The organism is candidate division TA06 bacterium, from assembly GCA_016235665.1.
Classification (GTDB): Bacteria; Edwardsbacteria; AC1; order AC1; family EtOH8; genus UBA5202.
On sequence record JACRJI010000016.1, the window covers coordinates 230,687 to 346,029 of the forward strand.

Here is a 115,343-nt window from a genome sequence, read left to right on the forward strand (position 1 = left end):
ATCCAAACCGGTATCATCTTCCAGGTATGGCGGTCAATGGACCGGGCGGTGCCCTCCAGCAAAGCGGTCTCGGGGATGATGTTGTGCTTGGTGCCGGAGACGAACCTGCCCACGGTGATCACCGCCGGCTGGGCCGGATCAACCCTTCGGCTGGCGATGGTCTGCAAAGCCGCTACCATCTGGGCCCCGGTGGTTATGGGATCCAGGCAGTTGTGGGGCCGGGCGGCGTGCCCGCCTTTACCCCTGATGGTGATCTTGAAATTGTCGGAGGCGGCCATCATCGGGCCCTGGCGCAAACCGATCCTGCCCGAAGGCAGGGATGAGTCCAGATGCAGACCGAAGACCGCATGGACCTTGGGATCCTCCAAAGCGCCGGAGGCGATCATCCCCAGCGCCCCGCCCGGCGGCGTCTCCTCGCCCGGCTGGAACAATAGCTTGATGCTGCCTTTAAGTTGATCCTTGTTGCCGGCCAGGATCGAAGCCGCCCCCAGCAGCATAGCGCAATGTCCGTCGTGGCCGCAGGCATGCATTTTTCCGGGATTCCGGGAGTGGTAGGAAACATCGTTTTCCTCCTGCACCGGCAGGGCGTCCATGTCGGCCCTAAGGGCCACGGTCCTTCCCGGGCCTTTGCCGTTTAGGAGGCCGGTCACACCGGTCCCGCCTACTCCGGTCTTCACCTGCCAGCCCAGGCGCCTCAATTCCCCGGCAATGGCCTTGGAGGTCAGGACCTCGTTGAAGGAAAGCTCCGGAGCTGAGTGTATCCTGCGTCTCCAGGTGATGACGTAATTTTTAAGCTGACTGTCTGAGGTTTTCATGGTAGCTTATATCTTGTTGCTGGCCTTTGTTTCTGCGTCTCAGGAAAGCATGACATAAGTTCAGCCCGCCGCCTGGTTCTTGCCCCCTGCCTTGGCCCGGTACAGTGCCTTGTCGGCGCTGTCCAACAGACCGTTATGGTTGTCGGAGTCGTCGCCCAGGCTGGCCACCCCGATGCTGGCGGTTATTTTGCCCTTGGGCATCACCGACTGGTTGGGAAACCTGTATTCAGCGATCTTCTGGCAGATCCGGCTGGCGATTATCAGCGCCCCCTTCTTTTTGGTGGATGGCAGTATGATGGCGAATTCCTCGCCCCCATAGCGGGCCGCCGTGTCCACCTTGCGCACCGCCCTTTTAAGAACCTTGGATATCTCTACCAAAAGCAGGTCCCCGGCTATGTGCCCGTTGGTGTCGTTGTATATCTTGAAGTCGTCCAGGTCCAGCATCAGCAGGGATAGCGAAAGCTGGTAGCGCCGGGCCCTCTCCACTTCTTCCTCGAACCGGTCCTGAAAATAGCGGTGATTGTAAAGCCCGGTCAAACCATCGGTCACCGCCGAGAGCAGTGTCTTTTCGTAGAGGTCCATCTCTATCACCTTGGGGTTTTCCAGCTTCTGCTGCAGGTTGGTGAAATAATCCAGCAGCGAAACCCGGATCCCCACGTTGCGGCCTAGCTTGGAAGCCAGCTCCAGCTTGTGCTTTAAAATGTTCTCCCAGTGGCTGCGGGCCTGCCCCTCGCTGAAACGCAGATGGGTCAGGGTGTAGATCAGGTCCCCGTAGAGGCTTGAGGTTTTGTCTATGAATCCGGCTTCCATAAGTTTGACCACCTCTTCTGTCTCTCCGTGGTCCTTGCCCAATACTTCAATGATCTCCTTGGTGAACCCATCTTTTTTAGACTTCATTGTGCACCTCGTTATTTAAGGTAAACTTTGAGGAACAGTTTATCCAGTCATTCGAGATAGTTCACTGTTGGCCGGTAATTTAATTGATTTTCTGGTGGCCGTGAATTATTCCTGCCTTCCACTCCTGCGTCCCGCCAGATACTGAGCCGCCAGACTGAGACCTGCCGAATTCATATTCGAAGGGTGGCGGGACTTCGGCGTGCAAGCTGGTTTCCTTATATTTATTCAGCGCCTTAGCTGGATTTACCGTCAATCCGGCAGCTTTCCTTGGGAGCGATGGGCGACATCTGACGCAACCGGGTAATGATGGCCGGCAATTCGGCTATCACGTAGTCCACCTCCTGCTCGGTGTTCTCCCGCCCCAAGCTGAAGCGCACCGATCCCTGGGCCGTTTCGGTGGGCACCCCCATGGCGGCCAGCACGTGCGACGGCTCCAGTGACCCTGAGGTGCAGGCCGAGCCCGAAGAGGCGGCTATGCCCTTGATGTCCAGCGACAGCAGAATGGACTCGCCTTCTATGAATTCAAAGCTGATGTTAAGGGTGCCCGGCAGTCCCTGGGTCATGGAGCCGTTGCGCTTGATGTGGGTGATGTTTTTCTGCAAACCCTGCCACAGCCGTTCCCTCAAGTCCGTCAGTTTTATGGTTTGGGATTCTCTTTCTCCGGCCGCCAGTTCGGCCGCTTTGGCTAAAGCAACTATACCCGCCACGTTCTCGGTGCCGGCCCGGCGGTTCTTCTCATGTCCGCCGCCGTGGATCAGCGAATGAAGCCTGGTGCCCTTTTTAATGTAAAGCGCCCCCACCCCTTTGGGAGCGTATATCTTATGCCCGGAGATGGAAAGCAGATCCACTCCCAGTTTTTTAACGTCGGTCTCTATCTTGCCAAAGGTTTGGATGGCATCGGCATGGAAAAAGGCATTCTGGGAATGACAGATGGCGGCGATCTCAGCCAGGGGCTGGATGGTTCCCACCTCGTTGTTGGCATGCATCACGGAGACCAGGGAAGTTTCAGGCGTGACCGCCTTTTTCAAGGCATCCAGGTCCAGCAATCCTTCGGAGTCAACCCCGATGTAAACAGGTTTTGCTCCGTGATATTTTTCCAGATATTCAAATGAATGCAGCACCGCATGATGTTCTATCTTGGAAGTGACCAGGCCAGGCCGGCCGGGCCTATTAGCAAAAAACACGCCTTTGATGGCGTGGTTGTCCGCTTCGGTGCCGGAGCCGGTGAAGACTATCTCCGAGGGTTCGCAATTCAACACCGCGGCTATCTTCCGGCGGGATTCTTCCAGGGCCTGGCGGGACGCCAGGCCTTGAGTGTGAAGGCTGGAGGCGTTGCCGAATCCGTTCTGATAGAAGGGCAGCATGGCCTCCAGCACTTCGGGACGCACCGGGGTGGTGGCATTGTGGTCAAAATATATAGCTGGCATAAAAAGCCTCCCTGATGAATTTTTTGCCGTTTCTAATCCAATGTCTGAAACGGCCAGTCAAAGATATTAAGAGGCATACTGGCAGATCCCGGGGCATTTTCCCGGTTCTTGAAGAAACGGCTACTGCTGCCCGAGCAGTCCTTTGCGCACCGCTTCCTTCTTGCTTTCCAGAGTCAGCACCTTGTCAACCCGGTCATCTATCCGGATGTTGGTGGACACCCGTAATGCCCCGGAAAGCAGGCATTTCTGGTGCATGGCCTGTGCCACCGCCAGAATATCATCCAAACTGCCTTCCAGGTTTGTGCCCATGGCCGTGATCTCGTACTTAAGGCCGGAACTGCGGGCCAGCCTGATGGCATCCACCACAAACTCGGAGATGCTGGGATTTAACGTCCCTATCGGGGTTACGCTGATCTCTGCTACCGGCATCGGGATGTCTCCTTAAGAAGTTATTTCTTGTCCCGGCGGGGCTAATGGAACTACTTCTTGGCTGCAGCTGTCTTTTTTACCGATTTGGCAGTGAGGTGCAGCACCTTCTTGCGTTCCTGTTTCTTGACCCGGGCTATTTTGAATTTAAGTCTCTGTCTTTTCTGTTTGTTCTTGCTTCTGGCCATTTTGATGCTCCTGTGAATTTAGTTGTTTATCGTTCAGTGTATTTTTCTGATTGGAGAATTAACCTGGATTATTTTGGTGAACGCAGACGCCGTAGTGAGCGTTAGTCGAACTATTAACTCAGATTAAAATGATTTATCTTGAGTACCAGACAACTTGAATGCAACAATTCCTGTCCTTCCTGGTTTCCTTACAATAACCGTCCCTAATCTTCCATGCTCCTGTCCCGCTTGAAGAACTTCAGCCAGTCGGCCACGTCGGCCTTCTGGGGTTTTTCATCGGACTGGGACAAACCGGCCAATATTTTTTCCGCTTTTTGGGCGAAAGCGGACGAGCCCATTGTCTCCACATTCCGCCTTTTGGCGAAGCTGGACACCTGGTTGTCGGAGCTGATCACCAGCAGCCGGCCTTTGTCACTGCAGGTCTGGACCCTTTTCCGGATGTCATCGTCGGCCGTTTTGGGGAAGGCCGAATAGGCCGTCTTTATTCCCTGGACCGTCTGCTGTCTGGGCTGGGATGATTCTTTTGGCCCGTCAAAGACCACCAGTACTTCCTGGCCGGTGGCTTTCTTGTAGCGCCTCAGCAAGTCCAGCAGGCGCTCCCGGCCTTTCTGCTGGTTCTGTATCAGGATCGGCCGCACTTCTTTCCAGGCGAAAGCCAGGTTGTATCCGTCGATTATCAATGATCGCGGCATGATGAAAAGATCAGATCAGGATCACTTGTTCTGCCCGGTCTGCAGCAGTTTGTTCAGGTCCTTGTGCTGTTCCAGCAGTTCCACCGCCTTCTGCACCTGGGCGTCTCCCTCCAGCAGGAACGCGGTCATAGCCTTGTCGCCGTAAAGCTTGGAAAGCAGCTCCCGCTTGATGCCCTTTTTGATGTAGGCTTCGCTTTCCTTGAAATCCTGTTCTGTGTACTCGAACTTTTCATCGGCCAAAAGTTTTTTGAACTCGGCCAGCATGGGAGCGTCCACTTCCAGGGTCTGAGGAAGATCCTTGCGGGTGACCGTATATTTGACCGCAAACTTGAAGAACAGCGTTTTGCGCTCCAGGTTGCTCTCCAGTTTCTTTAAAAGGGGCAGGTCCACCTTGACGTCGGGGATGATGCCGCCGCCGCCGTAGACCGTGCGCTTAAGCCCGCCCAGGGTGGTGAACTTCTCCTTGGGAGCGGTGGAATCCTCCTCCAGGCTGTCCAGCTCGCCCGACTGCCAGGCGCTGTTGTCCCGGTGGATGCAGCGCCCCGAAGGGGTGTAGTATTTGGCGGTGGTCAGTTTATATGCAATGGAATCGTTCAATTCGACAATGTTCTGAACAGATCCCTTACCAAAGCTTGTTTGGCCTAATATCAAAGCACGGTCCCAGTCTTGCAATGCGCCGGCCACGATCTCGGAGGCTGAGGCCGAGCCTTGGTTGATCAGCACCACCATCGATCCTTTTTTAGGTCCGTATAATGGTTGTCCCAAATTGTCATAATTTTGTTTATATGCATTATAGGTCATGTTTGACCTTGGCATTCGCCCTTTGGTAAATACTACAAGAGAACTATCTTTTAGAAAATCACTTGAAACATCAACTGCCTCGTTTAATTGCCCCCCAGGATTACCTCGAAGGTCTAATATCAACTGTTTCATTCCTTGATTCTCTAAGTCCTTGATAGCAGTAGCCAAATCATCACCGGTTTTCTTAGACATAAAATTAGCCAGCCAAATATAACCGGTTTTATTCTTAATCAAACCATAATACGGAATACTCTTAATTTCTATAAGCTCTCTGGTTATTTCAAAATCCATTGGCTGATCCACACCTTCGCGCTGGATTGCGATAGTAACTTTAGTCCCTGGTCTTCCCCGTAACTTGCTAATAGCCCCGTCAGTGGTAATCCCACGCGTGGATATATTATCAATTTTAACTATTCTGTCTCCAGCCTGAATACCTAATCGAGATGCAGGTGTTCCAGCCATGGGGGCAATAACTGTTAGCCAACTATCCCGAATGTCTATTTGGATACCCAGCCCACCAAAAGATCCTTCTGTACTTACTTTCAAATCATTAAAAGCTTTAGGATTTAAAAAGTTTGAATGGGGATCTAGACTCTCTAACATCCCCTTTATAGCACCGTATATCAATTTCTGAGGGTCTGGAGTTACCACGTAGTTTGAATAAATTTTATAGTATGCTTCCCGGAACATTGCTAAGCTACGCACGACATCGTCGGTCAACTGACTTTGGGCATACAGGGCGAACATTCCCCCGGCCACCATGCTGAACACGGCAATGCCGGCGATCAGCGTAAAAAGCTTGCGCTTGGTGATCATGATCTTATTCCCTTCCTCCATATTTTTGGAGTCCTTTTTGAACTTGACTTTTGGATTGAATAACCATTTTCACAGAGAGCCTCAAAGCGTGCCCTGAGCTGCCAGGATGAGCCGATGGGCTGAGTTTATCGAAGCCCAGCCGAAGGGGGCACAAAGGGATAATTGCTAATATTATTCACTCTGTTGGCTTTGTGTCTTAGTGTGATAGAAATCCAGGGCCCTGCCTAAAAGTTAAAAAGACAAACTGTACTGTTTTAACTGGATTACTTTAAACGATTGTGCACCAGCTGCCGGACCGCTGCCTGGATCACGTCCGGGGGGAAGCTCCCGTCCAGAACCTTTACCCTGTCCGGGTCGGCCTTGGCTATGGCCAAAAATCCCCGCCGGACCTTTTGGTGGAATGCCTTCTGCTGCCGCTCCATCCTGTCCAGTGCCCGTTTTCTTTTGGAGGCCCGGGCAAATCCCTGTTCCACCGGCAGGTCAAAGACCAGGGTCAGCCTGGGCCAGCACCCGCCCACCGCTATCTGGTTCAGCCGGCTGATCATCTCCAGGTCCATTCCCCGTCCGTAGCCCTGGTAGGCGGTGGAGGAATCGGCAAAGCGGTCGCAGATCACGATCCGTCCCGCCTTCAGCGCCGGGATTATCACCTGGGCCAGGTGCTGGGCCCGCGAGGCTTCCAGCAGCAGCAGTTCGGCCAGCGGGGACATGTGGTGGTTCCTGGAATCCAGCAGGACCTTGCGGATTTTCTCGGCGATAGGCGTCCCGCCCGGCTCCCGGGTGACTATGACCTGATGCCCCCGGCTCTTCAGCCACTTGGCCAGAAGCATGGCCTGGGTGGTCTTGCCGCAACCCTCGATTCCCTCAAAGCTGACAAACAAACCCTTGGAATTCTGAATTCTGAATTCGGAATTCTGAATTCGGCGAGACATGATTATTTCCGTCCCAGTCTCTTGATGTATTCTTCCACGTTCCGCTGGGCCTGATCGTCAGGCACCTGCACCATGGGCGACTTCATGAAGTAGCTGGAAGGCTCCAGCATCGTCCCGGAGAGTTTGTGGTCCATGGCCAGCTTGGCGCAGCGCACCGCGTCTATCACCACCCCGGCCGAGTTGGGCGAATCCCAGACCTCCAATTTCATCTCCAGGCTCAGCGGCACGTCCCCGAAGGTCTGGCCCTCCATCTTGATGTGGCAGTACTTACGGTCTAAAAGCCAGGGCACGTAATCGGAAGGGCCGACGTGGATGTCATCGGCCGGCATCTTGTAATCCAGCATGGAGGTGACGGCGTTGGTCTTGGAGATCTTTTTGGACTCCAGCCGCTCCCGCTCCAGCATATTCAAAAAGTCGGTGTTGCCGCCGAAGTTCAGCTGGTAGGTCTTCAACAGCTTGACCCCGCGGTCCATGAACAGGCGGGTCAGAACCCGGTGGGTGATGGTGGCCCCCACCTGGGATTTGATGTCGTCGCCGATGCAGGGCACTCCGGCCTTCTTGAAACGGTTGGACCAGTACTGTTCGCGGGCGATGAAGACCGGGATGCAGTTGACAAAGGCGCACTTGGCCTCCAGTATCTGTTCCACGTACCACTTGGTGGCCTCTTCCGAACCCACCGGCAGGTAGCTTACCACCACGTCGGTCTTGGTGTCCTGCAGCAGCTTGACGATGTCCACCGTGGAGCCCGGGGCCTTCTGGATGATCTGGGAAAGATATTTGCCCAGGCCGTCGTGCAGCATGCCGCGCTGGACGGTGATCCCGCTTTTTGGCACCTGGCAGAATTTGAGGGTATTGTTGGGCTTGGTATAGATGGCCGTCGCCAGGTCCTTGCCCACTTTGTTTTTGTCGATGTCGATGGCGGCCGAGAATTCAATGTCCGAAATGTGGTAGCCGCCCAGGTTGACGTGCATCAGTCCGGGAACCTTGTCGCCTGGCTTGGCGTTCCGGTAATAATGAACTCCCTGCACGAAAGAGGAGGCGCAGTTGCCCACACCGATGATAGCTACCCGAACCTTGCGCGAGCCGGCTTTTTTAATGGCTGGCTTGATTGTTTTCCTGGCAATGCTCTTTCCCATGTGGTCCTTTCTGAAAAACTGATATTTAATATTATTTGCTTAATTATTTACGAAGGAATCGTCTGCCCCTTGGTCCTGTTCCGGACATGCAGTATCCGCTGGATGGCCGTAACATTGGTGAAGACCGCCAGGATCCAAAGGGCCCCGGTGAATATCCAGTGTTTGTCAAATACCCCGGTAAAAAACGTGCCGGTCAGGATCACCGCTATCCTCTCCGGTCGCTCCATGATGCCCACCTTGCAGTCCTCGCCCAGCCCCTCGGCCCGGGCCCGGGTGTAGCTGACCATCAGCGAGCCCACCAGGGCCAGGTCTGTCAACAGGGCCTGAAGCCACATGGCTTTGGTGGAATAGAAGTAGGAAAGCCCTATGAAAATGACTAACTCGGAATAGCGGTCCAGCACCGAGTCGTAGAACATCCCGAACTTGGTGGCGTTGCCCGAGCGCCGGGCCAGCGAGCCGTCGATGGCGTCACAGATAGCCGACAGCAGGCCCACCAGGCCGCCCCAGAAAAAATGGTCGGAGGCGAACAGCGCCCCGGCCCCCAGACCGAATACGAAACCGGCCGTGGTCAGCCAGTTGGCTTTGACCTTGGCCTTGACAAAGAAATTGATGAACGGTTTGAACAGATTGACAAAACCCTTATTGAGCCATTCGGGAAACATTATTCATCCTACCTTTCCGGCAATTACAATTACATATTCTCCCCGGGGCTTTTTGATCTGATACTTTTGGGCCAGCTCGGCTATGTCGCCCCGTTCAAATTCCTCAAACATTTTGGTGAGTTCCCGGCCCAATACCGCCTGGCGCGGAGCAAAGGCGGCGGCCAGATCGGTTAAAGTTTTGGAGATCCGGTGCGGCGACTCGTACATTACCACTGTGCCGGACTCTTCCTTCAACTGTTCCAGCAGCTTGGCCCGCTTGCCGGATTTTATGGGCAGGAATCCTATGAACAGGAACCGGCTGGGGTCCAGCCCCGAACAGACCAAAGCAGATATCAGCGCGGTGGCGCCGGGAATGGGCACTATCCTGATCCCGGCGTTTACCGCCTGAGCCACCAGGCTCACCGCCGGATCGCTGATCCCCGGGGTTCCGGCGTCGGTTACCAGGGCCACCTGATGGCCGGCTAAAAGCTTTTCCACCAGCTCCGGCGATCTTTGTTCCTGGTTGTGGGAATAAAAAGAGCACAACGGTTTTTTGATGTCGTAATGTTTCAGCAATTGACCGGTATGCCTGGTATCCTCGGCCGCTATCAGGTCGACTTCCTTGAGCACCCTCAGCGCTCTGAGAGTGATGTCGTCCAGATTGCCGATGGGAGTAGCCACTAGATACAAAATGCCCGGCATTTTACAACCGTTCAAACGTTTCAAACATTTCAAACGTTTGAAACATCGGTTAAAGCAGATCCTTTAGTTTGGAGTGACGCCCGAAACTGGAGGCTTTTAAGGCGAACCGGTAATCCTTGATGGCCAGCTGCACCACTCCGTCCAGCCGCTTGCCCAGCACCACTCTAAAGGAGTCAACGAAATTGTCTATCCACTCGGCAAAGGCTTTGCCCAGTTCCTCTGGGCTGGCCACTATCTTGCCGTTTTCCTTGGCTTCGCCGTCGGCAGTATCAAAGTCGTTTAGGAACGGATAATGCACCGTGGCCGACTCCTTGGACGAGGTCAGGGTCTTGCCGACCACGGTGGGCCCGGCGATCATCTTGAGCTCGCTCACTATCTTGTTCAGGGCGTTCAGGAACAGGGTCACCTGGGCCTGGCTGGCCTGCTCGGCCATGATGGGGATCTTGTCGAAGGCGTCAACCACTATGGCCCCCGGGCCGGTGGCCGCCTGTTTCAGGGCGGCTTTGATCACCTCCATTCCCAGGCTCTCCACCTTCCAGGTGAAATAACCGGAACAGGGAGCGCCCTCCTTAAAGCGGAGATAGGACATGTCAAAGCCCCGCCGTATCTCCAGAAAGCCGTCAAACTTGACCCCCACCAGTTTCTCAAAAACCTTCTCGGTGTCCACTGTGGCCAGATCCAGGTTCTTGAAGGCCGGCTTGACGCTGAAGGTGGCCATGATCATGTCCACCAGTTCTTCCGGTGTCTCGTAGATGGAGACGGTCCCGGTGGTGGAGGACTTGGCCTTGTCTATCACCTCGGCCACCGACATCTGCTTCCGCTCGGAGCGGTTGAAATGCCCGGCGTTGACCGGCTCTCCCTTCTTCAGGTACAGGAACTCCACCGCATCGGGGTAGACGATCTCCAGGTATCCCGAGATCTTGCTGGCCCGTTCTTTTTTGTTGTCGGCCAAAACGTTGTCCAGATGCACAAATTCCAGTTTGGCATTCTGCAGCACCGCGCGGCCCTTGGGAAATCTCATAGTCGGTTAAGAACTTTATTTTCTATTTTTTTGATGGCAGAAGGATTACACATTTTTAGCGAAGAAACATATATTCTTCGGTTTGTCAGGCATGATGCCCAACTCAGAATGACATATTGAAAAGTCTCTGTGTCTCTGAGCCACTTCGATAAACTCCGTGCAACGCTCGGTGGCAGAGGATTACATCTCTTTTAACTTTTCTATGAGCGTAGCGAACTTCCAGAACTCCTCCAGGTCGCCCATAGAAGCTATCTTGATCCCGTCGGCCGAAAACTCCATCAGGCCTTGTTTCTGCATCTTGTCCAGGATCTCGGCTGCCTTGGCTTTGCCCACTCCCACCTGACTGGCAAAGCCGTCGGGAGTGTAACTGCCCTTGATGATGACACCGGAACCGTCGGGAGCGCCCTTCTCCCGGCCCAGGTTCAGCAGCGAGGCCGCGATGCGGCAGACATCGTCCTTCTGCAGCAGTATCTTAACCTGTTCGTTGGTTTCCCGCAGGCGCTTCACCAGGCTGTTGATCAGGTATTCCACCATCGGGTTTTCCTGGATCTGCCCCTTGAAGGCCGAGCGGTCCAGTATCAAAAGGGAAACATCGGCCAAAGCTGTGGCGGTGGCCGAGCGCGGGGCGTCGTCAACTATGGCCATCTCGCCCAGGAACGAACCCTCGGACAGGGTGGCCAGCACTTTTTTGGCCCCTCCGGCCGAGTTGGATATCTCAACTTTACCCGAGCGGATCAGGTACATTTCCTCGCCCCGTTCACCCTCGCGGAAAAGAATCTCCCCCGCTTTCAATACTTTTTCAAAAGCGCCTTCGGCTTCCGGCATTTTCTGCCCCCTTTATATATGGTTTAACATAGTATGATATCATAAGTTATGCGCTTATGTCAACAGCAATTTATGAAGTTGTAGTTCAAGATCATGAGCATTGCCGTAATGCGAAAAAGGTATTTATTTTTAAGATTTTTAACAGATTTTCTCAGCGATTGCATCAAAAAAGGAGGAGAGCAAGCTCTCCCCCTTTTGAAACCGGGCCTGGATTATTTGATCACCAGCATTCTCTTGGTGGCCTTGTAACTGCCGGCCTCCAGCCGGTACAAATAGACACCGCTGGGCAGGCTTTGGACATTCCAGTTTATGGTGTGGGTGCCTGGGATCTGAACTCCCTGGCCAAAGCTTTTGACCAGCTGTCCGGCAATGTTGTAAACGCTTAATTTTGCCGGCAATGGTTGAGATAACTGATAGCGGAATTCCGCCCTGTTTTTAACAGGGTTGGGGTAAACATTGGACAAGGAGAACGGCTTGGCTTTGGACTGGTCATCCGGCTTACCCATTACCCCGGTCCAGCCGGCGCTGGAGGTCAGTGCGCCCCAGGTTACGGGTGAGATGGAATCGCAGCCATAGGGCCAGGCGCCATATACATCGCCAGCCGCCATCACCGCAAACCCGATGGTATCCTGTTGGCCGATATTGATGTTTAAATTGGCTATCGGCACGGCAAACTGGGTAATCAAATCGGTCTTATCCGAAAGGCCTAAAACCCAGCTCGATAAGGCAGCCGGCTCCCAAACCGTAGTGTTGCCGTAAAATTCATAAGGGCTGGCGGTAAGAAAATCTCCCATTAGCCTGAAATCATAATCCATCAAAACCGCATCCTTGTTATATTTCAGGTCCAGCAATAGGGAATGGTCTTTTATGCCAATGGTCTCGAAGTCCGGGGTTATCACCATAACATACAGGGTGTCGCCGTTATACTTGACCCAGAAACTGTCGGCCGCCGGTGCCTTGGCGGACTTGCCGGGGAAGTTGAACGCCGCCTGATAGGCGTCCATCCATTGAGTTGAATCCAAAGAGCCGTCAAAAACCGGGGCTGTTCCGCAGGGAACATCTATGATGGTCATGGGCGTCTCCCATTTGTTGGACGAGGTCAACACTCCCCAGGTTACCGGCCTTACGGAATCCATCAGGGTCGGCCAGCGGCCCATCCGGGTATCGCTGTCGGCCAGCAAAGCGAAGCCTATTGAGTCATTTTCGCCCTTGGTGATACCCAATTTATTTAAGGAAACTGAAAACTGGGTGACAAAACAAACGTTTTTGGAATACTGGCAATCCCATTCCGCGACCTTATCCTTTTCCCAAAAACCGCTGCCCCCATTGTATTCTGTAAACTCCACAGTTGTATCGGCCATCAACCGGTAATCATCTCCCAACAGACCGCTGCTGCGGTCCAGCTTGGTGTCAAAGATCAAGGAATGCCGGGCGATCTCCTGGGGTTCGTAGTCCGGGGTCACCCATATAAAGTAGAGGCTGTCGTTGTTATATTTCACGAAAAAAGTATCGATGGCGCTGTATTTGGTCTTGGTTTCCAGCCGGAAGGTGTCCATATAGGCATCCGCCCACTGGGTGGTGTCAAAAGTCCCGGTAAATGCCGGAACTGTTCCATAAGGCACGTCTATCACTGGTATTGCGGGCGTTACCCAATTGCCGGATGATGTCAATATTCCCCAGGTGGCAGGTTGAATGGAATCCGAGCCATCCGGCCATCTACCCATCCGGGTGTCGCTGTCAGCCAATAAGGCAAAGCCGATGGTATCATTGGCGCCAGGAACAATTCCTATCTTGCTGAAAGGCACGGCAAATTGAGTCACGAAGCATACATTTTTGGAATACTGACAATCCCATCCGTCAACTTTCTCCTCTTCCCACAGGCTGGTATTCCCGCTGAACTCTTTGAATTCAACCACGGTATCTGCCATCAAACGGCGGTCATCTCCCCAAAGAACTGCACCCCCGTCAAAGCTTGTGTCAAAAAGCAAGGAATGCCGGGCAATCTCCTGCGGTTCGTAATCCGGGGTCACCCAGATCAAATAAAGTGTATCGCTATTATATTTGACAAAGAAAGTATCTATGGCACTGTATTTTGTCTTGGTTTCCAGCATAAAAGTATCCATGTAAGCATCCTTCCATTGGGTAGTATCGAATGACCCAGAGAAAACTGGACTGGTACCGTACGGAACATCAATGGTTGGAGCCGCCGCAAAAGATGTTGACAGCACGAACAGCAGGTTTCCCACGATTAAGATTGCCAACTTTAGCTTCATGTTGATTTTCCTCCCTTTTTAATTATTATTTTTCTCATCTTGGTGATATTCATTGATGAGAGATTACAGTGCCATAAATTACTGTCTCCAATCAGTTCTGGCGAATGAACCTTCACCACTTTGTTGCCCCGGTCTAAAATGAACACCTGAAAAGGGATTTCCGCCGGAGAATTGAAGATCAAGCCGCCCGGCTCCAGCATTACACTTTTCACAAATTGAGGCAGATAGGCCTTTATTTCACCGGCCCCTTTGGCGGAAACCTGTGTTTTTTTTATTTTCCTCCCTTTTCCGGATATATCCAAACAGCCTCCCCAAAGCCCCTTGATGCGGACCACCTCATGATCGTTTTCCGGCAGGGAAGAAATGCGTATGATTTTAATCTGTTTCATATGTTGGCAATAAATATAAGAAAAAAGCGCCCTTTGTTATGCTGATTTTAACAAAGGGCGCTTACAAACCGCTTACAAAAAATGCCGTTACTGCCTATCCTTGGCATTCCCGATATAAGGCAACTGTCTCGGGGCTTATTTCCAGGCCCAGATCTCTGCGCAACGCCGTCCGGCATTGTTGATATTGCTTGGATACCAGGTCTTTCCGCCCTTTCATGGAATAGGACGAAATCAATATGCGATGGGCCTCCTCCAGACAGCGCTCCCGGATAACTGCCATTTCCGAATACTTTATCGCAGCATCCAACTGGCCTTGTTTGAGATGCAACCTGGCAAGCGAAAGCAATACCTGAAAATATAATTGGCGAAGCTGTTCTCTCGGACCTTCCATCTCCACAAGTTTGATGTCCGGCAGAAAATCGCCCCGGTATAAATCAACCGCCTGACGGTAATATTCCAGGGCCGCCGGATGCTGGCCGGTGATCTCAGCTTGCTTCCCCTTGCGGACATCCGAAATGAAATGCCTGAAATCCAGGTCTATATTTTCTATATTTATCCTGTATCTTCCATCCCTGAATTCGATATACTTTGAATGTTTTCCATCCTTGATGCCGGGCTCGAAGAGCCTGCGAAGTTCAGCCACGGCCACCTGCAAATTTATAGATGCCGTAGCCAGGCTTTTTTTAGGCCAGAGCATCAGGCTCAATACTTCGGACGGCACGAACTGCTCCAAATCCTCCTGGGAGTTTTCCTCGGCCGATATGTGCTTCGACAATAAAATTCCCAGTACCTGCCTTGAAGCAGCCCTTTTCCATCGTTCAATCAAATGTCCGTCTATTGATGCATTGAGAGATCCTAAAGTCGAGACCTCGGGCCGGCGGCAGGATGGTGGCCCTTCTGAAATGGTCTTGATCGGATCGAATTTTTGTGAGAGTTTATCTATGTATTTTGAGGTGCCTTTTGCTTTTAAATAGGCCGGGATCAGATGCCAAAAGCTGTCGGGATATTGGCCTTGAAAAAAGAAATCGTATTCGTATTTTTGGCATATTTTCAGACCTTGTGATAACGTCCGTACAAATGGTTCTGTCTTTTTTTGCAATAGGTAAATATCCGCCAGATTGAGCAAAGCCAGGGAATGTTTATACTCCATCCTCATTTCAGCATATACTGCCAATGATTTGACGGCATAATATCTGGATCTGGCATATTCCTTTGAAGCAATACAAACCTTGGAAATATTGTACTGGGCTAAGGCCGTGTCAAGCGGTCTCTCTTTTGACGTGGCATCAAGTGCTTCCATGGCATATTTCCTGGAAAGTGCTGGGTTGTTTTGCATCCGGTGCAAAGAACTCAAAGCTATCAGACAGGTAAAGTGGTAGGATGCTTCATCGGAACTGTCGGTATTCTCCAGGGCGAATTTAAGCGTCTTTTCTGCCTCGGCAAACCTTCCCTGGTACATTTGAACTTCTCCCAAGTGAACCCTGGCCGGTCCCAGGGCCATACCGAGGCCGAGTTTTTGAATTTCTGGAATCACCATAGTCAAAAGGACCTCGGCCTTTTCCAGTTCAAACATCTCCAGGTAAAGCGAAGAAAGATTCACCGCGGCCAGGCAATAACTGCGGCGGTTGTCGGAATCCCGGTAAAAGCGCAGGACCTCTTCCTTATCCTTCCGGGCTTTCTCTAAATACCCCAATGTTTTGGTGATAGCTGAAACATTGGCCAATGTGCGAATCTGTCCTTCCTTGTCGCCGGCCCGTATATAGATTTCCATCACTCGGCCATAGACTTTGGAGGCCTTTTTATAATCCAGCAGTCTCCAATAGCTCCCGGCCATGGCCGCCAGCAATCCGGCCCGGCCCCGGTAATCGTTTTTGTCGAGGTATTTAAGACCCAAGCCACATGCCTGAATAGCCTTTTGATTCTGCCCCATGTCCTGATAAATATAGGAAAGATACCGGTAGGCGGCGGAAAGAGAGGAACTGTCCCGGCTCTTTTTCAAAACGGGAATGGCCGTGGCAAGACATCGCAATGCCGCCTTGAGCTCTCCGCTTTGGTAATCTGCGTTGGCCGCAAGCAGAATAAGTTTAGGGTGGCTATAGAACTGATCCTTTGGGATCTTATCCAGTATAGTCCTTAGCTCCGGAAGCCTCCCCGGCTGCAGCAAGTCCCGGCTGTATTCGATCAGCAGGCTGCTGCCAAGAATATAATCCTTGCGGGATAGAGCCTGCTCTATGAGAACGACCGGATCGGGTTGTTTTTTAGACATGGTTTGTTTTAACAAGCATTTGATCAAACCGTTGGAAAATGTATCCCGCGCCAAGCCTGATCAATAAAACCGGAGGGATAACTGTTTACAATAGCTTTTTCCCTATCACCTTGGCCAGGTCTTCGATCTTCACCCGCTCCTGCTTCATGGTATCCCGGTCTCTGAGCGTTACAGTGTCGTCCTCCAGCGACTGGAAGTCCACGGTCAGGCAGAATGGAGTGCCCACTTCATCCTGGCGGCGGTAGAGCTTGCCGATTCCGGCGGTGTCGTCGTAGACCGCCCGGAAATAAGGGGTCAGGTCGTTCTTGATCTTTTTGCCCAGCTCCACGATCCGCGGCTCGTTCTTTTTCAGGGGCAGGACGGCCACCTTGATTGGCGCCAGTCTGGGGTGCAGCCGAAGCACCGCCCTGGTGTGCTCGTCACCCAGCTTGCCGGCGATCAACCTGACCTTCTTCACCAGGTCCAGTTTGTCGGCTCCAGGCAGGGAGCAGGCGGCATCTATCTGAAGCAGTTTGCCAGGAATATCTTCCTTGGCCGACAGCAAGGCTTTTTCCATGGCCGCCAGCTGCTGTCCGTTGGGGATCTCGTCTCCCGGGCGCTTGGCCGCCTCAGCTATCCGCTTTTGGATGTTCTTCAACGCTGCATCCATGGCCTCTGATAATGGCTTGACTGCGGCCTCATCGGGACGGGAGAGCTGCTCCTCCTCGTAGGCTTCGCACAAGAAGGCCAAAGTGGCCCGGTCTGCTCCGGCCGATGGTTCTATGACATAGGGGATGTACTTGGCGCCTTTCTTGCCGGTGGCGGGATCGATCCAGGCCTCGTCAAAGTATTCCAGTTTCTCGGTGGAATGCTCGTTCCGGTTGAGTTTCAAGCGGGCCAGGTCTGTTTCCGGAACGTTGTTGCTGTGGGCCGTCAGGTCGTAATCCTGGCGGTTGGCCACGCCTTCCAGCTCGCTCCAGCCCAAAGATCCGGGGAAAAGGTATTCCAGGTCCACACAGGCCCTGGCATAGTGGGCCAGCTCCTCTTTGGCCTGGGGGCGCTTCTTTAATCGTTCCGGGCTCAGGCCCAGGCTTAGATACCAGTTATAGCGGGCCTCCACCCACTCCTGATGCAGCTGGTCGTCGGTTTTCTCGCCGGGCTGCAGGTATTGGGGCGGCTTGCAGAAATACTCGATCTCCATCTGCTCGAACTCCCGGGTGCGGAAGGTAAAATTCCCGGGCGTGATCTCGTTGCGGAACGATTTTCCGATCTGGGCGATGCCGAAGGGCAGTTTGCGCCGCATGGATTGTAGGACGTTCAGGAAATTGGTGAAAATGCCCTGGGCGGTCTCGGGGCGGAGATAGGCCAGGCCGGACTCGTCCTGGACCGGGCCCACGTAGGTCTGGAACATCCCGTTGAAGTTGCGGGGCTCGGTCAGCTCTCCGCCGCACTCGGGACAATTGTCTCCTTTGAGGTGGTCGGCCCGGAAGCGCTTACGGCATTTCTTGCAGTCCACCAGCGGGTCCACAAAGGTCTTCTCATGGCCGGAATACTGCCAGACCAGGCGGTTCATGATGATGGCCGCGTCCAGCCCCTCCATATCCTCCCGGTCATAGACCACGCTCTGCCACCAGGCCTTCTTGACGTTGTTCTTCAGCTCCACCCCCAGCGGGCCGTAATCCCAGGTGGAACCCAGGCCGCCGTATATCTCGGAGGACTGGAATATGAATCCCCGCCGTTTGCACAGGGATACTATTTTTTCAAAGGCGTTTTCAGGTCTGGCCACGTTAACTCCTCGCAATAGGTTTTTTAATATTTTCTGATTTTTAATTATACCCCTTTAGGCCGGATAAAATCAAGCACAATAAGAAGGGGCGGCCGCCATGGCCGCCCCTTTTGCCGCTAAAGTTACCGGGATTACCTGATCACGGTGAACCTTCTGGTGGAAGTGTTCTCCCCGGCGGTCAGCCGGTAAACATAGATTCCCGACGATACCTTCCTCCCATTCTGGTCACAGCCGTTCCACTTAACCGTATGGTTTCCGGCTCCCAGCATTCCATTGACCAGGGTCTTTACCCTCTGTCCCAGCACGTTGTAGATTTCCAGGCTGGCCGAAGCGCCCTGGGCCAGTCCGAACCGGAACTCGGCCGAGTTCTTGACCGGGTTGGGGCTGGTTGGCATCAGGTAGAAGCTGTAGCTTACGGCTCCGGGCTGGCCCTCCACTCCGGTGGGCGTGGCCGAAGCTTCGTTGGACCAGGCGCTGAAGGTGTCGGCATGCGATGCCCAGGGATAAGTTGAACGAACAACATAGTAGTAAGTACTGTCGTTGACCACGGAATTGTCATCGTATGACAAGTTTGTTGTTCCGTTCAGGAAGGCATATGGCCCACCGGCCGTGGTTGATCTGAATATCTGGTATTCGCCGATGTTCTTGGCCGAAGCCAGCGCTCCAACGGCAGGTGCTGCCGACAGGGATTTGGACTTGGGCAGCTTCTGGTCCGTATCCTTCAAAACAGTCAGCTGGTCAAGCTTGCCCAGGTCGGATCCGGCCAGTGCTTTCTTGCTGTAGGTCGAGTAGGACACCACCGCCCGTGACATCCAGTGTCTCTGGCGCAGATACCAGGTGCCGCCTTGCTTTACCAGGCTCCGGTAGGGCGCCTGATTTTGATCGTCGGTGATCCCATAGGGAAGACCTGCGGTCTTGAACTCATATCCCACATGGAAGTCTCCGGCGGGATAGATATTGAGAGAGGAAACATCCACCACGGTCCAGCTGGGATAGGCTACCGGGTATATTTTGAACGGGGCCACCAGTTCCGTGGCTTCGTCCGGGACTCCTCCGTCATCGGCGTAAATATGGACCGTCAGGGAATCCAACGATGGCTGTTCGTACCACATTGAATACAATTGTTCGATCTTGCATCCCTGATGCTCGGGCGTCATTCTGGTGGTAGTAATTGATCCCGCGGCCCAGCTGGAAATATACCAGGGGTTGCTGTTGTCGTAATATAAAGTAGCTACCGGCGCCGTCCAGGACAAAGGAACCGAACCATCCTGGCCGTCGGTAGCGCCCAACCCGGAAGGAGCATAGGGATACAGCACCGTGAAAGTCATATCACCCAGTCCCGGGAAAGAAGGATAATTGGTTTCACTTCCGGCATCGTCGACCGCCCAGATATTGTAGCTTACGATAGTAGCCGGAGCAATTGGCCCGGTGATTGTGAACTCAAAAGTATCGGTGGCGCCTATCTGAGTTCCTCCAACCGATAACCAAGTGATGTTGTTGTAGGTGTAATAAAGGCTTTCAGCAGCAACTCCCACTTTAGCCAGATCGTATATTCTGGCCTTGACAATAAACAGGCCGGTGCTGTCGAAAGTGTTGACTGGTTGGGACACCATCTCTATCACAGGAGCCTGATTGTCCAGCGTGGTGAAGGTGATGAAGGTGTCCGGCAGAACGGCTATGCTGTTGTCTGAGGTGTCGGTGCCGGCGGTGACGATCACCGAGTAGGTGGTGCTGTAGTTGTAAGGAGTACCCGGCGTCAGGGTCATGGTATCGCCGGTTGCGCTCCAGCTTAAGCTGTAGCTGTCGGTGGGAATGGCATACCCCATAATGCTGGTGGTATCCATCGGTTCGGAGAAAACAACCGTCACCGGCTGGTTCAGCGCCACTCCGGTGGCCCCGTCGGCCGGGAAGGTGGATACGATGTAAGGCGCAGTCACATCGGTGACGATGGCCTTAAAGTCCAAGGTTCCGCTAGCCGCAGTATTCAGGCTGGAATCCCGGGCCACCACCCAATAGTTAACATCAACCGTATCCGATGGGGTCGGAACCTGGGACGGGATCTCAGCCAGAAAAGTGTCGGCCGAAACGAAGGTCATGTCCATACTGTCCGTGGCTCCGCCGTCAACCTGGTAGAGCAGCTTGACGCTCATCAGCGCCTGGTTGTCGGTTACTACCGCCTTCACCGGGTAGGGTCCGTAGGTCTTGGTGGTGTCGTCGGCTAAAGTATCAACATAGCTGATCACTGGATCTTCTCCCTCGATGTGCTTCAGATCCCAGTCGGTCAGCTTGGCGTAAATGTCGTATCCCTTCATCCGCCGGTTGTCATCCCAGTTGAACAGTATCCGCTGGTCGGTGCAGGCCACCCGCTTGGCGCCCCAGAAATACCTGTTGGACATGGTTGTTCCGTTGACCACCACATTGCCGCCCTCGGGAATTCCGTCCACATATTTTTGGGCCATTACCTGGGCTAAGTCTCCGTTGCTGGGATCGTTCCGGTAATCCTCCCAGGCGATCACCATGTTGTGCCCGTCCGGCGACAGGGAAACGCTGGGATAGTAGTGATACGTCACCCCTTGGGCATCGTCGTTGACCAAAAAGTTGCCGCCCACTGTGTCCCCGTTGGCATGGTACATTTGGGCATAGATATCGGAATACGATCCATCATAGCGGTAGTCGTACCAGGTTATCACGAAGCCGCTGTCGGCCATGGATACGCTGGGTTCGTATTGGTAATTGCCGCCGTCATCCACCAGGAAATTGCCGCCGACGGTGTCTCCGTTGGTTTTGAACAGCTGGGCGTAGATGTCTGCGTTGCCGTTACGGTAGTCGTACCAGGTGATCACAAACCCGCTGTCGTTGGACGCTATGGTAGGCTGATACTGCTCACTGCTTCCGTCGTCAACCCGGAAGTTCCCGCCGATGGTGTCACCGTTGGTCTTATACAGCTGGGCATAGATGTCGGCGTTCCCGTTGCGGTAATCGTACCAGGTGATCATAAAGCCGCTGTCCGAGGCGGCCACATTGGGGTTATATCCGCTGCTTCCGCCATCTTCCACCAGAAAGTTGCCGCCCACAGCGGTGCCGGCCGAGTCGAAAAGCTGGGCGTAGATGTCTCCGTTCCAGCTAAAGTCGTAGCCATACCAGGTCACCACGAACCCGCCGCCGGGCAGAAAGGCCGCCCTGGGGTCGTAGCCGTAGCGGCGGACCGCCGACAAGGTGTCGTTGATGATGAAGTTGGCGCCCACCGGGTTGCCGGATGCATCGTAGAGCTGGCCGTACTGGTCCACCAGGTTCCATGTCCCATTGTCGTTACGCAGGTCGTACCACACCGCCACCGAACGGCCGGAGGTGTCCATGGCCACCGAGGCATCCCACTGGTCGGTCGTTCCGGTGTCGTTGTTGGCCATAAAATTGGCGCCCAGGGCTGAGCCTGCCGCATCATAGCGCTGGCAGAAGATGTCGTAGTTGCCGCTGGGGTTGTAGCGGTTATCGTACCAGACCACGGCGAACCCGCTGTCGTTGGCCGCCACGCTGGGGTCGTAGCAGTATATGGAAGTAGTGTCATTCACTATAAAGTTGCCGCCTAAGGCCAAGCCTGCCGGGTCATAGCGCTGGGCATAAGTGTTCCAGTAACTGCCGCTGCGATAGTCGTACCAGGTGATCACGAACCCGCTGTCGTTGGCCGCCACATTGGAAGCGCCCCAGGTGTATTGATCATAGCTGGTCCCGTCATCGTTCACCAGAAAGTTGCCGCCTACTGAGTCGCCGTTGGGATTGTAAAGCTGGGCGTAGATGTCGGCATTCCCGCTGCGATAGTCGTACCAGGCGATCATATATCCGCTTTCGTTAGCCGCCACGCTGGGGCACCAAGGATTGTCGCTCCCGCCGTCATTCACTAAAAAGTTGCCGCCCAGGGTGTCGCCATTGGTATTATAACGCTGGGCGTAGATGTTCCAACTGCCACCGGTGCGGTAATCATCCCAGGTGATTATAAATCCGCTGTCGCTGAGGGCCACGCTGGAATAATACTGGTCGGAGCCCGATACATCGTCATTCACCAGAAAGTTGGAACCCAGAGCCGCTCCCGAAGCGTCGTAGCGCTGGGCATAGATGTCGGCATTACCGTTGCGGTAATCATACCAAGCGATCACGAACCCGCTGTCATTGGCGGCCACGCTGGGATAATACTGGTCGAAGCCCGAGGCGTCGTCGCTCACCAGGAAATCTCCGCCGATGGGCGTACCCGCGGCATCAAAACGTCGGGCATAGATGTCATAGTCGTTCCCGTTGCGATAGTCATACCATGTTACCACGAAACTGTTGCCGCAGGCGGCCACGGAAGGTTCTTCAGCCTCGGTGCCGGTAAAATCGTTGATCAGGAAATCCTCGCCCACCGGGCTGCCGGAGGCGTCAAAAATACGGCCGAAGATCTGGTAGTCATCGCTATTGCGCTCGTCGTACCACACCACTATCATCTCTCCGGTGGAAAGCAGGGCCGCCTTGGGGTCGTACTGGTAGCCGGCGTAGTAACCGATGCCCTGGGTATCGTCGTTGACCAGATATTCATCCTTGATCAGGCCCTTGATTTCCGGCCGGGGCTGGGCTTTGCCGGCCTTGCTGGGTTTGGTCTTAACCAGTTTGGAGATGTCCGGCCGTCCGGGCATCTGAGGCCTGCTCGGCGACCTGTCCGCTGCAGCAGTTGCGTAGGCGGAAGCCTTGGCGGGGCCGGGCCGGCCAGGTTGCTGCTTCAGCTGGGCCGGCTGCTGTTTCTGGGTCTGCGGCTGTTTGTGCCGCAAGTGCGGCGGCAATGGCCTGCCGTCTGCGCCCAGTTCGGGCTTGGCCCAGGCCAGACCGGCCGTCAGGACCAGTACCAGGGCAAACATTACTCTCTTGACCATAGGGACTCCTTTTTATGGGTTGGTTTATGGGGTGTTTTTTCAAATGAATAAGTCATAGTTTATCAAAAAAACCGGGCTTTTTCAATGGAAATTTCCAAGTCCACCCCGCTTGACGGGATGGACTTGAAACACCTGGTATTTAACTGTTCCTTTACTGCGGCCAGCCCGGCGGCCCGGGAATGGTCTTGGCCGGGGTGGCCGGCGTCTCTTCATCCCCGCTGTTGGCGATTATTATGGCCGCCACAGATCCGGCCACCACCGCAGTGGCCCCGGTGACTATAGCCGCGGTAGATGCGTACCAGGCGGTGGCGGTGGCGGCGCCCATCGACCCCAGCTTAATGGCCGCTCCAGCCCACATCAGCATAAATGATATCTTGGCGGCTGTCATGGCCACCGGGTGGCGGGCCGAGTCGCCCTTGCTTACGGTGGTGGTCATCTTCTCGCCCACCATAACTTCTTCCCCGGCCTCTCCCTTGATCCCCACCTCGCCCTTAAGCACGTCCAGCTCGGTGGAATCGCCCTCCACATAGATTCCGAACACCGTTCCCCGGATCCCGGCCACAGCGGTGGGCGTTTCCACCAGGAACTTGGAATCCAGGGAGCTCATCTTGCGGACGCACCCCAGCACCTTTCCGGTCCGGACCTTGAACGAATTGACCACGCTGACCGAAGGCTTCTTCTGCTTCTCCATCCGCTGGATAAGAAGCAGACTCTTGTCCTTCATCTTCAGCACGCTGCCGTCATCCAGCACGATCTCGGCCTCGGCCCCGTCCTCGGTGGAGATCTTGTCTCCGGCTTCCAGTTTCATTTTTATCTCCGCCTTGGCCCAAGTAATACCCTGGGATTTTTGGACCTCCACCTGCCCCTTCATATAATTGATCTTGGCCGAGGAGGGTTTGTATTCGGCCAGAGCCGGAGCAGCCAGCCAAAGCATTTGCAGTATTATGACAGCTAAGCTGACGGTTTTTTTGCAGGTATTGTTGATCATCATTTTATTTTCCTTTCGCCTATTGCAGCTTGACTATCTTTTGGGCGGCGCTCCGGCCTGAGGAACTTAGCCTGACTATGTATACTCCGGCCGACAAGGTTCTTCCCCCGTCGCTACGGCCGTCCCAAACCTGGGAATAGTATCCCGGCGGCAGGTTCTGGCTGGTCAGGGTTCTTACCCGCTGGCCGGTTATGTTATAGACCGCCAGGCTGACCAACCCGGCTTGAGGTAATTGATAATTAATCGTCATTCGTTGAATGAAGGGGTTGGGGCCAATCCGTCCCAGGCCAAATATCAAAGGAGTCAGATTCCGCCCGTCAAACGGGCTGGAGGAATAAACCACCGCCAGTTCCTGGGAACCTGAAAAACCGATGCTCTTCTGGGTCTTCAAGTCAAAGGTATTTCCCTTTTTCCGGTCCAGCAGATAGAGGTAACCTCCGTTCCCCGGCTCTCCGGTGATCTGGGTATTCAGCACCACCAGCTGGTCGGCCTTGGCCGCCTCGATCACCAGCGGCCATTCGATGTAGTCTGCCGCCGGACGGAAGTCGTTCTGATAATCCTGGCATGGACCCTGGTTCCAGTCCTGGTGCAAGAAAAAGGCTTTGACGTTACTGGAGATCAGCGGGGGCTTTTCGGCATCCAGCCGGTCGTAGGCTTCCCTGGCCTGGGGAGAGACCCCCAGCTTAAGTCCCCGGTCAACCGCATTGCCGGAAACAACATCCATGGTCAGCTGCCAGTCGATCTGATATTGGGGGGCCTTGACCGCTTCCACCGGCCCCTTGCCCATGAACCGCTCCATCATCAACGTGCAGGGCCTTACTGCATAAAGGGCATAGCCCGTCCAGGGATGCATCTGGTCCCCGGCGTTGTAGGGGGTCAGGCTGTCCCAGACCCCGTTATTCTCGAAATCCGGGCTGGCATCCCGCCAATTGTACATCCTCTGGCGCACCACGCTGTTGACGGTGGAATCCGTGAAATTGACAAAGTGACCGATGGTGTCGTTCCACAGGACAATGACATTGGCCAGTGTAACCGTGGTGTCAAAGGGATTCCCGATCAGGTTCCAGCCGCTGTCTATGGGCTGGTTGAAGAAATTCATAAATCTCGTGCCTTTGACCTCCACCTGGGCGTTTCCGGCTGTGGCCAGCCAATAACCGTAACCGCTGGAGATGTTGGGCCTCTCCACATAACCCGAAGCTGGCTTGTACCCGAAAATGCGCCAGGTGGAGTCGGAGTAGGCCCCCAGCTCGTCGCCCAGGATCTGGGCCGGGGTGGAATCGACCGGGGACAGCGGCACCGAGAACATCCGGTAGGCCCCGCCGGCCAGGTTGAAGACCATCGAATCAGGCAGCACGGCGGTAAAGCTCCACTGGAAGGGCGGGTTCAGCATGGGATTGCCGGATTTATCGGCCGCCGAGTCCACCCGGAAACTGTACAGTGTGCCGGGCGCAAAATCGCCGTGCGACATTGTCACCTGGCTGTCGCCGCTGCTCCAGGAAAGGCTCCAGTATAAGGGATCGGGGGTGCACCGGAACCGGAAGCTGGTGGTGTCCATCGGCTCGGAGAAGTTGACCACCACCTGTTGCTGCAGGAGGACGCCGGCGGCTCCGGACGAAGGACTGACCAGGGTCACCGCCGGGGGAGTTGTATCCGCTGCGGCCATGGTGGCAAACCCGATGCTGTCACGCCCGGCCAAAACGTTCCCCGCGGTATCCTGCACCCCCAGCACCCTGACGGTATAGGATGTCAGGTTGGCAAAAGCGCTGTGATTGAATATGATGGTGGTGGAGTCCGCGCTCCAGACGGTGTCCACCAGTCCGGGATTCGGGACAAAGGTGTAGCTGACCCCGGATTTTCTTACCGGTTCAGAGAAGGTGATCTGCACGCTGTCGGTCAGGCCCACTCCGGCCGCCCCGTCCAGAGGCAGACTGGAAGTAATGTAGGGTAGCATGGTATCGGTTGCGGGGTTGAAAATAGACATGGAATCGCGACCCAGGGTGAACTCAGGATTTTCGGCAAAATTGCCGGTATGGCTGAGCACTATCGAACCGCCGTCGCTGTTGCCAAAGATGTTCCGGTTGACGATGACGGGGAACTGCCAGCCCGGAGTAGCTCCGTTGTCGTAACGTCCGGCCACCATGGTGGATTCATCGGCCGCCTCGGAGAACCCGGTGTTAAAATCTGACGGCAGATAGCTGAGCAGAACCTGATTGGAATCCGCTGCCAGGCCGGCCCCGGAGAATGTCCAGAATTTCCTGAGACAGGCGGTGGAGTCGTTGACCAGCGGAAATGTTCCCATCTTGACACCGGCGGTAACAAACGCCGGAGTAGTGTTGTTGAACACCTGGACATCCACTGCTGAAACACCGGTGGAAATTGTGCCCAGTTCATAGGCCACCGTGGTATTGACCGTGACCGGGATCAGCTTGGCCAGGTTACCTTCCACAAAGCCGGCTCCCTGGATAACCCCGCCGAAGGTGTCAACCGTTACGGTATTGGTCCCGGTAAGAAGCGGGCCGTTAAGTGTCAGAATGCCTGGTACTGTCCGATCGGTATGCAACTGAAGCCATCCGGCCGCAGCAGTCAGGTTGTAAGGCCCGCCGATATCGGGAAATTCGAAATTGGAGGTAGTGTCAGCCCCCAAATTGTCGTAGATCAGTGTGGCGGAAGGGCCGTAGATCAGCTGCCCATAACTTATTCTACCTGTTGTCTGCCGGTAGCCGGAGCGGACATGGACAGTGTCGGCTAATTCCAGCCCCGAGAAGCTGGAGAGCACCAGGCTGTCCAGTTCCTTGATGGTTAAGGGAAGTCTGACCATATAAGGGCTGTTGAGTATCTTGATGGATGAAGTGCTGTCGGCCAAAAGCTTTCCGGCCAGAATATCGATGGTATCCAGCAGGGTCAGCCCGTTTGCGCCGACATTAAAAGCGCCCTGATAGAGACTCAGCCGCCCGTTAACCTGGGCATCGGATGAAAGCAAGATGGTATCTCCCGGCTGGGTATTCAAGCCAACCGTTAAATGGTACAGGTCTGAAGCATTTCCTGGGATCTCGCTGCCGGTGGCCAGGGTTCCACCGCCGTGGCTTCCGTAGACCAGGTTGACCGGCCCTTCATTAGAGGCCGGCATCATTAAGACACCGGAGTTGCGAACGACGGTGGCTCCCGATCTCAGGGTGAGGTTGGTGGAGTTATCAATCACACCCTGCACCAGCATCAATGTGTCATGCAGTACCAGCGGAGTGGTGATATACAACGGGACTGTTCGGCCCCAGCTAAGCTTGCTCAACTGATTGAGGGTCGAGGGCATGGTCTGGCTGACCGGTTGTCCGTAGAAAACAAGTGATGAAGTGCTGTCGGTGGTCAGCAATCCGCTGCCGGTCAGGCTGTCGCCCAACATCAAGGTATTCGACCCTACGGTAAGTCCGCCGATGGTCAGGGTCAGCGGACCGAAAGCATCAATATTGCGCCGCATGACGCTGCCGTACATGTTATCTATGGTCAGGGTGCCGCCGGTGATGCCCGGCAAAAAAGTGGTATCGATCGACCCGAAGATGTTGGCCCGGCAGCTGTCGGTGAAGACCAGTTCCCCGGACGGCCCCACCGTGTCTATCAGGCCGTAGGAGGAAAAGCTCTTCCCGTTGAAGCGGATGCCCCCTGCCACCGACAGGCTGTTCCAGACGTTCAGGGTATCGCGGTTTACGATCAGGGTGTCGCCGGAGCCCTTTAACGCCAGGTACATTATGGCGGAAGCGCTGGCCGGCATCTCGGGCCCGGCGGTGGTGGTGCCTGTCCCGTATTCCAGGCCCGCCTGGTTGGCGAAGACTATCGGGCCTGTCCCGGCCAGGCTGGAGACGCTGTTCCGGTAGATCGCCACCCCGTTCTGAAGCAAAAGCGATCTGCCGCCGTTATTGAACGTCCCTCTTACCAGCTCCAGCCGGTCATGGATGCGCATGGTGTCGGACATGATCATCACGGCCGGACGGTTGATGGTGAGAGTGCCCAGGTCGCGCAGCATGGATGGCAGGGTCAGGAAGGAAGTGCTCCCGCCCATCAGGGCCAGCTGCGAAGTGCTGTCGCCCATCAGGTTGCCGGCCGTCCGGTATACGGGGCCGAACAGCGACAGGCGCTTGCCGTCAAACCGCAGGGTGTTGCCCAGCAGCTTCAGGGAATCCATCACCGCCACGTCCTTGGAAAGATAAGCCTGATCCATGCTGCTTTCCACGATCAGCTGGTTCACCGTGTCGGGTATCCCGGGTCCGGTCACATACGGCCCGGTCGAAATGCCGTACAGCCGGTAATTGGCCCCCTGACTGAAATTACGGGCCCCCAGGTTGCGGATCACCCCGGTGTCCTGCCCGGCCGGATATATGCCCTGGTAGTCTGAATACGAAAGGGTGGCCCCGGCCATCAGGGTGAAATCGCCCAGGCTGCCCTGGCCCGCGGTGTTCCATTCCGCTATCAGCAGATGGGACCCGGGGTTGACCTGGTAATTGATGTAACCGGAAAGGATCTCGCTGGTGCCCATGTAATTCTGGGTCCCCTTCCCGCAGAACACTATGGTCGTGCTGTCCGGCCCGCCGCCCCTGATCCCGGCCATGGTGTGGAAATAATCCCCGTACAGGAACAAAGTATCTATCCCGGAACTCAGGGTGTCTGTCAGATACAGCCAGGCTGGATCATAGACCACCAACCCGCCCCTGACATGGAGTTTCCGGTTCCCTCCCGACCCCAGCACCACCTGGGAATTGGCTATCTGCAGGGCGTTGATGGTCACCTCCGGCTTGACGGCGCTGGTCAGGAAAAGTACGTTCGGTCCGGTGGAGGTCACATTGACGTCGTGGGCCGAGAAGGAAGGCCCGCCGGGAAGGACCATGTCTGCGGCCTGTTGCATGCCGTCCCAGGCAATGTTGCCGAAGGCCTGGTCCATGCCGGACGGCATGGCGGTCATCACTCCGGTGATGCTCAGGGTGGAAAGACTGTCCCAGGAAGCGGTTGGGATAGCGTCCCCGTCCATCTGATGGACATACTGGCTCAAGGGACCAAACACCAGGGAAGCTCCGGGATTGACGTTGGTTGTCCCTCCCTGCCTGTTCACGATACCGTTGACGACCATGTCATCGCCCGGTCCGTCGTTTATGGTCAGGGCTCCGCCGGTATGATATACCGTTCCGCTGTCAACCACCTCGTCCAGGGTCAGGTCCATGTTGATTGTCACATCGGCTCCCGGCATGATTATGATGGCGCTGTCCAGATAGGTCGGGAAGCTGTCCGGGAACGAGGGGGTGTTCCAAGTAGCCCCGCCGTCTGACGAGGTTTCCCAGAATCCCGAGTTCCAGTAATTGGCGGTGCCGGTAATCCGCCACATCTTGCTGGGCTGCAATGCCCGCAGGTCCTTGGCCAGGGTGAACAGAGTGGTAAATCGAAGGTCGGCCGCTTTTTTCTTGGCCATGGGCACGGCTGTCAGGCCGGTTATCTCGATCGTTCCGCCGTCTGAAACGCCTCCGGCGGCCCTGGCGCCGATATCCTGAAGCTCCCAGCCTCCAAAAGAACTATTGTAGCCCCCGGCCACCATCGCGGGTTCATTGGCTGCCTCCAGCAGGCCGGTGTTGAAATCGGAAGGCAGGTAGCTGAACGTGGCCGTGCCGCCGCTGAATCCCAGCATACTTCCCTGGTTAAGCACCCAGTGGCGCTTTAAGCAATTGGCCGGCAGGTCCACTCCGGCCGCAGTGCTGTCCAACGACGACATTGTCAGGTATTCCGGGTCCGTGACCGAACCGAAAGACATGTCAACCGGCGTATAGCCGCTGTCCCCTCCAAGTTCATAGGTCAGGTTGGCGGTGCCGATATCAATATATTTGCTGAGATCGCCCTTCACCCACCCATTGGTCCTTTGAACGGTGGCCCCGTTGTTGACTGTCAGTATGCTTCCCCAGCCGACATTGCTGATGGAGCCGTTATTGAGGTAAAGGGTGTCTGAGATATTGACATTCTGCGGCAGCTCCACCTTCCGGCCCGGCCGGTCCACTGTCAGAGTGGGCAGGGTGATGCCCGGGGCCGTCGGCAGCACGATGTCCGGCCCGCTGCCGCTGACGGTGATCGGGACCGAGCCGCTGATATAGCCGCTGCCCCAGACCACCGGCCCGTTGATGGTGATGGGATAATTGGCGTCGACATAGCCGGCCAGCAGGGCCAGGGTGTCCATCACCGTGATGCTGCTGTATTCCTGGTACCAGCCCGGCATGCTGACATCCTGGTTGTCTATGGTCAGCATGTTGACTGTGTCCGGAAGACCGTCCCCGCTGTAGACATAGCCGCTGGGGCCGTTGCCGAAATAGTAATTGGCCTGCTTGCTGTAATTGCGGGGTCCGTTCACCCGGATTGCGCCGTTGTCGGTGCCGGTGGCGTAGAACCCGGCATCATCCCGCACCTTTAGGGTGGCCCCCGGCATCAGGGTGAAGCTGCCGGCGCTGCCGCTGCCCACCGTGTAACCAGGTTCGACATCAAGGGTGGAGCCGGGACGGACCACGATGTCCACGCAGCCCGACATCTCGCCGGTCTCACCGTGGTAGTTATGGACCCGGTTTCCGTCGAAAATCATGGTGGCAGTTCCCGGCAGGCCGCCGTGGACGCTGGTCCAAACGTGCTGGTAGTTGCCTTCCAGTATCAGGGTGTCTACTGCTGGCAGCATGCTGTCGCTCAGGTAGAACTGCCCGGAGTTCAGCACCGAGAAGGTCCCTCCCACCCGGACCACGTTGGTGCCTGATGTTCCCATCAGCACGGTGGCCCCGCTGTTCAGGGTTAAATCTCCGGGAATGTTCACTATGGGATTGATGGTGCTGCATATGATCATTCGGGCCAGCCCGGTACCCTGGACATTGAGGTTGCGGCAGGAGAAACCGGCCTCGCCGGCCAGGATCATGTCCACTTCTTGACTGGCGCCGTCCCAGATCACTGTGCCGAAGCTCTGGTTGAGGCCGGCCGGCTGGTTAAACATCATCCCCAGTATGTCTATGGACGAAGTGGAATCCCAGTCGGCCACGGGGATGGTGTCGCCGTCCACCCCGTGGACGTACTGGGAGCCCGGCCCGAACCGGATCTGCCCGTTCTGGGTGAAATCGGCGGCGGTGATCATCAGCATGCCGTTCACATCCAGGTCGTAGCCGGTGGTGTCGCCCAGGGCGGCCGAGGTCTGGATCATCAGGCCTCCGCCAGCTTTGATCACCACCTGGTCCAGATATTCGGCCTGGCCGGAGATCTGGATCAGGTGGGTGGAGTCTATGGTGACCAGGCTGTCGGTGGCGCAGTCCGGGGTGAGCATCATGGCATTGGGATCCCAGGTGACGCCGCCGTTATCGGAAAAGTTCCATGATATGTACGAGCTCCACATCCCCGAGGATATGGAGCGCCACATCCTTCGCGGGATCTGCCCAATCACGTAGATGTCATCTGAATTGTACAGGGCGCAGTATACGTCTCCGCCCTGGTCCACCTTCATGTCCATGAAATGGGGACTGTAAACGGTGTAGACGCTGTCCACCACCGTGGGAGTCGGCAGCCTGGGGTCCACCAGCTTGACGTAACCGCTGCGCCAGCAGCCGATGTAGAGCAGTGAATCGGCCGGGTTGTAGACCACGGTGCTGACCGAATCCCCCACCGGCACCGAGTCTACCGCATCGCTGCCGTCTATATAGTAGAGGGAATTCGGACTGCTGCCGTTGCATGCCGCAAACATCCGGTTGTTGACCGGGCACAGTGCAAAGTTGCTTGGATTGTCGCCCACCGTCAGGGTAGCGACCAGGGTGTTGGTGGAAGTGTTGACCACCGCCACCTGGTCGGCTATGGGCAGGGTGACGTACAGCCGGTTGAGGGCCGGGTTGGATGCCATTTTAGCCGAGCCGCCATTAGTGCTCAGTTCCAGGATGGGCACCTGGGCCGTACGGGCATTGGTACTGCCGCTGTAAACATTAAGGGTGTCGAGAAAATAACCGGGAATGTAGACGCTGTTGTTGGGGCTGTAATAGTGCGCCACTCCCTGGACATTGTTGATGATCCCGGTGCTGGTATAAGTGCTGGGGTCATATATGTACATATCGGGTGACATGCCTTCATATACATATATTTTATTGTTGTCGGCGTTGAATTCGCAGCCGTTTAAACCGTTGCTGATCATGAAACTGGTGTCTAGAACATTGACGGCGCAATCGATGGCGTAAAAATAGTCGCTGCTCTTCATGTATATCCGGTTGTTCACTGAATCGTAGACCATCGGTGCGGAGTAGATCGTCCCCGGTACAATGCCCAGCAACGAATCGTTGGAGCAGGACATGGCCGTGACATTGCTGTAGCCAACATTGCCGGAATACATCCGGTCGCTTATGGGGCTATAGCCCAGATAAGTTGGTATTTGTCCGGTCCCTATGGGCTGTATCCTTGACTTTACCCCATAGCGCACCGCCCTGGCCGGCATGGCCACGGCCAGTATCAGGGCTGTCAGACAAAATAGTTTCTTCATATATTCCTCCCTAAAAAAGAGATGTGTTTTTTGCTATTACAATAGATAGAAACTTTAACATATCCACGGCAATAAATCAATATTCCCTATGATTATTTTATCCCGCGTCAATCCGTCTCCACTTCATAGTCCGGTTCCCTGTCGTCGATCGTTCCGGTATGGCCGCTTTGGCCCTGCGGCTCACCGGAAAATGAGGCGGCAGTAGCCTGAAACACCCGGGCCGGCTGTTTGCTCCCGCTTCCCTCCCCGGAATGGCGCAACAACCCGCCCTGCCCATCACTAGCTTTGCTTTTTTGGCGCAGCAGGGCCTGGGGGCTTAGGGAGACGCCGCTTTGGGAAACCCGCTGGTCCAAACCGGTGGCAAAGGTGTCTTTTCCTTCGTCCAGGATGCCCTTCAGCTGCCGCCGTTCATCGGAGGATAGCTTGTATCCTTCGCGGTCCAAGGCCTCATCCAGGTCAGCCTCCAGCCGGGAACGGAACAACTGGTCTCTGAAAGCCCTCTCCAGCACTTTCTGCAGAATATTTTCATCCATCACTGGTGCGCTTTCCCTATCATCAAATCACTTATCCCTGTCCCCTAGTCCAGCCCGTCCAGTTCCACCGGCTCGTCCTTGGGATGGCAGGTCCCGCACCAGATGGCGTCCGAGACCGCCAGGCCCTTCAGCTTCCCGGCCTTGTCCCGGAAGGAGTCCAGCAAATAGGGAAGATTCTTGGCGTGCTCCTTGCACACCGAGCGCCCGCAGAAACTGCAGACCGCGTTGGCCGGGCGTTCGCAATGCCAGCATTCCATGTTTATCCTCCATAATATTCAGATATTGGTCGTTATGCCGATGTGTCCCTATTTATTGTTATGGGTAATCAAGTCCGAAATGAAACTCAACGAGTCGAGAGCGCCGGAACACATATCGACTCGAGTAGCTTGGCGTGTTATAGAAACCAAAGAAAGAGGGAGCTTGTTTCTGTTCCAATGAATACTCTACGACTATGCTATCCTTGTCACGTGTTGTTGTACTGTGTTTCCGGCCCAAAATCAGGAACAATGAATCTAACGGTAATCCCAGGTGAATCCCCTTCCCGCTAATGAAAGCATGAACCTTCCGTAACCGGGCAAACAAATATTTACTGGTATCTTTTAGCAGAGGCATGACGGTAAACTCGGAAAAGCAATTACTATAATTACCGGGATGAAAATAAACCTGTAGTAGTTCAGACCGTGTTCTGTTTATATAGTAGTAACCCTCGAAATCATTCTGATACATCGCTGGATCAGGATGAAAGATTCGTATTGCGCTGATCGAGTCTTCGATATATACATTGTTCATCGAGACATCAACGCAACGAGGGACATATTTGGACGGGATTGGCTGCGCGACGAAGGTTGCGAAGGCAATGAAAAATATTTGCCAAGACATGCATTACTCCGTATTAATTTTGCACATAGAATCCTTCAACCGGCGGCTGGAGGCCGGTTCCTCCAGTAATATTCCGGTATTAATGTTATTCTACTCTAAACGGCATCCCTTTTAAACCCTATCGGGCGGCGCTTCGGTGCATCAGGTTCTATCAGCTGTTTAATGGCTGCGAATATTGCCTTGAAATTGCCATCGTAGTGCTTTTCCATTTGAGCCACTTTTTGGGCCAGTTTGTCATGGGATGTCAACATCCTCCGCATTTTTACGAAAGTTCTCATGATCTCGATATTCACCGCTATGGCCCTGTCGCTGTTTAATACACCGGATAGCATGGCTACCCCCTGTTCGGTAAAAGCATATGGCCGGTATTTACGATGCCCGCCCCGCCCAGGTTTTAAGGTCACAATTTGTGACCTTAAAACAATCTGTTCCTCGACAGTCAATTGAAACATGAAATCTTCGGGAAACCTTACAATATTTCGCTTGACCGCCTGGTTCAATACCTTTACTGGAACGCCGTATAAATTGGCCAAATCGTGGTCCAATATTATTTTATGCCCCCTTATGGCATGAATTGCTTGTTCTATGAAATCCACCGGCACCAAATCCACCCCACTCTTCATAATTTGCCTCACAATAACAGATGTGTTCAACTTTTTATTAATCATTCCTTTAAACAATCAGAAATAAACCCGCACCGATAGTTCTTGCAGTTTGTCCGTCAGCTCACCTTGTGCCGGGTGTCCTTCAATCTCCGGCTGGAGGCCTGCTCCAGGCTTTTGTAGAAATACAGGTGCTCTCCCAAAAGGCTCTTGAAATCATCCTTGTGCAGCTGCAGCACCAGGCCCTGGCCCTGGGAGACCACGCTGGCGGTGCGGGGCATGTCCAACAGCAGGGCGATCTCCCCGAAATATTCGCCCGGGCCCAATGCGGCCACCTTGTTCTTCTGGCCCTCCCGCTCCACCCAGACCTCGAACTGCCCTTCCTTGATGATGTAAAAGCTGTCGCCCAGCTCGCCCTGGGCGATCACCGCCTCCCCCGGCTGGCAGCGCCTGGGGATCAGCCGGGAGGCGGCCATGGCCACCTGGGCCGGGGCGAATTCCGAGAACAATGGCAGCTTCACCAGGAAGCCCCGGTTCTCCAGCAGGCGGTCAATCCGTGGCCCCAGGTCCACCTTTTGGGACATCAGCAACTCGAAGTCGGCCCGCTCCAAAGTTAGCAGCGAACAGTCGGACACGGCACGGGCGGTGGCGGTGCGGGGGACCTTCTTGATCAGGGCGATCTCGCCGAAGTAGTCGCCCCGGGCCAGCAGGGCCGCGATCTGGGCCGGACCGCCGTCTTTCTGAATGGAGATCTCCACCTGCCCGGACTTGATGATGTAGAACTTGTCGCCCTCCTCGCCCTGCCGGATGATGGTCTCGCCGGCCTTGCGCCGGTCCTCCTTAAGCCGGGAGAAGAACACCTTGGCCTCCTCCTGTGAAAGCTCCCAGAACCGGGCCACACCAGTGATCACGTCCTGGGCATCCTTCTTCTCACGGGAGAGCTTTTTTAGGGTCAGGCCTTCGGACCAGTGGCAGCCGGACATCAGGTACTGCTGGGCGATCTCCCGCTCCTCCCAGTACAGGCTCTCGTAGGCGGTCTTGAAGGTGTTTTTGGCGAAATAGGACCCGGTGATCCGGGAGATGTAAAAATACATCTCGTCCAGCAGGCCCTTGAAGGCCGGACTCCGTTCCAGTATCCCCCGGTCGCGCTCGAATCGCTCCTCGCTCTTGTCGCCGTATAATCTGATGGGCCAGCCTTTTTCAATCAGCACCAGGTTCAGGCGGTCGTCCATGGCCTTGGCCGAAGACTCGCCGAAGAAAGCGGCAAAATGGGTGCGGGATAGTTTGTATATCTTGACGGCGGCCTGGCGCATCCGGCGCCGCTCGGAGTCGGCCGCTTCAAAAGTGGAGGTCTCGGGCTGCCAGGAGGTGCCCTTGATAATCAGGTACAGCCACAGCAGGGCCAAGGTCTGCATCAGGGCCGGGAAAAGATCCAGCCGGGCCGGCAGCCGCCAGACGGTCATCACATTCTGGCCCAGCAGTCCGGTCAGAACGATCATCCAGAAATATTCCAGCGAAGATCCCTGGTTATTCCAGTAAAGCGACAGCACCATTAAAAAGGTTGACCAAAGCAGCATGATCCCCAGCGTCTGGGGCGGGGAAAATCCCGGGTTGACGGAGATCACCAGCATCATTAAGGCCCACAAAGCCCCCCACAGCCAGCGCTGCCATTGGCGCCACCGCCTGAGGCTGGAGTAGGAGAACTGGCTGAACCCGGCCAGGGCCAAGGCTCCGGACGATACCAGCCAGAGGTAGGGGTGAATGTTGGAAGTAAACGAGGCCAAGCCCATTTGCCAGAGCGAAGCCAGCAGCAGGCACCAGAAGACCAGGGAAAGATGGGACCCCCGGTAATAGGAATGGACCCGTAAGAACACCAGCAGGGCCATGGCCCCGAAGGGCAACATCAGCAGTATCCTGACCCAGGCCGGAAACAGGGAGATAAGCAGGGCTGCCGCACCAAAGAAGGCCAGCAGGCTCAGGGAAGCCAACAGCGGTTTCTGGCGCACCAGTTTTAAAAGGCCTTGCCAGGCCCCGGCGGCTATTTTAACGATATGTTTGCGCAGGGCCGCCAGCGCCCCCAGCAGGGCCAGTGCCAGGACCGCCGTCAGCCACCAGCGGGCCTGGCTGGTGGTGCCGCTTAGAAACTTATGCCAGATTCGGGCGGCCTGCAGCCGCCAGAAATACAGGGCGATGCCCAAGGCGAAAGCCGACCAGACATAGCTCCACAGCTTGAAACCGGCGTAGATCCTTTCCTCCCGGGTAAACGGTTCCCTGGATTTGAGCTTGGCCTTCAAGCCTTGCTTGATGAACTGGGCGGCCTTGGTCTTTAGCCCCGGCAGTTCCAGCCAGTCCACCAGCATGTAGTAACCGTCCAGTTCCAAACTGGGATTGAAGTTGGCGAAGACCGAGACGAAGGAAAGAAAGGCGAATTTGTAAAGCAGGGGGTTCAAAAAGAAGCCCGGCATCAGGACGGCTAAAAGGGAAGCCGCTCCGGCCAGGAAGGCCTGAGTATAGGGCCCCACCAGGGAGATGAACAACCGCTGGTCCTTGGGCAGCAGCCAGGCGTCGGTGGTGTCCACATAGAAGGCCGGAAAGCCCAGGTACAGGATGGTCCCCCCGCTGTTGACCTTCCGCTTGTAATGCTTGCAAGCCAGGGCGTGGGACATCTCGTGGGTGATCACCGCCAGATAGTTCAGCATAACCAGGATGATCAGCCCGGTCAGATAGGAGCCCGAGGATTTGAGCACACTGTACTGCCCGCCTTTGACCAGGACCCCAAAGGAGGCCAGGCCGGCCAGGATCATCATCCCGGAGATAATTTTTGCAGGCAGGGAGAAGAAATACTTGAAACCGCCCCGGTACAGGATACCGGTCAGATTATCAAAATTGGGGATAGGCCACTGCCGCTGGGGAAGGTTCTTTATCAGGTCCAGTATCTTGACCAGCGGTTTTTGGTGACGGATCCTCTGGGCCAGGTTCTTGTAAAAGTTGGAAGGTTTTTGAACCAGGAACCCTCCGGCAAAAAGCTCCTGGTACAGGGTGCCGATCCGGGAGAAGGCCAGCGACCCGAATTTCCGAAAATAGTCCACCAGGATTTCTTGAATGGTCTTCCGGCCGGTGAAGGATGAGTAAAGGAAGTAGTCTTTAAGCCCCAGCTTTATGTAACCGCTGCCCTCCGGGGCCTTGACCACAAAATATTCCTGGCCCTGGCGGTCGGCAAAGCAGGCCTCCTCGGCTCCCGGCTTTAGTTGAGGCTTCTGTTTGGAGAAATCCAAAGTGGCAACGAGCCGTTGCCAGATGGAAACGGTCTCTGTCCCGGTTGATGTGGATTGGTCGGGCATGGTCACTGATACAGTTTTTTGTTTTTGATGTAGCGGGCCGCAGATTCCGGCACCAGATAGCGGATGGCTTGGGAGCGGCGGACCCTGTCCCGGATGGCGGTGGCGCTGATGTCGATCAGGCTGACCGGCAAAAACCGGAGCATCTTCCTCCAGCGGGGCTCCACTTCGTTCCGGGAAAAACCGGGGCGGCTCAGCACGCAGACCGTGGCCAGTTCAAAGAGTTTTTGCGGTTCCTTCCAGGTTGAAAGCAGGACCGCCTGGTCCAGCCCCAAAAGCAAAAAAAGCCCGGCGGTCTTGTATTTTGACTTCAAGGCTTTTAAAGTGTTGACGGTATAGGACGCGCGCTTTGACCGTATTTCGATATCCGAGACGCTGAACAGCCGGTTGCCCCTGACCGCCAGGCGCACCATCTGATAACGATCCCTTGCCGGGGACAGTTTTTCTCCGCCCTTGTGGGGGGGCTGTCCGGCCGGGATGAAGATGACCCGGTCCAACCCCAGTATTTCCGCCGTCTGCTGGGCCACGATCAGGTGGCCCAGATGAATGGGATCAAAGGTCCCACCGAATATTCCTATACGCTTTGGTGTTGGCATTTGGTTTTAAATGACTGTATTAAGTTACAACGGGAATTCCTATCCACAGATTAACGCAGATTATAATTAATCCTCCAATATTTAATTTTCCATAGATAAATCTGCGGAGATCTGCCGAATCTGCGGATAGAACGTCAGAGGCTTAAATCGCTTTCTGCTATTTGCCCTGGCTGCTGTCGGCGGTGACCGGGGTGCTGTCCGGCAGGGCCGGCTGGACCTTTACCGCAGCCGGGATCTGGTCCAAAAGTTTCTTGGCCTCGCCTGCCCAGCGGGTCTGGGGATACTGGGTCATCAGGTTTTCCAGGTATAATTTGGCAGGGGCGTAACGCTTCATTTTAAAATATATCCGCCCGGCATCGAATTCCTTGTGGGCCAGCTTGTCCTCGATGTTGCCCTTAAGCTGGCGGGCTTCCGGGGCCCAGGTGGTGTCGGACAAATAGGTGAAATAGAGGTTCAGTGACTGTCCGGCTTTGACCGTGGTCTCGCTCTGGTCCAGGGCGTAGCCCGGCGAGTCCTTGTAATAGCACAGGGCGATCTTGAACCGGGACTCGTCGTCGTAGCGGCAGGGCGAGTAGGTGTTCAGTATCTGCTGGAACTCGGCGATGGCTCCGGGATAATCGCGGGTCCTTAGATAGCACTCGGCCAGGAAGTAATTGGCGTCCAGGGCCAGCTTGCTGCCGGAATAGTTGAAGACCACGGCCTTGAAATCGTCCATGGCGTCCACGTATTTTTTGTTCTGGAAGAACTGCTGGCCCCGGGCGTAGTAGTCGTCGGCCTCCATTTTTTTCACCATAGCTTTTTTGCCCCCGCAGGAAACCAGGCCCAGGGACAGGATGATCAACATAATCGGTAATAAGTATTTCTTCATTTTGTCCTTTATATTTATTAGCTTTGTTTGGTTTTTCTAACTTTTCCAACGTTTCTAACCATTTCGAACATTTCAAACTTTGGATCACTGTCCCCAGACGTTGCGGTCCAGGCTCCGGTACTGGATGGCCTCGGAAATGTGGGTGGCGCTGATGTCCCCCGCCCCGTCCAGGTCGGCGATGGTCCGTGAGACCTTAAGTATCCGGTCGTAGGCCCGGGCCGAAAAACCGAATTTGCTGATGGCCGCCCTTAAAAGTTCTTCGGAGCCGGCGTCTATCCCGCAGTATTTGCGGATGTCCTTGGTCTGCATGTGGGCGTTGCAGTAGATGTGGCGCCGGCCCTGGTACCGGTCCAGCTGCAGCTGCCGGGCAATATCCACCCGCTTCTGGATCACAGTTGAGGGCTCGCCCGGATCCTTCTGGGAAAGCTCCTGGTACTTAAGCGCCGGGACCTCGATGTGGATGTCTATCCGGTCCAGCAGCGGGCCCGAGACCCGGGACAGGTACTTTTGGATGAACTGGGGGTTGCAGCTGCACTGGTGGCTGCTGTCGGTGTAGTAGCCGCAGGGGCAGGGGTTCATGGCCGCGGCCAGCATGAAGGAGGCGGGAAAGGTCAGCGACATGGCGGCCCGGGAAATGGTGACCTTGCCGTCCTCCAGGGGCTGGCGCATCACCTCCAGCACATTCTTGTTGAACTCCGGCAGCTCGTCCAGGAACAGCACCCCGTGATGGGCCAGCGAGACCTCGCCCGGACGGGGATGGGCTCCGCCGCCGATCAAGCCGGCGTCGCTGATGGTGTGATGTGGCGAGCGGAAGGGCCGGGTGGCCACCAGGGCAGTGTGGGGCGGCATCAGGCCGGCCACGCTGTGGATCTTGGTGGTCTCCAGGGCCTCGTCCAAAGACATCTTGGGCAGGATGGTGGGAAAGCGGCGGGCCAGCATGGTCTTGCCCGAACCCGGCGGCCCGATCATCAGGATGTTGTGGCCCCCGGCCGCCGCCACCTCCAGCGCCCGTTTGACGTGGGCCTGGCCCTTGACGTCGGAAAAATCAACGTTGTATCTGGCCGACTCGGCGAACACCTGGCCCATGTCCACCGTGAAAGGTTCTATCTGCAGCTGGCGGTTGAAGAAATCCACCGCCTGCCGCAGCGAGGACACCGGGTAGACCTCCACCCCGTCCACTATCCCGGCCTCCCGGGCGTTCTCCAGCGGCAGCATCAGGCCCTTCAGCCCGGCGGCCCGCACCGCCACCGCTATCGGCAAAGCCCCCTTGATGGGACGCAATGAACCGTCCAGCGAAAGCTCGCCCATCACCGCCACCTCGGCGAAGCGGCCGGGGTCCAGCTGCTGGTGGGCGGCCAGGATCCCCAGGGCTATGGGCAGATCAAAGGCCGAGCCTTCTTTCCTGATGTCGGCCGGGGCCAGGTTGACGGTGATCTTTTTTAAGGGGAACAAAAGCCCGGAGTTCTTGATGGCGCTCTCCACCCGCTCCCGCGATTCCTTGACCGCGCTGTCGGGAAGGCCCACCATGGCAAAGCCGGGCAGGTTGGAGCTGAGATCGGTCTCGATCTCCACCAAATAAGCGTCGATCCCCAGCACCGCCGAGGACAAAAGTTTTGAAAGCATAATAAATATTGGTTGTATTCATTGTCCCTGCGCCAGATACGCAGGGGGTTATTATTTAGCGATAAGTTTCCAAGAATTTAATGGTTGATTTTCTGTCTTTGAAAGTTGCCTCTATTCTGTCACCGGTATTGTACTTGATTATGATTTCATATTTAGCAATAGGCATTTTGTTATTGTCTTCTTGATACTTTTCGAGAAAAACAATTGCCTCTGTGACCGAGCTTGTTATTGCTTCTTGACCATGCAAGGGAAGAATAATAATACTCGCTACAAAACGCGAAACAGATTCTGTCAATACGTCGAAAAACCCTTTTACTTCCTTTTTGTTTAGACGAAGCAGTTCTTTGGCAACATCTTCTTTATTTTGCAGTTTATTCCAACTATCTATTTTCCTCTTAAACTCTTGTTCCGTGGTCTTTTCGTCAAAATTAGCATTGATGCCATACTTGCGAAAGGCTTTTACAACGGTATCGTAAGGGAAGTATAAAACACCAAATCCAAGTGATTTAAGTTGGGTCAATGCTCCCTGTGTAAAAACGCCTGCCAGGATTACGCCCATAAACGGAGATGAATTTCTATACTTCTCGGAAAGTGGAATTATAGCACTTTGGATTTCTTGTGCTTTATTCCGTGAATGCTTGGTATATCTTCGCCAAGCTGATTCAATAAATGCAACTGGAATACCCACTCTGCTTTCCGTACCGCCACGTTCCAGCACAAAATCAAGATCGTGTTTGTTGCCTTTGCTGTCAATCCAAGTAACCTTTTTGCCCGGTCTTGCTTTTCTATCACCGCTCTTATCAAGATAAAGCTTGTTCAGCCTTGCGAATTTTGAAAGATGCGGTTGAATGGCTAATTCTAAAAGGTCGCCAATAATTTGGCCAAATTTATGAGAAAGTGATTCTGCCATATTTTTATCCTTTAATCCAAAGCCTTCCCTCTTGCAAGGGAACGGTGTGTTTTCTATTTTTCCATTTTACGTTTCTGTCGCGTAGTTTTTCAAAGGAGTAACTGTCGAATCCAGCAGAGACAGCCAATTCTCCAAGCCATTTATCTACAGGCACGTATATCCCGTAAGGAGCGGAATCTCCAATCACAAAACACATTAAACAATTTTCATTTGTTACGCTACGCAACGAATGAAACACCTCTGCCAGATCTTTGAAATAAGCCGCAATCATTAAATGATAATTTTTCTTTCCCCCGTGTTTCAGCCTTTCCAATTTGAGAGCTTCGTATACTTCGCTTAATTCTTCCTGAATTGGTTTCAATTTGCAATCCGAAAGAATACTCTCTATTTCATTTCCCAATTTTGAAACATGCTGCGTGCAAGCTCTCACCAAATGCTTTCTTACGTTTTCCTGCAAATCGCACCAACCATTTATATCTCCCCAAAAAGTCATTTCCAGCCTTGTAGCGTCAGCATAGTCGTAATTGTTGGCGTAAGGAGGTGAGGTAATAACCAAATCACCCCATCCCTTTGGTATGGATTTTATATCCCTGGCATCTTCATTGAATAATTTTGCGTGTTTTACGTTTTTGTTTTTATTTTGCAACCCCTTCATGTCAAAATACATTTCATTCACTTTGCTCTCATAAGCAACAAAGGGGTCTATTACTTTTGCTTTTGTTTTGTTGGGCTGAATGTATTGCCATTGAGCAGTTCCCACCGGTGAAGTCGTTCGTAATATTGATGTAATAACAAACCAATTGAAATCTTTTATTTCTTTTTCTTGTTCTGTTTCCAGCCAAGTTTGTTTGAGGGCTTCTAATTTTTGAATAATATCAAGCGGATAGCAGCTCAATATGAGCTTCGGGAAATCCGTTTTATTTATTTTCTTTTTTTTCGCCTGATGCAAAAGCAGCAAAGCGGATTCTTTAAATTTTTCGGCGGGATAATTCCAAGCTAACTTAGTTTTTGCGATACGATATATGTAAGGGTGTGATTCCAAGCCCATAGATTCAACATTTTCAAACTCACTTTCCAGCAAAACAGTCCCTGACCCCGCAAATGGGTCAATTACTCTTGTCCGGCCCTTTGATTTATGAAGTTCAATAAGTTGCTTTGCCCAGATTGCAGAAAAACCAGCTGTGTATCTATACCATTTGTGAATGGGCAAAACCATATTACCCGCAAAAGTAGCCGAATAGTTTTGCTCAATCTTAATTTCTTGCGGGAATATTTCTAAAATATCGATTCCGTGATTAGTAGCATAATTGTGCCCAGAATGCTGCTGGCTTATCTCTGTTCTATTTTTCATGTGCTTACTCATTCATCGTTATTATTGTTATCGTATTTTATCCATCAATGTCTCACAGCCTGAAGGCGTCCCGGAGGTGCTGGAGCTGGGGCGGGCCCCAGCCCAGCCTGACCCCGACCACGTCGAACCGGCAGTCCACCCGGCCGTACAGACCCTTTTGGTAGAGGTAGCACCTGGCCAGACGGCCCATCTGTTTCTGCTTATTCCTGGTGACGGCCTGAAGGGGGTGGCCGAAGTTGTCGTTGGTCCTGGTCTTGACCTCGATGAACACCAGGACACTTTGGTCGAAGGCGATGATGTCGATCTCGCCCTCCCGGCCCGGCCGCCAGTTGCGCTCGGCCAGCTTAAAACCCTGGGAAAGGAGATGCGACACCGCCAGTTCCTCCCCCTTTTTCCCCGCTTCATCTTTCGCGCTCATACTCACACATCTCTTAGATATTTACACAAACCTGTCATCCCGAGAGTCCATCCATGCCTGACAATTTGAGGGATGATATCGTCGCTCTTCGATCTGGCAGGCACGATGCCATTCTCAGAGTGACATCGACTGCAGTTACTCCAGCAACGCTCTCACCGGCGCATAGCTATTGCGGTGAATGGGACAGGGACCCAGTTTTGCAAGGGCCTTTTGGTGTTCCTTCGTTCCGTAGCCCTTGTGCCGGACGAACCCGTAGCCGGGATATTCCAGCTCGTATCCCTCCATCAAAGAGTCCCTAAAGCACTTGGCCACTATGGAGGCCGCGGCTATGGACAGGCTTAAGCCGTCGCCCTTTATGATGGATCTTTGGGTAATGCTGGAGAATCTGGCCGGAAGCCGGGGGATCTTCTTGTTGCCGTCAACTATGATCAGCCCCGGTTCCTCCCGCAGGGAACAAAGGGCAAAGCCCATGGCTTTGAAGGTGGCCTGCAGGATGTTGATCCTGTCTATCCCGGCGGGGTCCACCATTCCCAGCCCCACCGCCACTGCCTGGGACAGGATAAGCCCCAAGGCCTGCCGCCGTTTTTGGGGCGTAAGTTTTTTTGAGTCGTTGATCCCCACCAGCCGGCAGTCCAAAGGCAGGATCACCGCTGCCGCCACCACCGGACCGGCCCAGGGGCCTCGCCCGGCCTCGTCCACGCCGGCAATAAGACAGGAGTGCTCCGCCGCCAGGGCGGCGTCGAATCCGGCCAGGCTCCGGCAGGCATTATTTTCCGCTTTGCTTCCCAAATTGCCTGACGCCTAAAAAGGGTTCGCCGGTCTCCCGTTAAGGAACAAGGCTCCCCCTAATTTAGGCGCTTGAAAATGGTTTAGGCTTTGGCCGGGGCTTCGGCCGGGGCCGCTGCCCGCTGCTGCTTCTGGGCTATCTTGGCCGCCTTGCCGGTGAGCTTCCTCAGGTAGAACAGCTTGGCCCGGCGCACCGAACCCTGGCTGACCACTGTGATAGCGGCAATGTTGGGGGAATACAGCGGAAAGATCCTCTCCACTCCGATCCCGCCCGAGACCTTGCGCACAGTAAAGGTGGCGCCGACCCCGCCGCCCCGCTTCTGGATCACCACGCCCTGAAAGGCCTGGAGACGTTCCTTGTCGCCCTCGATGACCTTGACCTGGACCTTGACGGTGTCGCCGGGCCGGAACTTTACCTGGGCGGTCTTGGTGAACTCGGCCGCGATGCTGTTTAGTACTGCCTGTTTGTTCATGGTTTTTCTTTTGCCTCCGGTTTGTCTTAAAGGAGGGTCTCTCCTTGTTGGTTATATTTTTGTTTATTAGATTCTATTAATGATGTTGACTTTGAACCGCACATCACGATTTCCTATTTCCCATTTCCCATTTGACCTTGCGGTTCCCGGTCTTCCAGCAATTCCCTGTCTTCTTTTGACAATGGTATCTTGTCCAGCAGGTCCGGCCTGAATTCTTTGGTGATCCTCAGCGATTCCCCCCGCCGCCATTTCTGGATCTGGCCGTGATGTCCGGAACGCAACACCTCGGGAACCTTCATCCCCCGGAAGTCCTCGGGCCGGGTATAGTGGGGATGGTCCAGCAGTCCGTTCTCAAAGGAATCGCGCTCGGCCGACACCGGATCGGAGATGGCCCCCGGCAGCAGCCGGACTATGGAGTCTATCACCGCCAGGGCTGCGATCTCGCCGCCGGACAGGATGTAATCGCCGATCGAGATGTCCAGGTCCACTATGGTCCGCACCCGCTCGTCGATGTCCTTGTAGTGCCCGCACAAAAAGGCCAGATGCTCTTCGGTCTTTAAGCTTTGGGCCGTTTCCTGAGTGTAGGTCTTGCCCCGGGGCGAAAGCAGGATAACTTTGGGTTTAGGTTCCTTGGACCGGAGAGCTTCGACCGCCGCGAAGATCGGCTCGGGCTTCATGATCATCCCCGGCCCTCCGCCGTAGGGCTCGTCGTCGCAGACCCGGTGCTTGTCGTGGGCAAAATCGCGGATGTTGACCAGGTTGAATTCCACCAGGCCCTTTTGGCTGGCCAATCCGATGATGCTTTCGCTTAGGGCCGCCGGGAACATTCCCGGAAAGAGTGTCAGTACCGTGATCTTCATCTCAGGCCCTCCAGGTCGCGGATCACCATCCGGCCCTGCTCCAGTTCGATCTTCACTATCACCGGGCCCTTGGACGGAACGTAGAACTTTTCCCGGTCCGACTGCACCAGGTAGATGTCTCCGGCCGGGTATTCTTCTACTTGGACTATCTGGCCCAGCTCCTGGCCCTGCTCCGAGACCACTTTAAGTCCTATGATCTGAAAGGTGTAGTATTGCCCGGGCGGCAAGGGCTTCAGGTCCTCGTCCAGGACCGCCAGCTCGGCGCCCTTCAGCTCTCCGGCCTGTTCCACGCTGATGACCTCTTTCAGCTTCAGCAGCCCGAACCGGTCCTGAGGGGAAAAACTTTCCACCACCACCGGAATGATTCTTTCGCCCTGCACCAGCAGCAGCCGGCTTTGGGGGGCAAAGCGCAAAGGGTTGTCCGAGTCCACCTTCACCTTCAGCGTCCCTACAAGACCGTGGGGCCTTACCACCGTGGCCACGTAGATCAGGCGCTCCCGGTCTATCCGGCCGGGATCAAAGTTCTGCATCAATGTCTGCCGCCTGCCGGCTACTCGATTATTTCCAGGCCGGTGCGCTTGCCGATCTTGGACCCGGCCGCCGAAAGCAGGGTGCGGATAGACTGGGCGGTGCGGCCCCTTTTGCCGATCACCTTGCCGATGTCATCCTTGGCCACCCGCAGCTCGTAGACCAGAGTGCCGGCATCCTTCTGATTCTCGGTGATGCTGACCTTCTCCGGCTGGTCCACCAGCGACTTGACCAGGTATTCCACTAAATCTTTTAACATATTGGTTTAGTCCTTTTTCTTTTGGGCCGCCAGTCTTACCTTGTGGGATTTTTTGGTGGAAGCCTGGGTGAAGTTCAGCTTTACCTCCTTGGGGTCGCCGCCGGCCTTGACCGCGGCTTCGGCCAGCTTGATCAGCCGCTGGGCGGTGGGCGAGGCGATGGCGCCGTTCTTCAGCCACACCCGGGTCTTTTCCAGGTTGATTTTGGCTTCCTTGGGGTTGGCTCCGGGCCGGTAGGTTCCCAAGGTGTCCAGCTGGGCTCCGTCCTTCTTGGAGCGGGTGGGCGCGACCACTATCCGGTAATAGGCGATCTTGTTGGCCCCCATCCGGGTCATCCTGATTGATACTGACATTAACCTGTCTCCTCCTTGATATTGTTTGTTTGTTCTTTGTTTGTATTTTATTTTTTATATTTAATTTTTGATATGCGGTTTAGGCACTCTCATATTACCACCACCGTCCGACAAAAATCATATTAAGCGCCCATGTTTAAAATTGAATCCGTGAAATCATGTTAATCCTGTCTGCCCCGGAATAAATCAGAACCCCTGCGGCATCTTGAACCCCCGGCCTTTGGAGTTCATCATCTGCTTCATCATCCGCTGGCTCATCTCGAACTGGTTCAGCAGCTGGTTAACCTGCTGGACGCTGGTGCCGCTGCCCATGGCTATCCTCCGCTTGCGGCTGCCGTTGATGATCTGGGGCTTCTGCCGCTCCTGGGGGGTCATGGAGCTGATGATGGCCTCTATGGCTCCCAGCGCCCGGTCGTCTATGGCGGCGTCCTTGGGCAGGCTCATCCCGCCCGGCAGCATCTTCATGATGTCGGACAGCGAGCCCATCTTCTTCATCTGCTTCATCTGGCCGGCAAAGTCCTCCAGGGTAAAGCTCTGCTTGCGCAGTTTCTCCTCAAGCTTTACGGCCTGTTTTTCATCGAAGACATTCTGGGCCTTCTCGACCAGTCCCACCACGTCGCCCATGCCCAGGATGCGCGAGGCCACCCGGCTGGGGTGGAACTCTTCCAGGGCCGAAAGCTTTTCCCCCACCCCGATGAACTTGATGGGCTGGCCCGAGATCACCTTTAGGGAAAGGGCCGCGCCGCCCCGGGCGTCGCCGTCCAGCTTGGTCATGATCACCCCGGACATGGGCAGGGCCTTGGAGAACTCGGTGGCAATGTTGACCGCGTCCTGGCCGGTCATCCCGTCAACGACCAGGAGGATCTCCTGCGGCTTGACTGTCTTTTGCACCCGCTCCAGCTCGGCCATCATCTCGGTGTCTATGTGCAGCCGCCCGGCGGTGTCTAAGATCAGCACGTCTATGAGTTTCTTGACCGCTTCCTGCTTGGCCTCCTGGCAGATCTGGGCCACGTCGGTGGATTCCAGTTTGAAGAAATCGCAGCCCGCCTGCTTGGCCAGGATCTCCAGCTGCTGCACCGCCGCCGGCCGGTAGATGTCGGCCGCCGCCAGCATGATCCGCCGGCCGGGTTTTGACAAATGCTTGGCCAGCTTGGCGCAGGTGGTGGTCTTGCCCGAGCCCTGCAATCCGCAGACCATGATCACGGTGGGCGGCTGGGGGGAAAGCGTCAGCGGCTGGCTGACCGAGCCCAAAGTCTCCACTATCTGGTCGTAGACGATCTTGACGAACTTCTGGCCCGGGGTGATGCTGGTCAGCACATCCTCGCCCAGCGCCTTGGCCTCTACCGCGGCCGCAAAGTCCTTGACGACTTTGTAGTTGACGTCGGCCTCCAGCAAAGCCCGCCGCACCTTGGCGCTGGCCTCTTTGATGTTGGCCTCGGAGAGTTTGCCCTGCCCGGTCAGGTCCTTGAAAAGCCCGGTGAATTTTTCAGTTAAGGAGTCGAACATATTTTATGCCCACTAAAGGCACTAAATTAACAATAATATTTTCGGATCTTTTCGTGTTTTTCGCGGGCAACCCCGGTAAATAGAAATCGCCGTCAGTTTGTACTGAATGATCCCTCAAAATACCGCCAGGGATCAAGGACCGTTTAAAACCTGCTACCCAATCCAAAGCTTGGTGAAAGGAGAGGTGGGATGTCATCCATTGTATTGGGCCGCGCTCCCACAACCGAGCTTAAGCCAATACGGTAATATAGGTTTAAATCTTCTATCTTATGGCAGTAATATACGGAGCCTGACCACCAAAGATATTCTACTTTATTTCCACCTATGACTAGAACAAGTCCTGTACCTGCTTCGCCCCAGGTTCTTTTTTTAACACTGGTTATCTTATTTACTGTTACTGTGTTAAATATCCCACAGGTACCAGCCCGAATAGAATATCTTTGAGCAATATTCCTGCTGTAATTGATAGAACCAATTATACCCGGCCCGAACAACTCCAAAAACAAATCATTATTTGTTTTCAGAACATATTTTTTCTCAACATCGGGTTTGGATGAATCGGGGAGCAAGCAACTTATAAAAGAAATGTTAATATCTTCCGTTAGCAATGCGGTAACTGGCACTTCACCTTTGTTCGGTAATGTATCTGATCGACCCGTTACATATGTCCAGCTTAATTCCCTGGCCGTTTTAATATAATTTGCTGGTTTTATTTCATGCGCCTTTTGGTAACTATCATCGTACGATTTCACTAAAGCGTTGTTTAAATATCCATCGGCATCTTGGGGCAAAATAAATTTTATTCTGACCGTGTCCGGCAGTGAATACTTAAGCCTTGCACCATTGGTACTAAATTTAATTTCCCAAATATCACCAGTTCCCCCGATGTCTGTGATGTCGGCATATCCAATGTATTCGCAGAGTATTTCCTTTTGTTCATTGGGCAGATACCTGATCTTCCAGACATAACTGAACGCATCGAGATTGTTTTTCACCCTATCGGTGACGACCCTCTTATTGTTCTCAAGTGCCGTGAAATTGACGTTTATCCCCTCTGATTCACCGGAGCTGGCCCTTGCAAAAGGGAATTCAAATTTTACCTCGATCGTGTCATCAGATATATTTTTGAGACTATACCGGCATTGCACCGGCACGCCGATTCTTGATAACTGTTGGTGTGAAACAATAATGCGGGAGGCATCCAGCACGATATCTCCGGCCAACAGCCTTATCTTGTTATCTTGGACATGGACCAATCCCCCGTGTATGCCCGGCCTGTCATTTCCCTCGACCGCATGCAGGTTGAAACAAGCTATTATAATAGCTGATATGGAAATGACTGCTTTTCTCATATAATTCTGGTAAAAACACCAAATAGAAATCGCCGCCAGTTTGTACTGAATGATCCCTCAAAATACCGCCAGGGATCAGGCGGGTCTGACAGCGATGTTATGGCCTAACCCCCGTCCCCTTCCCGATGCGGGAAGGGGTGTAGGGGTTGGGTTATTCCCGTTTGCCCAGCTGGCGGTCCAGCATGAACAGCGATCCCTTGGAATCTCCCAGCATCTTGATCTGGTTCACTATCTCCAGGGTCTGGGCCTCTTCCTCCACCTGCTCGTCCACGAACCACTTGCACATGCTGGCCGTGGCGTGGTCGCCTTCCTTGGTGGCCAGGTTGACGATGTCGTAGATCATGGCCGTCACCTTCTGCTCGTGCTTGTAGGCGTCCTCGAAGACGGTTAGCAGGCTGGCCCACTTGGCCGGCGGGGCGTCTATGGCCTTGAGCGCTATCTGGGAATTGGTGTCCTCCAGGAACTTGTAGAATTTCATGGCGTGGCCCATCTCCTCCTTGGCCTGGACCTTGAACCACTGGGCGGCCCCGTTGAGGTTCTGGTCGGTGCACCATCCCGCCATACCCAGATACAGGTATGCCGAATACATCTCGGCGTTGATCTGCTTGTTGATGATGTCCTGAACGCTCTGCTTGATCATGATATTCTCCTTAAGTTTGAGAAGTTTATTGTTTGTTGTTTGGCGTTTATAACCGCGCATCCCATTCATTGTTTAGATGCTTTTCCCCTCCAAACGATTCAAACAATTTAGACTATTTCAAACGATCAAAGCAAGCCCAAAACTTTGTGCTTTTCCAGTATGGTCTCCGCCAGTTTGTCCAACGCCTCAAAGTCCTCTTTGCGCGGCGCGCCCTTGATGTAGACCGGCTCCAGCACCTCGGCCTTGAGGTTGGTTAAAAGCGACTTGATGGTCTCCACCGCCTTGCTGCCCCAGCCGTAGGATCCGATGATTCCCAGGAACTTTGTCTTGGGCCTTAAGGCCCCCACCAGCGCCGCGGCGTACAGCCCCTGGGGATGCGGGCCCACCAGAGCTGTGGAGGTGGCCAGGATCACCGTGGCGGCATCGACCAGGGAGGAGGCCAGTTCCCCGGTGTCGGTCTTGGTAAGGTTGAAGGGTTTTACTGCGATTCCCCTTTTGACCAGGGCCTCGGTCAGGTGTTTCACCATGGCCTCGGTGCTGCCGTGCATGGAGACCCATGGTATCACCACTTCGTTCTTTACATTCTCCGAACTCCAGTCCTTGTAGGCCTCCATGATGTGGAACGGCTTTTTGTACACCGGTCCGTGGCTGGGGCCTATCAGGTCTATGTCCATGGCCTCCAGCCTCTGCAGATGCTTGACGATGGAGCTGCGGAAGGGCATCATGATCTCGGCGTAATAGCGTTTGGCGCCCTCCAGCACCGTGTCGTCGCAGGCGAAGATGTCGGTGGTGGCCAGGTGCGAGCCCAGGAAATCGCAGGTGAAGAGGACCTTGTCCTCTCTCAGAAAACTGAACATGGTCTCCGGCCAGTGCACCCAGGGGGCCAGGATGAACTCAAAGGTCTTGTCACCCAGGGAAAGGGTGTCCCCGTCCTTGACCACCTGAAACCTGTTCTCCGGGATGTGCAAGAGGTCCATCAAAAAGCCCTTGCACTTCTCGTTGGTCACCACCGCCGCCTGCGGGAATTTCTCCGCCAGGAAACCGATAGAGCCGGAGTGATCCTGCTCGGCGTGGTCGCAGACGATGTAGTCGAGCGCCTTTACATCGTGCTCGGACAGGTTGGCCAGCAGCTCCTCGTACCTGGCCGGGTCCACGGAATCCACCAGCGCTGTCTTTTGACTGCCCTTGACCAGATAGCAGTTATAGCTGGTGCCGTGGGGCAGCGGGATCAGCTCGTCAAAGAGCCTCCGGTCCCAGTCCTGCACCCCCACTGCGTATATGTTCTTCTTTAATTCACGGATCATCTTTTCTCTAATTGTAAATATCTGCTCATACTACATGTCAAATTCCTGAAACTCAATTCCTTCTGAACCGCTAAGACGCTAAGTCCTCCAAGGTTGAATTACGACCCCTTTGTGTCTTTGTGGTTTAAAGCTCCGTTTTAGTCCTCCGGCTCAAAGGCCTCCTTGTCGGCCCCGCACACCGGGCAGACCCAGTCGTCGGGAATGTCATTGAAAGCCGTGCCGGGCTTTACCCCGTTGTCGGGATCGCCGGCCACCGGATCATACTCGTATCCGCAGACGGTGCAGGTGTACTTCTTCATGGCATCTCTCCCACTTTATATTTCCCCCACTAAATACACGAAAAGACCTAAATCATTTCGTGCGGTTTCGAGACTTTAGCGGGAATAAAATCCTAACCCTTGATGTACGAGGGAGCGTTCTGCTGGGTCTTGCCGCCTTTTATTTTATGGTAGTATTCGTAGGTCATGGGCTGCCCCTCGGCCAGGATCTGGGATTCCACCGCTTTCCCGATGAAAAGCGTGTGGCTGCCAAGCTCCACTGTCTGAGTGACCTCTATGTCAAAATGGGCCAGGCTGTATTCCAGCAGTTTGGGGTTGCCGCTGGGGCAGGTCTCGTATTTCATCCCACTGAACTTGTCCACCTGGCGGCCGCACTTGAAGCCGAAGGTGCCGATCAGAGTCAGGGGGGCCTCCTGGGACAGTACCGCGATGGAGAATTTCCGGGAACCCTTTATCAGCTCGGTGGTGTAGTTAAGGCAGTTCAGGCTAACCGCCATCAGCGGCGGCTCGGCCGTTACCTGGAAGACGGTGTTGGCTATCTGCCCGTTCAGTTTGCCGGGCCCGTAGCTGGAGACCAGGTACATCCCGTAGCTGATCAGCCTGAAGGCGTTCTTGTCCATCATCCGCCCCTGATGGCTTTGATGCGGGCGGCCCGATCCGGGGCCCCGAAGACGGCCGCTCCGGCCACCAGCACCTCGACCCCGGCCTCCCTGGCCTGGCGCGAAGTTTCGGGATTGATCCCGCCGTCTATGGATATCAGGGTTTTGGTCTTCCCCTGGTCCTTTAGTTTCTTGATGGTCCGCACTTTGTCCAATACCTCCGGCATGAACTTCTGCCCGCCGAAACCGGGATGGACGCTCATCACTAAGAAAAGATCTATCTCGCCGATCACCGCCAAAACCTTGTCCAACGGGGTTTCGGGGTTAACCGAGAGCCCGGCCTTGACCTTTAGCTTTTTGATCTGTGCGATGGCCGATGCCAGGTCTTCTATGACCTCGGCGTGGATGGTAATGTAGTCGGCGCCGGCCTTGGCGAATTCCGGGGCGTACTTCAGGGGATCGGTGATCATCAGATGGGCATCCAGCGGCAGATGGGAGGATCCCTTGATGGACTTAACGATGAAGGGCCCGAATGTTATATTGGGCACGAAGTGCCCGTCCATCACATCCAGGTGCAGCCAGTCTGCCCCGCCCTGTTCCACCGAGCGGATCTCGTTCTTAAGTTCGGCAAAATCGGCCGACAACAGGGAAGCTGCGATCAAAGTCATCTTATAAAATAAAAAAGGAAATATAAAAGATCAAAAATCGTTCCCGGTATTTTATCTTTGATTTTTTATTTTCTTGACCTGAGTTAATCGAAGGTTAGTTTCCTGTCTCTCAGTTGGCGCTGACCGCCATGTTCACCGTGTCGCCGCCCCTGATTACGAAGCCCGGCTGGGGAGCCTGCATTATGATGGTTCCCGGCTCGGCCGACTGGCCCGGCAGGTACTTGATCTGGCCTATCACCAGGCCCTGGGCCACCAGCGATCCCTGGACCTCGGCCAGCTTTTTGCCCATCAGGTCCGGCATCAGCATCTTGCCCTCGGTGGGTCCGCTGCTCAAGGTGAGCCGGACCCCGCTCTCCCGGGTCAGCTGGGCGCCGGAAGGAGGATTGGAACAGACCACGCAGCCCAAAGCCACCGAGTCGCTGGCCAAGCTGTCGATCCCCGCCACTTTAAGCCCGCTCCGGTCCAACAGGTTTATGGCCCGGACCGAGGAGAGCCCCACCAGATAAGGCACCGTGATCTTTTCGGTGCCCCGGCTCAGGATCACTTTCACCTTGCGCCCGATCTTGACCATCATCTTGGGCTCCGGTTCCTGCAGGGACACCGAGCTGTCGGGGATGCCGGGATCATACTGCCATCCGGCCAGCATTATGTCCAGGCCCTTTTGGGAAAGGACCTCTTTAGCCTGGTCGAAGGTCAGGCCCTTGATGTCCGGCATCTCCACCACCGCTCCCCGCCGCACCACCCAGGGCATCATCACAAAGTTGCTCAGCAAAAAACCAAACAGAAACACTGCGGAAAGGATCAGCACGGTCCGCCAAAATTTAGGATATGTCTTGAAAATGCCTGCCATCTTTATTCTTCGGGTTCGATGTCGGTGGTCACCCAGATGCTGACGTTGGAGCCCTTGGCCACCTTGGAGCCGGCCTGGGGATCCTGCCGGACCACCAGGCCCGGGTCGTTCTCTTCGTCGTAAATGTAGCGGACGCTGCCCACATTAAGCCCGGCCTGCTTGATCATCTCCTGGGACCTGCTTTTCCCGTAGCCCTTCACCGCCGGCACCGCCACTTCTCCGGCCCCGGCGCTGACCACCAGGTCCACCGGGCTGTCCTTCTGGGTCTTGTTGTTGAATGCCGGGTTGCTGGATATCACCGCATCCTTGGGCACGGAATCGGAGGGTTGCATGGAAACCTGCCCCAGCTTCAGCCCGGCCTGCTGCAACATAACCGTGGCCTGGGGCAGCAGCAGCCCCTGCAGCATCGGAACGCTGGAACCACCGCCGTTGGGCCATACCTTGATGGTGGAACCCTTGCGCACCTTGCCCCCCGGTACCGGGTCCTGCTTGCTGACCGCGCCCTCGGGCACGGTGGCATCGTTGATGGCGTCCTCCGTGTAGACCCGGAAACCCCGGCCCTCCAGGATGGACTTGGCTATCTCCACCTTCTTGCCGGTCACATCCGGGACCTCGGACATGTCCATGATGGGCTGGATCACGCCCCAGAAAAGCAGGCTCATCAAAAGCCCGCTTAGGGATCCCGAGATGATGGCCGCGATCACCGGCTTTTTGCTGCTGCTCTGCTCGTAAATTGGCATGAAGCGCTCCGTAATTTAGGTAATATATTGAATGGGTGGTTATTTCTGTCTGACCAGCCGGGCGGCAAAGGCTCCGTCCATGCCGTGGAGATGGGGCCAGCTGCTGAAGAACCCGTCTTGAACCAGCTCCCGGGGCACGAAATTCCCGGCGTCTTCGATGGTGAACTCCTGGTTTTGGGCCAGGAACTTTTTTATCACCCCCCGGTTCTCCTCCGGCGTCACCGTGCATGTGCTGTAGACCAGGGCCCCGCCGGGTTTGACCAGCCCGGCCGCGTTGGTGAGTATCTGAAGCTGCAGTTGGGATAGCCGGGCGATGTCCGGCTCCTTTATCCTCCACCGGATGTCCAGCCGGCGGCGAAGCGCCCCCAGGCCGCTGCAGGGCGCGTCTATCAGCACCAGGTCGAACTTTTTCCGGAAGGAAAATACTGCGGCATCGGCGCAGACAAGGGAATACGATTTCAATCCCAGCCGGGTGAAATTCTCCTTGATCAAAGAAAGTTTTTGTTCCGAAAGGTCAACCGCCAGCAGGTTTCCAATGTCCCCCATCTGCTCCAGCACCGCGCCGGCCTTGCCGCCGGGAGCGGCGCACAGGTCCAGGACACAGTCGCCTGGTTTGGCCCGGGCCAGCAGGGAAACCGCCTGGCTGGAGGGATCCTGATAATAGAAATATCCCCGGCTGAACAATGAGTCATCAGCCAGCCCCGCCGGGTTATCCACTTCCAGTGCAGCCGGAATGTATCTATTGGCCGAGGTATTGATGCCCGACAGGCTTAAGTTTTCCTGAAGCTCCAAAGCCCCTGTTTTCAGGGTGTTTGGGCGGATGATGACCTGGGCCTGCCGGTTGTTGGCCTGCAGCAGATCTTTCGTCCCCGCTTCTCCCAGTTCCTTCAGCCAGCGCTTCACCAGCCAGAGGGGATGCGAATATTCTATGGACAGGTCCCGGGCTTTATCCCCCGAACTTATTGGCTTCAAATGCCTTCGGTGCCTAATTATATCCCGTAGCACCGCATTTGTCAAGCCAATTATGTTCTTGCGGCCATAGCGTTTGGCCAGGTTCACGCTCTCGTTGACCGCGGCAAAAGGCGGGATCCGGTCCAGCTTGGCGATCTGATACAAACCCAGGCGCAGGATGTTCTGTTCCCAGGGGGTCAGCGACTTCAGGCCGCTCTTCAGGGACTGATCCAGCACCCAGTCCAGCCACATCCGGTGGCGCAGGACCCCGGCTGTCAGTTCGTGGGCCAGGGCCTTGTCCGGCAGGGAAAGGCCGCTCTCCTTCAAATTCTTTTTAAGGACCTGGTCGTAATAGACTCCGTCGGTGCCGGCCTTGGAAAGGGTCTTTAACGCTAATTCCCGTGCTTCCACTTTACCTCCCGTCCCAGCAGCACCGAAAGCCCCAGGGCCACCTGATCCATGTCCACCAGGGTGTTGCGGCAGGGGCCGTGCGGCCGCTGGTTCAAAATGCCGTAGACCGGGATGGGATAGGCATCGTGGATGCCCGAGACCAGGTCCCGCTCGCAGGCCACCGCCAGGATGGAGGTGGGCTTCAGCTCCACGATCACACGGCGGGCCAGGGTTCCGCCGGTGGCCACCGAGATCTGGACCCCGGTCTCATCGGCGATGGCGGCCAGGCCGGTCAGGGGGCATTTCCCGCAGCGCTTGCAGTTTCTAATGTCGGAGGTCACCCGGTGGGGGCAGTCGGCCAGCTGCAGGCAGTGTGGCAGAAGTATCAGGATCCGGGCCGGGTCCAGCCGTTTGCCGGCGGCCCGCACCAGGGCATTGTTGAAGGCTACGAACGATTCCCCTATCCTCTCCCGGCCGATCCCCAGCAGATAACCCAGCATCAGGTTCAGGGGATACAGCACCTTGACCGTCACCTGTTTCTTGCCGTGGGGGAACAGAAAATCCTTCTCAGTCAAGGCGGAGAGGAACAGCAGGAACAGCCCCCCGCTTACCACCAGCAGGAACAGCGCGGCGGCGATGGCGGCGGCATAGAACAGCCAATCTCCCAAATGCTGCAGCCTGGGCACTATCAGCCAGAAAAGCACGGCCACTCCGCCGATCAGGATCACCAAGCTTAAGATGGAGAGGCTTAAGAATATTTTTTTGCTGACTTTCATGTTAACTGTTCGCCTGCATCCAGCCTGTATCCCCGCAGGAATTCCTGGCCGCTCATTTCCTTTTTCCCCTGGGGCTTCACTTTCAGCAGGACTAAGGACCCGTCACCGGTTTTTATCACCGGACCCTTGCTCTTATCTATTGAAACTACCAGCCCCGGAACTTCTTCGGTATTCAGTATTCTGTATTCAGTATTCTGTAGAATTTCCAGGATCTCCAGCCTTTTCTCTTTGAACATGGTAAAAGCCCCGGGCCTGGGCGTCAGCCCCCGCACCTGGTTTTGGATTTCCAGGGATTTTCGTTTCCAGTCTATGTGCCCGTCCTTTGGCGAAAGCTTCGGGGCAAAGGTGACCAAAGATTCATCCTGTTTTTTGAATTCGGATCTTCCCTCCTTCATAACTTCTAAACTTCTAGTTATGAGATCCGCTCCCAGCCCGGACAACCGTTCCTCCAACTGGCCTGCATTTTCATCGTTACTGATCGCCACGGTTTCCTGCAGTATGATGTCCCCGGCGTCCATACGGCTGTTCATCAGGATGCTGGTGATTCCGGTCACCTTGTCGCCGTGAAGCAAAGCGTGGTTGATGGGCGCCGCCCCCCGGTATTTTGGCAGCAGCGAGGGGTGCAGGTTCACCGCCCCGTGTTTGGGTATACTCAGGATGTTCCGGGGTAAAAGCAGACCGTAGGCTACGACCACCAGAACATCGGGCTGAAGGTTTGAAAGGTGATCAATGGTGCTGTTGTCTTTTAATGCCGCCGGCTGGCAAACCGGCAAGTTCAGTTCCAACGCTTTTTGCTTGACCGGGGAAAATGCAATGCTGCGGCCCCGGCCCGCCGGCCGGTCCGGCTGGGCAAAGACCGCCAGTATCTCGTGTCCCTTGTGATGGAGGGCCTCCAGGGTGGGTACGGCAAAGGCCGGAGTGCCCATGAATACTATCTGCATTATTAAGCTACCACTTGATGTTCATTCCCAGCTGGAATGGCAGTTCCTGCACCATTCTGTCAAAGGTGGAAAGATATCCGTAATCAACGGTTATACCCAGCCTGGCGGTGATCGGGACCCTTATTCCGGCGCTTATCTGGCCGAATGAGCGATAGAACGTCTCGCCTGTACCTTCCACCACTCTGGTATACTGCATAGGGTAATAGTCGCCTTCAATGGAATTAACAGTCAACTGACCAATATGCGAGGTCATCACCCCCAAACCCAGCTTGAGGTTGGTTCCCAGAAGTGACCTCGCCTTTATTAACCTGGCATAGACCTCGAAAGGGGCCTGCCATGTTGGCTCCCCATTCCAAACGCAACTAAACGCAAATTCCTCGTACGCCCCTGTAGGTTTGGCGCTGAAACTTTGGTAGGAACCCGATCCGCCCACGGCCAGCCAGCTTTTCATCCGCAATTCAGTGCCACCGCCAATTTGCCAGCCATTACCCCAGTTAAAGAAAGGCTTGGTGCGGTTATCGTACACTTTCCAAACGGAACAGGCATTATTCAGCCAGCCATAATTGAAGTTCATGCTCCATTGGGCAAATACTGCCGCCGGCATTAGGATCAGAATAAAAACTATGGCTAGTGTTTTTTTCATTTTCCCCCCGGCTATTCGCAGGTTTCCTTCAGTTTCTTCTTGCTGCCGTAGATCAGCCACAGCAGGCCGCCCAACAGCGAAATCCCCACCGCCACCAGATGATAGACGAATCCCAGCGACAGGGCCTGGGAGTGGCTCAGGCCGGCCCGGCCGAAGAACACTATGAAGGCCCCCTCCTGCAGGCCCCAGCCGTTGACCGACAGCGGGATCATGCTCACCGCCCCGATCACCGGCATGTACAAAAAGAAGGGGATGATGGAAATGGTGATGTCCAGCGATATGGCGATGAAATAGGCGGTGAACACCACAAACAGCTGGACCAGCAGGGACTGGACGAAGGCCCAGAAGACCTCTTTCTTGTGGGTGCGGTAGGCGTAAAGGGAATGGTAAAAATCTATCAGGTGGTGTTCGGCCTTTTCTATCAGGGGCAGCTTCAGCATCCAGCGGAATTTTTTCACCAGGGTCTTGTTCAGGAACAGCACCACGAACAACAGCGCCGCCGCAATGCCGATTACCATGCCCTTCAACAGGCTTATCTCCTGGCCGGTCTTGGCCACCAGAATCAGCCCGATGATGCCGGTGATGATCACACCGAACAGACCGATGAAGCGGTCCACCAGCACCGAGGCCAGGGCCTCGGATTTCTTGTTGCAGTCGTCCACCACCAGATAGGCCCGGGCCAGGTCGCCGCCCACCGTGGTAGGCAGGAAGTTCCCGAAGAACAGGCCGTTAAGAAAGTAGCGGAAAAGCCTCCAGTACCCGGCCTTTATTCCCCGGGCCGCCAGCAGTATCTGCCACCGCCAGTTGCAGAAGGCGTTGACTATCAGGTAAGCCAGGAAAGCCGCGGCCAGGTACCACAGGTCTATGCTCCTCAGGGACTCGGCCAGCTCCCGCCGGTCCACCTTCAGCAGTATCCAGCCTATCAACCCCAGGCTGATCAATATCCGGAAGACCAATAACAATGTTTTCTTCAGGGCCTGTTTCATCGTTCACCTTCCAATTGTTGGGCAGTTCTTTTTTGCTTGATGAAGTATTCCAGGGCTATGCTTCCCGGGAACATCTGTTCTCTGATCCGGCGGTCGGAGACCTTTCTGAGCGCCTGGACCCGGCGGTGTTTTTTCCAGACCGTAAAGGGGTTCTCCAACAGCCACCAGCCCGCCTGCACTATGGCCCGGGCCCATTCCCAGTTGCCTGAGGCAACGGCCTTGGCGAAGGCGGCCGCTTCCAGCAGCATCCGGCCGGGCCAGACCCATAGCAGCGAGCCCAGGGAATAGTTCTTCCACATCATCAGCTGGCTGTTGCGGTGGTTAAGGTACATCTTGCGAAAATTGCCGGTGGGCAGCGAGCCCCCGGAAAGATGATAGATCACCGAGCCGGGAACGGAGACCACCCGCAGGCCCAGCAGGTGAAGCCGCCAGGCCAGGTCAATCTCCTCCATGTGCATGAAAAAATCCTCGTCCAGCAGGCCGGAGGCTTCTATGGCCTGGCGCCGGTAAATTGAGGCCGAGCCCGAAGCCCAAAAGATGTCGGCGGGATACCGGTCATACTGGCCGCGATCATTTTCTGTATCTTCAAACAGCCGGCCCCGGCAATAGGGATAGCCGTAGGCGTCCATCAGGCCGCCGGCCCCGCCGGAATAGTCGAAACGGGTCCGGTCCTTCAGCCATAGGATCTTGGGCTGGGCCGCGGCAACGGTGGCATCCTTGTCAAGCTCCAGGACCAGCTGTTCCAGCCAGTCCGGCTTGACCTCGGTGTCGTTGTTGAGCAGCACCACATATTCCTCGGTGGTGGACCGGATCCCCAAGTTGCATCCGCCGGCATAGCCCAGGTTCTTGTCGGACTTGATCACCTGGATCCGGGGATAATTCTGTTTGGCCCATTCCTGACTGCCGTCGGTGGAGGCGTTGTCCACCAGATAGACCGTGTAATCCGAATACCCCGTCTTGAACAGGGAAGGCAGACAATCCTCCAGCAGCTTCTGTCCGTTGTAATGGGGAATTATTATGGCGACTTTGGTCGGCATGGCGATTGTACGTTAGCGTTTCAAATAAATCACAATGATTATCCAATCAGCGCAGGAGGCATGGAGAACAATCGATATCAACCCCGGTTGTCGCGTTAAAACGATCAGTGAGCATCGCAGTTGATGGCGGAAAAGCTTGTCTGGCATGTTTGAGGGCTTACCAAAGCCCGAGTTCAGACAAGCCCGCCAGCAACGAGAAGCGCAACGCACGGAGAGTTTTAAGCGACGAGCTTTTTTCTTTTTGGTTCTTTTTCTTAGTTGGCGGCACAAAAAAGAAAAAGAACATAATTAAGTCAATACCTGCGTTTTCACCAAACCCGCCATATTCTTTCTGTTTTTCCTTAGCAAGTTAGACAGGCATTTAAATCATGTTAATCCTGTCTTCCCTAAAGCCATAGAGTTAGTATTACGCTTCAGACCCCCTGGGCCAGCCGCTCGGCCAGCCTGGCCGGCAATCCGGCCTTTAGTATCTTTTGCTGGGCCTGGGTGATGTCGTATTCCACCCGCCTGACGATCAGCTCCCGGCGCTGGCTGTCATAGACCGCATAGCAGGCCCGGGGGTCGCCGTCCCTCGGCTGGCCCACGCTCCCGGCGTTGATGATGTAACGGTTCCCCGGCTCCAACCGCAGGTATTCCCGCCCCGCCATCGAGCATTCCCCGTCAGGATCAAGCCGCCAGAAGATAGGCAGGTGGGAGTGTCCTATAAAACAGAGCGGCAGGGAAAAATGCTCGAACTGGTATTCGGCCTCGTCCATGGAAAGTATGTAGCGCCATTCCTGGGGTTTTTCCGGGGCCGAGTGCGCCGCCACAAAGATCCCTTCAGGCCAGGATACCTCCTTTAAAAGGGGAAGATCATACAGCAGCTTTTTCTCGGCGGGGTCCAAGACTTTGGAGGTCCACTCCACCGCCTTGCGGGCGTTGGCGCTGAAGAAGGAGATTTCCAGCCTTCCGGCCACCCCGTGATCGTGGTTCCCGGCCACCACGGTCCGGCAAAGCTCCAGCGTCTCCCGCAGGCAAAGGCCGGGCTCGGCCCCGTAGCCCACGATGTCGCCCAGACAGATCACTTCATCCGGCTGCTCGTTTTTCAGGCTGGCCTTGACCGCGCTTAAGGCCTGATGATTGCCGTGGATGTCCGAGATGATTGCATACCGCATAACTTCACCGTAAATGGGTTTTGGGGTTCAAATCTGTTTTGCCATTTCCTTGTAGACATTGTCCAGGATGCCGTTGATGAATTTCCCGGACTGCCCGTCCCCGAATTTTTTCCCCAGTTCAATGGACTCATCAATGGCCACCTTGGGCGGCACCTCGGCCGGCAGGTACATCAGCTGGGCCACTCCCAGCCTCAGGATGTTCCGGTCCACCACCGCCATCCGGGAAAGCTTCCAGTTCTTGGCCGAACGCTCGATGATCTGGTCGATCTCCCGGATATTCCCGGCCACCGCCTGCACCAGGCTGATGGTAAAGTCGATGGCCTGGCCGGAATTCCTCTGCCGGATGTCGTACAGAGCCTCCTCCGGCGGGATACCGGTAAGCTCCATCTGGTACAAAGCCTGCAGGGCCAGCTCCCGGTATTTGTGCCTGGTGCTCATTTGCTTTTGCCGAGCTTCTGGTACAGGTCCGCCATCTCGATGGCGAACAGGGCAGCCTCCCAGCCTTTGTTGCCGGACTTGCTGCCGGCCCGCTCCAGGGCCTGCTCCAGATTGTCGGTGGTCACCACTCCGAAGATGGCCGGCACGCCGGTGCTCATGGAGACCTGGGCCACGCCCTTGGCCACCTCGGCCGCGATGTAGTCAAAATGCGGGGTGTCGCCCCTGATCACCGCACCTAGACAGACCACGGCGTCGTAGCGCTTGGAGGCGGCTAGTTTGGAAGCGGCTCCCGGGATCTCAAACGAGCCCGGCACCCAGACTATGTCTATCTGGTCGGCCTCGGCCCCGTGCCGCAGCAGGCAGTCCTGGGCGCCATCCAGCAGGCGGGCCCCCACCAGGTCGTTGAACCGGGAGACCAGCAGGCAGAACCTTTTGCCCTTGGCATTCAGCTGGCCTTCATAAACCTTGTGCTTCATTTTCTCTCCTTTATAAAACAATATTTACTTCGCATCATTAATGATTTCTCTAATGAACCAGAGTTCAGAATAGATCGTTGTATCCTATGGATCTGCGTTGATCGGCGTCCTAATAGGGTGGTCCGTTCTTTCCATCCGAGCCGTCTTCAGTTGTTGACGCAGTTGCCGAAATCCAGCATGTGCCCCATCTTCTCCTGTTTGGTCTTGAGGTAGCGGAGATTGGAAGGATTGGGGCAGATCTGCACCGACACCCGTTTGGAAATCTTCAGACCATAGCCTTCCAGGGCCGTGATCTTCTGAGGATTGTTGGTGATCAGGTTGATGCTGGTCAGCCCCAGGTCGGCCAGGATCTGGGCCCCTATCCCGTAGTCCCGCTCGTCGGCCTTGAAACCCAGGGCCAGGTTGGCCTCCACCGTATCCATGCCCTTGTCCTGAAGCTGGTAGGCCCGCAGCTTATTGACCAGCCCTATTCCCCGGCCCTCCTGGCGCATGTACAGGAAGACCCCGCAGCCCTTTTTGCCGATCATTCTCATGGCCGAGGCCAGCTGGTCGCCGCAATCGCAGCGCAGCGAGCCAAGAATGTCCCCGGTCAGGCACTGGGAATGGACCCGCACCAGCACGTTCTTTTTGCCCCTGACCTCGCCCTTGACCAGCGCCAGGTGATGGTATTTCTCGATCAGGTCCTCGTAGACCACCAGGTTGAATTCCCCGTATTTAGTGGGAAGTTTAAGACTCAGGATGTTCTTGACCAGTTTTTGCTTGGACCGGCGGTAGAGTATCAGGTCCTTGACGGTGACGATCTTCAGCTTGTGCTTCCTGGCAAAGGCAAACAGGGCCGGACCCTTGGCCATGCTGCCATCATCGGACATGATCTCACAGAGGATGCCCGAAGGATACAGCCCGGCCAGCCCGGCCAGGTCGGCCGCGGCCTCGGTGTGCCCGGCCCTCCGCAGCACCCCGCCCTCCACCGCCTGCAGGGGGAAGATGTGGCCCGGACGGGCCAGATCGGCCGGCTTAGCCTTGGGATCGATCAGGACCTTGATGGTCCGGGCCCGGTCATGGGCCGAGATCCCGGTGGTGGTGCCCTTGACCGCGTCCACCGAAACCGCAAAGTTGGTGCCGAGTTTTGAGGTGTTGCGCTCCACCATGGGCGAAAGCTTCAGCTGCTCCAGCCTGGCCGCCGTCAGCGAAACGCAGACCAGCCCCCGGCCCTCCCTGGCCATGTAATTGATGGCCTGGGGCGTTACTTTGGCCGAGGCCATCACCAGGTCGCCTTCGTTCTCCCGGTCCTCGTCGTCCACCACTACTATCATTTTGCCCAGCTTGATATCCTTCAGCGCTTCGGGTATGGTATTGAATTTCAGTTTGCTGCTCATTGATTCCCTTATTAAAATAACATCCCTTATTTTGCCACAGAAAGCATGCCCTGAGCGAAGTCGAATGGGCACATAAAACACAAATTATTTTTTTACTTTTTGTGCCCCTTGTGCCTTTTGTGGTTAATGGTTATTCCCTTTTAGAATTGACTCCACGTATTTAGCCATTTGATCCAGTTCCAGGTTGACCCTGTCCCCGGTTTTGATGCTCTGGAGATTGGTGTTCTTCCAGGTATGGGGAATTACTGCGGCCCTGAACCCCCGGACGGTCTTCTGGGCCACGGTCAGGCTGATCCCGTCCACCGCCGCCGAGCCTTTGGTGATGATGTATTTCAGGTACTTGCTGCCGGCCGAGACATCGATGGTTGCGCCTTGGCTGTTTTTTATGACCTGCTCCACCCGGCCCAGGCAGTCCACGTGCCCGGCCACCAGATGCCCGCCCAGCCGGTCGCCCAGCTTAAGCGCCCGCTCCAGGTTGACCACTATGCCGGCCCGGAGGCTCTTGAAAGTTGTGGTATCCAAGGTCTCCCGGCTGAGGTCGGCGGCAAAGCCGTCTTTCAGTATCCTGACCACAGTAAGACAGGCCCCGTTGACCGCAATGCTCTCGCCCAGCGCCAGGTCCTTAAAACCCGACGTGATCTCAATCTGCGCGCCGCTGGACTTTATTTGCAGAGCTTTGATCGTTCCTGTTATTTCAATTATCCCGGTGAACACTGGTTACCACTATTTGATTTTTAGTTTTTGATTTATTATTTTGAAATGTATCCTTCCACCAGCACATCCTTTCCCAGCATCCGGCATTCCATGTCCCCCAGCTTAAATGCGTCCTTGAGCTCGGAGATCCCCAGCTCCCCCACCGCCGCTACGCCCTGGGCGCCGATGATGTTGGGAGTATAGATCATAACCACCTTGTTCACCAGACCCAGCTTCAGGAACGAAGCCGCCAGCTTGCCGCCGCCCTCCACCAGAAGGCTGCAGTACTCGTCCAGCCCCATCTGATGAAGCAGAGCCTTCAGGTCAACATAGCCTTTGGCATCCTTGCCAATGGTCCAGACATCAATGCCTTTGGCTTCGATCTTCTTTTTCTTGTCCTGGTCGGCGGCCGAGGTGGTGACCATGATGGTCTTGGCCTTGCCATCGTTCAGCACCTTGGAATCCAGGGAAAGCGACAACTTGCCGTCGGTTATGAACCTGGTGGGCTGCTTGCTTTCCGGGTTGTCCACCAGGCGCACCGTCAGCTGCGGATCGTCGGCGACCACGGTATTGGATCCCACCATCACCGCTTCGTGCCCCAGCCGCAACTGGTGGACATAGCGCCGGGCCTCGTCTCCGGACAGGCCGGTGGTAGTGCCCTGCCCCATTGATATCCTGCCGTCCAGGCTTGCCGCCAGTTTCAGGGTCACAAAGGGCAGGCCGCTTTTCATGTAGCTAAAGTAGACCTCGTTCATTTTTACCGCTTCTTGTTCCATCACTCCACCGATCGTTTCAATTCCGTTTTTGGTTAATGTTTTGTGCCCTTCCCCGCTGACCCTGGGGTTGGGGTCGGCCGTGGCATAGACCACTTTTTTTATCCCGGCCCTGATTATCGCTTCCGTGCAGGGCGGCGTCCGGCCCTGGTGGTTGCAGGGCTCCAGGGTCACGTACAGCGTGGCCCCCCTGGCCTGTTCCCCGGCCTGGGCCAGGGCTTCGATCTCGGCATGGGGCATCCCGGCCTTCTGGTGATAGCCCTGGCCTACGATCTCCCCGTTATTGACCAGCACCGCCCCCACCATGGGATTGGGACAGGTTCGCCCCCGGGCCTTGGCCGCCAGCGCCAGGGATCGCGCCATGTATTGCAGGTCTGAGTTCAAGGTATCGGACATGAAAAAATCCCCTAAATATGCTTCAGGGGATTGAATGGATTAAAGCCTGATGAATGAAACCGGGATTATTGAAAGATCACTTGTTCAGTCTTGATCAGCAATCCGATCTCACCGATCCATCAGTCCTTCTCCCATCCGGACTCTTACCGTCGGCTCCGGAATTCCACCGGATCAATCTTGCTGCCCACTAATACTTGTCCTGAGCAAAGTCGAAGGAAACACTAAACCCCAGTATTGTTTTAGAGTGTTTCGTGTATTTCGTGGGCAGGGAGATTCGCGGGCTTTTAAAACCGCCGGTCGGGGAATTGCGCCCCGCCCTGAAGGTGCTATAAATATAACTGATTGACGATAAAAAGTCAAGTATTATCGCATTCCTGACCTATCCCAGGACGCCCTCCACAAACTCTTCTGCATCAAAGACCTTCAGGTCGCCCGCCCCTTCGCCCACCCCGGCCAGCACCACCGGAAGTTTCAGCTCCTGGGCGATGGCCAGCACTATCCCGCCCTTGGCGGTGCCGTCCAGCTTGGTCAGCACGATACCGCTGACCGGTATGGCCTCGGAGAAAAGCCGGGCCTGGGAAAGCGCGTTCTGGCCGGTGGTGGCATCCAGCACAAGCAACGTCTGGTGGGGCGCGCCAGGCATCTTCTTGGCGATGGTGCTGTGGACCTTTACCAGTTCATCCCGGAGGTGCTTTTGGGTGTGCAGACGGCCGGCGGTGTCTATGAGAAGAACATCCGTTTTCTGTGACAGAGCGGCGCTGACAGCATCAAAGGCCACGCTGGCCGGGTCGGCCCCGGGAGCCGAGCCCACGAAGCCTGACCCTATCTTTTTAGACCATAGTTCCAACTGCTCGATGGCCGCCGCCCGGTAGGTGTCGGCCGCAGCCAGCATCACTTTGCTGCCGTTGGTAATGAGCATGTTCCCCAGCTTGCCGATTGTGGTGGTCTTGCCCGAGCCGTTGACCCCGGCGATCAGCCATACCTGGGGCTTACACAAGAATTCTGAATTCTGAATTCTGAATCCATTCGTAAGTTTGGCAAAGCCGCCATGCTCAGGACAAGTTTCTGAATTCTGTGAAATGATGGCCAGCATCTCCCGCTTCAGCCGTTCAATGGCCGTCAGTTCCTGGTCTCCGTTCTTGACCGATTCCAGCAGCTTTCCCGCGGCCTGCGGCCCGACATCCGCCAAAAGCAAAAGCTCCTCCAGCTCCCCGTATTCGGAAGCGCTCAGAGCTTTTTTTCCGGTGAACAGTTCGGAGATCCTGCCCAACACCCCCTGGCGGGTCTTGCTCAACCCCTCTTTTAGTGACTTGAAAATTGACATCTATGTTTTTTAACGGGCACTTTATTTTAATTTATTATCTGCGTTAATCCGCGTCCAAAAAATGTTTCTGGTCTTTCTTTACCCAAGGGATCGTCCTTTTACCATTTTTTAAAACGCCAGAATATCATGAATCCGGCCACCGAGACCAGGGCCAGGCCAATTATCATCCAGAAGGCCAAAGGATGGTCCTGGATGGGGATCTTGACGTTCATGGAGAAGGCACTGACCACGAAGGTGGGCACCATGATCCCGATGGTGATGATGTTCAGGGTCTTCATCAGCACGTTGAGGTTGTTGGAGACGATGGAGACCCGGGCGTCCATCAGGCCGGCCAGGATGTTGGAATAGATGTCGGCCTGCTTGTAGCACTGATTGTTCTCGATGGTGACGTCGTCCAGAAACTCGTGTTCCTCCTGGGTAAAGCCGATCTTGGCGGAGTTGGATTTGAGCTTTTCGATCACCGTGGAATTGGAGTTGATGGCGTTGAGGTAATAGACCAGGCTTTTTTCCAGGGTGAACAGGTTCAACAGATAGCGGTTCTCCATCGAGGAGCTGATCTTGGACTCCAGCGAATCGGAGACCATGTTGATGATCTTCAAATGCTCAACAAAATGGTAGATGGACCGGTATATCAGCTTCAGGGCGGCGTCGTTGATCGAGCTGACCTTGTTGAAGATTTTGCCTTCGAACAGCGGAATGTCCTCAGAAACCACCACCACCAGCCGGTCCTTGAACAGGAACAGCCCGAACGAGGAGACCTTGAACAGGAACTCCTCGCGGGCCGAATAATTCTGGGGCCGCTTTAAGATCAGGGCCAGATGATCAGGCTCAAATTCCAGCCGGGATTGTTCGTCCGGGTCCAGGGCGGAATTAAGGGTGTGTTCGTCCAGTTTAAGTTCGGAGACCAGATATTTTTTCTCGGCCTCGTCCGGGTTGATGAACATCTGGATGGGGCAGGCCGCCCCCTGGCCGGGGCATATTTTAAGATCGCTTAACTGATACCCTCTTTGCATCTCTTGCTCCCTGTCTTGCCCCTTGTTCTTCCTGCTGGGACAAATGTGGTTAAAGGTCTCAGTCGAATTTGACCGAAACTATCTTGGAGATCCCCGGCTGTTCCATGGTCACGCCGTACAGCCGGTCGGCCGCCTCCATGGTCCGCTTGTTGTGGGTGATCACCATGAACTGGGTGCTGGCGGAAAAATCCTTGAGCATTTTGCAGAACCTCTGGACATTGGCGTCATCCAAGGGGGCGTCGATCTCGTCCAGCACGCAGAAGGGGGCCGGCTTCACCAGGTAGATGCCGAACAGCAGGGCGGTGGCGGTCAGGGTCTTCTCGCCGCCCGAGAGCAGGGTGATGGACTTCATGCTCTTGCCTTCGGGAGTGGCCAGGATCTCGATCTCGGCCTCCAGCGGGTCCTCGCTGCCTGAAAGCCTTATCTCGGCCTCGCCCCCGATGAACAGCCGCTGGAATATCTGGACGAAGCCCTTCTTGATCCCCTCCAGCGTCTCCAGGAACATGGCCCGGGCGGTCTCGTCGATCTTGGTGATGGAGGTCATCAGGTCCTGCTTGGCCGTCAAAAGGTCTTCCCGCTGCTTGGACAGGAAGCCGTAGCGCTCCTCCTCGGCATTCAGCTCCTCAAAGGCCGCAAAATTGATCGGCCCCAGTTTCTTGAGTTTTAACTTCAGGTCTTCGGTCCGGGTGCGGGCGGCGTTCTCGTCAAATTCTTCCGGCTGGGGCAGTCCGGCCAGTTCGGTCTGGTATTCGGCCTGCATCCTCTGGGCCAGGTTGTCGTATTCGTTGTTCAATGAACCCAGGTCTATCTGGGACTGAGACAACTGCTGCTGCAGATCCTCGTGTTCACGGCGGACCTTATGCATGCCCTCTTCGGCATTTTTAAGATCGGCCAGCGATCTTTGGCTTTGCTTTTGGAACTCCTCCCTTTGAGACATGGCGGACTTGCGCAGGGACGATTGTTTTTCCAGTTCCACATTGAGCGATTCCGCCTCCTGTTGCAGCTGAGCCATGCTGCCGAAGCTGTTTTCGTCTTCGGCCCTCAGGTCTTGGATCCGCTCCAGCGATTCGTTCTTACGGCTCTCGGTTTCCTCCAGCTCCCGCCGGATCCCCTCCAACCTGGCATTCAACCCGGATAGTTCCAGTTTGTGGGCGTTCACTTCGGCGGCTTTCTGGGTCCGGTCCTGCTCCAGAGTTTGGACCTCCTGTTCCCTCAGGGTCAGAAGCTGGCTTTCGTCCCTGTTGTTTTCACTGGATTCAAGGAAGCCGTTTTGCAGGGTATTCAGCTCCCGGCCCAGCTGGTCGCTTCCGGCCAAAACAGTTTCCAGCAGAACGGAGACCTCCCCTATCCGTTGGCGGCTCCGCTCTTCATCGGCGGCAAGCCCGGCCTGCAGCCGTTCCGAATCCAACAGCATCTTCTGATGTTTATCTGTTTCTCTATCCACTTCTTCTGACCGCTTGGCCAGGTCGGCCGATTTGGCCCGCAGGGACTGGATATGAGAGGTCTTGGTCTGCATATCCTGACGGGAGGCGGAGATCTCAATTTCCAGTTGCTCTATCCGCTGGTTTCTTTCCAGCAGCCCAAACTGGCCTTGGGGCATGCTGCCTGCATACAACGCCCCGGTCCGGTCCAGTTTTTCACCCTCCAGGTTCACCAGGGTCAATCCGGGATTTTCCTGGCCTAACGTGAAAATATCCCCTCCGTTATCCACCACGGCTGTTTTATCCAACAACTTGGCGATCAAAGGAAGATATTGGGGCGCACATTTTATGTATTCAGCGGCCCAGCCACTTGTACCCGATATCTTTACCGGCCTGGGCTCTGTTACCGCCCCAAAGGAAGAAGCCGCGATCAGGGTGGCCTTGCCGGCCTTGTCGTCCTTTAACATTTGCCCGGCCCGTTTCATGGCCTGGAGATCGGGAACCACCAGCCACTGCAGTTTTTCGCCCAGGGCGGCCTCAATGGCCTGCTGATAGCCCGGCTCAACCTGTATCAATTCCGCCAGGGGATATATCTCTGAACCCAGTTCGTTCTTTTGCGACAGCAGGTGCTGGACCCCCTGACCGTATCCCTCGTAGCGTTTATTCAGCCCGGACAAAAGCTCTTGTTCTTTTTCCAGACCAGAAAGATAGGAGCCGTTCTGGGCCAGCTGATTGTTTAAAAGCAGCAGTTCGTCCTGGGCCTCTTTGGACTTAAGCCTCAGGCGGCTCCGTTCTTCAGCCAGCACTTCCAGGGCCTTGCGCTCCACCGCCACCTGTTCTATCAGCCCCGAAAGTTTTTGAGCCCGCTGCTCGATCTCCTGATGCAGGGCTTTCTGTTCATCAGAAAGCTTGGCCGACTCCCTGGTGGCGCTTTCCTGGCGGCTAAGCAATATTGCGATCTGCTCCTTGCCCTCGGATTCCTTTTTAAGGGCCTCCATCAGCTCGTGGCGGGCCTCGCCCAGGGCCAGCTTGGCCGAGGTCAGGCTGGACTCCAGCCGCAGCAGTTCGGCTTCTCGATTCTTGGCTTGTTCGGTCATGGAAGCCAGAGAGACTGAGGTCTGCTCCTGGGCGCTTTGATGTTCCTTGGAACGGGCTTCCAGCCCATTGATGGCCGTCAGCAGGGACTTGATCTCACCCTCCCGGCGCTGCATGGCCTGTTCCAGCCCGGACCGCCTTTCCCGGATCACCGCCAGCCGGTTCTCGATTTTCTGTATCTCTTCCGAGACCAGCCCGATCCGGTTCTGGACTTCGGTGATCTGTTCTTCATTCTGCTCCAGGCATTCCCGGGCCCGGCCGATGGAATTCTCCTGTTCATCAAGCTGCTGCTGCATCTCGCCCCGCCGTTCCTGCAATACCTTGATCTGGGCGGTCATTTTTTCCTGTTCCCGGCTCAGCCGCAAGTGGTCCCAGGCCGCCAGCTTCAGGTCCAGTTCCTTCAGGTCCTGCAGGAAGCGGTCGTAGACCTTGGCCTTGCTGGACTGGCTCTTTAGCGACCGCAGTTTTTTCTCCACTTCCTCCACGATATCCTGAAGGCGCAGCAGGTCCTCGTTGGTGGATTCCAGCCGGCGCTCGGCCGTCTTTTTCTGCTGGCGGTACTTGGCCACCCCGGCCGCCTCTTCGAACAGGCTGCGGCGGGTGGTGCGGTCCTCCGACAGGATGGTCTCGATCATCCTGGGCTCTATCATCGAGTAGCTGTCGGCCCCCAGCCCGGTGTTCAAAAACAGGTCGGTGATATCCTTCAGCCGGCAGGTGCGGTTGTTCATCAGATATTCGCTTTCGCCGGAGCGGAACAGCCGCCTGGTTATCGAGACCTCGTTGTACTCCACCGCAAGCCGCCCGTCCTCGTTGGAAAAGATCAGGCTGACCTCGGCCATGGAGAGCGGCTTCTCGCCCTTGGTGCCGTTAAAGATGACGTCCTCCATCTTCTCCGAGCGCAGGGTCTTGGTGCTTTGCTCGCCCAGGCACCAGCGGATGGCGTCCACCACATTGGTCTTGCCGCAGCCGTTGGGCCCCACGATGGCGGTGACCCCTGATCCCGCTTCTATCGTGATCTTTTGGGGAAAGGATTTGAATCCGAATATTTCCAGCCGTGAAAGGTACATTTTATTGCTCAGTAGTTTATTGAACTGGGCCGTTGGATATAATTTATTTTCATAACATATGATTTTACCAAATATTAGGCAATAGCGTCAACATAAAAAACCTCTACATATGAGGCATCAAATAACATTTGGTATAGCAATAAACCATTAAGGTCTTGACCAGTACTGGTCAAGACCTTAATTTTCAACAACGATGATATCCCTTTTTAAAAATTATTAAGTCCTTCCACATCCCCAGCAAAAGGATCGTTTGCCGTCTGATATGCATAGCGCAATACGACCTTCTTAGTGGCAATACCGTTTGGAACAGTAACAACGTCATATAAACTATCTACTGCGATTTTTGCATAATAATTTGTAAATGATGACGTTGTTGGATTCCAACGGCTGGTTAGTATTTGATAAGCATTGCCAACGGTTAAAACGACTGAACGGGAATCGCCTGATATACTGGGAGTTGAGGTTCTCCAACCGCCGGGGAGATCTTGGATTACTGTGGTGCGACCATTAAAAGCCCAGATCCACTTATCGTACAATAAAATCCCTTCGAATTTTGGACTAATCATTTGGACTTGGGTCCCTCCCGCAGCTAATTGAGCTATAATATCCACCGAACTGGCTGTGGTCTGGTCACTTAACAATCCCACACCCGTATGGCGGTTAACTATTGTAGTATCCTTAGCGGGAGCCACGGACCAACCTATCCTAATAAAACTGGGAGGGTTATAGGCTAATCCAAAGTTACCATAAGAGTTAACAGTCAAGCTTACAGGAGTTGCTGTGCTGTCCTCGACTGAATCAATGTATGCACGGTTTAAAGTTTTATACTTGCTAGCTAAACCCGTGTTAACATCAAACCCCATCATGCAATAAGTTGAATCTCCCGTCACATACGCATACAGAGTCATAATCCCTTCTGGCCTTGGGGAGCTCATAACTGTCTGGCTGTTACCCGAAAGCGCTCCATCAACCATTGAACGAATTGCTATATAATATATGGTACCTTTCTGTAATATTTCCCCTGATTTTAATCTATCAAAGGTGCAAGAGTCCGTGGCTGTCAATCCACCTGCAATCTGGTAAGCAATCAAACTATCGGTAGGTAAACTGGCAAAACCGTTTGCCCGGGTGGTACAGTAAACATAATAACCTCCGAAACCGGATTGAGATTCTGCGTCAGAGTTTGGTGTCCATTTGACAGTAATTGAATTTACACCTGGATAAGCTACAACGGCTGCCGGAGAATAGTCAGTTTCCATTGTGCTCGTTGCCATATCCCTTTTAGAGCATCCATGCATTACTATTGACAACGCACAGATACATATTAGCATGAGTAGACGCTGATGACCCCGCATGATAACCTCCTCATTAGTTAGGGTTTTATTTTTATTTTATTACTGTCGTTTATCACTTAACAAGAACAAAACGGCCGAACATTGGCGCTTCAGAAGTTATGATCTTATATATATATATACCTCCGGCAACACTTGAAAAGCAATTGCCTTCTGTAATCCATTTAAAACTATAATTGTATATAGCCTCCGTTGAGAGATACTGCCTGTTAACCATATTGGGCATGGCAACTACTTGCCCCAATAGATTAAATACTATTATCTTGGGCTGGCTGTCAGATTTATCCCTCACTACCCAATTTACTTCACCTGAACATGGATTTGGCCATAACTGATGTTTAATAATTTTTCCAGTGATCAAAATGGCCGGAACGCTCCAATGACCTTTATTCCCTATGCCATCTATGGCTCGAATTTGATACTCTGAAACAGGCGTGATTTGCTGGGTTACAGTAAAAAAGGTATCCTCTGTTTGTCCAATAATTGTACTATCTTTTGTGTAAACAGGACTTTTTATGTCATCTATAAAAACCCACCCTGAAGACTCTGTACTCCAGGTCCACCTGATCCAATTCAGACCTATAGGCAACTCCTGATAGTAATAATTCCAAGTTGTATCCAAATAACCGGGATATCTCGCCAATGTATCCCAACCAATCAAGGTATCATTAGAGGCCAGAAGATAACAGTACCCCCGTTGAGCCTTCATCATCCATCCAATCCCGCCGTTGCTGTCAATTTCTACAGGTGCTGATGTTGTAATGACGCCATTGGTTGAATAATATGCGTATTCTGAGAGATACCCGGCATTAAAGCCAGCCCGGGAGAAACCGTTTAAAAATAACTGGCCCGTACCCCCGGTTTCAGCATTGTCAAAAAACGAATTAGTTGTCCCTGTGATTCTTCTGACCTGATAGACATCAATCCGATTTTGATCATAACTGGCATTCCAGCTCAACCTGTAACAATTATCCAAGGCTTTATCAAGCCTAAGGTTCTGAACAATTGGAGCCGACACATCCGGAATACCTATCAAACTGCATAAATATTTATCCCAACTACTCAACCTGGTCCAGTTTAAATGCCAGTATTCCTTTATCCTGCTGTTAAAGCTATAACCAGAGGCTGCGAGCCATACCGACAAACCATTTGACCTTTCATATCCGCCGGAATTATGGAATTCAGCTAAAATGCATTCCAGTAATTTATTTTTTAATATTATTGCTTGCCCCGAAAGTGTACCCCCGATATGATTCGAGAAAAAGCTTAACGCATCAAAAAGGTCATAACTATCAAACGGAGAAAATCTTTGAACCGAATCTGTCATGGATTGAACATCAACCAATCCGGTATTGCTGGAAATCGAAGCCTGGTTCACAAATTCACTGCATTCCCCGGTCCATGCCGTCAGCTTTTCAATATCAACCGCCGAAAATGTCACCCCGGGGTCTGATAAGTATTCTGTGCGGCAGGAATTGACAACCTTAACAGATAATTCTTCAGGGGAAAGGCCTGCGATTTCTTTAAAAGCAAGATCATATGGTATGCCATTTAGCGGAAACATGGCCTGGGAGCCAACTACAAACCGGCTAAGATCTTTATACTCCATCAAGACCTCAACCATCTGCATGCCGCAGGCATCCATAGCTATCAAATCAAATGGCTTTCCCAGTTTTGCTACAATTCCGCCGACAGCCTTTTTTAGCTCACCCTGGGAAACAGACAGGTAATCTAAATATAGTTCATCATATCCGATATACTTTTCGTCTTTGCTCCAACCGTCACCGTGATCCCATAAAACCAACATGTTGTATTTTGACGGGTATCTGTCTGCCGTCCAGACACCAAAATTGATCAATGCCTCGGGGGTGCCGCTGTTTACATCTCCCAAATAAGCCAATAAATGCAAACCTTTGCTGTCAACTTTATATCGTTTTGCACCCTGGTCTGAATCTATCTGAACAATGAAGTTAACTCCAAACATGTCCTGATTCTTTTGTAGTTCTTCAAGATCCTCCAATGCATAACGATAAAGGGTATTATGGGACATGAAGTACAGCATCACGGTCCATTGTTGGGCGTAAGCTGTAATTTCAAAGAGCAAAAAAGTCAATATTACAATAAATAATCGCTTCATAAGCTACCTAACAAATACCGCGCTGGTCTGTAAAACAAACCTTCTGATAACTATACAACCAACCAAAAGAAAACTGCTTAATAAATGGACCCGTCTACGCCAATATTTTTGGCTAGAATGCCAAGGCAAGAGCTATGCGATGCGCCGCTTCCAATGAACCGTAATCGGCATATGCATAGTCTATCTTGGTTTTGACCATACCAAACCCATAATGAACGCCAAAACCAAAGGTCGGACTGTAAGCATTGTTATCATCCCTGGCATCAATATCAATTCTCAAACCGCTACGGACAAAAAACATCTTATTAAAGGAGTATTCTGCTCCGATGTTTTGCTTTTCGCTCCCGTCATTGGGGTGGACATAATCCAATGCCGCGGTTAATTTATGGCTTGCTCCGTCAATAAGGTCATATGCACTACCCAATCTGTAGGTCAGCGGCAATGATGATGCGTGGGCCAAATAAGCCACCCTTTGAACGGAGGTTTCAGTAACCGGCAGGTTATTATATACAGCATCTGTTTCCAAATGGCCGCCTCTAAATGTTATATCACTGCCGAAATTGGTCATCACGGCAGCCAGACGTAAGCTTCTAAAACCGGTTTGGGCGCTTACCCCTAGATCCATGGCCATCGCTGTGGCTTTGATATCCCAGATCGTTTGCTGAATATATTTGCCTACGATTCCAAAAGCCACTTTATCAGTAAGGTTTCTGCCGTAACCCACCGAAAATTGCCAGTCGTAGCAGCTAAAATACTCCCCGGTGCCGTCAGGATTTTCGGTATTGGTGATTTCCATTTCCCCCATATTTAGGACCGTGATGTCAAAACCAATATTGCCAGCACCACCCATCGGTACGCAATAGCTGATAAACTCATGCTTCGTCTCTGCCAGCCAGTTGTTGTGAGTGAAAGAAATCTCCTGTTGTTTTACCTTGGCTAAAGCAGCAGGGTTCCAATAAATGGACGTAGCGTCATCCACTACAGCTGAGAAAGCCTCGGCCATTCCCACAGCCCGGGCGCCAGCTGCAATTTTAAGAAATTGGGCACCCGCCATACCCACTTTGGAAAAAGTGACAGCATGAGCCACCCCAGCCAGAAGCAGGATGACCAGCGCTGCTGCAATTTTTTTCTTTATGAACATTTTCCTCAATCCTTCCAAATGTATCGCGTTTTTTGTTTTTCGTTCCAGATTCTTTAGTGCCGCCGGAGTTTTGCAGGTCCGGCGACACTTAAAATTGCCTGATATTATTTTACTTGATGACAGCAAACTTGCCAATATGGGTCCCAATTCCTGGAGCGCTTACGTGATAAATATAAACTCCGCTGGCAATATTCTGGTTATTCATTGTCAACATAGGATCCCACCAAGCCGTACCGCCCTGGGTTGTCTGGCTGTCGTTCTCGTGTTCAAGTACTTTTATCAAGTTTCCGGCGATGGTGAATATTTTTATAGTGCATTTGGCCGGCAGGTTTATAAATTGTAATTTTGAACGTTCATTGGAGGTTTCCCAGGTGTTTCGGACCAGGTAGGGATTGGGCACCACCTTAACCCGGGCCCAATCAACCACTGTAGTCCAGGAGGCTTCTTTCACGGATATCACTTGATACTCGCCTTCGGTGGGAACCGTAACGCCAAACGGATAGATCCTCCAAATTTCACCTTCAACCGGATGGGTGGCCCAGGTCATGTTCAAACCTACTCCGGTCTTGTTTGGGTTATTGAAATAAAGCCGGATCCCGCAAACGTTCATCCATTTGCGTGCAAAGCTTGAAGCCGAACTCATAATGGTTCGTCCCGTACCGGCCGTAGTGGCTCCAAAATTCCAACCGCTGGTAGTTATGGCGCCGAGGCTTAAAGTGTCGGATTGAATCAAAGTGTTGTTCGTTTCATCCCAAACTTCGCAGCTTAATGTATCGTTGCTCACTAGAGTATCTCCGCCGCCTTTAATAACATGCCAGATGATCTTTAGCACCGATCCCCTAAAGGCCCATCTCCAGTCATTAGAAACATAACACCAAGTTGTATCTGTTCCGCGATACCATGGCTCAACCTTATAAATTCCGAACGAGGACGGGGTTACATTGGCAATCTGGTTCTTTACCGTTATATAATTGCCGGATGGTGAATACAAAAAGGCCGGCTTTACCCATCCCACCACGGTGGAGTCGTAAGTTAAACTTACAGTGGTTAAAGGAATGATGATTGAATCGTTGGCATCCAGAACTTTATATGATATCTGCGGGATATACCAGCCATTGCTTCCCTTAGCCCCGCGGGTAACCGGCCCAAAAACCTGTTTGTATGAAGCTGTTTTTACCAGTTTGGGAACGTCAAGCGAGGGGGTGACAAACAGGCTTTTACCGTATGATAATCCGCTGTTGGCTGTGACCATCCAAGAAGAAGGCACATAATCGCCAGGGTCGGTGCGCGGTATCACAGACCTTACATTGCCGCTTATGGCTGTCTCAAAATATTGTCCTGTTTTGTTTACGATAGAAGTAATATTTGTGGCGGAATCGGTGGTTTTAACGGAATTGAAATTTATTCCGTAAGCGGTCACCGAGTAATAGTATGTGTTACCGTTTATTAAATTTTCGTCATTATAGGAATAACTTAATCCGGCATTGTCGGCGTTGGTCGCAAAGACAGAATCGAGGCCTTGGTCGCTGACAAAAAGACCTGTAGTTCCGCTGGGGATGTAAGCGGGATTAAACTGGTAGTAATTGGTCAACCCTGTGAACAGGGTGTCAGGCCCCATTATCTCCAGCCCTCTTTTTGTGACTTTGAACCTGTTGGCAATATCCCACTGTGACATCAATTGCCAAGCAGAACCATCAAGGCTTTTATACAGTTTGATGCCCTCAAAGCTGTATTTACGATAGTTGGGATCAAACTTGCTGACATCTAATGTGTCTTTTGTCACTACCCTGTAATAATATTTAAGCCCGGCATCGTAATTCATTAAGCTGCTATCAGGGTTTGTTAAACTGCTGTCAGGCAGGTCCCACGAACTTTTATCCCAGCTGATCAAGGCCTTGCGATTGCCCGCTATCACAGTCAGTCCAGGGGCTTTGGGTGGTCCCGGCAATAGCCATCCCAGATCGTAAATAGCCTTGGCGGTTTTGGCTTTTTGCCTGAGTTCTTTGATTGCCAAGGTATCATCAACACCTAGATTGCTGTAATCAAATTTGGCACAAATCAGCGCCACAATGGTTCTGGCCGATGTTCCGGGATATAGATCTATGGGTCCCGTGGATTCCATAAACCGCTGGTCATTTGGGGAAGGTTTACTGTCCAGCCGCTTAAAAATCCCGGTCATATAATCGTATCCTGCCAATTCCTGATATTGCTCGACATCGGTGGGCGGATCTATTGCCCGATTGAACACCTTAAATGCATAGAGCCCAATCTTTTTGAACGATCCATCCGGCAACGTATCCCAAGGTCCGGCGGGGGGCTCAATGTGCCATCCATCGGGTGCGGTAAAGCTTTTATTGGGCACCGGGCTTTCTAAAAACATAAAACCTACGCAGCCTGGTTGTTGGTTCCACCCAGGTTCACTGTTGATGCTATTATACTGATAACCCATGTTAGTGGTGGAATCCCAGTAGCATACGTCATTTTGGTAGGGATCGGCTTCGCCTCCAATGTCGCAGTCTGTGGTCGGGGCCAGATATGCATCGAAAATGGTATCCGGGCCGGTATTTTTTACGTCGAATATGAAGAAGATGATGTCGGTGTTGGAGGGATAATTCCACTGGTAGGTGGTCTGGGTAACCTGGATTTTTAAAGGACGTCCGGTCAGGTGGTTGTTGACATTATAATCATTATACTGACACCAGGTATCCTCAACTGAATTTACCACGCTATTCCCGTCTTTAGCGGCCCAGCCTGGCTCCAGGGACGAATATAGCTTAGCAGCAGACGAGGTGGGGCTTGCAGGCACCCCTGCTACCACACCGCCCGGAGTGTATTCATACTTGGAGTTGCTGGGATTATAACCCTGGGTTACCAAAGTATCACGGGTCACCCCAGGTATGATTCTGACGGTCTTGACCTGGCCTCCCACCCATAGCCCCCAGCCAAACACGTAATTCATAAGGGGAGCTATCGGGTCGCCGTTTCCGTCCCGGGCCGGTGCGGGCCAAAAACAAAATGGATTACTTCCGCCTTCTACCTGACATAACTGACCGAAATTGGTTATGCCTGCCATGATGTTGTTTTTATACAGCCCCTTCCAGTTGTATACTTTTCCTGAATTTTGGCCGCTGTTTTCAACCGAGGGCCGGGCATAAGCACTGCCCGCAACCAAGGCAAATACTGCAATAAGCAGCAGGCTTAGGCACAGGGCACGATTTAATAGGGTTTTCATATTTGCCGTTAACCTCCTAAAAGTATTTTGTTGCAACGTTGCCTTTAATCGTTAAAAGTTTACGCTGACGAAGAGCCTCAGTTCACGCCCAACTCCATAGGGGAATCCGTTAGCGCCATGCTTGGAAAGTTCCTCGTTGGATTTAAGCGCGGCGTAATAATGTTCCTCGGCCGAAACATAGTCGTCGTGGTTCAAGTCAGCCCGGTAATTATAGTACGGATTTGGGCTGCGGGGATCATTGTCTAGGTACCGTGTAATGGGCTGTCTATATTGTTCTAAAAGGCCTCCCGCTAAGGCACCGTTATCAATCGGGTCGCCGGTATTGGAATAGACGGTATTTACATTTTTGTTGTTGAATAAATTCTCGATTTCCGCCACCAGATTATAATTCAGGCGCCAGATGGAAAAAGACCGGCTCAACCGCAGATTGGTGCTAGTAGTCCAAGGCATACGTGAACTGTTGGTGATTTCAAGCTTTTTTCCCTTGGAAGTGGTCCGGGTGTAGGGCAGGCCGCTGGCCAAAGTTGAAGACAGGTTAACACTGAAATTTTCCAATGGCCTGACACCAAACAACTTGGGTCCGTCGCCTTTTTCGGTATTAAGCGAAATATCGGCCATAAGGTTATGTCTCTGATCGAATTCCAAATAATAATCCTGGACCGGCACCCAATCGGTACCGGAAAAATACTGGTAATTGGACAGCTCGCCTACCCATGAACTGCTGCCCTTGGCCACCGATAGGCCGTAAGAAGCGTTACCCGACAACATTCTTGTGAACTGCATGTTCAGTTGAATCTCTGCTCCCTTGACATTTCCGTATTCGGTATCCTTGTACAGATAATAGTTGCCCGAAGGAAGCACAATGTTTTCCTGACCCAGCAGGTGGTAGATATCCTTGTAATATGAAGTCAGGTTCATCAAGAATGATTGTGAGAATTGATGCTGTAAGCCGATCTCGAAAGCCACCGTCTGTTGAGCGTTCAAGTCTGGATTGCCTAATCTGGTGACAGCCTGCGAAGCAGTATTATTGATGTCGGCATACAGGTACTGCAGATCAGGACTCTGGAAGAAATGTCCGTAGGAAAACCGGAAGGCGGTCTTTTCGGAGATTGGGAAGGAAATTCCTAGGCGGGGAGATATCTTATATTTTGCCTTGGAATCCACAAATTCAATATGGGCCGCATTCGGATCCAACGGATCCATGGGGGTCAATACCTCATAATCAACCGGGCGCTTGGCATGGGCCGACAGCAGGTCCATCCGCACGCCGACATTGACGATCATACCCTTGAATTCCATTTTATCCTGAACATAACCGTTGGCTTGGAACGGATAATAGGTGTAATCGTCAGGAGAGAAAAGATAATAAACGGTTCCGTCTTCTCTGATGTCGCTGCTGGCAGGATAGCTAACGCTGTGGAATTTTATCTTATTGAATTTAGTCTCTGCACCAGCTTTCAACTGATGCAATTTGTTAAGCTGGGTGGTAAAATCGACCTTGCCCAGCGCATATTCCGACTGGCGCTGTGACGGGAACGGAAAGTCTCCTCCCACAAAGAAACCGTTTATGCCGTAGGGATTCAATGTGGGGTCGCTGGTATAATATGTGGCATATCCATCCGTAGTGTCTCCGTTGTATAACGGACTGTTGGGATTGGTGAAAAATTTCCTGGCATAAAACTCTTTGAACTCGTAATCGGAAAACCAACCCTCATACCCTTCTTTGTTGTATTTCCGTACGCCATTGGTGGTCTTGGTCATGAAATAAGCCAAGTTGGCCGTATAAAAAGCATCCTTGCTGAGCATATGGGTTATGGTGGCCTGGAATTGCTGACTTTTCTGCAAAGTTGAACGTTTGTGGGCACTGTTATAATCAAAATCATGATTGACCGACCATCCTTCATTGCGGCCTCTCTGGGTCCGGGAAACAAAACCACCCAGGGTCACCTTAAAGAAGCTTTTGTCCATGGTCAGCTTGGCCTGTCCAGAGTAGAATTCGCGCTGGGTGTTGGGATAAAAATACATTTCCCTGTCATACGCATAGCGGTTGATTTCGCCTGAGACAAAGTACTTGAAGTCTTTGAGCAACGGAACCGGGCCGCCAACATTGGCTTCTATCCCATGATATCCCCGGTTGAGCACATCCTCTTTTGGCAATATACCGTTGGTTGCATACCTGAGCATGCCCTCGTGTTTGCTGCTGCCGCTCTTGGTGACAACGTTGACCACGCCGGACATGGCCTGGCCGTATTCGGCGTTAAAGCCGCCGGTGATGACCATGACCTCTTGAATAGCATTGGTATTAATTTGGGCTCCGCTTCCCCCGACAACCTGATCCTGGGTGGAAAGCCCATCCACAAAATAGGCAATCTCGTTTGAGCGTCCGCCACGGATGTGAGCGCCGCTGGTGGCTCCGGAACTTCCGCCCTCGGAACTGACCACGCCCGACTGTTTTGATACCACATCGGCGTAGCTGCGGACACCGGCCATATTCTCAATTTCCTTGGTGGATACTGTTTTTGTGGTGCTGGTGATGTCGGCCCGGACCTGCATGGCGTCTCTCTGCCCAGTAACCACGGTGCCTTCCATCTCAATGATGGTGGGTTTCAGCCGGAAGTTCACGGTGGTGGTCAGGTCCATGATGGCCTTTAGACCGGTTATCGTCTGCGGTTCGTACCCCATCATGTTGGCTTTGACCGAATAGGTGCCGACAGCGATATTGATGATGGAGTATCTCCCGTCGATATCGGTATTGGCGCCCATGGGAGTACCTAATATTGTGATCATTGCCCCGGGCAATGGTTCTTTTGTCTCAGCGTCTACGACAACGCCGGAAATTTTCCCCGTAGTGCCGCCTAACGCTACGCCGCTGACGATCAATGAAACCATCATCGCCGCCAACAGAACTTTTAAGGATTTCACCTTCATGGTTCCTTTTCCCTCCTTAAATAATATTTGTTTATTTTTCTTTAATTTCAAAGCAACCCGTATCTTATTATAATCTTTTTTGCAATGTGTTATGCATTCCAAAAAAGCAATCGCATTCAATTTCAGTATTTTTTCTGGGGATTGTATGTCCGCTGTTTTTACTGGTTTATGTATGTGGGACCGATATGGTGGGGTTTTTTAAACCCCACCATATCTTATCTGAAAAATTAAGCAGCTATTTAACGAACTTACCTGACCACCACTAACTTCTTGGTAGCGGTGTTGCCCAGAGATTTCAGGGTGTACAGATATACGCCGTTGGAAACCTTCTGGCCGTTCTTGTCACAGCTGTTCCAGCTTACCTTGTTGGCTCCGGCATTGCCCCGGCCTTCCAGGACGTTGACCGGCTGGCCCAGGATGTTGTAGATAGTGATAGAGTAGCTGCCAGCCTTGGGCAGGTTGAACGCGATCTCGGCGCTCCCCTTGACCGGGTTGGGTCGGGACTGGTTGAGGGCGAAGCTATGCACCGGCTTGGACTGGGTCTGGCCTTCTACGCCAAAGAGTGAGTCAATGCTTGTGCCGCCATAGGTAAAGGTATACACGTCGCTCCAAGCTGAGGTGGTGCCGAGGGTAGCGTTGACCCTCCAGAACCATTTGCCGGTGGCAGGCATGCCGACGGATGTGAATTCATTGTCTTTGGTAAAATACTTGCCAACTCCGGTTGCGAAGGTGCTGTCCTGGCTGGCTTGGGCTTCGTAGATTCCGCCGTAGCCGAAACCGGTGCTCCAGGAGAAATACAGGCTGTCGCCGGCCGGGGCCAGGGTGGTGTCGCCGGTGCCCATGGGCTTGCCCACGCTGTAGATCAACGGGGTGTTGACCAGCGGACCTACGCCGGTGGCCAGTATCTCGGTAACCGGTACCGAGAAGTGATACAGCGGGCCAAGGCCGCCGGCATCCGGAGTCTGAATTCCGTCGCAGGCTATGATGTGAACCGCAGTGCCGACCTCGCGGGACATTTCCTGGGGATACATGTCATAGGTTTCCAAAGTGTCGTATTCAACAACCGTATAAGGCAAGGTCCAGTGGTCGCCGCCGTCGGTGGATGCCGCCACTAGGATTCCATTGGTAGCCGTAGAGTGGCCGTTATCGCACCAGGAAACGAACAGGTTGCCGGAAGCATCGGCGCCGATCGAGGGATTCCCGGCATAGACGCCGTCTCCGGTGATGGGATCCTCAACTCCGGTGACCCTGGTGACCTTCCAGCCCTGGCTATAGTCGCTGGGATCCTTGGGAGTTGCATGAAACATACCCGAGCCGTTGGGACCCATCAAAACGCCTTCATAATCTGTCAGGTCAAATGCCAGATGCGGTACGCCGTCCACCATGATGGCGTCGTAGTTATACCACCAACAGGCGCCTGCGAACTGGGGAAGCAGGGTCTCGGGAACGATCGGAATGGGACCGGTAAAGGTCACACCGCTGTCTGTGGACATCCAATAGACCGGCTGGTTGGCATCGCCGCTGAGGTCGAATGACATCCAAGGCAGCGGCATGAAGGCAATCACGCTCTCCTGGTGGGCGTAATGCATCAGGATCGGGCCAAAGGCCCAATCCCCGAAGGTGGGATAAGCAACCATCCGGCTGGGATTCCAGGTAGTGCCCATATCATTGGAGAAAGTGGCCCAGGCTGTTCCCAGTGTGCCGTTGTCAAACCCGGAAACGGACATGCAGCTGCCATTGCGGTTCAGGTTGGGAATCCAAAGGTTGGCGTCAGAGCTGTTGGATATCTGGTAGGATGTAAACAAACCATCGCCCAAACTTCCTTCCTCGCGGCAATAATACATCTGCATTTCGTTCTGCCGGTGATAGGCCATGTGAAGGGGCCGGTATATCCCGTTGCCCTCGTCGTTGTCGCCCACCACAGCTGCAGGATAACGGGGACGGGCGGTGTTATCAACCAGATTGTTGGTCCAGGTGGCGCCGCCATCCAGGGAATAGGCATGCCACAGAGCATAGGTAGCAGCAACGCCGCGCAGGTAGGCAATCTGGATGGTGTCGTTATCCAGGGTGGCGCCGGGGCTGCATACCATGTTGCGGGCCGAGGCTGACATAATGGTGCGGATGTTCTGGATGGTGTCGACCACGGAGGTGAGGACCGCTTTGTTTCCAACCACATTGATCTTAGCCGGACCCATTCTTGGGGCAGTTGAAGTATTGTCCTCTATGGTATTCATCGCTTTGGGTGCTGCCTGGGCCTGGTAGGCAAAGCCCAGCATCAAAGCCACAGCCAATACCAAAATCAAACTTTTTTTCATGTTTTGGTCTCCCTTTTTAAGTTGAAAATTAGTTTTTTACCGGCGTGTTTTTTTAGCCGGTTTTACCGTATTTTTGTCTGGCTTAAAACAGGATTCTTTGCCGTCACCTCCTTTCCTAATCTCTTGTCAAATATATTTTTCTGCAATTTTTAAAAGGTTATCACTTTTTAACCAAATTGTCAATAGCTTACAAAAAATATTTAAAATATTTTTTTATTGGAACGGAAAATCAGGGGATACCTCCCATTGCCGGCTGGCCCTGCTCAGGAAGGATCTGAATTACATCCGTTTTCCTCCCCTGAAATTGGCTGTTGGAAACATTTTCGGTTGGCCTGCCGTAGTGTTGGCAGTCTGTCTACCGGCTGGTCCATCGGGTGTACACCAGACCGGCAATGATGGAGATGAAACCGGCCAGAAAGATTCCCACCGCTTCCATGCTTCGGCTCTGGCAGAGCTGCATCAGCTGGTCGGTGCGGGAGGGATCAAGCCGGGGATAGATGGCCAGCGGCAGAAAATGGAACAGTGCGCCCAGGCCCAGGAAAATGGCGCCCGCCAACGGCAGCACCCAGATGACCGAGGGGCGACGGATGATGGCCAGCAGCCGTTTTAATATCCGGGAATAATATAGGAACGAAAGTCCGAACAAGGCCACAGCCACGGCAAAAAGCAGTTCGGCTGGTATAGAGACTTCCATTTGACGACCTCCTTGGCTTGTGATTTAAAAAATAGTGCGATTTGAAAAAACTAATCCAAGCTATTCGGTATCTATAGGGAATGCAGCACGCACACCGGAGCATGAGCGAAGGAGTGGAAAATATAAAAATATTCCTGGTTTCCTGGTAAAAAACCCGTGCCCTCCGCAGCGATTACTTGGCCGCGACGGCGGGCTTAGCAGCAACGCCTGGAGTAACGGCCGGGGCTGGCTTCTTTACCGGAGTGACCACCTTCTTGAATTTGAGCGCGCCCAGGAATGACAACACCCCGGACAGCAGGAAGAACGCGTAAGCGATCCATGACTGGATGACGTTGAGCTTGACCTGGCTGGCAAAGGCTATGATCTGGATCACCGCGTAGACCAGCACCCCCGAAGGAGCGAAGATCATGTACTGCCAGTTGGTCTTCTTGCGCAGTACGGTCTCGTACTTCCGGGCGATCAGCCCGAACAGCACGCAGGCCACCCACAGCAGGATGCTTCCCGAGATGGTGACCAGGTTGGTGACCGTTACATACCACAGGTATTCGCCGGGATACAGCAGTTGTTTGAACATCTGTTGACCCTTTCGTTAATAGCTTGTAGCTCTCAGCTTTTTTATTTAAGCAGTATCATCATTTTATCCGCCATCTGTTTGGCGGCCGAAGGCCCGATGATCATGGCGGCGTCCTTCTGCATCCCGTAACAGAATTTCATCACCGGATCGCGCTGGAGTTTTTCCTTGTTGACCTTGTGGTCCGTCATTTGATTCTGGAAGATATCCGGACCCAGCTCTCCCAGGAACTCTTCGGCTATCACCAATATTTTATCCAGCACCTCAGGCTCCAGCGGTGCTGCCGGAACAGGGGCGGGCTTGGAAGGTGCCGCCGGCTTTGCAGCAGGAGGGGGAGCGGACTTTGGCGGGGCCGCTGGAACCGGAGCAGCGGAAGCTTGCGCAGGGACCGGGACAGCAGGAACCGGCGCTGAAGCCTGTACCGGAGCCGCGCTTACGGGAGCTGGTTTGGGTGGAGAGGCCAATGGGGCTGCCGAAGCGGAAACGGACGGGGCTGGCGCGGACGGAACCGCAGAAAGGTTTTTGATCTCGATCAGGGCGCCGTCCAGGGCGGCGTCTATCACCGCGGCGTCGGCGGTGGCGTCGGTCAGAAGATTCAGGTAACCCTTGTCGGTGCGGCGGATGAACAGCCGGATGCCCCGGGAGTTGACCATCATCTTGGCTATCTGAAACTGGGCCACCTGATTTAGCGCGTCAAAGGTCTGGGCCAGCACCATCACCGCCCTCTGGGCATTCTCCTTGACGAAACTTTTGGAAAGGGTCTGGGAAACGAAACTGTTGTCGTCGCCCACAAAGAAACTTCCGGTCACGCCCTGCTGGCTGGAAAGTCGTATGAGGATCTCTTCCATATTCACTGCCTCACCTCTTTTCCGTTGCCAGCCGCGAAATCACGGTCTGAAATTTTTGTTTGACCTCCACGAAACCCAATGAAGCAATGGCCTTCTTGCAGGTCAGGTTGACCAGCTTTTCAAAGGCATCGCCCACTTCTTTTTTGGATATGTCTGTCTTTACCCCCTCGTTATAAGTGATATGGCCCGGACCGGCGGCCACCATTCTGGCCAGCCGTCCTGGTGGATCCACGTTCTTGAGCTCGCGGGTCAGCATCTCCTGCCAATCGGCGGCCTTATCTCCCTTGGCCCCGAACTCCTCCAGCAGCAGGTTGACCAAAATCATCTTTTGCTTCAGCAGTTCCTCGGCCTCGGAGATCTCGGCCATCTTGCTTTCCGACAGCAGGTCCAACGGACTGGGCTGCAGCACCCACCAAGGTGACAGGGCCGGATCCAGATCCACTCCCAGGTAGACCGTCTCGTGGGGCAGGATCAGCATTTTATGATCTTTGCCCTCGGCCAGCACCGAGCTGAGCTCGCCCAATTCCAAATTGGAGGAAATGACCTCGGCCGCCGAGCCCAAAAAGGCCACCACGTCGCCCAGATTGGACGGCGCGCCGGCGGAAGCCTTGACCATGGTTCCGTCCTCCTTGGCCACCGCCACGGAGTGCCGGACAGCCTCCATCTTTAAAACACTTTCCACTAACTCGGCCGGGTCTTTAGCCATAGGGGCTCCTGCATTAATTAAGTATGCTGGGAATAATGACAGATCCGGTAACGGAGCAGAGCAACAATTACTCCCTGGTATTCTATTTAAGCGAGCGGGCCTGGGCGGTCTGGTGCTTATGCTTGCCCAGCATCGGTCCGTATTCCTTCAATCCTTTTTTATGAACGGCGTCGGACAGCCGTTCCCAGATCTCTATCATCTCTTCTTTGGTGACGTCGGAAAGCGGCCCTGGCACTATGTTCAGCCGGTCAGCCCCGAATTCCAGATGCCGCGCCATCCGCCCGCCCTTGTCCAATTCGGTCAGGGTGGCGGTTAACAGTTCCAGGTATGGGGCCACCCCGGTGCCTTTGACGCCAAATTCGTCCAGCAGCAGGTTGACGAAATTCACCTTGTCTTTAAACAGGCGCTCCATCTCCTTGGGATCCATCACCAGGTTCTTGGCCAGCAGCCAGGCCACGGTCTTGACAACTTCGAACATCCCCAGTTTGCTGTCGGTCACGATCTGCCGGATATCCCGCTTGCCGTTGACCAGGGCCATGATGGTCCAGTCGCTGCGGCGGATAGTGACGGCCGATTCTTCGGGTGCCTGGGCGGTGCGGGCCAGCACGGTGTCCAGCGGCGGCAGGGATTTAAGGATCTCGGCCATTTCGATGCGGCGGCGTTCTCCCTCTTCCAGGATCTTCCCGGCCCCGTCCTTAATGGTGACCTCGGGGGATTTGGGACCGCTGGTGTATTTGGCCTCGCCCAAAGTTTCCAGACACAGGTTGAACACCGCCTCCGGACCTTTGATGTCTCCCAAAATGGCATGGACGGTGTCGCCCTTGTCAAAGTAGACCTCGCCGAAATTGCTGCCGGCTTTGACCGTCAGCACCCCGGTCTTTTTAAAGTGGGATAAAAAGTAAATTATCTCCGAAAGAGAAAAATCGGAGAGGTCGGCCTGCAAGCCCATAATGCGGTTTGTCTTAAAATTTGATGGCTTTTGTTTAAATAAATCTCGTCTTTTTAACCTGATAACCTATTAGTGTAAACCAAAATAATAAATCTGTCAATAAAAAAATTGCGTTTTTATAAAATATTCACTTGGAACAGATACTTCTCTGTTTCCCCCTGCTCGGCGGAAGTAACGATATCCTGGACAAATTCCGCCGCCCAGGCCGATTTAAATCCCTGCAGCATACAGCCTGCCGCCTGTTCAAAGCCCACTTTCCGGCCCAGCAATTCTTCCGCCGTGGTGGCGTTAGCTTCGGCCCCCTGGCAGCAGAACGGCGCCAGGTTCTGGTCCTGGGCCAATAGTAGCGATCCCTGCTGCAGAATGACGCCCTGGATCCGGCGCTGGGCGCTGCCCAGTATCTTTTTGCCCGCGGCCGTGATCTCGTAGCGTCCGGCGGCGGCAAAGCACAGCGGCGAATCCTTGACGCTGTTTCCGGCGCTATGGGAGCGCTGCAGTTCAGAATCAATTCCCATCTGCGACAACCCGGCCACCAGGGCCTGGGCGATGATGCGATAGGTGTTAAGGACCGGGCCGCCTAAGAGAGGATCATCCTGCAGGGCTATGACGCTGTATGTAAATTCATTGAAATGAAAAACCGCCCTACCGCCGGTGGGCCGCCTCACCACTTTGACCCCGGCTTGGCGGCAGGCCTCCAGGTCCAGCTGCCCGGCATCCTGATTGTATCCCAGTGAAATGGTGGGCTGCTCCCAGTCGTAAAAGCGGAGCACCGGCCCCGAGCTTTTGCTTCGGACCGACTCGGCCAGAGCCAGATCCAGAGCCATGTTATATGCCCCGTCAGCTCGGCCGGTATTTATATGACGCCAGTTCATCTGTTTTTCCCCCGCTGAGCCGCCAACGCCTTTTGATATTCTTCAAAAAGCACTTCTTCTTGGACCCCTGCATCAATGGCATTTTTCAGATACTCGGCGGCCTCAGGATACTGCTTAAGATTTAATTTGACTTCACCCCAGTAATAATAGAGCCAGGCGTCGGAGTAACCGGTCAGCCTGGTTAGGGTAAAAAAACTGTCGGCCGCAGACCAATTTCCGGCCATTGAATAGGCCACCCCAAGATTATAAAGCGCCTGGTCGTTTCCGGGATCAGCCACCAGGGCCTGGTTTAAGGCGGCAATGGCCGGGCCGGGTTCCTGGCAGTTTATCAAGGCAGCGCCATAGTCGTTCCAGCGTTTGGCGCTGCGGGTATCCAACTCCAGGGATCTCTGAAACCAGGGCAGTGACTGCCGGTATTTCCCGTTCTTGGAAAGTGACAGGGCGTAGTTGTAAATGTGGCGGGGGTTAAGGCTGTCGTTGTCCACAGCCATCCGGTAGGCCCATTCCTCTTTTTCTGGGTGATGGTGGTCCCGGTAGTAGATGGCCAGGTTCTCGTAGCCGTAGGCCGAGGATCTGTTGTCCCGGGCCAGCAGGCTGGTATAACGGGCCAGCGACCTTTCTGACGAAGCGTTGACCAGCACCCAGGGTAAAAATAGCCAGAGGGAAACAACTGCCGCCGCCGCCCAGCTCCGCCATTCCAGTTTCCTGGCCAAGGCCCGGTGAACGGCCAGGAACAGCAGGGCCGTGAACGGCCAGGCCAAAAGGTCCCAGTCCCGGGCCGTGCCCAGCTTGGGGTCAACGATAAATATGAAGAACAACCCGGCGGCCGCCGCCAAAACCAATATCTTTTCGGCCGGTCCTTCTATTGTTCCCTTCACCGGTTTGGCCCAAAGCAACAATAACAATGCAGCCGGAGAGACCAACAAAAACTGATTGAACATATCCAGCCAGTGCCCGGGGCTTAAGATTCCGTAGCCCCATAAGCCTCCCCACAACGGGAGCAGCGAGCTTTTGGGAAGCTCGGAAAGTGCCGTGTTCATCTCCGGACGGGAGACTAAAAGAAAACCTGTGGCCAGGGCCGCTGCCGGGATGGCGGAAAAACAAAGCAATTCCAGCGCCGTTCTTTTTAGCCCGGCCTTGGTGCTGAAATATGATCTTATCTTCCAGTAATAAACCAGCGAGGGAAACAAAAATATCCCGGAACCGTGCAGGGCCGCGGCCAGACCGGCCAGAACGGCCGGGATGAATGACGGTTTGGTTTCCGCGATTTTTTCCCGGACCAGAAACAGGTACCAGCCCACCGCCGCCAGGAAAAGGCCGTAACTCTCCACATAACCATAGAAGATCAGATTGAAACCGGCCCCGGCCAAAATGATGATCAAAGGCCAGAAGCTGCGGCCATCGCGATTCTTTTTGGCGAAAAAGATGTATAGGGTCAGGGTCGTTATTCCGGCCGTCATGCTGGTGATCCGGTAGGCCAGTTCGGCCAGGTTGGCCTGAAAGCCGAGGACCGACAGGAGCCGGTACAACAAGCCGTGGATCAGGGTGGTCAGGGGTTCGGTAAGGGAGAACAGCCGGCCGGCTGAGATCTCCTGGCTGCGCAGGATGCCATCACCCAATAACGGTATTTTGACCCTCAACAATAGATACAGGGCCAGTCCGGCCGGAAGCAGAACAAGCAAAATATTTGCTGACTTGGAAGGTCTGCCTTCAAGGGATCCCGGTTCCGGAATAAAATGCAGGGCCGAAATCATGGCCATCCCGCTTAAGAACCAGGCCAGCCGGAAACCCTGGGAATAATGGTTTAAGAGGTCGAATCCCCAGGTAAAACGCCCCGGAAAAAAAGAAGCCACGAACCACCACAAAAGAAAGCCGCCGGGCAGAGCCAAAGAAATGATGTTCTTTTTTATTGACACGGCGATAACTTTGTGAATGTGGTTCATGGCCGGAAATGAATGACATCCTGCCAGGTTTGCGGATTTTCCAGAGGACCTCGTTGATCTGCCTGAATAAAAGGCTCCAGCCCTTTACCGGCCGTTCTATGGCCAGGGCAGCACTTCACTTCTCCCGGATGCCGGATATCACTGCCGCCGCCGCTTCCTCACGGGTCTGGTAAACTGCGGTTTCAAACTCCGCCTTCTTGCCCATGAACTTGGCGTTCATCCGGCCGATGGCGGTGCTGCCGTAACGGGCAAAGTTAAGGCACCAGTGCTGGGACACCGGCCGCGACCGGTTCCCGTAATATGCCCGGACCGAATCGTTGATGTACAGCCCGTCAACCCGGGCCACGATGTTGACCGGCCGGCCTATCTTCTCGAACTGCTCCCGGTAAAGATCCACGAAAAGATCAGCATCCTCCGGGGTGTTGACCTCGAAATCATCCTCGGCAAAAAGCAAATTCCGCTCCGGATCGTACTCGAATTTGATTGTCTGTGTCGCCATGTTTTCGTCTGCCGCAGTTCTCAGTCCTCTATCAATTCCACGTTGGCCCGGGGTACTATTGCCTTAGTGCCGTCATCAAACGTCACCTCCAGCACCCGGGCGTGGCTTTCCGATTCCAGTTTCTGCAGTTCGGCCGGCAGCCCCGAAACCTTGCCGATCAGCCCAAAGTAGGGCTGGCGGATGCAGCGGATGGCCATGCCGATGTCCATCCCTCCCTGCTGCTTCTGAGCCTCGTCGGCCTGGCCTCCGTCCGTAAGCGGGATGATGACCTCGGGCCTCATCACTCCGGCCCGGATCTGGGTGGCGCCGTTGACCGAGGCCTTCAGGCCTTCCTTGGACTTTAAAAGATTGAAGGTCTTCTTGGCCATATTCATCTGGCCAAAACCCTCGGTGACCATCAGGGTGAAGCCCTTTTCCTCGGTGCCGGTGATGGCCACGCCGATGTCGTAGCCCAGCAGGGCCTTCAGGTCGGCGTCGTTGATGCCGCCCACCACCACCGCGCTGACCCCGACCTCTGCCGCCTTCTTCATTCCGGCGATCCGGATCAGCGATCCGCCCACCACCACCTTGCCCTTGCATTCGGGGGTGATAAGTTCTGGGGTCAATTCCTTGGAGGGATCGCCCACCGCCATCTTGATCTGGCCGTGGACCTCGCCCCCGATGCCGAAGATGCCCTGGACGAAAGTGCCGAAGGTCTCCACCACCACCCCCTCGCCCGGATTCTCCTGCACCACCTGGCCGTCCACGTAGGCCCTCACCTGGACCGGCAGGGGCGGCTCGCGCAGGATCACCTGGCCGGTGATGGGCGAGATGGATTCGATGGTCCCGGTCACCGGTGAATTGCAGGTGGACTTGAACAGCCCGAAGAAACCCTTGCTGATGGCCACGGCCTCGTCCTTCTGGACGGAGTCGCCCGGTTTTTTGATCATGTGCCCGGCCACATCCTCGGGCAGGATGCCTAAGAGCCCGGCCACGTTAAGGGTCTGGACGTTGCCCGGCAGCTCGGTCTTGGCCACCACCTGGTCGGCGGTGACCTTGTCGCCAACTTTGACCAGCACCTGGCCCTTTAGGGGAAGCCGGCGGTCCTTTTTGATCACCGCTTTTTCGGTTACTTTAAGTCCCGGAGTATATGCATGTGCCATTCTTCTGTATATCCTTTTTCTTCAGTTGGGGCAATTCATGAATTGCCCTTACAGTTATTCTGGTTGGGGCAGGTTTCAAACCTGCCCTTACTTTATTTCGTTGGGTAGATATCCAGCGCCTTGTTCCACTCGTTGAGCTTTCTGATCCGCTCCTTCTTGTCGGTTGGCAGCAGCAGGGTCCGTCCCCGGCCGTCAATGATCACGCCCACCGTTCCGCCTTCCAGGGTGACTTCCATTTCCTTGCCCTTGCCGGCCCCGATGTCGAACTGCTTGGCCGGGATGATCTGAGCCTTGACCTTTTCCACCCCCAGCGGGATCAGTTTCATCTCGCCCACCTTGATGTTCTCGTCCACCTTGGTTCCGTCGGCCCGGGTGAAGCGCACGGTGACGCAGGGCTGGCCTTCCTTGCCCTGCCCGGAGGGACAGATGGACGAGCCCAGCCTCACCAGGCAGTCCTTGAGGAACACTTCGTTGGCGGCCGGGGCGTTGACGGTGGAAAGCACCCCCAGGTGCGGGGCCATGAAGATGGAATCCACCGCCATGGTGGTGATGCCGGAGGGCTCAAAGGCGTCGATCATCATCAGGGCCGATTGGGCCCGGCGCGGGGCGTGGGAAAGCACGCCGCCGGAGCCGATCAGGATGTTGAGGTCCATCATGTTTATCAAAGTGTCGCCGGAGCCGGTCTGCTCGAAGGCGTCGGAGATGGTGCGCTCCTGCTGCACGCCCTTTAGGCCCACCGCCATTTCCTTGTGCTGTTTAAAGGCCAGGCGCAAAGCCTCGCGGCTGATGGCCTGCTCGATCTGCAGTTCCTCCAGGCTCTGGGGAATAGTGGTGGGACGGATCATCTTGTTGCGGATCCGGTTGCGCAGGTCTGCCTCGTCCAGCTCAAACGGCACCCAGCGCATGATGTTCTCCAGACCGGCTTCGGCCAGCACGTTGGAGATGGAGTAGCTCATGCCCAGGTTGGCGCTGACGGTGCGGTTGAAGGTGGCCTCGCGCTCCTTCTTTTCGTTGAGCCCGTAGAAGACCGAGAAGACGTCGGTGGTGGCCCCGCCGATGTCGACCCCCACCGCCGCGATGTCGTCGGCCTTGGCTAAAGACTGGATCATCAGCCCCACCGCGCCCGGGGTGGGCATGATGGGAACCTCGTGGGCCATGGCCATCAGTTTCTTGTATCCCGGAGCGTGGGCCATCACGTGCTCCATGAAGACGTCATGGATGGCGTCCCGGGCGGGCTTAAGATTTTCCCGCTCCAGCACCGGACGCAGGTTGTCCTTGATCAGCAGGGCTGTCTTTTCGCCCAAGGTCTTGGTGACGATCTCACGGGCGTCCTTGTTCCCGGCGTAAATGACTGGGAGCATGTAGCTGGTGCCGAACCGGGGTTTGGGGTCGGCCGCCCCTATCAGCTCGGCCATCTCGGCCACGTGGGTCACGGTGCCGCCGTCGATGCCGCCGGATAAAAGGATCATGTCGGGGCGCAGGTGGCGGATCCGCTCGATCCGCTGGTGGGGCAGGCGCCCGTCGTTGGAGGCCAGCACGTCCATCACGATGGCCCCGGCGCCCAGGGCGGCCCGGGCGGCGCTCTCGCCGGTCATGGTTTTGACCACTCCGGCCACCATCATCTGCAGGCCGCCGCCGGCCGAGCTGGTGGACATGTAAATGTCCACCCCGTTCATGCCTTCGGCCGGGGTCATGATATCATCGCCTTTCAGGATCTTGCGGCCGGAAAGCTCCTCCACCTCGCGCACCGCATTGAGCACGCCCTTGGTGACGTCCTCGAACGGCTTCTCCACCGTGGTGGGGGCCTCGCCCCGGGTGGTCTGGCGGTACTCGCCGTTCTTGTACTCGATGAGGATGGCCTTGGTGGTGGTGCTGCCGCAGTCGGTGACCAGGATTACCTTCAGCTTGTTGGGATCAACTGCCATTATGAGTCTCCTGATGGTTTATGTGATCTATTGATTTTTTTCTTTGGGGTCTTCGTCAGGGGCGAAGGGACCTTCGCCCCTACAGGGTTTACCCTCTTCCTTCCTTTGGGCAAATCGTGATTTGCCCCTACGGGTTTGCCCCTCTCCCATTGCGGGTATACTGGGCGAATTACAATTCGCCCAACAGGGTTTGATGAATCAAACCCCTACCGGATGCCTATGAAACTTTTGAACCTCTGGAACCAGGTCATCTTGCCTTCCAAACTTCTCAACTTCTTGGCTTCCTGTTTCTCGGCCTGCTCCCGCTGCTGCCACTGGGCCTCCTGGTTCTCTATCTCCAGCAGCAGCTTCTCCACGTTCTCCCGCTCCTCCATCATCAGCACGATCTCATCGTACTCCCGGCGGTTGAGGAAGGCCTGGATGATGGGCTGCAGAAAGACCAGGGCCTGGCTGCCCACGAAGGACAGCGGCTTGACCGACTCGAAGAACAGGATGGCCGGGGTGGTCATCTTGCGCTTGACGATCTGGTCGGCGATCTTGGCCAGCAGTTCCTTCTGCCGCTCGGGCGAGGGCATCTGGCCGTCTATGTAGATGGAATCACGCAACGAAATGATTTAAACGTGTTAAAGGTTATAAAAGTTGTAAATGTTTACCGCATGAATTTATCCTGAGCACGGCATCTTGATTGGCTACCGAAGGACTAACATCTTCCCGGTTACCGCCTGGCCATTGGCCTCCAACCGGACCAGGTACACCCCGCTGGAAACCCTGCGGCCACTGTCTTCCCGGCCGTCCCAGTTGATCTTATAGCTCCCAGCAGTTTTGTTCCCCCGAACCAGACCGCACACTTCCTGGCCCAACAGGTTGTAGACCTTTAAAGAAGCAGTGCCGCTTTGGGGAATAGAATATTCAATGGTGTTTCCGTAAACCCGTAACCGTAAATTTTGAATTCTGAATTCTGCATTCGTAATTTGTCCGTCCGTTACTCCCGCAGGCCCATAGCCCTGAAAGATCCGTAGACCATTGTTTTTATTTGCTAAAAAAATATATCCATCTTTTACGGCAATATTTATAGCATTATTGTCAGTTGTATAAAAGCCTACTTCGACTGGTTTTATTGGGTCACTAATATCAATAATCCGTATAGAATTAATATCTGCTATATAAGCATATTTGCCCCAAACGGCTAAAGCTTCTGCATAACCAGGTGTATCACAAATAGAAATTTGTTTTGGGCTTGTTGGTTCGCTAATATCAATAATTCTAAGACCCGAATCACCCTCGGCCGTAAATGCATAATTGCCTAACACCTCAACAGCTAATGTATAATCTAATGTTGAACAAAAACTCACTTCTACTGGGCTCGTTGGTTCACTTATGTCAATTATTCTAAGTCCTGCAGTACCATCCGCCAAATAAACATAGTTCCCCAAAAGATCAATATTCCATGCAGTGCCTGGTGTGTCAATATTACCAATTTCTATTGGATTTGATGGATCGATAATACTAATAATTCTAAGACCCGCAGTTTCATCGGCAACATATGCACAATTATTTGAACAAACAACATCCCATGCTCTGCCAGGGGTATCATAACTACTTAACTCAGATGGCCGCATTGGATCAGCAATATTGATAATCCGAAGCCCACTATAATCGTTGGTTACAAATGCATAGCTACCCAAAACATTTAAACCATTAATATAATCAGGAGTAGCATAAAACCCTACTTCTGTTGGCAATTCAGGATTCGCAATATTTAAAACTCGTAAAATACGACTGTCTGATATATAGGCATAATTACCATCAATTGTTATATTCCAGACATACTTGGGAGTTAAATACGAACAAACCTCCACTGGATTTGCAGGTACATTTACATTAATAATCCTTAAACCCCCATTACAATCAGCTAAATATACATTATCACTATCAACCACAATATCATTTGCAAAATCAGGAGCGATACAGGAACCAACTTCTTGCGGATTAGATGAATCACTGATATCAACTACTTTTAATCCACCATTCGCCACATATGCGTAATTTCCAGATATTTTTACACTTTCACATGCGCCAGCAGATAAATAACATCTGCCTGTTTCATGAATATTATTTGGGATACTGACATCAGCTATTAATAAATTATTATAATCTGCTATGTATGCTAATTGTCCTGAAATTACAACATCTCTGGCATCCATCGGTATATTATAATTACTAACAAACACTGGCGCTGATGGAATGCTAATATCAATCACTATAAGCCCATTTTCGTAACCATCGGCTATATAAGCATAATTCCCCGAAACATCAACACCCTTGGCATACCCCGTGGTATTATAATGGCCGACCTCTATTGGGTTTGCAGGATTGCTTATATCAACGATACAAAGACCATATGTATTATCTGCAATATACGCATAGTCACCAGAAACAACTATGTCCTCAGCGTAACCTGGCGTATCATATTGCCCTATTTTCACTATATTCGTTGGGTCACTGATTTCAAAAATATGTAGGCCAGAGCCACCGCACGCTAAATAAGCAAATACTCCATCAATAGTTATACCATGTATTTGCTCAAATATATTTTTTTCTGCTATTTTTAACGGTGTTGATGGATTCTCCACATTTAAAACCCACAAACCACTATCTGCCCCCATTATGGCATAATGCTTACCCCCAATATTTACACGAGCTACTGCCCAACATGGACCATAATGCCAATAACCAACTGTCCTCACATTTAAACTATCCTGGGCCAGCGCCTGCCCGGCAAAACACAGTGCAGCCGCAAGAAACAACTTACTCTTCATGCCCGCATCTCCGCTATTTACAGTTGGAAACTGCTTGAACTGTTTGAAACAGTTTCAAACGGTTCAAACGTTTTATTGACACTCCCCGCGGTAGCACAGCTTCTGGTCCTTGGCCGCCTTGGCATCATCCAGCCGCCCGATGGGCGTGTTGTTAGGCGCGCTCTTAACCAGCTCCGGAGTCTTCTCTATCTCTTCGGCGATCTTCTTCATGGCCGTGATGAACTCGTCCAGCGTCTCCTGGCTCTCGGTCTCGGTGGGCTCGATCATGATGGCCTCGGGCACGATCAGCGGGAAGTAGACGGTGGGCGCGTGGTAGCCGTAGTCCAGCAGGCGCTTGGCGATGTCCAGGGTCTTGATCCCCTTGTCACGGAACTTGAGGCCGGAGAACACGCACTCGTGCTTGCAGTGGGCCTTGAAGGGCAGGTCGTATATTCCCTCCAGCGACCGCATGATGTAATTGGCGTTGATGATGGCGTTCTCCGAGACCCGGCGCAGGCCTTTTGCCCCCAGCATCCGGATGTAGGCGTAAGCCTTGACCATCACCCCAAAATTGCCGAAGAAGCTGTGGACCTTGCCGATGCTGTCCGGCCGGTCATAGTCGAGATAATACTCGACCTGTTTCAAATTGTTTGAAACGTTCGAACTGTTTGAAACGTTCCGCGTGGCAATAGTTGGAAGAGGCAGGAACGGCTCCAGCGCCTTGGTGCAGGCCACTCCGCCGCCTCCCGGCCCGCCGCCGCCGTGGGGGGTGGCGAAGGTCTTGTGGAGATTGAAGTGCATGGCGTCGATCCCGAAATCCCCGGGACGGACGATGCCCATCATGGCGTTGAGGTTGGCCCCGTCCATGAACACCAGCCCGCCGATGTCGTGCACCATCTTGGTGATCTGGACGATGTTCTTTTCAAACAGCCCCACGGTGTTGGGGTTGGTCAGCATCAGGCCGGCCACTTCGTCGTCTAAGTGAGCTTTAAGATCTTCGGGATCCACCAACCCGTCGGCATTGGATTTTATGGTGATGGCCTGGTAACCGGAAAGGGTGGTGGTGGCCGGGTTGGTGCCGTGGGCCGAATCGGGGACCAGTATCTTGCTGCGGACCCTGCCCTTCTTAAGATGGTAGGCCCGGATCATCATGATGGCGGTGTATTCGCCGTGGGCCCCGGCCACCGGCTGCAGGGTGACGGCGTCCAGGCCGGAGATCTGGCAGAGCGAGTCGCCCAGTTCCTTCATCAGCCGCAGGCCGCCCTGCAGGTCAGTCGGGTCCTGGAGCGGGTGGGTCCCGGTGAAGCCCGGCAGGCGGGACAGATCCTCGTTGACCTTGGGATTGTACTTCATGGTACAGGACCCCAGCGGGTAAAAGCCCTTGTCCACGTGATGGTTCAACGTGGACAGCCGGACGAAGTGCCGGAAGGCGTCGATCTCCGCCACCTGGGGCAGTCCGGGTTCCTGGGCCCGCAGAAGATTTTTGGGGATCAGGGTGTCGGTGGGTTTCTCCGGCACGTCGCACTGGGGCAAAGCGTGGCCCTGCCGGCCGGCTGAAGACAGTTCAAAGATTGTTTTTTCTAACATTGGCCGCCATCTATATGTTAAAGTTATTTAGTGATCATTTTGCCACAAAAACAGGTCCTTAGCCTGCCGAAGGAACACAGAAAGTTCAAAAACAACAGGACTTTCTGTACGGTCACCCCATACTTTATGGTTTCTGTGCTTTCTGTGGCCAATCCCGGGGAAAGGCAATCCAAAACAACAGATTAGGATACCATTAAAGGGCCCCTAAAGTCAAGCAAAAAAAGCAATTTGCGCCCCTTTCGCAGCAGGCGCTGATCTTATGTTTTTCCCTGGCAGTGGAAAATATTTCTCTTTCATTTTGTCTGACTCATACTAAAGGCCGCTCTCCCTTGTTCGGAACTTTTGGGGCTTTTCCGGTCTGTTCTTTATCTTCCGTGGTTGGTTTTTAGACGGTGGGCTGGCCGCCCCTTGGTTGATTTTACTTGACTTTTAGCCTTAATATGTTGTATTATGATATGTTTATCCCTGAAACAATCAACCTTTTAACAATAAAATTCAATAAGCCCACGAAGGAAGAAGAGGAGTAATGAAGAGGACCTATCAGCCCAGCCGGGTCAAACGCGCCCGCACCCACGGATTCCGCAAACGGATGTCCACCGCCGACGGCCGCAAAGTGCTGGCCCGCCGCAGAGCCAAAGGCCGCAAGAAGCTGACCGTGGCCGACGAGCGCCATTTGATCTAACGGCCTGAAGGTTCGGACCCTAAGGCGGTGAGTGAATTGGATAAGATCAGACAGACTTTTAAAAAAGAGGAACGGCTGAAATCCGAAGGCGATATCTCCGGGCTTTTTGAGCACGGCTTGCGGGTCCGCCATCAGGGATTGAATCTGATCTACCGGCCAGCTCCCGAAAGGACGGGATGCCGGGCCGGCTTTGCCACCAAGCGCCAGCAGGGCTTCGGATCGGTGGAACGCAATCTTAACAAGCGCCGGATGCGCGAAGCTTACCGCCGGACCAAGCACCTGATAAAACCGGGATTTGATCTGTTCCTGGTGGCCCAGCGGCCCCTGACCTATGCCCAGATAGAATCGTGCCTGCCCCAGCTTTTGGAAAAAGCCGGGCTTTTAAGGGTGCCAGCCGGCCCGGACCAGCCATGCTGAACCGGGCGCTGACCAAGGCGGTCCTGTTTTTCATCCGGGCCTATCAGCTGACCCTGGGCGCCGTTCTTCCCAAATCGTGCCGCTTTCACCCGACCTGCTCGCAGTATGCCCTGGAGGCGGTGACCATTCACGGGCCGGGCCAGGGAACGCTTCTGGCTGTAAAAAGGATACTGCGCTGCCACCCCTTCAATCCCGGAGGGTACGACCCGGTGCCAGACTGCCCCAAAGTTAAAAGACCTTAACGAAATCAACCACGGAACCACGGAAAACTTGAAAGCTTTAAATGTTATTTCAGTGTTTTCCTTTTGGCTTCAGTGTTTCAGTGGTAAAAGATTAGGGAATGTAGAAAGTTATATGGATTCCAATAAAAGGTTATTGCTGGCCATCATCCTGATCCTGGCGGTGTTCCTGGGTTTCCAGTTCCTGATGCCCAAACCGGCCCCCCAGCCTGCTGTCCAGCAGACTGCTCCGGCCGCCTCAGAACCGGCAGACGTTCAGGCCGTTATGGCCCAGCCCGCGGCCGCTCCGGCCAAAAGCCCCAAACTAAAGACCCCCGGACTGCCCGTCACCCAAAAGATCCTTAAGGGAAAAGGCTTTGAAGCCGTGCTGACCAGCCAGGGAGCCGCCCTGTCCGGTTACCGGCTTTTGGATTATATGGGACCCGGCGGCCAGCCGGTGCAGCTGATCCCCGACAGCGGCCGGGCCCTGACTATGAACCTGTCCGTGGCCGGGCAGCCGGTTGACCTTTCGGAAGTGGTGTTCGAGACGGGCCAGGAATTCGACGGCAGCATCACCTATCAGGCCAGGCTGGCCGATGGAGTGGTGATCCAAAAGACCTATGGGTTGCTGGAGAACGCCCCCGGCCTCAGCCTGAAGATCAAGATCACCGCCCCTGAAAATGTTTACTTAAGTTCCAAATATAACCTGGCCTGGAACTGCGGACTGAACACCACCGAAAAGAACAAGGACCTGGACCATAGGGAATTCGCCGCCTTAAGCCTGCTGGGCAAGGACCTGGTATCGGATAATCTGACCAAGCTGGCCAAGAACAAGGAACTGCCGGCCATCGAAGGCGACATCGCCTACTGCGGGGTGCGCACCAAGTATTTCGTGGCCGCCCTGGTCCCCAAAAGCAGAAAAGGCGCCTCGGTCCAGCAGGGACTAAAGGGCCAGGACCGCCTGACCACCTCGCTGGGCCTGCCCCTTACCGCCGATACCGGGGACGAGATCACGGTCTACCTGGGCCCCATCGACCACGGCATGCTGGCCAAGGTGGACCCGTCGCTGGACAAGATCGCTGACACCGGCTGGAAGTGGATCCAGCCAATATCCCGGGGCATCCTTTGGTTCCTTCGCTCCCTGCATAATTTCATACCCAACTACGGGGTGGTGATCATCATCTTCTCGGTGCTGATGAAACTGGTCTTCTTTCCCCTGACCTACACCGGCATGAAATCCATGAAGAAGATGCAGCACCTTCAGCCCCATCTTAAAAAGGTCCAGGACCAGCACAAGAACGACCCCGGCAAGCTGAACCAGGAGACCATGGCCCTTTACAAGAAGCACGGGGTCAACCCCTTCTCCGGCTGCATTCCCCTGGTGCTGCAGATGCCGGTGTTCTTTGCCCTGTACAGCGTGCTGATCAACACCATCGAACTGCGCCAGGCCCCCTTTGTGCTGTGGATCACCGACCTGAGCCTGCCCGACAGCATCGTCAGTTTCGGCGGTAAACTGCCCATGGTGGGCTGGGAATCGCTGAGCCTGCTGCCCATACTGATGGGGGTGGCCATATTCTTCCAGCAGAAGATGACCACGGTGGACCCCAAGCAGAAGATGATGGTCTACATGATGCCGGTGTTCATGGTGTTCATCTTCATGAGCCTGCCGGCCGGCCTGAACCTTTACTGGCTGATCAACAACATCCTGTCCATCGGCGAGCAGTACCTGATCCAGATCAGGACCCAGCCCCCGGCCGAAGCCTGAAAATGACCAACCCACGAAAAAGCACTGAATATTCGAAAAGTTGTTTCGTGTCTTTAGTGGGGAACTTGCGGTAAAATTTTAAGCGACAACCAAACATCGGATGAGATCAAAATGAGCCTAATCATCGAAAAAGAGGGAAAGACGGTAGAGCAGGCCCTGGAAAAAGGCCTGCTGGAACTGGGAGTGCGCCGCGAAGACACCGAAGTGGAGATCGTCTCGCTTGGCTCCTCCGGATTCCTGGGGATCTTCGGAGCCAAACCGGCCAAGATCCGCATCAAACTGATGCCCCGGCCCAAGGTCAAGAACATGGTGGAAACCCTGTTGGAAAAGATGGGCATGCCCGGCGAAGTAAAGAGCTTTAGGGAAGAGGGCAATCTGCTGATCGCCAGTATTGACTGCCCCACCGGCGACAAATATCTGAAAGCCAACCGGGGCGCGGCCATTGAGGCCATGGATTACCTGATCAACAAGATATTCCGGGAATCGGAGTACGACATCCGGCTGGACATCGGCGGTTTCCTGGAATCGCAGAACGACGACCTTAAGACCCGGGCCCTGGAACTGGCCGAAAAAGTGAAGCAGAGCGGCAAAGAATACGAGATGGAGCCGATGCCGCCCCACAAGCGCAAGCTGGTGCACCAGGCCCTGGAGAAACACGCCGATGTCAAGACACTGGCGGTGGGCAACGGAGACCGGCGCCGGGTGATCATCTCCCTTAAGGGCGCCCCCGGAGTACCGGCAACCACCAGACGGCCGGACCGCAACGACCGCCGCCCGGCAGATCAGCAACGCGGACCGCGCCGCGACGGACCAAGGCCCGGCGGCAAACCTGCGGCCCAGGCTCCGGCCAGACCGGCCCCACGGCCCGCTCCCAAACCAGCCGCCCCGATGGCCCCCAAGCCCGCCCCCAAACCTGCTCCGGCAGCTCCCAAACCGGCGGCGCCGATGGCTCCCAAACCGGCCTCCCCCAGACCAGCCGCTCCGATGGCCCCCAAGCAGTCCCCGGCCGAAAGGAATTTCCAGGACCGCAGCCGCAGGCCGGCTCCCAAGACTCTTCCACCCCGCCCGGCATCGGAGACCAGGCCCGAAGCAACCAGACCTCAAGCCCCGGTGGATATGTCCTCCTTCGCCCCCCGGTCCAAGAAAAGAAATACCAGGTAATGTCAGAATCTTTTAAAATAAAAAGGCTCTCTAAAACTGGGAGAGCCTTTTTATTTTGCCTTGATTTTAGCTGTTTTTTGTAGTATTCTTTTGTTTTATATTGAAACCGGTTCAGCTGAGCCGGACTGGGGCCCGCTAATGAAAAGTCTATAATGATAATACAAGGCGTCCTTAATGAAACCGATTACTGTTCTGGTAGCCGACGATGAGATCAACATTGCCAGAATCATCGAATATGAGTTGAAGAAGGAAGGCTATCAGGTGTTGAAGGCCCACAACGGCCAGGATGCCCTGGAGGCCGTCCGCCAGCACCGCCCCCAGCTTATTCTGACCGATGTCATGATGCCCATCATGGACGGCTATGAATTCTGCCGTCAGGTGAAAGGAGATCCCGAGCTCAAGCAGATACCATTTATCTTCCTGACTGCCAAGACCGACGAGGATAGCCGGATTTACGGTTATTCCATAGGGGCCACCAAGTATCTGACCAAGCCGGTCAACAAAACCGACCTGCTGAAAGCGATCAATCTAAGGCTGAAGCAAGCCGAGCAGGCCAAAAAGCTTTTTTCCCAGAAAGCCAAGAAATTCGAAAACCAGCTGTCGGTGGTCTCCATCTTCAGCCTGTTGGACATGTACTCCATCGGAGGCTGGACCGGTGTCATTGAACTGAATTCGCCTCAAGGATGCAGCGGGAAGATCGAGATCAAAGACGGCGAACTCAAACATTGCACTATCAACGGCCGGGATGACCAGGATGCCTGGATTCAGGCCCTGAATTGCAAGGAAGGCACCTTTGTGGCCGTGCACGAGTGAGGCCCGCCCATCATCGTCATTTTTTGTTTTTCATTTTTTATTTTTTTTGATCTTCGATGTCCCAGCAAGAAACCATAACCGCCATCTCCACCGCCAGCGGCCCGGCCGCCTTGAGCATGGTCCGGATCTCCGGGCCCAGGTCGCTGGAGATCGCTGATGCCATCTTTAAAGGCAAATTGCTCCCCAGTCAAATGCCCTCACATACCCTGCATCTGGGAAAGATCTCCGGAGATCAATACTTGTCCGCCGATCAGGTCATGCTGGCCGTAATGAAGGCTCCCCATTCATTCACCGGCCAGGACATGGTGGAGATCACCTGCCACGGCGGCGCGGCCGCTCCCCAGGCCGTATTGCAGGCCTGCCTGGAGGCCGGGGCCCGCCAGGCCCAGCCCGGGGAGTTCACCCTTAGGGCTTACTTGAACGGCAGGCTGGACCTGGCCCAGGCCGAGGCGGTCTGCGACATAATCAACGCCAGGACCCAGACCGCGGCCCAGGCCGCGCTGGAACGCTTGGAGGGCGGCCTTTCCCGCAAGGTAAGCGATATCAGGGAAAAACTTGTCTCCCTGCTGGTCCTGCTGGAAGCCTGGGTGGATTTTCCCGAAGAGGACATTCCTGCCGCCGAATTCAAACAGATAAAAGACGACATAGACCAAGCCTTGAAAAAGACCCAGCGCCTGCTGGACGACAGCCGGGCCTCGCTGATACTGAAGGACGGCGCCCGGGTGGTGATCGCCGGCCGGCCCAACGCCGGAAAGTCCAGCCTGTTCAATATGCTGCTGAAGGAAGAGCGGGCCATAGTCACCCCCTCGCCCGGCACCACCCGCGACGTGCTGGAGGGCTGGATAGAGATCGGGGGCATACCGCTGAGGCTGTTCGACACCGCCGGCCTGCGGGAGACCAGCGACGCCATAGAGCTGATAGGGGTGGAACGGGCCAAAGGCAAGATGGAACAGGCCGACCTGGTGCTGCTGGTGCTGGACGCCGGATGCGCCTTGACTTCCGAGGATAAAAGGCTTTTGGAGCTGACCTCCGGGTTCAACCGGATCGTGCTGGCCAACAAATGCGACCTGCCGGTAAAGCTTGAAATAGAAAATAACTGGCTGAGGATATCCTCCATCACCGAGGACGGCCTTAAGGAACTTGAGAAAACCATTGTGAACACCCTGACCGGCGGCCATAACTGGGAAGCCGGGGCGGCCGGGGCCTCCAACAACCGGCAGATGGAGGCTTTGAAGCAAGCCGCCCAATTCCTGAACAATGCCAGCGATGGTTTGGAGAAAAAAGCCTCCTGGGAATTTTTGGCCCAGGACATCAAGGAAGCCGTCAACAGCCTGGGACAGATAACCGGGCAGACCATCGGCGACGAGGTGCTGAATAGGATCTTCGAACAATTCTGTATCGGAAAGTAATCGGGATTTACCATCCGCAGATTTTATAGATTAACACAGATTACTAAATTATATATTACAAATAAAACCCGTTAATCATGTTAATCCGCTTACGCTTCAATGCCGGACTTCTTCAAGCGCCAAAGCTTCAGCGGAGGAGCTCCTGTCTGCCCCGAAAAGTATATGAGCAATAAGTATCTTGATACTAACAAAGCCCTGTGGGAGGAGCTGACCGAGATCAATGTCGGCTCGGCCATGTACGACCTGGAAGGCTTCAAGCAAGGCGCCGAGACCCTGGATCCGATAGAGATTGAGGAACTGGGCGACGTAAAAGGCAAATCCATCCTTCATCTGCAGTGCCAGTTCGGGCAGGACGCCATTTCCCTGGCCCGCAAGGGGGCGGTCGTGACCGGCGTGGATTTTTCGGAGAAGGCCGTCGCCCTGGCCAAGGGCTTGAGCACCGAGCTGAAGGTGCCGGCCGAGTTCGTCTGCTGTAACATATACGACCTGCCGCAGCACTTGGACAAAAGGTTCGACATCGTCTTCACCTCCGGCGGGGTGCTGTGCTGGCTGCCGGACCTGACAAAGTGGGCACAATTGATCAACCAATATCTCAAACCCGGCGGTTTCTTTTACATCCGCGAGTTCCACCCCGTGGCCACGGTATTCAGCAACGACTCCGAGGATAAAGAGCTCAAGGCCCGGTATTCTTACTTTCACCAGGACCAGCCCCAAAAGTGGGATGACGGCTATGCCTACGCCGACCACAGCAAGAGAACAACGAATCCTTCTTATGAGTGGCAGCATTCATTGGCAGACGTAGTGAGTTCTTTGACATCCCAAGGAATCAGGATCGAGTTCCTGCACGAGTTCCCCTATTGCAGCTACGACTGCTTTCCGTTTCTGGAAAAAGGAAAGGACGGGCGCTGGCGGTTCCCCGGCGGAAAAGACCTGATACCGCTGATGTTCTCGTTGAAAGCAGTAAAGCCAAAAGATGTCAATTGAACAAACCATGACCATTATACCAACATTAACCACCGAGCGCCTGGTCCTCCGCCCCTTCACTTTGGCCGACGCCCCCGTGGTCCAAAAGCTGGCCGGCAGCTTCGAGATCGCCGACACCACCCTGAACCTGCCCCACCCCTACCCCGACGGGGCGGCGGAATCCTGGATAGGCACCCACCAGAAGACCTGGGAGCTGGGCTCGGGCCTGACCCTGGCCATCACCCTGAAGGACCCGGGACAGTTGATCGGGGCCATCGGCCTGACCATCAGCAAGGACCACCACCGGGCCGAGATGGGTTACTGGGTGGCCGTGCCTTATTGGAAAAAGGGATACTGCACCGAGGCCGCCCGGGCCCTGCTGGATTACGGGTTCACCGGACTGAAGCTCAATAAGATCTACGCCACCCACCTTACCCGCAACCCGGCCTCGGGAAAAGTGATGCAAAAGATCGGAATGAAGTACGAAGGCTGTCTGCGCCAGCACGTCAAGAAGTGGGACAAGTTCGAGGACCTGGCCTATTACGGAACACTACGAAGTGAGTACGAAATTTAACCATAGAAAGTAAAAAATAAATCGTTATAACGTTACTACGTATTAACGTTAAACGTAAAAGATAAACTGTGAGTACGGCAGATAGCAGAAATAATGAAAGGTCCTTGTCTATGCCCAAAAACAAATTCGGCCTGACCCTTTTGGGCCGCAAGGTGCTCAAGCCCTCGGGAAAGTTGGAAGCCTTCCCCAACCGGAACCGCGGGCGCGATTACCGGGTGATCCTGGAGACCGAAGAATTCACCTCCCTCTGCCCCATCACCGGGCAGCCGGACTTCGGCGCCATCACCGTCAGCTACATCCCGGACCGGCTGGTGGTGGAATCCAAATCGCTCAAACTTTACCTGTGGACCTACCGCAACAAGGGCGTATTCCACGAGACGGTGGTCAACCAGATCCTGGACGACCTGGTGAAGGCCGTCCAGCCCCGTCAAATGCTGGTGACGGGAAATTTCAGAGTGCGGGGCGGCATAGCCATAACCGTGGCGGCCGAATACCCAGGAAAAAACAATTAACCATTAGCAATCAACCACGGACTGGTCATTGATCATTGTTCATCGTTGATTGGAGAGAGAGATTATGCCATTACGCAAACTTTTAAGCCTTTTCAAACGCAAGAAGAAGACCCCGGCCCAGCCGGTTCAACACCATGCTGCGGCCCCGGCCAGACACCAGGCCGAACCCCACCGGAAACCGGTGGCAACTGCGGCTCATGCCCCGGTCAGGACCCAGAATCATCAAACCGCCCGCCCGGCCCGGCCCCAGGGAGCCCCGGCTCAGGGACAAAGGCCACAGCCGCACCAGCCTAACAGGCCGCCCCAAGCGCAACGGCCTGCCTCCAAACCCGGAGGGCCTTTGGGACAGCCGGGACGGCAGCATCCCCAGCACCAGTCAGCCAGGCCCATGACCCAGCAAACACCTCGGACGGTCCAGCATTTTCCGGTCCGCCCCCAACATGTCCCCCCAGTCCAAACACCGCTGCCCCGGGCCCCCAAGGCCGTTTCCACCGAACCCACCCTGCGCTTCGACCAGCTGGGACTGAACCCAAACCTGCTGGAAGCATTGAAGACAGAGGGATACACCGAACCCACTCCCATTCAGCAGCAGGCCATCCCGGTGGCCCTGGCCGGCAAGGACATTTTGGGCTGCGCCCAGACCGGAACCGGCAAGACCGCGGCCTTTGCCCTGCCGATACTGCAGCGGCTGGACCGGCCGGAGATCACCAGGGAACAGTACCGGACAATAAGAGCATTGATCGTCACCCCCACCCGGGAGCTGGCGGCCCAGGTGGGACAGAGCTTCGCGGCCTACGGCCGGAACATCAACCTACGCTCGGCCGTGGTCTACGGCGGCGTTTACCAGGGCACCCAGGCCAAGGCCATGCGGGGCGGAGTGGATATTTTGGTGGCCACCCCCGGGCGGCTGCTGGACCTGATGGACCAGAAAATGGTACTGCTTCATAAAGTGGAGATCCTGGTGCTGGACGAGGCCGACCGGATGCTGGACATGGGCTTCATCAATGACATCAAAAAGATAGTGGCCAAGGTCCCCAGCCGTCGCCAGACCCTGTTCTTCTCTGCCACAATGCCCCCCGAGATCCGAACGCTGGCCGGGGGCATTTTGGACCAGCCGGTCTCCATCTCCATCATGGCTGAATATGCTGCCGCCGATACGGTGGAGCAATCGGTCTATTTTGTGGAAAAGGACGACAAGCCAGATTTGCTGCGCCACCTGCTTTCCCAGAAAGGCATGGAGCGGACCCTGGTCTTTACCCGCACCAAGGTTCGGGCCGACCGCCTGTCCCGGCGACTGACCACCTGGGGCATCCCGGCCCAGGCCATCCACGGCGACAAATCCCAGAACACCAGGGAACGTGTGCTGCATGGCTTCAAGACCGGCGCCATCAGAGTGCTGGTGGCCTCGGACGTGGTCTCCCGGGGAATCGACATCGACAACATCTCCCACGTGGTGAACTTTGACATACCGCACGAAGCGGAAGCCTATGTTCACCGCATCGGCCGCACCGGACGGGCCGGCGCCTTGGGAACAGCCGTCTCCTTCTGCGACAGCGAGGAGCGCCAGGACCTGGCCCAGGTGGAACGTCTGCTGGGCCGCTCGATCCCGGTGGCCGCCGACCACCCCTATAAATCAACCGTTCCGGCCCGGACCCACAGCGCGCCGGCCCGGCAGAGCCGCGGTTCCGGATCAAAGCCCTACCGCCGCCGTTAGTATTTTGTTAAAGGAGATATCATGTATTACGTTTCGGTTTACAAAAATTTCTCGGCCGCCCACCACTTACGGGACTATGCCGGGAAATGCGAGAAGGTCCACGGCCACAATTATCAGGTGGAGGTGGAGCTAAAGGCCAAGGCGCTTAACAAAACCGGGATGGTGGCCGATTTCAACGATATCCGTGAAGCCCTGCTGAACCTGCTGACACGGTTTGACCACCAGGACCTGAACGAGGTCAAGCCCTTCGACAAGATCAACCCCACCGCCGAGAACATCGCCCGGGTGGTGTTTGAGGAGATGGCTATGAAGTTCAATTCGCCCAAGGTCAAGATCAACAAGGTCTCCGTTTGGGAGACCGAGCATGCCAAGGCCACCTATGGCCCGTTCTAAAAAGGCCGTGGTGCTTCTTTCCGGCGGGCTGGATTCTGCCACCGTGCTTTACTGGGCCCTGGCCCAGGGCTGGCAGCTTAAGGCCCTGATCTTCGACTACGGACAAAGGCACGGCCGGGAGATAGCTTCGGCCAGGGCATTATGCAAAAAGACCGGGGTGGCGTATGACGTCATCCCGGTAAAACTACCCTGGCGGGGCAGCAGCCTGCTGGACAAGGCCTCCGCTCTTCCCAGCGCCAAAAGCGCCAGGGATATCGGCGCGCAGATACCGTCCACTTATGTGCCGGGCCGCAACACCCTGTTCCTCAGCTACGGGCTGTCCAGTGCCGAGGCCATCGGCGCCGAAGCGGTGATGATCGGGGCCAACGCCCTGGACTATTCGGGCTATCCCGACTGCCGGCCGGATTTCATATCTGCCATGTCAAAAGTTTATAAACTGGGAACCAAGGCCGGACGCCAGGGAAAACCTATCAAAATCATTGCCCCATTGTTAAAACTGTCCAAATCCCAGATCGTAAAATTGGGGATCCGGTTGGGAGTGCCCCATCAGATGACCTGGTCCTGCTACCGGGGGGGGAAGAAACCCTGCGGCACCTGTGATTCCTGCCTTTTGCGGGCCAAGGGATTCAAGGAAGCGGGAAAACCGGACCCTACGATATAAGAGGTCCCGATATGCGTCATTTTCTCACTATTTTAATGATAACCATTTCCCAGCTATCAGCAGTTGCTCAAGACTCCGTGCTCAGCGAGGTTCAGAAGCAACTTGACCGGCAGAAGGAGCTCAAGAAGAACCTGGTTTACAGCTTCACCACCCTCAGCTATGTCCACAAACTCGACAAACAGGGGCTGGTAGAGAAGACCGACACTGTTGAGACCTGGCAGAAGTTTTTGGGGGACTCCCTGCTGGACCGTCAAATAGTACACACCAGCGACAAGAAGCAGAAAAAACGGGAAGACGGCAGGGGTCGCAGCCAAAGCATGGAACTTCCCAAGCTGAACGACCCCAAATACGAGTTCCTGGTAGACCGGTCCGGAGCCAGCATATCATTCAAGCCCAAAAACCCCAAAGGCGGAGACCTGGCCGGGACCATAACCTACGACCCCCAGGACCTGTCGCTGGAAAAGATGGACATCACCATGCCCAAGCTGAGCTGGCCGGTGAACGAGTTTTCCATGAAGGCCGAGTTCATCATGGTGGAGGAGGTTTTATTCCCCTCCAAGCTGTGGATGCAGGCCGGCTGGAATGCCCTGATCAGCAAGGGACGGATCCGGGTGGAGAGCAGCAATTCAGATTACAAGATATATAAATGACCGTGAACGCCAGGATCATCGAAATATTCCACTCCCTGCAGGGCGAAGGCATGTACCTGGGCGAACCCACCACCTTTGTCCGCTTTGCCGGGTGCAACCTGGACTGCAGTTACTGCGACACTCCGCTGGCCAAAGCCGGGGACAAGGTGACCGAGATGGATATCCCGGAAGCATTGGACAAGATCCAGGCCATTACAAATCCTGACGCTTTCGTTTCCTTCACCGGGGGCGAGCCCCTGCTGCAGGCTGGCTTAATCGCGGCTCTGATCCCGGGGTTGAAAGAACGCGGTTACCGGTTATACCTTGAGACCAATGGCACATTGTTCAAAGAACTGGCAGCCATCATCTCCAGTCTGGACGTGGTGGCCATGGATATCAAACCGCCATCGGCCTGCGGAAAGGACATCTGGAGTACGCAGCAACGGTTCTTGGAGACCGCCCGGGACAGGGTTTTCGTCAAGATGGTGATATGCGACAAGACCACCGCAGAAGAAGTTGATCGGGCCGCCCGCATCATCGCGGTTGTTGACCGTAAAATAGTTTTGATCCTCCAGCCGGCCGAAGGGTCAAGCGCCCCCGAAATGCAGACGGTCCGGAGATATCAGGCCCTGGCCGGAGAGCATTTGGACCATGTCAGCATCATCCGGCAGATGCACAAGGTATGGAACATTCGCTAATAATCTTGAAACAATCATTAAATTGAAAATGTTCGACAAAGAATTTAAAACTGCGGTCTCCGCCGCTAATAAAGCCGGGCACCTTCTCAAGGCCATGTCCCAGGGCAACCTGAAGGTGGAATACAAGGGCGAGATCGACCTGGTGACCCAGGCTGACCGGGCAGCCGAAGCCCTGGTAGTTAAAATGCTTCGCCGGAATTTCCCCGGCGACGATATTCTGACCGAAGAAACAACCCGGGACCGCACCATGTCTGACCGGCGCTGGATCATAGACCCCCTGGACGGCACCACCAACTACGCCCACCGCTTCCCCTTCTGGTGCGTATCCATCGCTTTTGAATTTAAGGGACAAGTTGTGCTGGGCGCCATATACAATCCGAATCTGAACGAACTGTTCACCGCCCGGAAAGGCCTGGGCGCCTGGATGAACGGAAATAAGATCCAGGTGTCGCAGCAGAAATCTTTAAAGAAAAGCCTCCTGGCGACCGGGTTCCCGTATGATGTCCATTATTCCAAGCAGGACAATCTGGATAATTTCCGAAAGTTCATCAAGCGGGCCCAGGCGGTGCGCCGCCCCGGCTCGGCGGCTTTGGACCTGGCCTATGTGGCCTGCGGCCGGTTCGACGGGTTCTGGGAGATGAAGCTGAAGACCTGGGACATGGCGGCCGCTTCTTTGATGGTGACCGAAGCCGGGGGAAAGCTGAGCGGTTTCAAGGGACAGAAGTTCAGCATCTATGTGCCGGAATGTTTGGCCTCCAATGGAAGGATTCACCAACAAATGACCGATGTTCTAAAATAGGTTTTATGGCATAATAACAAACGAGCTGGAAGCACTGCTTCCAGCTCGTTTGTTATTGTTTGTGATTCACTCCACTTCCAGCAGTATCTCCACTATCCGGGGATCAAACTGGGTGCCGGCCCCTTGTCGCAGCCTTTGTTGGGCTTCGCTTTTGCTGAAAGCTTTGCGATATGGCCGGTCCACCGTCATGGCCTCGTAGGCATCCGCTACCGCTATGATCCTGGATTCAATGGGTATGGATTCGCCCTTAAGCCCTTTGGGATATCCGCTGCCGTCGTAGTTCTCATGATGGGCATGGATTATGGGCCCGGCTTCCTTTAGCAGCTCCACTTGTTCCAGCAGTTTTCCCCCGATCTGTGGATGGAGCTTCACTTCTTCAAACTCAAATTCGGTCAGGGCGGTGCCTTTGGTCAAAAGCTGTTCGCTGACTCCGATCTTTCCAATATCATGCAACAGGGCCGCATATTCCAAAAGCCTCAGCGATCCCGGGGGCAGGCTGATCTTTTGTCCGATCACCAAGGCGATCCTTTTTACTTCCTCGGAATGGCCCCGGGTGTAGCTGTCCTTGGCATCCATGGCCGCTGTGATGGCCCGGATGGTATCGTCGTAGCTTTGTTTCAATAACCGGTTGGCCTCGGCCAATTCCCTGGTGCGTTCCTCCACTCTTTGTTCCAGGTCTTCCTTGGCATGCCACAGGGCGTCCTCACCCTGCTTGCGCTCGGTGATGTCCTCGGCGATAGCCAGTATCCCCCAGGGAGTGCGGTAAATATCGGAATGGATGAACCTGTCCCGATGTTTCCCTTCCGATTCCTGGCTCAGTCCGGTTCTCAATGCTTTCTGGTACATCTGATAGGTCTTGGTCTTCTCCAGCCGGGGGAACAGTTGCAGCAGGTTTTTCCCTTCCAATTGGTCCAATCCCAGATTAACGAAGCGGGCATAGGCTTGGTTGCAGTAAAGGATGGTCATATCCTCCTTTAATGCCAGCACCGGCAGGCTGATGCTATCCAGCAAAAGACGGTGTTTGATCTCGCTTTCCTGAATTGCCGCTTCGGCCAGTTTTCGTTCCGTGATATTGCTGATCACTCCGTAAACAGTGATCTCCCCTGTCTGTTTGTTCCGCTCGGCCCGGCCCGAATCCCGCACCCAGATTACGCTGCCGTCCTTTTTAGTGATCCGGTATTCCAGTTCGCTGTTCAGGGCTTGTTTGAATTTATCCGCCTGTTGCCGGGCCGCCTCCCGGTCCTGCGGCAGGATCAGATTCTCCGCCCAAAAATTCCAGTCCTCGACGAACATTTGCAGGGGATATCCCGTCAAGGCGGTCACATTGGGCGAAATGTAATCGTTCTCCGGGGTTCCTTCCGTCCCAAACCGGGTGACATAGATATGGGCGCTGATGGAACCGATCACCTGCCGGAAGCGCTCTTCGCTCTGTTTCAAAGCCCTTTCAGCCTGCTTCTGCCTGGTGATATCGGCATGAACGGCCACCAAACCCACCATCCCACCCTCGGACCCTTTGATGGCGTCTGCCCGGAGAACGATCGTCAGGAGCCTGCCTTCCTTGTTTTGCATCTCCACCTCGCCGGAGAAACCCTGTCCCTTCCTGAGGCTTTCGATCAGACGGAGGCCCGTCCGGGGCTCGCGGAACAGGAATCCCGTTCCTCCGGCCTGGTTGATTTCTTCCAGGCTGTAACCGAACATCCTGGAAAAAGCCGGATTGTGAAATATGTGCCGGCCGGCCGGATCCGCTATGACTACTGCGTCTCCCAAGCTATTTACCGCCTGCCTTATCCGCAACAGCTCCTGCTCAGCCTGACGCCGGTGAACCATCTCCTTTTCCAGGGCCCGGTTGGCCTGCTCCAGGTTCTGGTTGTGACGGCCTATCTGCTCCTCGTCCCTTTCCGTAATGCTGGCATAATAGTAGACCATGGCCGCCTCCACCAGCAGGCTGGCAATGACCTGCAGCCCCATAGTAAAAGGATAGTAGGGGGATATCAGCCTTAAATACTGCAGCAGGTAAAGCCCAAACATCGACAGAAACATGATCCCCATCCACTTTACCCCGCCCCGCCGGCCGCACAGGAAGAAGGCTGTCACCGGGAAAAAGTACAGCCAGGACAAGCCCAGGCCGTTGGCTCCTCCGGTGGCGAACAGGAACATCAAAAAAAAGAACAACCCTGTTAATCCTATGGGAATATAAAATGCCGGACGGCCGCTGCGTCGCATCAAGTTTAGAGTGGTCAGCAGGTAGGCAGCCAGAATGATGTCGGCGGCCGCAAACATCCAGCGCCCCTGCCATAGACGAAGCAGGCTGAAACCCAGTTGGGCCAAGGATCCAATCAGGGTAAAGGCCACGGCAAACTTTATCCTGCGGCCAATGGAAGGATCGTCCGCCTCCCTGAAAAAATCCCGTAAATAACGGGACCACATCCCTGGAATATTCATCGGCGGTCATCCTTAAAGGAATTTCACTTCCTTGACTGAAGCGTTGACCACGAATACTTTTTCGGTGTTGGATTTGGGATCGGGCGGAAATAGTATGAAACCGATCCGGTTTGGCATATATATTTCGGCTATTCCTGTCAGCATCTCCCCGTCCAGGAAGGTCACCTGCATTTTCTTACCCATCA

Annotated in this window: 96 protein-coding genes and 1 riboswitch (2 of these 97 running past the window's edge); of the genes, 16 read left to right on the forward strand and 80 right to left on the reverse strand. The window is 54.4% G+C overall.

The features are described from left to right. The 78 genes from HZA73_11405 to gcvPB form a co-directional block, all read right to left on the reverse strand. A protein-coding gene (locus HZA73_11405; GenBank protein MBI5806627.1) for an amidohydrolase crosses the window boundary here: on the reverse strand, nt 1-815 show its 5' portion. 376 nt of this gene lie to the left of the window's left edge; the window shows 815 of its 1,191 coding nt (coding positions 1-815); the start codon lies at nt 813-815; its stop codon lies off the left edge, out of view. 60 nt (nt 816-875) lie between these two features. Further along, nucleotides 876-1,712, reverse strand: a complete 837-nt coding sequence (locus tag HZA73_11410; protein ID MBI5806628.1) for a GGDEF domain-containing protein — start codon at nt 1,710-1,712, stop codon at nt 876-878. 233 nt (nt 1,713-1,945) lie between these two features. Then, the gene (gene nifS / locus HZA73_11415; protein MBI5806629.1) at nt 1,946-3,139 is read right to left on the reverse strand and encodes a cysteine desulfurase NifS; all 1,194 of its coding nucleotides are present in this window, start codon (nt 3,137-3,139) and stop codon (nt 1,946-1,948) included. Nucleotides 3,140-3,259: 120 nt separating this feature from the next. Further along, nucleotides 3,260-3,568, reverse strand: coding sequence for an MTH1187 family thiamine-binding protein (locus HZA73_11420; GenBank protein ID MBI5806630.1), 309 nt, complete (start codon nt 3,566-3,568; stop codon nt 3,260-3,262). A gap of 388 nt (nt 3,569-3,956) precedes the next feature. Further along, nucleotides 3,957-4,445 (reverse strand): NYN domain-containing protein, encoded by a 489-nt coding sequence (locus HZA73_11425; protein ID MBI5806631.1) that lies wholly within the window; start codon nt 4,443-4,445, stop codon nt 3,957-3,959. 21 nt (nt 4,446-4,466) lie between these two features. After that, nucleotides 4,467-6,062, reverse strand: coding sequence for a S41 family peptidase (locus HZA73_11430; protein MBI5806632.1), 1,596 nt, complete (start codon nt 6,060-6,062; stop codon nt 4,467-4,469). A gap of 263 nt (nt 6,063-6,325) precedes the next feature. Next, on the reverse strand, nt 6,326-6,991 hold the full coding sequence (locus HZA73_11435; protein MBI5806633.1) for a dTMP kinase: 666 nt from the start codon (nt 6,989-6,991) through the stop codon (nt 6,326-6,328). 2 nt (nt 6,992-6,993) lie between these two features. After that, entirely contained in the window at nt 6,994-8,127 is a 1,134-nt protein-coding gene (locus HZA73_11440) for an inositol-3-phosphate synthase (protein ID MBI5806634.1), read from the reverse strand. Nucleotides 8,128-8,174: 47 nt separating this feature from the next. Beyond that, nucleotides 8,175-8,789 carry a CDP-alcohol phosphatidyltransferase family protein gene (locus HZA73_11445; protein ID MBI5806635.1) on the reverse strand — a complete coding sequence of 205 codons (615 nt, stop codon included), beginning with the start codon at nt 8,787-8,789 and terminating at the stop codon, nt 8,175-8,177. 3 nt (nt 8,790-8,792) lie between these two features. Beyond that, a complete protein-coding gene (gene rsmI, locus HZA73_11450; protein ID MBI5806636.1) occupies nt 8,793-9,470 on the reverse strand; it encodes a 16S rRNA (cytidine(1402)-2'-O)-methyltransferase in 678 nt (225 codons plus the stop codon). A 49-nt stretch (nt 9,471-9,519) separates the two neighbouring features. Further along, nucleotides 9,520-10,491 carry a hypothetical protein gene (locus HZA73_11455; protein ID MBI5806637.1) on the reverse strand — a complete coding sequence of 324 codons (972 nt, stop codon included), beginning with the start codon at nt 10,489-10,491 and terminating at the stop codon, nt 9,520-9,522. Between the two features lie 180 nt (nt 10,492-10,671). Beyond that, nucleotides 10,672-11,316: a Crp/Fnr family transcriptional regulator gene (locus HZA73_11460; GenBank protein ID MBI5806638.1), complete on the reverse strand. Its 645-nt coding sequence runs from the start codon at nt 11,314-11,316 to the stop codon at nt 10,672-10,674. A gap of 212 nt (nt 11,317-11,528) precedes the next feature. Continuing rightward, nucleotides 11,529-13,589: a T9SS type A sorting domain-containing protein gene (locus HZA73_11465; GenBank protein MBI5806639.1), complete on the reverse strand. Its 2,061-nt coding sequence runs from the start codon at nt 13,587-13,589 to the stop codon at nt 11,529-11,531. After that, nucleotides 13,586-13,978 (reverse strand): hypothetical protein, encoded by a 393-nt coding sequence (locus HZA73_11470; GenBank protein MBI5806640.1) that lies wholly within the window; start codon nt 13,976-13,978, stop codon nt 13,586-13,588. Before HZA73_11470 ends, HZA73_11465 begins: the two co-directional genes overlap by 4 nt. A gap of 94 nt (nt 13,979-14,072) precedes the next feature. Next, complete coding sequence (locus tag HZA73_11475; GenBank protein ID MBI5806641.1) at nt 14,073-16,244, reverse strand: hypothetical protein; 2,172 nt, start codon at nt 16,242-16,244, stop codon at nt 14,073-14,075. 85 nt (nt 16,245-16,329) lie between these two features. Continuing rightward, nucleotides 16,330-18,009 carry a glycine--tRNA ligase gene (glyS, locus tag HZA73_11480; GenBank protein ID MBI5806642.1) on the reverse strand — a complete coding sequence of 560 codons (1,680 nt, stop codon included), beginning with the start codon at nt 18,007-18,009 and terminating at the stop codon, nt 16,330-16,332. A 131-nt stretch (nt 18,010-18,140) separates the two neighbouring features. After that, nucleotides 18,141-22,907: an Ig-like domain-containing protein gene (locus HZA73_11485; protein MBI5806643.1), complete on the reverse strand. Its 4,767-nt coding sequence runs from the start codon at nt 22,905-22,907 to the stop codon at nt 18,141-18,143. A 151-nt stretch (nt 22,908-23,058) separates the two neighbouring features. After that, entirely contained in the window at nt 23,059-23,898 is an 840-nt protein-coding gene (locus HZA73_11490) for a FecR domain-containing protein (GenBank protein ID MBI5806644.1), read from the reverse strand. A gap of 16 nt (nt 23,899-23,914) precedes the next feature. Continuing rightward, nucleotides 23,915-32,407 (reverse strand): Ig-like domain-containing protein, encoded by an 8,493-nt coding sequence (locus HZA73_11495; GenBank protein MBI5806645.1) that lies wholly within the window; start codon nt 32,405-32,407, stop codon nt 23,915-23,917. A gap of 107 nt (nt 32,408-32,514) precedes the next feature. After that, nucleotides 32,515-32,940 (reverse strand): hypothetical protein, encoded by a 426-nt coding sequence (locus tag HZA73_11500; GenBank protein ID MBI5806646.1) that lies wholly within the window; start codon nt 32,938-32,940, stop codon nt 32,515-32,517. A gap of 44 nt (nt 32,941-32,984) precedes the next feature. After that, nucleotides 32,985-33,197 (reverse strand): hypothetical protein, encoded by a 213-nt coding sequence (locus HZA73_11505; protein MBI5806647.1) that lies wholly within the window; start codon nt 33,195-33,197, stop codon nt 32,985-32,987. A gap of 717 nt (nt 33,198-33,914) precedes the next feature. Further along, nucleotides 33,915-34,442, reverse strand: coding sequence for an ORF6N domain-containing protein (locus tag HZA73_11510; GenBank protein MBI5806648.1), 528 nt, complete (start codon nt 34,440-34,442; stop codon nt 33,915-33,917). Nucleotides 34,443-34,540: 98 nt separating this feature from the next. Continuing rightward, entirely contained in the window at nt 34,541-37,762 is a 3,222-nt protein-coding gene (locus HZA73_11515; GenBank protein MBI5806649.1) for a cyclic nucleotide-binding domain-containing protein, read from the reverse strand. 2 nt (nt 37,763-37,764) lie between these two features. After that, nucleotides 37,765-38,355, reverse strand: coding sequence for a nicotinate-nucleotide adenylyltransferase (locus HZA73_11520; GenBank protein ID MBI5806650.1), 591 nt, complete (start codon nt 38,353-38,355; stop codon nt 37,765-37,767). 157 nt (nt 38,356-38,512) lie between these two features. Beyond that, nucleotides 38,513-39,223, reverse strand: coding sequence for an outer membrane protein assembly factor BamD (bamD, locus tag HZA73_11525; protein ID MBI5806651.1), 711 nt, complete (start codon nt 39,221-39,223; stop codon nt 38,513-38,515). 84 nt (nt 39,224-39,307) lie between these two features. Continuing rightward, nucleotides 39,308-40,846, reverse strand: coding sequence for a YifB family Mg chelatase-like AAA ATPase (locus HZA73_11530; protein MBI5806652.1), 1,539 nt, complete (start codon nt 40,844-40,846; stop codon nt 39,308-39,310). A gap of 55 nt (nt 40,847-40,901) precedes the next feature. Continuing rightward, a complete protein-coding gene (locus HZA73_11535; protein ID MBI5806653.1) occupies nt 40,902-41,756 on the reverse strand; it encodes a DNA methylase in 855 nt (284 codons plus the stop codon). A gap of 4 nt (nt 41,757-41,760) precedes the next feature. Further along, on the reverse strand, nt 41,761-42,972 hold the full coding sequence (locus HZA73_11540; protein ID MBI5806654.1) for a DNA modification methylase: 1,212 nt from the start codon (nt 42,970-42,972) through the stop codon (nt 41,761-41,763). 187 nt (nt 42,973-43,159) lie between these two features. Beyond that, nucleotides 43,160-43,525, reverse strand: coding sequence for a YraN family protein (locus tag HZA73_11545; protein MBI5806655.1), 366 nt, complete (start codon nt 43,523-43,525; stop codon nt 43,160-43,162). A 135-nt stretch (nt 43,526-43,660) separates the two neighbouring features. Continuing rightward, a complete protein-coding gene (locus tag HZA73_11550; protein MBI5806656.1) occupies nt 43,661-44,314 on the reverse strand; it encodes a ribonuclease HII in 654 nt (217 codons plus the stop codon). 80 nt (nt 44,315-44,394) lie between these two features. Next, nucleotides 44,395-44,784 carry a 50S ribosomal protein L19 gene (rplS, locus tag HZA73_11555; protein ID MBI5806657.1) on the reverse strand — a complete coding sequence of 130 codons (390 nt, stop codon included), beginning with the start codon at nt 44,782-44,784 and terminating at the stop codon, nt 44,395-44,397. A gap of 113 nt (nt 44,785-44,897) precedes the next feature. Continuing rightward, on the reverse strand, nt 44,898-45,644 hold the full coding sequence (trmD, locus tag HZA73_11560) for a tRNA (guanosine(37)-N1)-methyltransferase TrmD (protein MBI5806658.1): 747 nt from the start codon (nt 45,642-45,644) through the stop codon (nt 44,898-44,900). Then, nucleotides 45,641-46,174 (reverse strand): 16S rRNA processing protein RimM, encoded by a 534-nt coding sequence (gene rimM / locus HZA73_11565; protein ID MBI5806659.1) that lies wholly within the window; start codon nt 46,172-46,174, stop codon nt 45,641-45,643. The genes trmD and rimM overlap by 4 nt, the downstream gene beginning before the upstream one ends. A 20-nt stretch (nt 46,175-46,194) precedes the next feature. Further along, nucleotides 46,195-46,431, reverse strand: a complete 237-nt coding sequence (locus HZA73_11570; protein ID MBI5806660.1) for a KH domain-containing protein — start codon at nt 46,429-46,431, stop codon at nt 46,195-46,197. Nucleotides 46,432-46,437: 6 nt separating this feature from the next. Continuing rightward, on the reverse strand, nt 46,438-46,782 hold the full coding sequence (rpsP, locus tag HZA73_11575; GenBank protein ID MBI5806661.1) for a 30S ribosomal protein S16: 345 nt from the start codon (nt 46,780-46,782) through the stop codon (nt 46,438-46,440). Between the two features lie 186 nt (nt 46,783-46,968). Continuing rightward, nucleotides 46,969-48,288: a signal recognition particle protein gene (ffh, locus tag HZA73_11580; GenBank protein ID MBI5806662.1), complete on the reverse strand. Its 1,320-nt coding sequence runs from the start codon at nt 48,286-48,288 to the stop codon at nt 46,969-46,971. Between the two features lie 143 nt (nt 48,289-48,431). Further along, complete coding sequence (locus HZA73_11585; protein MBI5806663.1) at nt 48,432-49,640, reverse strand: hypothetical protein; 1,209 nt, start codon at nt 49,638-49,640, stop codon at nt 48,432-48,434. Between the two features lie 151 nt (nt 49,641-49,791). Continuing rightward, nucleotides 49,792-50,280: a ferritin gene (locus HZA73_11590; protein MBI5806664.1), complete on the reverse strand. Its 489-nt coding sequence runs from the start codon at nt 50,278-50,280 to the stop codon at nt 49,792-49,794. A gap of 125 nt (nt 50,281-50,405) precedes the next feature. After that, nucleotides 50,406-51,584, reverse strand: a complete 1,179-nt coding sequence (locus HZA73_11595; protein ID MBI5806665.1) for an FprA family A-type flavoprotein — start codon at nt 51,582-51,584, stop codon at nt 50,406-50,408. A gap of 137 nt (nt 51,585-51,721) precedes the next feature. Next, nucleotides 51,722-51,883: a rubredoxin gene (locus tag HZA73_11600; GenBank protein MBI5806666.1), complete on the reverse strand. Its 162-nt coding sequence runs from the start codon at nt 51,881-51,883 to the stop codon at nt 51,722-51,724. A 92-nt stretch (nt 51,884-51,975) separates the two neighbouring features. Continuing rightward, on the reverse strand, nt 51,976-52,485 hold the full coding sequence (locus HZA73_11605) for a flavin reductase (protein MBI5806667.1): 510 nt from the start codon (nt 52,483-52,485) through the stop codon (nt 51,976-51,978). Beyond that, complete coding sequence (locus HZA73_11610) at nt 52,482-53,129, reverse strand: ribulose-phosphate 3-epimerase (protein MBI5806668.1); 648 nt, start codon at nt 53,127-53,129, stop codon at nt 52,482-52,484. The genes HZA73_11605 and HZA73_11610 overlap by 4 nt, the downstream gene beginning before the upstream one ends. Nucleotides 53,130-53,238: 109 nt before the next feature. Next, nucleotides 53,239-53,979: a PASTA domain-containing protein gene (locus HZA73_11615; protein ID MBI5806669.1), complete on the reverse strand. Its 741-nt coding sequence runs from the start codon at nt 53,977-53,979 to the stop codon at nt 53,239-53,241. Between the two features lie 2 nt (nt 53,980-53,981). After that, nucleotides 53,982-54,719, reverse strand: a complete 738-nt coding sequence (locus HZA73_11620) for a PASTA domain-containing protein (GenBank protein ID MBI5806670.1) — start codon at nt 54,717-54,719, stop codon at nt 53,982-53,984. A 39-nt stretch (nt 54,720-54,758) separates the two neighbouring features. Then, nucleotides 54,759-56,081 (reverse strand): 16S rRNA (cytosine(967)-C(5))-methyltransferase RsmB, encoded by a 1,323-nt coding sequence (gene rsmB, locus HZA73_11625; protein MBI5806671.1) that lies wholly within the window; start codon nt 56,079-56,081, stop codon nt 54,759-54,761. After that, complete coding sequence (locus HZA73_11630) at nt 56,063-56,836, reverse strand: DUF116 domain-containing protein (protein MBI5806672.1); 774 nt, start codon at nt 56,834-56,836, stop codon at nt 56,063-56,065. The genes rsmB and HZA73_11630 overlap by 19 nt, the downstream gene beginning before the upstream one ends. Continuing rightward, nucleotides 56,833-57,777 (reverse strand): methionyl-tRNA formyltransferase, encoded by a 945-nt coding sequence (locus HZA73_11635; protein ID MBI5806673.1) that lies wholly within the window; start codon nt 57,775-57,777, stop codon nt 56,833-56,835. Before HZA73_11635 ends, HZA73_11630 begins: the two co-directional genes overlap by 4 nt. Before the next feature lie 7 nt (nt 57,778-57,784). After that, a complete protein-coding gene (locus tag HZA73_11640; GenBank protein MBI5806674.1) occupies nt 57,785-58,420 on the reverse strand; it encodes a hypothetical protein in 636 nt (211 codons plus the stop codon). 11 nt (nt 58,421-58,431) lie between these two features. After that, the gene (locus HZA73_11645; GenBank protein ID MBI5806675.1) at nt 58,432-59,406 is read right to left on the reverse strand and encodes a flippase-like domain-containing protein; all 975 of its coding nucleotides are present in this window, start codon (nt 59,404-59,406) and stop codon (nt 58,432-58,434) included. Continuing rightward, nucleotides 59,403-60,443, reverse strand: coding sequence for a glycosyltransferase family 2 protein (locus HZA73_11650; protein ID MBI5806676.1), 1,041 nt, complete (start codon nt 60,441-60,443; stop codon nt 59,403-59,405). Before HZA73_11650 ends, HZA73_11645 begins: the two co-directional genes overlap by 4 nt. A 413-nt stretch (nt 60,444-60,856) precedes the next feature. After that, entirely contained in the window at nt 60,857-61,597 is a 741-nt protein-coding gene (locus HZA73_11655) for a metallophosphoesterase family protein (GenBank protein MBI5806677.1), read from the reverse strand. Nucleotides 61,598-61,624: 27 nt separating this feature from the next. After that, nucleotides 61,625-62,035 (reverse strand): transcription antitermination factor NusB, encoded by a 411-nt coding sequence (gene nusB, locus HZA73_11660; protein MBI5806678.1) that lies wholly within the window; start codon nt 62,033-62,035, stop codon nt 61,625-61,627. Continuing rightward, entirely contained in the window at nt 62,032-62,511 is a 480-nt protein-coding gene (locus HZA73_11665; GenBank protein ID MBI5806679.1) for a 6,7-dimethyl-8-ribityllumazine synthase, read from the reverse strand. The genes nusB and HZA73_11665 overlap by 4 nt, the downstream gene beginning before the upstream one ends. A 146-nt stretch (nt 62,512-62,657) precedes the next feature. Further along, on the reverse strand, nt 62,658-63,887 hold the full coding sequence (locus HZA73_11670; GenBank protein MBI5806680.1) for a bifunctional 3,4-dihydroxy-2-butanone-4-phosphate synthase/GTP cyclohydrolase II: 1,230 nt from the start codon (nt 63,885-63,887) through the stop codon (nt 62,658-62,660). Nucleotides 63,888-64,010: 123 nt separating this feature from the next. Continuing rightward, nucleotides 64,011-64,601, reverse strand: coding sequence for a riboflavin synthase (locus tag HZA73_11675; GenBank protein MBI5806681.1), 591 nt, complete (start codon nt 64,599-64,601; stop codon nt 64,011-64,013). Nucleotides 64,602-64,636: 35 nt separating this feature from the next. Beyond that, nucleotides 64,637-65,749, reverse strand: a complete 1,113-nt coding sequence (ribD, locus tag HZA73_11680) for a bifunctional diaminohydroxyphosphoribosylaminopyrimidine deaminase/5-amino-6-(5-phosphoribosylamino)uracil reductase RibD (GenBank protein ID MBI5806682.1) — start codon at nt 65,747-65,749, stop codon at nt 64,637-64,639. A gap of 119 nt (nt 65,750-65,868) precedes the next feature. After that, a riboswitch (FMN riboswitch) is annotated at nt 65,869-66,078 on the reverse strand. Nucleotides 66,079-66,128: 50 nt separating this feature from the next. Beyond that, nucleotides 66,129-67,073 (reverse strand): signal recognition particle-docking protein FtsY, encoded by a 945-nt coding sequence (ftsY, locus tag HZA73_11685; GenBank protein ID MBI5806683.1) that lies wholly within the window; start codon nt 67,071-67,073, stop codon nt 66,129-66,131. Between the two features lie 98 nt (nt 67,074-67,171). Next, complete coding sequence (locus tag HZA73_11690) at nt 67,172-68,086, reverse strand: magnesium transporter CorA family protein (GenBank protein ID MBI5806684.1); 915 nt, start codon at nt 68,084-68,086, stop codon at nt 67,172-67,174. Nucleotides 68,087-68,144: 58 nt separating this feature from the next. Beyond that, nucleotides 68,145-71,669 carry a chromosome segregation protein SMC gene (gene smc, locus HZA73_11695; protein MBI5806685.1) on the reverse strand — a complete coding sequence of 1,175 codons (3,525 nt, stop codon included), beginning with the start codon at nt 71,667-71,669 and terminating at the stop codon, nt 68,145-68,147. Nucleotides 71,670-71,875: 206 nt separating this feature from the next. Then, entirely contained in the window at nt 71,876-72,928 is a 1,053-nt protein-coding gene (locus HZA73_11700) for a hypothetical protein (GenBank protein ID MBI5806686.1), read from the reverse strand. A 148-nt stretch (nt 72,929-73,076) separates the two neighbouring features. Then, complete coding sequence (locus HZA73_11705) at nt 73,077-75,158, reverse strand: hypothetical protein (GenBank protein ID MBI5806687.1); 2,082 nt, start codon at nt 75,156-75,158, stop codon at nt 73,077-73,079. A gap of 112 nt (nt 75,159-75,270) precedes the next feature. After that, nucleotides 75,271-76,299: a PorV/PorQ family protein gene (locus HZA73_11710; GenBank protein ID MBI5806688.1), complete on the reverse strand. Its 1,029-nt coding sequence runs from the start codon at nt 76,297-76,299 to the stop codon at nt 75,271-75,273. 109 nt (nt 76,300-76,408) lie between these two features. Continuing rightward, nucleotides 76,409-79,531: a hypothetical protein gene (locus tag HZA73_11715; protein ID MBI5806689.1), complete on the reverse strand. Its 3,123-nt coding sequence runs from the start codon at nt 79,529-79,531 to the stop codon at nt 76,409-76,411. Between the two features lie 51 nt (nt 79,532-79,582). Next, the gene (locus HZA73_11720; protein MBI5806690.1) at nt 79,583-82,459 is read right to left on the reverse strand and encodes a TonB-dependent receptor; all 2,877 of its coding nucleotides are present in this window, start codon (nt 82,457-82,459) and stop codon (nt 79,583-79,585) included. A 248-nt stretch (nt 82,460-82,707) separates the two neighbouring features. After that, nucleotides 82,708-84,774 carry a T9SS type A sorting domain-containing protein gene (locus tag HZA73_11725; protein ID MBI5806691.1) on the reverse strand — a complete coding sequence of 689 codons (2,067 nt, stop codon included), beginning with the start codon at nt 84,772-84,774 and terminating at the stop codon, nt 82,708-82,710. 355 nt (nt 84,775-85,129) lie between these two features. Next, a complete protein-coding gene (locus tag HZA73_11730) occupies nt 85,130-85,468 on the reverse strand; it encodes a hypothetical protein (GenBank protein MBI5806692.1) in 339 nt (112 codons plus the stop codon). 172 nt (nt 85,469-85,640) lie between these two features. After that, complete coding sequence (locus HZA73_11735) at nt 85,641-86,042, reverse strand: hypothetical protein (GenBank protein MBI5806693.1); 402 nt, start codon at nt 86,040-86,042, stop codon at nt 85,641-85,643. Nucleotides 86,043-86,083: 41 nt separating this feature from the next. Then, the gene (locus HZA73_11740; protein ID MBI5806694.1) at nt 86,084-86,887 is read right to left on the reverse strand and encodes a hypothetical protein; all 804 of its coding nucleotides are present in this window, start codon (nt 86,885-86,887) and stop codon (nt 86,084-86,086) included. A gap of 10 nt (nt 86,888-86,897) precedes the next feature. Then, nucleotides 86,898-87,593, reverse strand: a complete 696-nt coding sequence (locus HZA73_11745; GenBank protein MBI5806695.1) for a roadblock/LC7 domain-containing protein — start codon at nt 87,591-87,593, stop codon at nt 86,898-86,900. An 82-nt stretch (nt 87,594-87,675) separates the two neighbouring features. After that, on the reverse strand, nt 87,676-88,542 hold the full coding sequence (locus HZA73_11750; protein ID MBI5806696.1) for a DUF4388 domain-containing protein: 867 nt from the start codon (nt 88,540-88,542) through the stop codon (nt 87,676-87,678). Between the two features lie 116 nt (nt 88,543-88,658). Further along, nucleotides 88,659-89,414, reverse strand: a complete 756-nt coding sequence (locus HZA73_11755) for a lipoate--protein ligase family protein (protein MBI5806697.1) — start codon at nt 89,412-89,414, stop codon at nt 88,659-88,661. Then, nucleotides 89,411-91,357: a tetratricopeptide repeat protein gene (locus tag HZA73_11760; GenBank protein ID MBI5806698.1), complete on the reverse strand. Its 1,947-nt coding sequence runs from the start codon at nt 91,355-91,357 to the stop codon at nt 89,411-89,413. Before HZA73_11760 ends, HZA73_11755 begins: the two co-directional genes overlap by 4 nt. A 115-nt stretch (nt 91,358-91,472) precedes the next feature. Beyond that, the gene (locus HZA73_11765) at nt 91,473-91,856 is read right to left on the reverse strand and encodes a hypothetical protein (GenBank protein MBI5806699.1); all 384 of its coding nucleotides are present in this window, start codon (nt 91,854-91,856) and stop codon (nt 91,473-91,475) included. Nucleotides 91,857-91,876: 20 nt separating this feature from the next. Then, nucleotides 91,877-92,998 (reverse strand): hypothetical protein, encoded by a 1,122-nt coding sequence (locus HZA73_11770; protein MBI5806700.1) that lies wholly within the window; start codon nt 92,996-92,998, stop codon nt 91,877-91,879. A gap of 92 nt (nt 92,999-93,090) precedes the next feature. Continuing rightward, entirely contained in the window at nt 93,091-94,923 is a 1,833-nt protein-coding gene (locus tag HZA73_11775) for a glutamate mutase L (GenBank protein ID MBI5806701.1), read from the reverse strand. A 206-nt stretch (nt 94,924-95,129) separates the two neighbouring features. Then, entirely contained in the window at nt 95,130-95,528 is a 399-nt protein-coding gene (locus HZA73_11780) for a hypothetical protein (GenBank protein MBI5806702.1), read from the reverse strand. Between the two features lie 84 nt (nt 95,529-95,612). Further along, complete coding sequence (locus tag HZA73_11785; GenBank protein ID MBI5806703.1) at nt 95,613-97,742, reverse strand: T9SS type A sorting domain-containing protein; 2,130 nt, start codon at nt 97,740-97,742, stop codon at nt 95,613-95,615. A 72-nt stretch (nt 97,743-97,814) separates the two neighbouring features. Next, a complete protein-coding gene (gene gcvPB, locus HZA73_11790) occupies nt 97,815-99,308 on the reverse strand; it encodes an aminomethyl-transferring glycine dehydrogenase subunit GcvPB (protein ID MBI5806704.1) in 1,494 nt (497 codons plus the stop codon). Between the two features lie 526 nt (nt 99,309-99,834). Here gcvPB and rpmH point away from each other — a divergent pair. The 16 genes from rpmH to HZA73_11870 all read left to right on the forward strand — a co-directional run bounded on the left by rpmH (nt 99,835) and on the right by HZA73_11870 (nt 112,716). Further along, complete coding sequence (rpmH, locus tag HZA73_11795; protein ID MBI5806705.1) at nt 99,835-99,990, forward strand: 50S ribosomal protein L34; 156 nt, start codon at nt 99,835-99,837, stop codon at nt 99,988-99,990. A gap of 36 nt (nt 99,991-100,026) precedes the next feature. After that, nucleotides 100,027-100,407, forward strand: coding sequence for a ribonuclease P protein component (gene rnpA, locus HZA73_11800; GenBank protein MBI5806706.1), 381 nt, complete (start codon nt 100,027-100,029; stop codon nt 100,405-100,407). Beyond that, nucleotides 100,401-100,649: a membrane protein insertion efficiency factor YidD gene (gene yidD, locus HZA73_11805; GenBank protein MBI5806707.1), complete on the forward strand. Its 249-nt coding sequence runs from the start codon at nt 100,401-100,403 to the stop codon at nt 100,647-100,649. The genes rnpA and yidD overlap by 7 nt, the downstream gene beginning before the upstream one ends. Nucleotides 100,650-100,761: 112 nt before the next feature. Beyond that, entirely contained in the window at nt 100,762-102,390 is a 1,629-nt protein-coding gene (gene yidC / locus HZA73_11810) for a membrane protein insertase YidC (GenBank protein ID MBI5806708.1), read from the forward strand. A gap of 111 nt (nt 102,391-102,501) precedes the next feature. Then, complete coding sequence (locus tag HZA73_11815) at nt 102,502-103,551, forward strand: Jag N-terminal domain-containing protein (protein MBI5806709.1); 1,050 nt, start codon at nt 102,502-102,504, stop codon at nt 103,549-103,551. Nucleotides 103,552-103,725: 174 nt separating this feature from the next. Further along, on the forward strand, nt 103,726-104,364 hold the full coding sequence (locus HZA73_11820) for a response regulator (GenBank protein MBI5806710.1): 639 nt from the start codon (nt 103,726-103,728) through the stop codon (nt 104,362-104,364). A 56-nt stretch (nt 104,365-104,420) separates the two neighbouring features. Continuing rightward, complete coding sequence (gene mnmE / locus HZA73_11825; protein MBI5806711.1) at nt 104,421-105,773, forward strand: tRNA uridine-5-carboxymethylaminomethyl(34) synthesis GTPase MnmE; 1,353 nt, start codon at nt 104,421-104,423, stop codon at nt 105,771-105,773. Between the two features lie 162 nt (nt 105,774-105,935). Then, nucleotides 105,936-106,757 carry a class I SAM-dependent methyltransferase gene (locus HZA73_11830; protein MBI5806712.1) on the forward strand — a complete coding sequence of 274 codons (822 nt, stop codon included), beginning with the start codon at nt 105,936-105,938 and terminating at the stop codon, nt 106,755-106,757. 7 nt (nt 106,758-106,764) lie between these two features. Continuing rightward, entirely contained in the window at nt 106,765-107,310 is a 546-nt protein-coding gene (locus HZA73_11835) for a GNAT family N-acetyltransferase (protein ID MBI5806713.1), read from the forward strand. A gap of 110 nt (nt 107,311-107,420) precedes the next feature. Further along, entirely contained in the window at nt 107,421-107,822 is a 402-nt protein-coding gene (gene queF / locus HZA73_11840; GenBank protein MBI5806714.1) for an NADPH-dependent 7-cyano-7-deazaguanine reductase QueF, read from the forward strand. 502 nt (nt 107,823-108,324) lie between these two features. Further along, entirely contained in the window at nt 108,325-109,536 is a 1,212-nt protein-coding gene (locus tag HZA73_11845) for a DEAD/DEAH box helicase (GenBank protein ID MBI5806715.1), read from the forward strand. A gap of 21 nt (nt 109,537-109,557) precedes the next feature. Next, entirely contained in the window at nt 109,558-109,929 is a 372-nt protein-coding gene (gene queD, locus HZA73_11850) for a 6-carboxytetrahydropterin synthase QueD (protein ID MBI5806716.1), read from the forward strand. Continuing rightward, nucleotides 109,916-110,590, forward strand: a complete 675-nt coding sequence (gene queC, locus HZA73_11855) for a 7-cyano-7-deazaguanine synthase QueC (protein ID MBI5806717.1) — start codon at nt 109,916-109,918, stop codon at nt 110,588-110,590. The genes queD and queC overlap by 14 nt, the downstream gene beginning before the upstream one ends. An 11-nt stretch (nt 110,591-110,601) precedes the next feature. Next, nucleotides 110,602-111,240 carry a hypothetical protein gene (locus tag HZA73_11860; GenBank protein ID MBI5806718.1) on the forward strand — a complete coding sequence of 213 codons (639 nt, stop codon included), beginning with the start codon at nt 110,602-110,604 and terminating at the stop codon, nt 111,238-111,240. Next, a complete protein-coding gene (locus HZA73_11865) occupies nt 111,237-111,917 on the forward strand; it encodes a 7-carboxy-7-deazaguanine synthase QueE (GenBank protein ID MBI5806719.1) in 681 nt (226 codons plus the stop codon). Before HZA73_11860 ends, HZA73_11865 begins: the two co-directional genes overlap by 4 nt. 28 nt (nt 111,918-111,945) lie before the next feature. Next, entirely contained in the window at nt 111,946-112,716 is a 771-nt protein-coding gene (locus HZA73_11870; GenBank protein ID MBI5806720.1) for an inositol monophosphatase, read from the forward strand. Between the two features lie 66 nt (nt 112,717-112,782). On the opposite strand, the gene HZA73_11875 is transcribed toward HZA73_11870, so the two are convergent. Beyond that, complete coding sequence (locus tag HZA73_11875; protein MBI5806721.1) at nt 112,783-115,158, reverse strand: PAS domain S-box protein; 2,376 nt, start codon at nt 115,156-115,158, stop codon at nt 112,783-112,785. 12 nt (nt 115,159-115,170) lie between these two features. Next, nucleotides 115,171-115,343: the 3' end of a hypothetical protein gene (locus tag HZA73_11880; protein ID MBI5806722.1), read on the reverse strand. Its footprint extends 256 nt past the window's final position; only the last 173 of its 429 coding nucleotides appear in the window; its start codon lies beyond the right edge, outside the window; the stop codon is at nt 115,171-115,173.

Excerpts from the sequence above, each read along its gene's own strand:
- HZA73_11515 (MBI5806649.1), bottom strand. The coding sequence starts at position 37,762 with ATGCCCGACCAATCCACATCAACCGGGACAGAGACCGTTTCCATCTGG.
- HZA73_11530 (MBI5806652.1), bottom strand. The coding sequence starts at position 40,846 with ATGCTTTCAAAACTTTTGTCCTCGGCGGTGCTGGGGATCGACGCTTAT.
- HZA73_11470 (MBI5806640.1), bottom strand. The coding sequence starts at position 13,978 with ATGAAACAGATTAAAATCATACGCATTTCTTCCCTGCCGGAAAACGAT.
- rsmI (MBI5806636.1), bottom strand. The coding sequence starts at position 9,470 with ATGCCGGGCATTTTGTATCTAGTGGCTACTCCCATCGGCAATCTGGAC.
- HZA73_11645 (MBI5806675.1), bottom strand. The coding sequence starts at position 59,406 with ATGAAACAGGCCCTGAAGAAAACATTGTTATTGGTCTTCCGGATATTG.
- HZA73_11620 (MBI5806670.1), bottom strand. The coding sequence starts at position 54,719 with ATGCCAATTTACGAGCAGAGCAGCAGCAAAAAGCCGGTGATCGCGGCC.
- HZA73_11615 (MBI5806669.1), bottom strand. The coding sequence starts at position 53,979 with ATGGCAGGCATTTTCAAGACATATCCTAAATTTTGGCGGACCGTGCTG.
- HZA73_11750 (MBI5806696.1), bottom strand. The coding sequence starts at position 88,542 with ATGGGCTTGCAGGCCGACCTCTCCGATTTTTCTCTTTCGGAGATAATT.
- HZA73_11715 (MBI5806689.1), bottom strand. The coding sequence starts at position 79,531 with ATGAAAACCCTATTAAATCGTGCCCTGTGCCTAAGCCTGCTGCTTATT.
- HZA73_11505 (MBI5806647.1), bottom strand. The coding sequence starts at position 33,197 with ATGGAATGCTGGCATTGCGAACGCCCGGCCAACGCGGTCTGCAGTTTC.
- HZA73_11590 (MBI5806664.1), bottom strand. The coding sequence starts at position 50,280 with ATGATCAAGCAGAGCGTTCAGGACATCATCAACAAGCAGATCAACGCC.
- HZA73_11700 (MBI5806686.1), bottom strand. The coding sequence starts at position 72,928 with ATGGAAACTGACTATTCTCCGGCAGCCGTTGTAGCTTATCCAGGTGTA.
- rpmH (MBI5806705.1), top strand. The coding sequence starts at position 99,835 with ATGAAGAGGACCTATCAGCCCAGCCGGGTCAAACGCGCCCGCACCCAC.
- HZA73_11720 (MBI5806690.1), bottom strand. The coding sequence starts at position 82,459 with ATGAAGGTGAAATCCTTAAAAGTTCTGTTGGCGGCGATGATGGTTTCA.
- HZA73_11755 (MBI5806697.1), bottom strand. The coding sequence starts at position 89,414 with ATGAACTGGCGTCATATAAATACCGGCCGAGCTGACGGGGCATATAAC.
- HZA73_11460 (MBI5806638.1), bottom strand. The coding sequence starts at position 11,316 with ATGCCGGAAGCCGAAGGCGCTTTTGAAAAAGTATTGAAAGCGGGGGAG.
- trmD (MBI5806658.1), bottom strand. The coding sequence starts at position 45,644 with ATGAAGATCACGGTACTGACACTCTTTCCGGGAATGTTCCCGGCGGCC.
- ftsY (MBI5806683.1), bottom strand. The coding sequence starts at position 67,073 with ATGTCAATTTTCAAGTCACTAAAAGAGGGGTTGAGCAAGACCCGCCAG.
- queC (MBI5806717.1), top strand. The coding sequence starts at position 109,916 with ATGGCCCGTTCTAAAAAGGCCGTGGTGCTTCTTTCCGGCGGGCTGGAT.
- ffh (MBI5806662.1), bottom strand. The coding sequence starts at position 48,288 with ATGTTCGACTCCTTAACTGAAAAATTCACCGGGCTTTTCAAGGACCTG.
- HZA73_11570 (MBI5806660.1), bottom strand. The coding sequence starts at position 46,431 with ATGTTAAAAGATTTAGTGGAATACCTGGTCAAGTCGCTGGTGGACCAG.
- HZA73_11535 (MBI5806653.1), bottom strand. The coding sequence starts at position 41,756 with ATGGCAGAATCACTTTCTCATAAATTTGGCCAAATTATTGGCGACCTT.
- HZA73_11485 (MBI5806643.1), bottom strand. The coding sequence starts at position 22,907 with ATGGTCAAGAGAGTAATGTTTGCCCTGGTACTGGTCCTGACGGCCGGT.
- HZA73_11635 (MBI5806673.1), bottom strand. The coding sequence starts at position 57,777 with ATGCAGATAGTATTCATGGGCACTCCGGCCTTTGCCGTACCCACCCTG.
- mnmE (MBI5806711.1), top strand. The coding sequence starts at position 104,421 with ATGTCCCAGCAAGAAACCATAACCGCCATCTCCACCGCCAGCGGCCCG.
- HZA73_11545 (MBI5806655.1), bottom strand. The coding sequence starts at position 43,525 with ATGAGCGCGAAAGATGAAGCGGGGAAAAAGGGGGAGGAACTGGCGGTG.
- HZA73_11600 (MBI5806666.1), bottom strand. The coding sequence starts at position 51,883 with ATGAAGAAGTACACCTGCACCGTCTGCGGATACGAGTATGATCCGGTG.
- HZA73_11420 (MBI5806630.1), bottom strand. The coding sequence starts at position 3,568 with ATGCCGGTAGCAGAGATCAGCGTAACCCCGATAGGGACGTTAAATCCC.
- nusB (MBI5806678.1), bottom strand. The coding sequence starts at position 62,035 with ATGAGCACCAGGCACAAATACCGGGAGCTGGCCCTGCAGGCTTTGTAC.
- HZA73_11465 (MBI5806639.1), bottom strand. The coding sequence starts at position 13,589 with ATGAAGCTAAAGTTGGCAATCTTAATCGTGGGAAACCTGCTGTTCGTG.
- HZA73_11640 (MBI5806674.1), bottom strand. The coding sequence starts at position 58,420 with ATGAAAAAAACACTAGCCATAGTTTTTATTCTGATCCTAATGCCGGCG.
- HZA73_11605 (MBI5806667.1), bottom strand. The coding sequence starts at position 52,485 with ATGATGGACAAGAACGCCTTCAGGCTGATCAGCTACGGGATGTACCTG.
- nifS (MBI5806629.1), bottom strand. The coding sequence starts at position 3,139 with ATGCCAGCTATATATTTTGACCACAATGCCACCACCCCGGTGCGTCCC.
- HZA73_11425 (MBI5806631.1), bottom strand. The coding sequence starts at position 4,445 with ATGCCGCGATCATTGATAATCGACGGATACAACCTGGCTTTCGCCTGG.
- HZA73_11690 (MBI5806684.1), bottom strand. The coding sequence starts at position 68,086 with ATGCAAAGAGGGTATCAGTTAAGCGATCTTAAAATATGCCCCGGCCAG.
- HZA73_11670 (MBI5806680.1), bottom strand. The coding sequence starts at position 63,887 with ATGAGCAGCAAACTGAAATTCAATACCATACCCGAAGCGCTGAAGGAT.
- HZA73_11435 (MBI5806633.1), bottom strand. The coding sequence starts at position 6,991 with ATGTCTCGCCGAATTCAGAATTCCGAATTCAGAATTCAGAATTCCAAG.
- HZA73_11830 (MBI5806712.1), top strand. The coding sequence starts at position 105,936 with ATGAGCAATAAGTATCTTGATACTAACAAAGCCCTGTGGGAGGAGCTG.
- rpsP (MBI5806661.1), bottom strand. The coding sequence starts at position 46,782 with ATGTCAGTATCAATCAGGATGACCCGGATGGGGGCCAACAAGATCGCC.
- gcvPB (MBI5806704.1), bottom strand. The coding sequence starts at position 99,308 with ATGTTAGAAAAAACAATCTTTGAACTGTCTTCAGCCGGCCGGCAGGGC.
- HZA73_11815 (MBI5806709.1), top strand. The coding sequence starts at position 102,502 with ATGAGCCTAATCATCGAAAAAGAGGGAAAGACGGTAGAGCAGGCCCTG.
- HZA73_11630 (MBI5806672.1), bottom strand. The coding sequence starts at position 56,836 with ATGAAAGTCAGCAAAAAAATATTCTTAAGCCTCTCCATCTTAAGCTTG.
- HZA73_11860 (MBI5806718.1), top strand. The coding sequence starts at position 110,602 with ATGCGTCATTTTCTCACTATTTTAATGATAACCATTTCCCAGCTATCA.
- HZA73_11710 (MBI5806688.1), bottom strand. The coding sequence starts at position 76,299 with ATGTTCATAAAGAAAAAAATTGCAGCAGCGCTGGTCATCCTGCTTCTG.
- HZA73_11455 (MBI5806637.1), bottom strand. The coding sequence starts at position 10,491 with ATGAGATTTCCCAAGGGCCGCGCGGTGCTGCAGAATGCCAAACTGGAA.
- HZA73_11410 (MBI5806628.1), bottom strand. The coding sequence starts at position 1,712 with ATGAAGTCTAAAAAAGATGGGTTCACCAAGGAGATCATTGAAGTATTG.
- ribD (MBI5806682.1), bottom strand. The coding sequence starts at position 65,749 with ATGTCCGATACCTTGAACTCAGACCTGCAATACATGGCGCGATCCCTG.
- bamD (MBI5806651.1), bottom strand. The coding sequence starts at position 39,223 with ATGAAGAAATACTTATTACCGATTATGTTGATCATCCTGTCCCTGGGC.
- HZA73_11735 (MBI5806693.1), bottom strand. The coding sequence starts at position 86,042 with ATGTTCAAACAACTGCTGTATCCCGGCGAATACCTGTGGTATGTAACG.
- HZA73_11765 (MBI5806699.1), bottom strand. The coding sequence starts at position 91,856 with ATGGCGACACAGACAATCAAATTCGAGTACGATCCGGAGCGGAATTTG.
- HZA73_11775 (MBI5806701.1), bottom strand. The coding sequence starts at position 94,923 with ATGGCAGTTGATCCCAACAAGCTGAAGGTAATCCTGGTCACCGACTGC.
- HZA73_11785 (MBI5806703.1), bottom strand. The coding sequence starts at position 97,742 with ATGAAGAGTAAGTTGTTTCTTGCGGCTGCACTGTGTTTTGCCGGGCAG.
- yidC (MBI5806708.1), top strand. The coding sequence starts at position 100,762 with ATGGATTCCAATAAAAGGTTATTGCTGGCCATCATCCTGATCCTGGCG.
- HZA73_11440 (MBI5806634.1), bottom strand. The coding sequence starts at position 8,127 with ATGGGAAAGAGCATTGCCAGGAAAACAATCAAGCCAGCCATTAAAAAA.
- HZA73_11430 (MBI5806632.1), bottom strand. The coding sequence starts at position 6,062 with ATGATCACCAAGCGCAAGCTTTTTACGCTGATCGCCGGCATTGCCGTG.
- queF (MBI5806714.1), top strand. The coding sequence starts at position 107,421 with ATGCCCAAAAACAAATTCGGCCTGACCCTTTTGGGCCGCAAGGTGCTC.
- HZA73_11705 (MBI5806687.1), bottom strand. The coding sequence starts at position 75,158 with ATGAAGCGATTATTTATTGTAATATTGACTTTTTTGCTCTTTGAAATT.
- HZA73_11510 (MBI5806648.1), bottom strand. The coding sequence starts at position 34,442 with ATGAAGAGTGGGGTGGATTTGGTGCCGGTGGATTTCATAGAACAAGCA.
- HZA73_11585 (MBI5806663.1), bottom strand. The coding sequence starts at position 49,640 with ATGAGAAAAGCAGTCATTTCCATATCAGCTATTATAATAGCTTGTTTC.
- queD (MBI5806716.1), top strand. The coding sequence starts at position 109,558 with ATGTATTACGTTTCGGTTTACAAAAATTTCTCGGCCGCCCACCACTTA.
- HZA73_11490 (MBI5806644.1), bottom strand. The coding sequence starts at position 23,898 with ATGATGATCAACAATACCTGCAAAAAAACCGTCAGCTTAGCTGTCATA.
- HZA73_11475 (MBI5806641.1), bottom strand. The coding sequence starts at position 16,244 with ATGTCTAAAAAACAACCCGATCCGGTCGTTCTCATAGAGCAGGCTCTA.
- HZA73_11540 (MBI5806654.1), bottom strand. The coding sequence starts at position 42,972 with ATGGTTTTGCCCATTCACAAATGGTATAGATACACAGCTGGTTTTTCT.
- rimM (MBI5806659.1), bottom strand. The coding sequence starts at position 46,174 with ATGCAGAACTTTGATCCCGGCCGGATAGACCGGGAGCGCCTGATCTAC.
- HZA73_11595 (MBI5806665.1), bottom strand. The coding sequence starts at position 51,584 with ATGATCCGTGAATTAAAGAAGAACATATACGCAGTGGGGGTGCAGGAC.
- HZA73_11665 (MBI5806679.1), bottom strand. The coding sequence starts at position 62,511 with ATGAAGCACAAGGTTTATGAAGGCCAGCTGAATGCCAAGGGCAAAAGG.
- HZA73_11650 (MBI5806676.1), bottom strand. The coding sequence starts at position 60,443 with ATGCCGACCAAAGTCGCCATAATAATTCCCCATTACAACGGACAGAAG.
- HZA73_11820 (MBI5806710.1), top strand. The coding sequence starts at position 103,726 with ATGAAACCGATTACTGTTCTGGTAGCCGACGATGAGATCAACATTGCC.
- HZA73_11500 (MBI5806646.1), bottom strand. The coding sequence starts at position 32,940 with ATGGATGAAAATATTCTGCAGAAAGTGCTGGAGAGGGCTTTCAGAGAC.
- HZA73_11745 (MBI5806695.1), bottom strand. The coding sequence starts at position 87,593 with ATGGCTAAAGACCCGGCCGAGTTAGTGGAAAGTGTTTTAAAGATGGAG.
- HZA73_11760 (MBI5806698.1), bottom strand. The coding sequence starts at position 91,357 with ATGAACCACATTCACAAAGTTATCGCCGTGTCAATAAAAAAGAACATC.
- smc (MBI5806685.1), bottom strand. The coding sequence starts at position 71,669 with ATGTACCTTTCACGGCTGGAAATATTCGGATTCAAATCCTTTCCCCAA.
- HZA73_11520 (MBI5806650.1), bottom strand. The coding sequence starts at position 38,355 with ATGCCAACACCAAAGCGTATAGGAATATTCGGTGGGACCTTTGATCCC.
- yidD (MBI5806707.1), top strand. The coding sequence starts at position 100,401 with ATGCTGAACCGGGCGCTGACCAAGGCGGTCCTGTTTTTCATCCGGGCC.
- HZA73_11865 (MBI5806719.1), top strand. The coding sequence starts at position 111,237 with ATGACCGTGAACGCCAGGATCATCGAAATATTCCACTCCCTGCAGGGC.
- HZA73_11875 (MBI5806721.1), bottom strand. The coding sequence starts at position 115,158 with ATGAATATTCCAGGGATGTGGTCCCGTTATTTACGGGATTTTTTCAGG.
- HZA73_11725 (MBI5806691.1), bottom strand. The coding sequence starts at position 84,774 with ATGAAAAAAAGTTTGATTTTGGTATTGGCTGTGGCTTTGATGCTGGGC.
- HZA73_11770 (MBI5806700.1), bottom strand. The coding sequence starts at position 92,998 with ATGGCACATGCATATACTCCGGGACTTAAAGTAACCGAAAAAGCGGTG.
- HZA73_11870 (MBI5806720.1), top strand. The coding sequence starts at position 111,946 with ATGTTCGACAAAGAATTTAAAACTGCGGTCTCCGCCGCTAATAAAGCC.
- rplS (MBI5806657.1), bottom strand. The coding sequence starts at position 44,784 with ATGAACAAACAGGCAGTACTAAACAGCATCGCGGCCGAGTTCACCAAG.
- HZA73_11835 (MBI5806713.1), top strand. The coding sequence starts at position 106,765 with ATGACCATTATACCAACATTAACCACCGAGCGCCTGGTCCTCCGCCCC.
- HZA73_11495 (MBI5806645.1), bottom strand. The coding sequence starts at position 32,407 with ATGAAGAAACTATTTTGTCTGACAGCCCTGATACTGGCCGTGGCCATG.
- HZA73_11445 (MBI5806635.1), bottom strand. The coding sequence starts at position 8,789 with ATGTTTCCCGAATGGCTCAATAAGGGTTTTGTCAATCTGTTCAAACCG.
- HZA73_11730 (MBI5806692.1), bottom strand. The coding sequence starts at position 85,468 with ATGGAAGTCTCTATACCAGCCGAACTGCTTTTTGCCGTGGCTGTGGCC.
- HZA73_11655 (MBI5806677.1), bottom strand. The coding sequence starts at position 61,597 with ATGCGGTATGCAATCATCTCGGACATCCACGGCAATCATCAGGCCTTA.
- HZA73_11610 (MBI5806668.1), bottom strand. The coding sequence starts at position 53,129 with ATGACTTTGATCGCAGCTTCCCTGTTGTCGGCCGATTTTGCCGAACTT.
- HZA73_11740 (MBI5806694.1), bottom strand. The coding sequence starts at position 86,887 with ATGGAAGAGATCCTCATACGACTTTCCAGCCAGCAGGGCGTGACCGGA.